Here is a 115343-nt window from a genome sequence, read left to right as displayed (position 1 = left end):
GAGTATTTATGAACGCTGGAGCCTATGGCGGTGAAATGCAAGAAGTAGTAGAAAGCGTCAAGGTTTTAACAAGAGCAGGAGAATTTAAGACCTACTCCAATAAAGAAATGGAATTTAGTTATCGCCATTCCTTAGTTCAAGATAATGGTGATATTGTACTTAGCGCTACGTTTTCACTTACTCCTGGTAATAAGTTAGAAATCTTAGATCATATGCATTATCTAAATGCACTGCGTCGGTATAAGCAACCACTTGAATATCCTTCATGTGGTAGCGTATTTAAACGACCGACAGGTCACTTTGTAGGGCCAATGATTATTAAGGCTGGATTACAGGGGAAACAAGTTGGTGGTGCTCAAGATTCTACTAAACATGCAGGCTTTATTGTTAATAAAGGCGGCGCTACTGCGACAGATTACCTTAATTTGATCCATCTTATTCAAAAAGTAATCAAAGAAAAATACGATATTGATTTGCATACGGAAGTAAGAATTATCGGTAAGGAAAAATAAAAAAGAGTAACTAAAACAAGCTACAGGCTATCAAACTTGTAGCTGTTTTTCATGTGGGGATGGAAATGGATATTATTAAATTAAAGCACATTACTAAGCAATATGATGATGGTTTTGTTGCGCTTAAGGATATTAACTTAACAATTGAATCAGGAAAGTTTTATTCTTTGCTTGGCCCAAGTGGATCCGGCAAATCAACTATTTTGCGAATTATTGCTGGTTTTTCACAACCCAGTAGTGGGCAAGTCTTTTTCGATGGGAAAGACATTACAGATTTAGATGCAGCTAAGCGTCATATTAATACCGTTTTTCAAAATTATGCGCTTTTTCCGCATTTAAATGTTTTTGAAAATGTTGCATTTGGTCTAAAGATTAAAAAGCAGCCGATGGACAAAATTAAACCAGCGGTTAAAGAAGCACTTCATATGGTTCGTTTGGATGGATATGCTAACCGTGAAATATCAGAACTTAGTGGTGGACAACAACAGCGTGTGGCAATTGCCCGGGCAATTGTTAATGAACCTAAGGTATTGCTGCTTGATGAATCACTGTCAGCTCTTGATAAGCGTTTGCGTAAAGACATGCAATTTGAATTGAGAGCCATTCAAAAGAAACTTGGGATTACTTTTATTTTTGTTACGCATGATCAAGAAGAAGCCCTTTCTATGAGTGATGAAATTTTTGTTTTAAACGATGGCATGATTCAGCAAAGTGGTAGTCCTGTTGCAATCTATGATGAGCCGGTTAATGATTTTGTTGCTCGTTTCATTGGAGATTCCAACATTTTATCAGGGCGAATGATCAAAGATTACGAAGTCGAATTTGCTAACAATAAATTTAAGTGCGCAGATGGTGGAATTAAACCAAACGAAAAAGTTGAGGTAGTGATTCGACCAGAAGACCTAGATATTGTTGCGCCTGAAAAAGGCAATATTGTTGTTACAGCCCAGACACAGCTTTTCTTGGGGGATCACTTTGAAATTAAGGCTGTTGATGCTAATGAAAATGAATGGCTGATTCATTCAACTAATGGAGTGAAATTGGGTGAACGAGTAGGATTGTTTTTTGATCCTGAAGATATTCACGTTATGCGGCTTAATGAAAGTCAAGAAGACTTTGATGCGCGGATAGAGAAATATGAGGGGGATGAAAATGAAAACTAAGAAAGCTTTCTTTTTTGTCCCATATTTGGCTTGGATTATCTTATTTGTCATTTTGCCAATCTTGCTTATTTTATGGTATTCATTCACAGATAGCAGTCATAGTTTTACTTTAAGCAACTATGTCACATTTTTTAAGAATGGTACTTTTCTTAAAATGATGATTAATTCATTTTGGTATGCTTTTTTAATTACGTTGATTACCCTGTTAATCTCGTATCCTGCAGCATATTTTTTAACTAAAATGAAGAATCAGCAGTTATGGCTTTTATTAATTATTTTGCCAACTTGGATAAATTTATTGCTAAAAGCTTACGCATTTATTGGAATTTTAGGTAATAATGGCTTAGTTAATAAGTTCTTACATTTATTTGGAATCGGTCCCGTAAATATTTTGTTTACCGACTTTGCCTTTGTTTTTGTTGCGACTTATATTGAAATTCCGTTTATGATTTTGCCAATTTTTAATGCGATTAAAGAAATTTCACCAGCGGTGATCCAAGCGTCGGAAGACTTAGGGGCAAGCAAGTGGCAAACATTTCGCTATGTGCTATGGCCATTATCACGTCCTGGCGTGGAAAGCGGTGTTCAAGCCATTTTTATTCCATCACTATCGCTCTTCATGTTGACGCGATTAATCGGTGGTAACAAGGTAATTACTTTGGGTACTGCAATCGAAGAGTATTTCATGACAACTATGAATTGGAATATGGGTGCCACGATTGGCGTGGTTTTGATCGTATTGATGATAGTGGTAATGCTCCTTACCAACAAAAAGACTAAGAGAAAGAAGGTTAACCTATGAGAAACAAGCATTTAATAGCTAGAATATATCTTTCTTTCACATTAGTGTTATTGTATGTGCCAATTTTTTATTTGATATATTTTTCTTTTTCAAGTGGCAAAAATATGAATAAATTTGAGCATTTTACTTTTGCTCATTATCAAACTTTATTCCAAGATAATCGTTTGCTGGCTATCTTTTTAGAAACGATTTTGTTGGCACTTCTCTCTAGTTTGATTGCGACAATTATTGGCACATTTGGTGCGATTGCGATTAGTGCTATGAAAAAGGAGTCACATAAAAATGCTACTTTAGCCTTGAATAACGTATTGATGGTTTCACCTGATGTAATCATTGGTGCTAGTTTTTTGATCTTCTTTACAGCATTGGGAATAGGACTGAATTTCGGCTCTGTTTTGCTTAGTCATATTGCTTTTTCTATTCCAATTGTGGTATTGATGGTTTTACCGCGGCTTAATGAAATGGATTATTCTCTTATTGATGCTGCACGGGATTTAGGTGCTAATTCGTGGCAAGTCTTTAGTCATGTGTTGATCCCAACAATCATGCCAGGGATTTTTTCTGGTCTATTTATGGCATTAACTTATTCATTAGATGATTTTGCTGTAACGTTTTTTGTTACTGGAAATGGCTTCTCGACTTTATCTGTAGAAATCTATTCAAGAGCACGTCAGGGAATTGATTTAGAAGTTAATGCTTTGAGTACTGTGATGTTTCTGTTTGTTTTGCTTTTAGTAGGAATCTATTACTTTATTACCACTAAAAAGAGTAGACGCAAGAATCATAGAGTAATAGGAGGATTGGTCAAATGAAAAAGATTATCATTGCCATTGGAGTAATTCTTCTAGCTTGTTTAGGATTAGCATTTTGGGCAAATCGATTAGAAAAACCAGCTGTTGCAGGCAACGGACAAAATTTGATTATCTATAATTGGGGTGATTATTTAGATCCTCAATTAGTAAAAAAATTTGAAAAGCAAACTGGTTATCATGTGGTGTATGAAACTTTTGATTCAAATGAAGCGATGTATACCAAGATTAAGCAGGGAGGAACAGCTTACGATTTAACTATTCCTTCTGAATATATGGTTACTAAGATGCTAAAAGCTCATTTGCTTGATCGATTAGATAAAAAAGAAATCCCTAATATGAAATATATCGGCAAGAGTTTTTTGCACAAATCTTTTGATCAAAATAATGATTACTCCGTTCCTTACTTCTGGGGGACATTGGGAATTGTTTATAATGATAAATTCGTTAAGAAAGGCTCTATTAAAAACTGGAATGATTTGTGGTCTAAAAAATATCGCAACCAAATTTTATTAGTTGACTCTGCTAGGGATGCAATGGGGATGTCCTTAGTTTCATTAGGCTATTCTATGAACACTACGAGCAGCTTAAGATTACGTCTAGCACAAACAAAGTTAGATAGTTTAGGTCCTAATATTAAGGCGATCATATCTGATGAAATGAAGATGTACATGATTCAGAATGAAGCAGCTATTGGAGTGACATGGTCAGGTGAAGCACATGAAATGATGGAGAGCAATCCACATTTGCATTATGTTGTGCCTACACAAGGCTCAAATTTGTGGTTTGATAACTTTGTTGTTCCTAAGACTGCTAAAAACAAAAAAGCGGCCCTTAAATTTATCAATTTTATGCTTGAACCTAAAAATGCTGCTCAAAATGCGGAATATGTAGGATATGCAACGCCCAATATCGAGGCACAGCTTTTGTTGCCAAAGAGAGTAAAAGAAGATAAGCAATTTTATCCTGATGAAAAAACATTGCGTAATTTACAAGTGTTCAAAGATTTAGGCCCTAAAAAAACACAAGAATATAATGACCTGTTTTTAGAATTTAAAATGTATGCACGCTAAAAGTGGATATGTTTTTTACAGCTGGTCAGTTATAATTAAGAGAGAAAGGAGTCACAAATGCATTTCAATTTCTCTAACTTATTTACGTGGAATAATTTCTCAATTGCTATAGATATTTTGATCATTTGGTATTTGGTGTACCGCTTGATCATGCTAATTAGGGGTACTAAAGCAGTTCAATTAGCTAAAGGAATAGTTTTTATCTTTATTGTAAGAATTATTGCCGGCTTATTGCAATTGCACGCAGTGACATATATTGTTGATCAAATCGTCTCCTGGGCAGTAATCGGAATTATCGTTATCTTCCAGCCAGAAATTAGACGTGGACTAGAAAGATTAGGTCGCACGCCAATTTTTAGTGGGCGTGGTGAAAGTGCTCATGCCAAGTCTATGAAAATGGTGCAAGAACTGGATAAAGCCATTCAGTATATGTCTAAAAGACGTATCGGTGCTTTGATTACTATTCAGCAGGATACTGGGTTAGATGATTATATTGAAACTGGGATTAAGCTTGATGCTGATATTACAGGTGAATTATTAATCAATATTTTTATCCCTAACACGCCACTTCATGATGGTGCGGTCATTATTAACAATGACCGAATTGCAGTAGCTGCAGCATATTTACCTTTATCTGACAGTAGCATGATTCCTAAACGCTTGGGAACTAGACACCGTGCTGCAGTTGGGATTTCTGAAGTTACAGATGCTGTGACGATTGTAGTATCAGAAGAAACCGGTGGCGTTACAATTACCAAAAATGGACGTTTCTTGCTTGATTTAACTAGAGAAGAATATCTTAAGTATCTTAATGCACAATTAGTGCCTAAAGAAGAAAAGAAGATTCCTTGGATTCGTCGAGTAATTAACAAAGTTTGGAAATGGGGTGCGGGCCGATGAAAAGTTTTTGGGATAAACGTTGGTTTATCAGAGTGGTCTCGCTTTTGTTTGCTATTTTGTTAGTAGTTTATATTGATTCAACTCAAACAGGTTTTGTGACTCAAGGTGAACCGAAGGAAACTTGTCAAACGGCAAGCGAAACTCAGACAATTAGTGTGCCATTACAAGTTTCTGTAGATACTGATAAGTATTATGTAGTTGGTTATCCTGAAAAAGTAAAAATTACTTTAGAAGGATCAAATGCATTGGTGACTTCGACTGTTAATACTCAAAGCTTTAGAGCGTATATCGATTTAACTCATAAAAAGACAGGAAAACAGACAGTTAAGGTTGAGGTTACTGGACTTAATAGTCAGCTTTCATATACTATTAATCCTGCAAGAGTTAATGTTGATATTGAACGACGAAAATCTAGTACCATGCCTGTACGAATAGAGTATAATAAGAATGCTGTTGCAGATGGATATGATATCGGAACGGCCAGTGTTGATCCGCAAAAAGTTAAAGTCACAGGAGCAAAAGGCGAAGTTAACCAGATTGATCAAGTTGTAGCCAAATTAGGATTGCCTAATGGCATCAATCACTCATATGAAAGACAAGTAATGCTGGTAGCTGAAGATAGTAAGGGTCGTCAGTTAAACGTTGTAATTAATCCATCTACGGTAAGAGCAAGACTTCCTATTTCTTTGTCACATAAAAAGGTGAAGTTGAATTTAAAGCCTAAAAACGAAGATAGTAATAAGGTATATTCGGTGACGGCGAAAAATGATGAAGTTACTCTATATGGTCAAAAATCAACATTAGACAAGATTAAAAAATTAGATGTTAATGTTGATTTGAAAGGAATTGATTCTTCGACCGTGAAGAATTATCCTTTGGTATTGCCTAAGGGTGTTGCTCGAGCTGACCCTTCATATGTACAGATTGTGATTAAAGTGAAGAGTGTAAATAATTAAATTTAGGTAGCAAGAAAGGTTGTTTATTAAATGCTAAAATATTTCGGAACTGATGGTGTTCGTGGCGTAGCTAATCAAGGCTTAACTCCAGAAATGGCTTTTAAATTAGGCCGTGATGGTGGTTATGTTTTAACTAAGAATAAAAAAGATGACGAACAAGCTAAAGTTTTAGTTTCTCGTGATACTCGTATTTCTGGTCAAATGCTTGAATATGCCCTTATCTCAGGTCTTCTTTCAGTGGGGATCGAAGTTCTTGAAGTAGGTGTAATTACTACCCCAGGTCTTTCATATTTAGTTAGAGCACAAGGTGCAGACGCAGGTGTGCAAATTTCAGCTTCTCACAACCCTGTAGAAGATAATGGTATTAAGTTCTTTGGTAGCGATGGTTTAAAGCTTTCAGACGAAATGGAAGAAGAAATTGAAAAATTAATTGATGCCAAAGAAGATAACTTGCCACGTCCTTCTGCTGAAGGTTTAGGTACTGTTACTGACTTCCACGAAGGTAGCGCTAAGTACTTACAATTTATTGAAAATACTATTCCAGAAGATTTAGATGGAATTAAAGTTGTAATCGATGGTGCTAATGGTGCTTCAAGTGCCCTTATTTCTAGATTGTTTGCTGACTGTGGTGTAGACTTTACTACTATTTACACTCATCCAAATGGCTTAAACATCAATGATCACTGTGGTGCAACTCATACTGAAAACTTGCAAAAAGAAGTTGTTAAGCAAGGTGCCCAACTTGGTTTGGCATTTGATGGGGATGCTGATCGTTGTATTGCTGTTGACGAAAACGGTAATGAAGTTGACGGTGACCACATTATGTACGTTATTGGTTCATACTTAGCTGAACACAGCCGTCTTAAGAAGGATACTATTGTTACTACTGTAATGAGTAACCTTGGCTTTACTAAGGCTCTTGAAAAAGAAGGCTTGAAGAATGCCCGTACTCAAGTTGGTGACCGTTATGTTTCAGAAGAAATGCGTGCACATGGCTACAACCTTGGTGGTGAACAATCAGGTCACGTTATCATGAGCGACTACCATAACACTGGTGATGGTATGCTTACAGGTCTTCACTTGATGCTTGTAATGAAGAAGACTGGTAAATCACTTAGTGAACTTTTAAAGGACTTTAAGGATTACCCACAATGCTTAGTAAATGTTCCAGTTAAGGACAAGAAGAGCTGGAAGGAACATCAACCAATTCTTGACGTAATTGCTGAAGTTGAAAAAGACATGAACGGCAATGGTCGTGTACTTGTTCGTCCTTCAGGTACTCAAGATCTTCTTAGAGTAATGGCAGAAGGCCCAACCCCAGAAGAAACTGATGCTTATGTTGATCGCATTGTTAAAGTTATTGAAAAAGAAATGGGCAAGTAATTAAATATTGTCTTTAAACTAAAAGTCGTGAGTTAACTCACGGCTTTTTGTATAATTAAAAATAGCTTTGTTTTTAGTCAAGGGAGGAATAAAAATGGCGATAAAATTAATTGCAGTAGATTTAGATGGTACTTTATTATCAAGTGGCAATACAATTTTGCCTGAAACTCAGAGAATGCTTAGAGTAGCATCTGAAAATGGAATAAAAGTAGTATTGGCAACAGGTCGTCCGCTTTCTGGAGTTTTACCATTTGCAAAGCAATTGGGATTATCAGGTGATGATCAATATGCAATTGTTTTTAATGGGGCTGTTGTTCAAACTATTGCTGGAAAAGTCTTGATGAGTCAGAAACTCAATTATCAAGATTTCAATAATATGCTTCGCTTCCAGCGTTTAAGTCATGTTAATGTCCATTTTGAAACTACTAAGTACTTCTTAACATGCGATCATGATTTGTCCATTCAAATGCAAATTAATGCTGCCTTGACTAATAATATTATGAAGGTAAGAGAGCGTAAGGATATTCCACAAGATTTTACTTTTAATAAGGTGGGATTCACTTCATGGGAAGGCAATGATCAAGTTGAAAAACTTTGGAATAATTTGCCATCTTGGGCCTTTGATACCTATGACATTGTGCGTAGTTTTGATAGTATTATCGAGTTAAACGCTTTGGGTGCATCTAAAGGAAATGCATTAATGGATTTAGCAAGTAGACTTAAGATTGATCAAAAAGATGTAATGATTTTTGGTGACCAAGGCAATGATATCTCTATGTTCTCAAACCCTAACTTCATGAAAATTGCGATGGGTAATGCGATCAGCACAATTAAAGACAAAGCTGATTATGTGACAGATGATAATGATCATAATGGTATCGCTAAGGCTTTGAAGAAATTTGTTTTGTAAGGATAAGTAATGATTAAATTAATTGCAGTTGATATGGATGGCACTTTGTTGCAATCTAATAATCAAATTGGAGAAGAAACTAAAAAAGTTCTAAAAAAAGCAAATCAAGCAGGGATTAAAATCGTACCAGCCTCAGGCCGACCACTTCCAGGAGTGGTTCCTTATATGAAAGATTTAGGAATAATTAGGGATGAAAATTATGCCGTTTTATATAATGGGGGCTTAGTACAATCTATTTCTGGAAATGTTTTAATTAGTCATCAATTTGATTATGCGGAATTTAAGAAAATGTTGAATATTCAGAAGCAAAATCCTGGAATTAACCTTCATTTTATGAGAAAGCATGATTATGTAACTTTAGATCGATTGATTTCTATTAAAATGGCCAAAATGTCTGCAGTTAGTGCTACTCCATTTTTAATTAAAGATTTAAATGAAATACCAACTGATTTCAAATTTATTAAAGCTGAATTTACCGGAGCAGAAGATAAGTTAGATCAACTAGGTCAGCAATTTACCCAAGATTTTAAACAAAATTATAATGTGGCACGTAGCGATCCTCAAATCTGGGAAATCAATAAAAAGAATGCTTCTAAAGGTAAGGCTATCCATGAATTAGCTCAAAAATTAAATATTAATGACACTGAAGTAATGATTTTTGGTGATCAGGGCAATGATATGTCAATGTTTGAAGTTGCTGGCTTTAACAAAATAGCTATGGGTAATGCTATTGATTCAATTAAAGACAAGGCTGATTTTGTAACTAAGTCTAATGATGAAGCTGGAATAGCATATGCAATTAACAAATTGATTTTTGATAAATAAAAGGTAGATAAGGTAGATATATGATATGAAAAGTATAGGGAACATATTATTACGTCTAATTATGGTAGCCTGTACGGCGCTTTCCTTTTTCCTATTATTAACGAGCAACGTTAATTTAAAAATTAACGATACGCAGGCCATGGGTAAAGAAGTAATTAATCGAGTTGTTCAAGAATCAGATAATTCTAACTTGAAAATCGGTGTAAAGCTACTAGAAGATACAGGGTTAGAACAAACCTTATTAGAACAATTGCCTAAAAAATATAAGATTGAGATGTCTTATGCTGACTTGTATCGCTTGTGTGAAAAATATAATGAAAAAGGAGAATTATCCACCAAGGACTTAGGCTTAACTAGCAAAACCAAATTAGAAGAAATAATTAATGATTATTTGATAAAGCAAATCAATAATAAATTGGATGAAAAATCAGAAGAGATTTCTCATGTTATCACTATTTATGAATATTCTATTTTCGGTGTCGGTTTATTGTTTTTATTAGCGGCTATTTTAATTATTTTTGGCCGAGCTTTGGCATCAATTCCACTGGCAATTGCAGCTTTGGGGTCATTTGCTGTTTTATGGATTTTCTCTAATGAAGCAATGACATCATTACAAAGCAGAGTTTATAGTGGTATTTTAGTAACTTTATCTTCTAATATATGGTTAGGATTAATAATCGGATTAGGAACTGCTATTGTATGGCCATTCCTTATTAAAATAATGAAAAGGATAAAATAAAAGATGAAAAAGATTTTGTTTATTTGTCATGGCAATATTTGTCGTTCACCCATGGCAGAAGCGGTTATGCAACATTTGATTAAAGAAAATGGATTAGAAGATTTATATTTGGCAGAATCTAAAGCGACAACACAAGATGCGTTAGGTAGATCAATTGATACTAGAGCTCAAAGAGAGCTGGAGAAAAATAGAATTCCATATGATCGTAGTCATCGAGCAAGTCAGATGACTGCTGCCGATTATGATAAATATGAATATTTGATTTGTATGGATGAAGAAAATTTTGCAGATATGAATCGGATTACAGGTGGAGATCCTCAACGCAAGGAACATAAATTATTAGAGTTTGCGGGATCTTATCAAGATGTAGATGATCCGTGGTATACAAATGATTTTGATACTGCATATGATGAAATTTATAAGGGATGCAAAGCATTAGTTGAAAAATTGGTAAAGGAAAAGGATGAGTAAAAGCTCATCCTTTTTTTGTACTTATGATTAAACGCACGATATTTTCAGTAGTACGTTCAATATTTTTAGGTCCATCTTTTAATGCTTGATGGATGTCTTCTGCTTTATCAAGAATGCCGAAAATGGCGGTAAAACCTTCATCATATAGTTGTTCAATGCCCTCTCCCAAATAGCCTGCTAGTGAAATAACAGGAATGTTTTCTTTTTTAGCGATTTGAGCAACGCCATAAGGGGTCTTGCCAAATTTAGTTTGAAAATCCGTTCCACCTTCACCGGTGAAAACAAAATCTGCGCCTTTAATTTTGTCGGCTAAATGAGTTTCATGAGCGATAAGCTCTACACCATGATGAATTGTGGCGTTAGTAAAGGCAAGTAGCCCAGCACCTAACCCGCCAGCTGCTCCGCTTCCTGGGATTGTGGCAACATCTTTTTTGATTGTTTGCTGAATAAGTGTGGCATAGTGTGATAAGCTCTGATCCAGTTTTTCTACAGTTTGGGCATCTGCACCTTTTTGTGGTCCGAAGACTGCAGAAGCACCATTTTGGCCGGTAAGGGGATTAGTAACATCGCTAGCTATTAAAATTTGAACGTCTTTTAGTTGAGGATTAATAGCAGAAAGATCTATTTTAGCTATTTTATTTAAATCCCCACCGCCAAGTTTTGTAGTTATTTCATGATTGGCTTGATCAAAAAATTTAACTCCGATTGCTTGTGCCATACCAGCACCGCCATCATTAGTACTACTGCCACCTAAGCCAATGATTATTTTGTTTACATTGTGCTTCAATGCATCATTAATTAGTTCGCCAGTACCATAAGTAGTAGTTCTCATAATGGTCTCAGGAGTTCTATTATTTTTAGCAACGTATGTTAGGCCGCTAGCTTGCGCCATTTCGATAATTGCAGTTTTTTGATCACCTAAAATACCATAATAAGCATTAACTTTTTTACCTAATGGATCGGTTACAGTAAGAAAATGTTTTTGACCATTAGTAGCATCAATTAAAGAATCAGTAGTTCCTTCACCGCCGTCAGCCATTGGTACAGAAATTATTTCTGCCTCTGGGATAGCTTTTCTGATACCTTTTTCCATTGCCTGACACACTTCTGCGGCCGTCATGCTTTCCTTAAATGAATCAGGCGCTAAGACAAATTTCATAGTAAATACCTCGCTTTTTTATATTTTAAAATATTTTGATCTTTTTCACAAAATTATATTGACACCGCTTACAAGTTTAGTTATTATAATAACTGTAAGTGAGCGGATTACTGATACGATCAGGTCTTAGCTACTACGAATAGTTATAGTATACTTATTAGTATATTATTTTTCGTAGTAGCTTTTTTCTTTATATCAGGGTGGTGAGGAGTATCCGTGAAATTTCTTAAAACATTTAATAATAGTGCTGCTTTAGCCATGAATGATCAAGGTCAAGAAGAGATTGTTCTAGGCAAGGGCGTAGGATTTGGCCTCAAGAAGGGCGATCCGATTGATGAAAGTAAAATTGAACGTCGCTTTGTTACTAAAAATGAAGTGGACCAAGTTAAGAGGTTTAACCCCAAGACGATGGAAGTCACTGATAAAATAATTCAGTTGGTTGAACCGCTGCTTCAGGTTAAGTTTAATGACTTTCAATACCTTGCCTTAGCCGATCACATTGATTTTGCGGCAACGCGGGTTAAAGATCATATTGACATTGATCCAGCTAACAACAACTGGGAGGTTAAAAATTTATATCCTAAGGAATATGTGGTGGCTAAAAAAGTGGTGAAAATAATCAATCAAAACATGCAAATTGAATTGCCTGAGAGTGAATCGATTTTTATGACATATCACTTGGTAAATGCCAAAAGTGATGTGGTACAAGTACAGGAAACTGTTCAGATCACTAATTTGATTAATGGAATTATCGATATCATTCAGCTGCAGTATTCAATGCAGCTGGATACGAGTTCTTTTAATTATAGTCGCTTTATTTCACATTTGCGAATTTTGCTAGTTAGATTTTTAAGAAATAAGCATAAGGATGAAGCACCACTTGATCCAGCGATGCTAGGTTTCATGAAGATTAAGTATAGTAAGGCTTATGAAACTGCAGACCGAATCGCAACTTACTTACAAGCCAAGATGAATTGGACATTGGATACAGATGACAAGTTTTACTTGGTTTTACATATTTGGCGAGTAACTAGTCGTCAAGAAAATTAAATATCTAAGTTACTTAGGTATGTTACTAAGAGAATTAGGCATTAACCCAAGTTACTGAAAGACGTTGAGCATATTTATGTTCTTTAGTTTTTGAGTAGCTTGGGTTTTTATTTTGAGGGGGAAAGACTAATGGCTAAGAATTATGATAATTTGGCCAAAACCATCATCCAAGATGTTGGTGGTAAAGATAATGTCAATAGTGTAGTTCACTGTGCAACACGTTTACGCTTTAATTTAAAAGATGAGAAAAAAGCAAATGATGATGCTTTAAAGGATACTGATGGTGTTGTAACAGTTGTTAAAGCTGGTGGCCAATACCAAGTTGTTATTGGTAATGAAGTTGCCGATGTTTATGATGCCATATTAAAGGAAGTTGGCTTCCCAGGTGGTGGCCAAGTTCCTGATGACGATGGCGCAGATGATGATTCAAGCTTCATTGATAAAGCCGTTGCTTTAATTTCAGGAATCTTTACTGATATCTTGGCTCCACTTAGTGCCGGCGGTATCATCAAAGGTTTGGTTGTGATGTGCGCTTCACTAGGATGGCTTTCTAAGACGTCAGGTGCTTATCAAATCCTTTATGCCATCGGTGATAGTATCTTCTTCTTCCTGCCCGTTTTCTTAGGATTTACGGCTGCAAGAAGATTTCATATGAATCAATTTATTGGTGCTGCAATTGGTGCAACTTTAACTTATCCAAGTATGGTTGCCTTAGCATCAAGTAAAACAATTTTGAGCACTTTGTTTAAAGGCACTGCGTTTGCTTCAGAAGTTCATACGACTTTCTTTGGCATTCCAGTAATTACCATGAACTATTCTTCAACTGTTTTACCAGTTATCTTTACAGTCTGGTTTGCTTCAATTATTGAACATTGGGCTAAGAAGTGGATACCAACAGTTGTCCAAATGTTCTTGGTTCCTGTAGTAACTATGATTATTGCATTGCCTGTTGCCTTTATTGTTATTGGGCCAGTGATGACCTGGGTTGGTGATGCTATTGGTGCAGTAATGCAAGGTATTTACAACTTCAGTCCAATTGTTGCCGGTATTTTGATGGGTGCTCTTTGGCAAGTACTTGTTATCTTCGGTGTTCACTGGGGAATTGTGGCCGTTACTACTGCCGACTTAGCAGCATTAGGATATGATCCAATTTTAGCTTTGTCATGTATGGTATGTTATGCTCAAGTTGGTGTTGTTCTTGCAATGATCAAGCAAACCAAGGACAAGAAGCTTAAGGAAACCGCTACTGGTGCCTTCTTCTCAGGACTCTTTGGTGTTACTGAACCAGCGATTTATGGTGTAACTTTACCAAGAAGAATTCCATTTATCTTAAGTTGTATTGGTGGTGCTATTTCTGGTGCCGTAATTGGTGCTTTCCACTCAGTTCTTTACATGTTGCCTTCAATGGGTATCTTTGCTATTCCAGCTTACGTTAACCCTAAGGGTGGTTCAATGACTTCTGTAATCGGTGTAGTTATTGCCGGTGTTGTAGCCTTTGTTTCAGGTTTTATTTTGCAATTACTCTTTGGTAAAAAGTCAGTTGATGCAGATTACAACAAGAAGCAAGCTCAAAAGGTTGCTGAAGCAGCTAACGAAGCAACAGAAGTTGCTAACAATCCAATTGTTGCTGCAAGCGAAGATGAAAAATTAAATCCATCTACTAAATTAGTTTCACCATTAAATGGTGATGTAAAACCTTTATCAGAAATTAAAGACGAAGTATTCTCAAGTGGTGCTATGGGGCAAGGTGTAGCCATTGAACCAAGCGAAGGCGTTCTTCATGCCCCAGCTGATGGTAAGATTGCTCTTGTTTTCCCAACTGGTCATGCTGTAGGAATTAACACTACAGATGGTGCAGAAGTATTGATGCACATTGGTATGGACACTGTTAACTTGCAAGGAAAAGGCTTCAAGACACTTGTACAAAAGGGTCAAGAAGTCAAAGCTGGCGATCCATTAGTTGAATTTAATATTAAGGAGATTAAAGCAGCAGGCTATGAAGTAGCTACTCCAGTTGTAGTAACCAACTCTAAGAAATACGAAAGCATTAACCAAGTGGCTAATGGCACAGTTGAAGTTGGTCAAGAAATTTTATCTTTGCAAGGTGAAGATGAAAAAGTTAAAGTATCTGGCCAAGTTCAAACTAATTAAGTTATAATGAAATTGTAACTGCTTACAATAGAAAGAGAGATAAAGATGACATTTCCAAAGAACTTTTTGTGGGGCGGAGCAACCGCTGCTAACCAAATCGAAGGTGCATATGATGTTGATGGCAAAGGTTTATCAGTAACTGATATTACTACTGCTGGTAGCCTTGATGCACCAAGAATGCTGACTTATAAGTTAAACGGTAAGTTAGAAAAAACTCCAGCCATGCCAGGTGCAGGTTTGCCTGAAGGTGCTGTTGGTGCAATTGATCCTAATAGTTATTATCCTAACCATGTAGCGATTGATTTTTACCACCACTACAAAGAAGATATTAAGATGTTTGCCGACATGGGCTTTAAAGTCTTCCGTCTTTCAATTGCTTGGACTAGAATTTTCCCAAAGGGCGATGAAGAAAAGCCAAATCAAGCTGGACTTGATTTTTACCGTAACGTCTTTGAAGAATGCAAAAAGTACGGTATTGAACCATTAGTTACAATTTCTCACTATGAAGATCCACTTTACCTCAGTGAAAAGTACCATGACTGGGGCGATCGTAAGATGATTGATATGTACGTCAAGTACGCTAAGACTTTGTTTGAGGAATACAAGGGATTAGTTAAGTACTGGTTGACCTTTAACGAAATCAATACTACTTTATTAATGTTTAATTCATTTGGTAATAAAGTAGATGATGACAAGGTCTACCAACACGCTTACCAAAAATTGCACTACCAATTTGTAGCAAGTGCTCGTGCAGTTAAGTTAGCTCATGAAATTGATCCAAACTATGTAGTCGGCAACATGATCTGTGGTATTGTTGATTATCCACTTACTCCAGATCCTAAGGATATTTTGCTTAACCGTCATATGTGGGAACAAGACATCTTCTATTGTGGGGATGCACAATGCAAGGGTAAGTATCCAACATTTGCTAAGCGTCTTTGGAAGGAACATAACGTACATCTTGACATCACTGAACAAGATAAAAAGGACATGCTTGAAGGTACTGTTGACATGTACACCTTCTCTTACTACATGAGTAATGTGGTAACTACACATAAGATTGAAGATAAAGTTGGCGGAAACTTCGCAGCTGGTGCTAAGAACCCATACCTTAAGTATTCTGAATGGGGCTGGGCAACTGATCCAGACGGTTTACAATACTACCTTGAAGTAATGTATGATCGTTATGAATTGCCATTAATGGTTGTAGAAAATGGTCTTGGTGCCGTTGATAAGATTAGTGATGATGGTAAGATTCATGATGATTACAGAATCGACTACTTGAGAATGCATATCGAAGCTATGAATCGTGCTATCGAAGATGGCGTTGATGTTCGTGCCTACACTACTTGGGGCTGTATTGATGAAGTTTCGGCCGGTACTGGTCAAATGTCTAAGCGTTATGGCTTTATCTATGTTGACCGTGATGATAACGGTGAAGGAACTTTAAAGAGAATGCCTAAGGATTCATTTGATTGGTATAAGAAGGTTATTGCTTCAAATGGTGAAGATTTAGGTTAATTGCATAAAAATATGGGTATACAAAAAGAGAGGGAGCATCATCTCTCTTTATATATATAGACAGAGTACGTATTTCTTTAAAATGTCAATATTCCATACAAAACTAAAAAGTGTATAATAAACTCTATCAATTTTATATAGGAGTTGGCATTTTGAATAGGAATGAGAAGAAGTACAAAAAAGTTTGGCTAACTATAGGGATAGTGGTAGCCGTACTTGTAGCTTTAATTGGAGCAGGCGAAGCATACTTTTTTAACGTTGCTTTTACGCCTGGTGAAAAAAGTGTACTAAATAAATATTCGCACAATACAAAAAAAGACCCATTGGCTGCTAAAAAGAAATGGTATGCCAAGGTAAAGAAGCAGCATTGGTATATGAAATCAGCTACAAGCGATTATCGTTTGGATGCAAATTATATTCCAGCTAAAAATTCGCATAAGACTGTAGTGATCCTTCATGGTTTTGGTAACAATAAAGATACCATGGGTTCATATGCAGGGATGTTTCATGAACTAGGCTATAATGTTTTGCTTCCAGATTCTTGTGCGCATGGCCAAAGCCAAGGAAAATATATTGGTTATGGATGGCCTGAGAAGTATGACGTGCGCAAATGGGTAGAAAAAGATATAGCTAAAGAAGGCAAGAACCAAAAAATCGTAATCTTTGGCGTCAGCATGGGTGGTGCCACTACTATGATGACTAGCGGCATTAAAATGCCTAAGCAGGTTAAGGCTTACATCGAAGATTGTGGTTATACGAGTGTAAAAGATGAATTTTTGCATGAAGCACAAGATTTGTACCATATGCCTAAGCCGGTAGCTACAGCAGCTGTTGATTTATTAAGTCTTATTAGTAAAGGCAACTTAGGCTTTTATTTAGGGGATGCATCATCTGTTAAGTCAGTGAAGAAGAATGATAAGCCAATGTTCTTTATTCATGGTGGCAATGATCCATTTGTACCAACCAAAATGGTTTATGCAAACTATAAGGCTGATAAAGGTCCAAAACAAATATGGGTAGCTAAGAAGGCAACACATGCTCGTTCATTTGAGACTTATCCTAAAGAGTATGAAGAACGGATAGATCAGTTTTTAAGTAAATATTTGTAAAAAAATAAGCTAGATTTCGCTCTAGCTTATTTTCATTTGTATTTATATTTATTTTGTAGCATTTGCGGGTTTTCTGCGACCAACAAGCCAAGTAAGAATTAAGGCTATTACAGCTTGAATGACAATCATTGCAATTCTTAATGGAATCTTGGTTGAACCTAACCAGATATCAAGAATAATTGAGCCGATAATCAAAATGCCCATCCAAATCCATTGTGCTTTATCAAAAGCAACGCCGTATTCAACTTCACGTCGTCTAATACCTGGCAAGATTGCGCCTAAACCGATCAAAACAACTACAGTAACAATGTTGATGATTAATTCGTACCACCAAAGGCCTGTACCTTGTTTAATATCTTGTGGAGCAAAGCCCAGGATAGTTGCTACAGCAGTCACGATTAAAAGTGCAATACCAACAAGCCAAGCGACTTTATCATTTTTAATGTAAACATATTTTGATGGATACTTCTTAGAGTTCTTTCTGACACGCATGAATGAGTAGAAGATCCAGCAGGTAACACCTGGAGAAATAATTGAGTTAAGGTTCAATAACCAGTTAAAAATGTCATTCATGTCTGGTAAGAAAATACCTAAGATCATAATGAATGATGAAAGAGCAACAGTTAAAATATAACCGTTAACTGGCAAGCCATTCTTGTCTTTTTTACGTAAAAACTTAGGCATGTACTTGTCGCCAGTATCGGAAATTAACATTCTAGTCATTGCATCAAGTAAAACAGCTACCAAAGCACAGTTGAAGAATAGTGATGTCCAAGCCCAGAAGTAAAGCAAGAAGTGTCCCATTCCAAATTGCTCACCTAACATGTCAAAGAGGTAATAAGCACCGTTCATCTTTAAATCATTTGGAATGTGGTTGGCATCGAAGTAGATACCTAAAGCAAATGAACCAAGGATGGTTAAGAATGCAGTCATTACTGCCAAAGCAATCATTGCTTTAGGAAAATCAGTCTTAGGCTTTTTCATCTTGGTTACATATGGTGCAACCAATTCACAGCCGTTCATAGCATAAATTAACATGCCGACTGTTGACCAATAGTGCAAGTTGAAGTCAGGCACAATTGAATGGAAGCCGAAGTTCTTGGTTGCCATGTGACCACCAGATTTGACTAAACCAAAGAATGCCAAAATTACAAACAAAATAACCATGATGATCATCAGTCCACCACCAATAGTGGAAAGAAATTCCATTGAATTAGAAAAGTGGTGTTCGACAATGATGAAAATAATAAATACTACAAAAGTTAATATAGCAAATAAAGATGTTGGAATCTTGTCCTGGAAGTCTTTGGTTCCAGTTACAGCCCAGCCCAAGTCAACAATGATTTCGTTAGCAGAGTCAACTGCATAAGGAATTGAGGCAGCCCAATAAGTCCAGGCAGTGAAATAACCTAAGAATTCACCGTCGGTACCACGAACCCATGATGAAAGTCCGCCGCCTTCTTTATCAAAAGTTGAACCAAGTTGTCCCACCATTAAAGAATAAGGTGTGACATAAAGCAAACACATAATAATCCAAGAGGTGATAACTGGCATCCCTTGGTTTTGAAAGTTGTACATGATATCGTCTAAACCGATAACAGTACATAGAGCCATCAAGGCCAAAATTGGCCAGGTGATGGTCTTCATTTTATTGGTTGAAGTTAAATCGTCCAAGTAATTCTCATTCTTTTCTATTTAATAAAATATTTGCATTACGTTAGATAGAATTCCTGGCGACTTATTTTTACATTTTTCGTTCATATTCGTCCTTTTCAATACATCCTTATTTATTCTACCCATGGATACTTAACCTGACCAGTAGTAAAACGGTTACTATTTTCACAAAGCACTTCACTTATAATGTAAGTGCGTATAATACTAATTAAAAGTAAGCAATATTATAAAAAAGGAAAGAAGGGATAGGAATGACAGCACAACTTGTAGCAATTGGAATTATTATTTTGGGATTAGTTTTTTTGACCAGAGAAAGAAAGCCTGTCCCTGAGAGAGTTAGAAAGCATAGGTAATTTATATATGGCAAAAGCATCACAAATTATTCGTAATAAAAAAGTAGCAAAATTTTAAACTAGAGAATATACACGTTGTGAACGTTGTGGACGTCCGCATTCCGTTTATCGCAAATTTGGCCTTTGCAGAGAATGCATGCGTGATTTAGCACATCAAGGTCAACTTCCAGGCGTAAAGAAAGCTAGTTGGTAAAAATAATCATAAAATATATAAAAAAGTTAAACGTAATACGCTTTTTTTGTTAAAGTAAAAAGAAGTTATTCAAATCAAACTAAGGGAAAGAGTTATGGAGAAATTTCATTTTACGAAACGAGAAAAGCTTTTTTTATTGTTGGCATTATTAGTACTGGTATTTTTATTTATTTCTAGTTCAATGACATACCATGAACAGGAATTGCATGATGGCACAGTCAGTAAATATTTTGGTTGGCTAGAAAATATTGTGGCTGGCTGGAATTTTACTTATGGCGGACGCCTTCATAATGCACAATTAGATGGGCGAGCAGGACTTGCACAATTTGTTTTGCGGAAGATGGCACATTTTGGCTCATACTTTTTATTGGGCGGTTTTGGCTATTTAGGCTTGCGCCGCATTTTTAAGATTAAGTGGATAGCTCCCGTTTTAACCTGGTTTGCAGCAATTGCATTTGCTGCTTTTGATGAGTATCATCAATTTTTAACAGGAGATAGAACTCCAAGCGTACATGATGTAATTTTGGATGCTTTTGGGGCTTTAACGGCTATTATTTTAGTTATGATCGTTTTATATTTGAAAAATAAGTATTGGGCCAAGAAAAAATAGTTTTAAAGCTTTGACACCATTGAATTTTAGGGTGCTGTGAGTTAAGATAATATCGTTAATTAATATTAGAAAAAAGAAAGAAGGATCCTTATGTCAGGACATTCAAAATGGCACAATATTCAAGGCCGCAAGAATGCGCAAGACTCAAAGAGAGGTAAAATTTTCCAAAAGTTATCTCGTGAAATTTATATGGCTGCAAAGAGTGGTGGTCCTGATCCTGATGGGAATCCTACATTACGTATGGTAATTGATAAGGCACGTTCAAACAACATGCCTAAGGACAACATCAAGCGTGCGATCAAAAAAGCCGAAGGTGGTTCAGAAGAACACTACGACGAAATTACTTATGAAGGTTACGCTCCAGGTGGTGTTGCTGTCTTTGTAGAAGCATTGACTGACAACAAGAACCGTACTGCTTCAGATGTTCGTGTTGCTTTCACTCGTAATGGTGGCTCACTTGGTGCTACTGGTTCTGTTGCTTACATGTTTGATCGTAAAGGCTACATCGTAATTGATCGTTCAACTACTGATGCAGATGAAGATCAAGTATTGCTTGATGTAATGGATGCTGGTGGTGACGATCTTCAAACCAGTGATGATGCATTTGAAATCTACACTGATCCAAAGCAATTTGCAGACGTTCGTGATGCACTTATTAAGGACGGTTACAAGCTCGCAGATGCTGAATTAACTATGATTCCACAAAACACCACCCCAGTTCCAGCAGATAAGAAGGAACAATTTGAACACTTAGTTGATGCTCTTGAAGACAGTGACGATGTTCAAAATGTTTACACTGCAGCAGCTGATGAAGACTAATTATTAAATAGAGAAAATGACTCAACCAATTTGGTTGGGTTATTTTTTTGTCCTTTTTTTTAAAAAAATAAATTTTTTTAAATTTCTCAGAAAAAAATCGTCTTTTTTTGCGTATTAAATAGTGTGAGGCAAAAAAGGAGGATTTTTATGAAAACGAAGGAATTTATCAATGAATTACTCACTTCCGCAATTTGGTGTAAGGCGAGCGATATTTTCTTTTTTCCGAAAAAGGAGAATATGATCGTGCAGTTTCGGACTAATCAAGGGGTAAGTACTCAAACCGACTTTTCTTTAGATGAGGGACAAGAAATTATTAATTTCTTTAAATATAGTGCCCAAATGGACATTGCAGAACATCGTAGACCTCAGGTAGGGGCAATGACATATGGCATTGATCAAGCGGAATATTATTTACGTCTTTCTAGTTTAGGTGATTTTTCCGATCAAGAATCATTGGTCATTAGAATAATTTATGAAATTAAGCAAAGTAAGTATTTCTTTCCTGAACAAGTAGAATCGTTAGAAAAATTGGCTTTGCATCGAGGGCTGATTGTGACTAGTGGACCAACGGGTTCAGGTAAGACGACTACGATGTATGAAATTGCAAAGAAATTGAGCCCTAATAAAGTAGTAATGACCATTGAAGATCCAGTTGAAGTTCATGAACCTACATTTTTGCAATCACAAGTCAATAATAAAGCCGGGATTGATTATCAAAGTTTGCTAAAAGCAGCTTTACGGCATCGCCCAGATATTTTGATTATTGGAGAAATTCGTGATCAAGGTACAGCAAGGTTGGCAATTGATGCTGCTTTAAGTGGACACTTAGTTTTTGCGACGGTCCATGCTAAAAGTACTTTGCAAACTATTTCACGTTTGGAGAGTTTAGGTATCAAAAATGATGAATTATCTAATTGTTTAACCGCGGTGTCTTATCAAAGGCTATTGCCTAGTTCGATAGGGATGCAATGTCTAATGGATATTGCTGAGGGCGAACTTTTGAATCAAGAATTACAGCAAAGCGTGCGAAGTGACTTCGTTAATTGGCAAGAAAATATGCAACTGTTGCGGGAAGGAGGAAAAATTGATGCTGAAGTATATGAGCAATTCAAAGAAGGATAGGTTGAATAGTGAAGAACAGCTTGTTTTTTTAGATTATTTAAAACATAGCTTGGAAAATGGTTTTTCATTAATTAATTCAATAGAGCTGATGCCTGTTTTATGGCCGAAGAAAAAAGAATTAATGCAAAAGCTGGTTAAACGAATGAAGGAAGGCAATAGCTTTAGCGTCGAATTAATCCAGTTAGGATTTTCGAAAACAACGGTAACACAGGTTAACCTAGCATTGCAGCAAGGAAATTTAATAGAATGTTTGAATCAATTAGCTATTCTCAGTCGACTTAAACAAGAGCAAGTCAAAAAATTGCGTGCTGAGTTGTCTTATCCATTCGTTTTAGCAATCATGATGGTAATTTTGCTTGTTTTTATGCAATCGTTTATATCCACTCAGTTTAATGATGGAAGCGAATATTCAGGTGATTTGATCATGTTGGGGCTAATTGGAGCTGTACTTGCTGGAATTTATTTTTTAGCTAGGATAATTGTTTTGCTTAACAAACAAGATTACGATTCAATGCAAAAACTAACCAAGTATCCCATTATTGGCCCGGTAATTTCGCTATATGTTAATTATTTATTGGTGTATGACATTGGGATGCTGCTTGCCAGTGGCTTTTCACTGCAAAAAATGTGTGATTATGCGTCAGAGCAGGAAAAAGGCTCGTTGCAGCAAGCTTTAGGGCAAAAAATAGGTCATGAACTAGCTGAAGGTAGAAATTTAGAGAAAATCATAGAACAAGAAATATTTTTACCAAATAGCTTGTTAATCTTGCTCAAGACGGGATCAGAAAGAAAAAATCTAAGTCAGAGTTGCCTAATGCTTGGGCGCAGTTTATTTATCGATTTAACTCAAAAAATAGAGAAATTAGTTGTTAATGTACAACCATTTTGTTTTATCTTGATTGGCTTATGTGTAATTGGCATGTATTTGAAGTTATTAATGCCAATGTATTCAATGATGCAAGGACTTTAAGGAGAAAAAAGATGAAAAAGAAAATGAAGAGATATTTGTTAAACATTTTAGCTAAAACCCGTCGTCAAGAAGGTTTTACTTTAATCGAAATGGTGGTTGTGATTGCCATTATTGTGATTTTGATGGTATTAATTGTACCTAATATGTTGAATCAAAAGGAAAAAGCGGAGAATAAGACTTCAGATGCATTTAAGACTACTTTGCAAACGCAGGTAGAAATGTATAAAGATGATGATCATGGTACACCAACTAAATTTGATGAACTATTAAAGGATGATTATTTAACTCAAGATCAAGTAAATAAAGCTAATAAGAGTTTTAAATTAGAAAATGGAAAAGTTACTGAAATTAATAAGAAATAAATATAGAGCTTTTACTTTAATTGAGACAATGATTACTTTGGCGATTTGTTGCGGGATGATGTTAATTGGCAGTTTGCAGCTTAAGAAATATCAAAATCGCTTGGTCTTCGATAATACAGTAAAAGAAGTGACTGCTGCCCTCGATCAAGCCTCACGAATTAGTACGATTGAAGGACATGCCGTAACCGTCATCTTTTCTGAGAATCAGCACTATATCAAATTGGTCGGTGGAGGTCATGAAAAGCACGTTAATATAAATGAAAATATCGATATTAAAGGCTTAACAAACTTTGTTTTTTCTAAAACAGGCCGTTCCGCTCCTAGAACAGTAACTATCAGTGGTTATGGAATGAAAAAGGCTATCAAGTATCAAATGTTATGGGGACGAATGGCAAAATGAAAAAGGTAAAAGGATTCTTAATATTTGAAAGTGCCATTGCTATTATTATTTCAGTTGTTGCTGTGAGTTGTCTTTATTTAACCGTTGCTGAAGGCCAAAAAAATGGTCAGGAAATAGAATTAAAAACGGACCGAATCTATGCCTATCATGTATTGAAGACTAGTGACTTGGATCAGATAACAGTGCATGATCACGTTTATGAAAGGGTGGGGCAACATTATCTTAATGACAAGACTACTAACCAAAAATTCAAGGTTAAAGACTAAGGGATTTATGTTAACAGAAGTCATCTTTTCTCTTTTTATCACTATTTTAGTACTTTCTATTTTGCAAAACTTGTTGCTAAGTATTAAAAAGGCCAGCATGAATGAAAACCAACATGTGAATGATGTTACTTATGCATATGTTCAATTGAATAATTTTATGCATGCAGAAAATACAAAAAACGTCTATCCAATCACAAAAGATGCTAAAAGTAATAGAACAGCTTTTGTTCGAGTTGATAAAAATGGTGAAGAAGAAATGTATGCGATTGAATATTATTTAAAAAATCATGTTTTAAAAGTATCAAAAGCAGGAGCTGATCGTGGTGGATATATGCCGCTTATTTTTAATATTAAATCGGCTCATTTTGCAACGAAAAAAGACCAAATTATTATTCATGTGGTAGAAAAAGATAAGAAAAAATCAGATTTAGTCTTTAAGCTTGATGAAAAACCTAGACCAGAAAGAGAGAAAAAGATTGTTAAAAATAAAGGGAAGCGCGCTGCTTAGCAGTATTTTAGTTTTAATTACGACTCTGCTTTTTATCAAAATATATCAAGAAGTGTATTGCGCAAGCATGGAAAATAATCTAATGATCATCAAATATCTATCTGGCAAATAACTTTTCTTGCACCTCTACTTTCCTTTCTTTAAAATAATGAAGGTATGGAGGGACGTTATGGAAAAATTTAAGAAACTTTTTAATCAATTTTTAGATTGCGTACAAACTTTGCAAAAAGCCTTGAATGTTTCATTTACAGAAGCTTTAGTTGAAACATTCGATAATTTAGAGCAGGGTAAAATTAAAGTCGAAAACGGTGCACCAGATGAACAAACTGTTGCTGAACTGAGCAAAAAATATCAAGCACTTGATTATGATGAAATTAGTCAAAAAGATAAGGCACAAGTTTTTACATTTTTAACTTTAAAAGCAATCAATGATGATGGCTTTGATGTTAATAAGATGCCAACTCCACCAGCAATTTCAACTGTTATTGCAATGTTGATGCACAAGTTGGTGAAGAATGAAAAGATTGAAATAGTTGATCCGACAATCGGTACAGGAATCTTATTGTTTTCAATCATTTCACAGTTGAAAGCCTTAAACCATTCTAAAGATAATTATCAATTAGTCGGAATTGATAACGATGAAGAAATGCTTAATTTAGCGGATGTAGCGGCACACTTGAATGACTTTGACATCGAACTTTATTGTCAAGATGCATTGATGCCTTGGATGTGTTCAAATCCAGATGTCGTAATAAGTGATTTGCCAATTGGCTATTACTCAGTTGATGAACATGCTAAGAACTTTGAAAATCGCGCAGAAAAAGGACATTCATTTGCACACCTACTATTAATTGAACAAATAATTAAGAATTTAAAGCCAGCTGGTTATGCATTTTTAGTTGTTCCTAAATCAATTTTGTCAGGCAAGATTGGTGCTGACTTTATGCCATGGTTGACCAAAAAGGTATATTTAAAAGCTATCGTTGAATTGCCTGATGATATGTTTAAAAATAAGTTTAATCAAAAGTCGATTCTGGTTTTCCAAAATCATGGAGAAGATGCTAAAGCTAGTGAAGTTTTGTTAACTAAACTGGATTCTTTGAAAAAAGAAGAGGCTTTGATTCGTTTTAATGTTAAGTTAAACGAGTGGTATACTAAAATCACTCATTAATTCGTGAAGCACTTAACTTTTGTTGAAAGAAGAGGAAATTATTTTTATGAAAAAGGTTTTGGCGATTAACTCAGGTAGTTCATCTTTTAAATATAAGTTATTTTCATTGCCAGATGAAAAAGTGATTGCAAGTGGTATGGCTGATCGTGTTGGATTGGACAATGCTTCTTTTGAAATTAAATTGGCTGACGGCACTAAGCATGTAGAAAAAACAGAAATTGCCGATCAAGAAGCTGCAGTTAACTTGTTAATTAAATTCTTGAAGCAATTTAATGTAGTAGATGCTTTGCATGAAATCGTTGGCGTGGGTCACCGTGTAGTTAATGGTGGTGAATACTTTGATGATTCTACTATTATCACCAAGGAAAATTTACCTAAGATTTATGAACTAGAAGATTATGCTCCACTTCACAACCCAGCTGAAGGTCGTGGAATTGAAGCATTTATGAATGTATTGCCAGAAGTACCACAAGTAGCCGTGTTTGATACTACTTATCATCGTGCTCTTGATCCAGTTCACTACTTATATTCTCTTCCTTATGAATACTATGAAAAATATGGTGTTCGCAAGTATGGTGCACATGGCACATCAATCCGCTATATTGCACCTCATGCTGCTAAAATGCTCGGCAAAGATTTAAAGGATTTAAAATTAATTATTTGTCACTTAGGTTCAGGTGCTTCAATTACTGCTGTAAAAGATGGAAAATCGTATGACACTTCAATGGGCTTTAGTCCAATTGCTGGTATCACAATGGCAACTCGTTGTGGTGATATTGACCCATCACTTATTCAACATTTAATGCATGTTGAAGGAAAATCCATGGATGAAATGATTCATATCTTGAATCACAAATCTGGGTTGCTTGGCTTATCAGGTATTTCTCCAGATATGCGTGACATCCGTGAAAGCGACACAGAACGTGCTAAACTTGCAAGAAAGATTTTTATTAATAGAATCGTTCGTTACGTTGGTTCATATATTGCTGAAATGGGCGGTGTTGATGCTATTATCTTTACTGCTGGTATTGGTGAACATGATATGGGCGTACGTAAGGAAGTTATGGATGCTTTCAAGTACATGGGTGTTGAACCAGATTATGAAGCAAACGAAGAAAACGGTGAGCATTTCATTACTAAGCCTGATTCTAAGGTGAAGGTAATGGTTATTCCAACTAATGAGGAATTAATCATTGAACGTGATGTAGTTCGTTTGACTAACATTAATTAAGCTTTTTGTTCGCAGGATTAGCTTGTCTATGCTATAATGTTAGAGTCTCAAGGGGATGTTTTTGGGATTCGACAGGCGTAGATTCGCATTGACTGCGATTCGTAGGTTACGTCTACGTAAAAACGTTACAGTTAAATATAACTGCAAATAACAAAAATTCTTACGCATTAGCTGCTTAATTTAGCGCATGCGTTGCTCTTTGTCTGTTTACTCGTGGCTGACACTGAGTATCAACTTTAGCGAGTTACGTTTAACTATCTCACCTGAATAGTTAAAAAAAGTCTTAACAGGTTAGCTAGCTCATCCTAGCCCTGTTATATGGCGTTTTGAGCTAGTGAAGTTCAAGTAATATAACTATGATCGTAGAGGTCAGTGACGGAATGCGTTTGGACAGGGGTTCAACTCCCCTCATCTCCATCGAATGAAAAAAGTCTTGTTAGGATATGATTCCTAGCAAGGCTTTTATTTTTATGTATCAATAACTATTAGTTATAGTATCCTTTCAAAAATAAGTATTTTGAAGGAGAAAGAATTCTTTATGGCGTTAATAATGCTGAACTTGAAGGCATTACTTTTGGAAAAGGTGAATCTCCTTTAAAAGAAGCAAAAAATATTCAGTTAAAGGATTCAATTTTTACGTGGAAATATCCTTTGTGGTATGACGATAACGTAAAAGTCGAAAACACTACATTTGAAACCATGTCTAGAAGTGGAATTTGGTATACCAAAAATATTTTGATTAAAAATAGTGCCTTGCAAGCGCCTAAATTATTTAGAAGAGCAAGTCATATTAAGTTAGATAATGTCCATTTTGTCGATGCGGAAGAAATAATGTGGACATGTAACGATATAAAAATTACTAACTCTCAAATTAATGGAGATCATTTTGGTAAAGATAGCAAAAATATTTACCTTGATCACGTTAGCGTAGTTGGTAATTATGTTTTTTATGGTGCAGAAAATATTGAAGTTCATCATTCTACTTTTGTGTCTAAGGATGCTTTTTGAAATTGCAAAAATGTAACGATTTATGATTCAACGATTGATGGTGAATATCTGGCTTGGAATACTCAAAATCTTAAATTGATTAATTGTAAAATCGAAAGTAATCAGGACTTGAATTATATTGACCATCTTGAAATTAAAAATAGTTCATTGATTCATACTGACTTGGCTTTTGAATACGTTTCAGATATGGATGTACAATTGAACTGCAAGATTGATAGTATTAAGAATCCTATTTCAGGAAAAATTGAGGTTCCAGAAGTAGATACCTTAATTATGGATTCATCTAAAATTGATCCTGAAAAGACAGAAATTATTTGTCCAAAGGTACATGAAAAATTAATGCATTCTGATAATAATCAAAAACCCAAGGATTAGTGATAAAAATGGAATATGATTTTGAAAATGCACCTGATCGCAGTCATACTGATTTGGTAAAGTGGGATATTAAACCAGGGGAATTACCAATGTGGATTGCCGATATGGATTTTAAAACAGCGCCTGAAATTATTGAGGCAATGCAAGCAAAAATTTCATTAGGAGCTTTTGGCTATGAATGGCCTAAGACAGATTATTTTAATGCAGTAGCAGATTGGTATGAAACAGAACATGGGTGTCGGCCCCATAATGATTGGATGATTTTTACCACAGGAGTTGTACCCGCAATTTCATCAATTGTGCGTCGTGTTTCACATATTGGTGATAATGTCCTAGTTCAAGAACCTGTTTATAATATTTTTTACAATTCTATTTTGAATAATGTACGCCATGTTTTATCAAGTGATTTAGCTTTTGATGGCAAAAATTATAGTGTCGATTGGACAGATTTGGAAGAGAAATTAGCTAATCCTTTAACTACGTTGATGATTTTTTGTAATCCTCATAATCCTATTGGTAAAGTGTGGACTAAGGCAGAAGTGCAAAGAGTTGCACAATTATGTCAAAAACATCATGTCGTTTTGCTTTCAGATGAAATTCATGGCGATTTAGTTAGAAAGGGGCAGGGTTACACTCCAGCATTTTCAATTGAAGCTAAGAGCAATGTAATTTTTTTAGTTTCACGAAGTAAAACTTTTAATGTAGCTGCACTTCATGCTGCAACAGCAATTGTTCCTGATGAAAATTTGCGCAACATTGTCAATCGCGGCTTAAATAGTGATGAGGTAGCTGAACCTAATCTGTTGGCCATTCTAGCCACGATCGCGGCATACGAAGAAGGTCATGGTTGGCTGAAAGCATTAAAGCAGCAATTAAATGAAAATTTCGCTTATGTCAGTCATTTCATTCAAGAAAATATTCCTGAAATAAGAGTTATCTCTGGGGATGCTACTTATCTAATGTGGATTAATGTCCAAAAAGTAGCCAATAACTCTGCAGAATTAGTAGAGTTTCTTAGAAAAGAAACAGGTTTAATTGTTTCGGCCGGTAGTGTTTATCGTGGCAACGGTCAAGATTTCATCCGGATAAATCTGGCTTGTCCATTAGCAATGGTGAAAGATGGGATGAATCGATTGGCTGAAGGGATTCGTAAGTATAGCAAATAGGTTTACATGTAAACTAAAAAGTAGATATATAGTCGAGAAAAGGGTTTCATTTTTATTGTCTCAAAGTATATACTTTATGTGAGGTGATTTAAATGGAACCATTATTTTTAACCCCCTATTTTAGACCAAAGATTTGGGGCGGACGCAAATTAGATGATATTTTTCACTATGATATTCCAGAAGGAAAAGTAGGCGAAGCATGGATTATTTCCGGTTATAAGGATGATGCTTCAGTAGTGACTGAAGGACCACTTAAAGGCATGTCATTAAGAGATGTTTATTTAAAGCATTCAGAATTATTTGGCAATCCTAAAGCTAAGGAATTTCCACTTTTGGTTAAGTTTTTGGATGCAAACGATAACTTGTCAGTGCAAGTGCACCCAGATGATGATTATGCTAGAAAAGTAGAAAATGATTCAGGCAAGACCGAAAGCTGGTATGTCATGCAAGCAGACCCAGGTGCCTACATCATTTATGGTCACCATGCTAAGACTCGTGAAGAACTAGCTGACATGATCCATAAGGGTGAATGGGACAAATTGCTTAGAAAAGTTCCGGTTAAGGCTGGCGACTTCTTCTACGTTCCTGCAGGTACAATTCATGCCTTAACTAAAGGGTGTTTGGTAATTGAAACCCAACAATCCAGTGACGTAACTTACCGTCTTTATGATTATGATCGAGTAGACAAGAAGACCGGCAAAAAGCGTGAACTTCATACACAAAAATCAATTGATGTAACTACTGTGCCTTACGTTGATCCTAAGCTTGATATTAAGACTAATAAGGACCAAGATGCGGAAATTAAGACTTTGGTAGAACCACCAATTTCTCCACACTTTTACTTATGGCAAATCGATCTTGATGGCACTTGGAAGACAGGGTTAAAGAATCACCCATATCTTTTAGTTTCAGTCATTAAAGGCGAAGGAAAACTCGAAGCTGATGGCAAAACATATAATTTGAAGTTGGGAACTAATTTAATTATTCCAAATGAGATGAAGAAATTCACTTTCACTGGTAAAATGAGAATAGTTATATCTGCACCTGGTGAGGAATAACCGTTTATTTTATCAGATTTAGGAGTGAGAAATTGTGATCTATATCGCTTGTGGTTCAATAATGGCAGTGATTGGAATTATTTGGTTGATTTCACCAGCCAAAAAGCCTAATCGGATTTATGGCTATTTATCTTATCTAGCGCAAGTTAACAAGGATAGTTTTAAGTTTGCTCAAAGAAGGGCAAGCTTATATTGTATTTTATTCGGCTTAATTCAAGTCGCAATAGGTGTAATTATTCACTATTTGAATTGGGATCGCTATTTTCTCATTTGGCTATTAACTTTTTATTTATTTATCTTATTGCCAATTGTCTTTACTGAAAAAAGTCTCAAATCTTTTCTCAGTGAACTACATGAATTGCCACATGACTATGTCGATCCTGATCAAGTAAAACGTCAAAGAACAAAAGGATTTAGGGATCGATAATGAGTTTGAGAATCTTAATGGTTGAAGATGATAATTCCGTCGCTGAAATGATGGGAATGTTTTTCAAAAAAGAAGGTTGGCAGCAAGATATCGCTGTCGACGGTGTCGAAGCCGTCGATATGTTTAAAGAAAATGCAGATAAGTATGATTTGATTACATTAGATTTGAATTTGCCTAAAAAAGATGGTATTCAAGTTGCTAAGGAAGTAAGAGCTATTTCTCCTACTGTTCCGATTATTATGCTTACTGCTAGGGGCAGTGAATCAGATCAAGTTCTAGGATTAGGAATTGGTGCTGATGAGTATGTGACTAAGCCATTTAGTCCAATCGCCTTAATTGCCCGTATCAAGGCACTTCATCGTCGCGTGATGATGGAAGAAGACGTTCAAACACAAGAAAATAATAATCAAGAATATGAAATTCAGACTGCTCATCTAAAGATTTCTAAGGATAGACGAGAAGTTTTATTTGATGACCAACCAGTTGTTGATTTAACGCCGAAGGAATTTGATTTGTTATATACAATGGCGCAAAAGCCTAAGCAAGTCTTTTCGCGTGATCAATTATTAGAGCTGGTCTGGGGATATGAGTATTATGGTGAAGAACGAACTGTTGACGCCCATATTAAAAAATTGCGCCAAAAACTAGAAAAAGTTGGTGCCAAGGTTATCCAAACAGTCTGGGGCGTTGGCTATAAGTTTGACGATTCGCAGGTCAAATAATGAAATTAATTTATCAAAACATGCTCGGATTTCTCCTGATTATTGTGACTACGATTTCTATTATTGGTTATTCAGAAATCGGATATGCTCGCAATCAGGCTTATATGCAAAATTATCAACGCATGGAAAGCTATGCTAATTCATTAGGAGAACTAGCCGAGACAGATGGAAAAAATGGTACGGCGTTACTAAATGACAATTTTCTAAACCAATTAGAGTTTGTCTTGCGTGGGGATGATGTTCATTTACGTATTTTTAATGATCAAAATATGCAAATTTATCCTCGGGTAAATGCTAAGGTACAATTATCCGACAAGATTTTTTCTACATTAAAAAATGGACAGGAAATTCGTATTCAAAATAATCATGCGGAGCATTCGCCAATCGGTTCTACTAAGGATGCATATACTGGTGTCTTAGTTCCATGGATGAATGGGAAAAATTTGGTCGGTGTAGCTTGGATTAGTTCTAAGTTAACACATGTTGAGCGACCAATTTATATGGCAAAACGCAATTTATTGCGAGCTTTGTTAGTTACCGTAGCCGTTGGTTTAATTCTTAGTTTTATTATTTCGTATTACTCAACCAAACGAATTAAACGTTTATCTAGAGCAACGCAAAAAGTTGCGTTAGGGAACTTCAATGTTCAGATTGCTCATAAAGATAGCGATGAAATTGATCAACTTGCGGAAAACTTTAATAAAATGGTTAAAGCACTCAAGCAATCAAACGAAGAGGTTAGGGCGCAGGAAAACCGGCGTGATCAGTTTATGGCTGATGCGGCTCATGAAATGCGCACGCCTTTGACTACTATTAATGGTATTTTGGAAGGGCTGCAATATGATGCAATTCCAGAAGAGTCTAAACCTAAATCGATTGATTTGATGCAGCGAGAAACCAAGCGCTTAGTTAGATTGGTTAATGAAAATTTGGATTATGAAAAAATTCGCAATAATCAAATCATGTTGATTAAGACTGATTTTGATGCAATGCCAATTTTACGTGATCTAAAATCTCAATTAAAACAGAATGCTGGAAAAGCTAATGATGAAATCAGTGTTACTGGTCCAGAAAAATTGCCAATTTATGCGGATCGTGATCGTTTTACTCAAGTGATGGTTAACTTGGTTCAGAATGCCATTCAGTTTACTCATGATGGACAAATTGAAATCTCTGGTAAAAGATTAGAACATGCGAGTGAGATATTCGTAAAGGATAATGGAATTGGCATGAGTAAAGACCAGACCAAATATATCTTTGAGCGTTTCTTCAAAGCTGATCCATCAAGGGCACGAATGGGAACAGGTGAATCTGGTTTAGGTTTAGCTATCGTTTCTTCATTGATTAAGCAACATGGTGGAAAAGTAAAAGTAGATTCTGAGCCTGGCAAAGGTTCTACCTTTACAGTTATCTTTTATGACAAGGGCTATGAACAATTCATAAGTAAAGATCAATAAAAAGAAGGCATTCAGCTGCTATTGGTAGCTGAATGCCTTTTAATATTATCTATTTTTTACTATTTTTGTCTTTATCATCTTGATCTATTAACTGGTTTTTCAGTACTCCTTCTGGTACTTTGGTGATATCTTTTTCACGATTGTGCAGTTCAGAAGCATCTGTTTTATAAAGCTTAGTTGTAGAACGATTATGATTTCGACTGTAAAGTGAAGTAGAACTGTCTGCAAGATCTTGTCTGATTGCGATCATCTTTTGATAATTGTCAGAGTAGTTAAACTGAGTCGGATCAACTGGTACAAAGCCGGCCGGGGTGTAAAATCTCAGTAGGTTATGATTGTTTAGCAGATCAGAGTAATGAAGAGAATCTTTAGCTTTCTTGGCTAAAGTAGTAATTTCTTTCTTTTCTTGTGGGCTAAAGTTAATAATTTGTCTACCATTGATTCGGTTATAAACCGTTCCTTTTATTCCTTTGTCTCCAACAATAATGTACTTGGAACTAATAATGGTACCATTTCTAAGGACGATCCAATTTTGCCTATGTGGGGAAAGCATATCGTTACCAAATTGAACATAGCCTTTATTATTAATGCCAAGTAAGTGAAGCAAAGTTGGTAGAACATCGATTTCACCAGCAATTTCGTGGCTGATTTTTCCTTTTAAATTATTGGCATGAATCATAAAGGGAACACGCTGCATCTGTACGTTGTTATAAGTATTCCAAGTGTTTGCACTCTCATTAATGATAGGAGCCAAAGTCTCATTTTCGGAATTGCTTAATCCATAGTGATCGCCATAAATTACAATCATACTATTTTTGTAAAGACCAGATGCTTTTAAATAATTAAAAAATTCGTGAACTGCTTCATCTAAATAATGTGCAGTTTCGAAATAATTATTGATAGTCTGATCGCGCGTTTTAGTGGTTTGGAAGTTAGGGTCACGATCTTCTTTATCGAGTTCAAATGGAATGTGGTTAGTAACAGTAATGAATTTTGCATAAAATGGCTGCTGCATTTGCTCTAAATATTTAATGCTTTCTGCAAATAGAAGCTTGTCTTTTAGACCATAGCCGCTACTGTCTTTAGTCTGTGAGCTGTAATAATTTTTATCGAAGAAATAGTTATAGCCCATGTTTTTATAGACATCATTTCTGTTCCAAAAAGTACCAACATTGCCGTGGAAAACAGCAGAAGTATAGCCGTCTTGACGCAGAATTTGTGGAGCCGCCTGAAATGTGTTTTCAGATCCTAATGAGGTGAAAAGCGAGCCATCAGAAATTCCATAAGTGCTAGTTTCTAGCATGTTTTCAGCATCACTGGTCCTACCTAAGCCAACTTGATTATAAAAATTGTCAAAGCTTAAAGTATGTTTATTTCGATAAAGCGAATTTAAAAATGGCGTAACTTCTTTACCATTAACTTTGAGATTGATCAAAAATTGTTGGAAACTCTCTAAGTGAATGACAATAACATTTTTATTTTTTTCGACACCAAAGTACGCAGAGGAAGGAGCAGCGTAAGTCTTTTTAGTAAAGTTTAAAATGTCATTTAAATCTGAGGCATTGGCGTTTTTGGTTACCTGCACGTTCTGTGCACTTTTAAAACCATCGTAAGCAGTAAAAGCATCAATACCTAAGTATTTCACGACATAAGAACGATCAAAGGTATTTCTTAAAAGACGTGGACGAGAAGTTTCAGCCAAAAAGATGTTTAAAGTGGTAATTAATGCACCAACCGAAGTGATAGCAATAGGCATTGAAAGCCCATATGATTTTTGATCGATTCGTATTTTATGAATAACCAAAAGAATGATGATAACGATAAGATCAATCCAAATTAAGATGTCACTAGGGTGGAGTAATGCGACGGTACTTTTGCCTAATCCCTGAGAAACCTTACCAGCATTAGTCATTGTTTTAATGGTTAAAAAATCAGTGAATTGCCGATAGTATATGATGTTTGCAAATAATAAAGCAGTATTTGCAAAATCCATGATTAACATGGCGATATAGGAAATAATAGGTTTAGGGATATAAAAACCAATACTAATCAAAATAATCGCTGTTCCAATTGGACTGAGCCACATGATAATGTGTTGGTAAGGGTCCGATAAACCTAAATTAAAGTCGAAATAAGCGGCAAAAATGTATTTTATCCAAAAACAAAATACTAAGAGGATTAGAAATCCTGTCCTTGTTTGAATAAAATTGCTAATTTTCTTTTTCATATTTTTCTCCTTTAACATCTTTTAATTTTAAAGGTTCATTCTGCTTAAAACAACGATTTATCAATAGTTATGCATTTTTTAATAATTAGCTTTTGAAAAAATGGCTATAATCTAGAAGGAATAATTTAGAAAGAGGCAAAGCATGCTATTTTTCGGCCCACTTTATAATTTATTAGCAGAGCGTTACGCAACTAGTATTAATCATTTTGCATTAGTAAAATTAACTTTTTTGGCACTAGATAAGACTTTTTTTTACTTTTTGATTTTTGCGGTTTTGCGATTGATCTGGCTTCTTTTTGTTAGAAGGAGAAGATCAATCAAATCAGAAATTAGTGTTTGGATTTTTGCATTTTATTTGATTTTGATTTTAATGTTGACCACATTCAGAGATACTTATTTTCCATGGCAACTAGCGTTTAATTTTAATAGACCGTTAAGTGATGTCAATTTAGTTTTTATGAAAGAAACGTGGAAACTAGTTTATGCACCGAGTAGATTGGATTTCTTTTACAATTCATTTGGCAATATTATGTGTTTTGTGCCGTTTGGAATATTATTTCCAATTGTTTTTTCAAAAAAGCAATCGTTTTTTAAAACTATTGTGATAGGGATGCTATTTTCAATTTTTATCGAAACCTTGCAATTTTTATTGGCAACTGGTGTGAGCGATATTGATGATGTCTTCTTTAATACGTGTGGTGCGATCCTGGGCTATTTGATTTATCTCTTTTTCAGAAAATTATGTATGCGTTTGTAATTGATACTGGTATTCGGTAAATAAGATTGTTAAAATAAAGATGTGGAATTTTTATAATAGTTAGGAAGCAGATTTATGAGTTTAATTAATTTTGATAGTAGTAAATTAACCCCATTTGTTCATGAAAATGAATTAGGCGAAATGCAAGCTATGGTAAATGCTGCTAACACTGAACTCCGTGATGGTACTGGTGCTGGTAGTGACTTCCGTGGTTGGCTTGACTTACCAGTAGATTACGACAAAGACGAATTTGCACGTATCAAGAAGGCCGCTAAGAAGATCCAAGGCGATTCAGAAGTTTTAATTTGTATCGGTATCGGTGGTTCATACTTAGGTGCTCAAGCTGCAATTGAATTGTTGAACAGCAACTTCTACGGCAAAGAAAAGGCAGATATGCCAACTGTAGTCTTCTGTGGTAACTCACTTTCAGGTTCATACCTTTATGACTTGATTGAATGGTTAGGCGACAAGGACTTCAGTATTAACGTAATTTCTAAGTCAGGTACTACTACTGAACCATCAGTAGCATTCAGAATCTTCAAGGATAAGTTAATCAAGAAGTACGGCAAGGAAGAAGCTGCTAAGCGTATTTACGCAACTACTGACCGTCAAAAGGGTGCTTTGAAGACTGAAGCTGATGCAGAAGGTTACGAAGAATTTGTAGTTCCAGATGATATTGGTGGTCGTTACAGTGTTCTTACTGCTGTTGGTTTACTTCCAATTGCAGCTGCAGGTGCTGACATTGATGCATTGATGAAGGGTGCTGCAGATGCTCGTGCAGATTACACTGATACTGATGTTCACAAGAACTCACCATATCAATATGCTGCTCTTCGTAACATTCTTTACCGCAAGGGTTACACTACTGAAATTGTTGAAAACTATGAACCAAGCCTTAGAATGTTTGGTGAATGGTGCAAGCAATTGATGGGTGAATCAGAAGGTAAGGATAACAAGGGTATTTGGCCATCAAGTGCTAACTTCACTACTGACTTACACTCACTTGGTCAATACATTCAAGAAGGCCTTCGTAACTTATTCGAAACTGTTATCCGTGTTGAAAACCCACGTCACGATGTTAAGATTCCTGGCGATGAAAAGAACTTGGATCAACTTAACTTCTTGGAAGGCAAGAGCTTGAATTACGTAAACGACCGTGCTTACGAAGGTGTTGTTTTAGCTCACACTGACGGTGGCGTACCAGTTATGACTGTTAACATTCCAGATCAAACTGAACATACTCTTGGTTACATGATCTACTTCTTCGAATTAGCAATTGCTATTTCAGGTTACTTGAACGGCATTAACCCATTCAACCAACCAGGTGTTGAAGAATACAAGCGTAACATGTTTGGTCTTCTTAACAAGCCAGGTTATGAAAACTTACACGACGACTTAACTAAGCGTCTTAAATAATTAATTTTACTCAGCATATTTGATAGTATGCGGTTGAATATGGTTAGCATTAGCTAATTAAAGAAAGAGTAGAAACTTTTTTAAGGTTTCTACTCTTTTTGTTTGGAATATTAAATTAGGGATTTGTATGAAAGAAAAAACAAAAAATATTTTGGCTGTTTTATCAGCAGCATTTATGTCATTTGTGGGAATTCTGACTGAAACAAGTCTAAACGTAACTTTTCCTACGATGATGAAGCAGTTCAATGTTGCCTTAGATACTGTTTAATGGACTACTACAGGTTATCTTTTAACGATTGCAATTATTATGATCTGTTCATCGTATTTAAATGAACGATTTACAGCTAAGCAATTGTTTATTGTAGCATGTGTTGGCTTTATGGTCGGTAGCGTAATTAGTGCGTTAGCACCTAATTTCTTGATTTTGCTTTTAGGACGTTTGATTTCAGCATTAGGTGCAGGAATCAGTACGCCGTTAATGTTTAATTTAGTCACTGAAATTATTCCACGTGCCAAATGGGGCGTTTATATGGGAATTGCTGGTTTAGTAGTTGCCATGGCACCAACTTTGGAACCTGCTTTTGGTGGGATTACTAATTTTTATTTATCTTGGCGTTGGATTTTTATTTTTGCAACTATCATTGCCTTGGTTGTTTTCATTGCAGTTATTTTGGTGATTGGCAAATATCATGAACAAGTTAAAAGCAATTTTGATTGGCTAGCAGTTGTAGTTTTAGCTGGCGCCTTTATTACTCTGACTGTAGGTGTTAATCAAATTAGTAAAGGAATCACTAATCCACTATTTTGGCTTTTGTTAGTGGCAACAGCTGTTTTGATTTGGCTTTTTATTAAGCTGTCTCAAAGATCAACTAAGAAGTTGCTTGATCTAGCCGTTTTTAAACAAAAGGCTTTTGTATGGGGCGCTTTAGCATATTTCCTTTTGCAATTTAACAATATCGGCATTAGCTTTGTATTACCAAATTATGTTCAAATTGTTAATCATCAAAATTCTTTAGTAGGTGGATTAATTTTGCTTCCTGGTAGCATTATTGCAGGTTTGCTTAATCCTTACCTTGGTAGCTTATATGATAAAAGGGGGTGCTAAATCACCGCTTTATTTAGGCGGTAGTCTAATGATGCTAGGATGCTTACTATTCATGATTTTTGGCTTGAATTTAAACGTATTAATGATCGTCATTTTTTACGGCATTATGATGATGGGGCACAGAATGTCCTTTAGTAATACTTTGGCAGAGTCTCTTAAAGTAGAAACTGGGTCATTGCGTGCCGATGCCACGGCCGTTTGCCAAACTAGTCAACAATTAGCAGGTTCAATTGGAACAACTGTCTTAGCAGCAATTATAGCGATTTGGCAAAAAAAGCCTGCCGTTTCTTATTCTTTGGGTACTGCTCAAGGCAGTCAGGCAGCATTTATTTTTACATTAATTATTAGTTTAATTATTCTTTTTAGTGACTGGAAAATGTTTAAAACGGAAAATAATAATTAATTAAGACAATTACTTTAAAATAAGTTATAATATATACGGATGATGAAATTTAGTGAGAGATAAAAAGGACGGCTGACACACAGTCGTCCTTTTTTCTTATGCTTTGCTATTTTCTTTTAAAAAGCTACGGATGATTTTTTCTCGCATTGCAAGAAAGATTGTATTATGTCCAGTAGGATGAATTCGATTAGTCAACAGAATTAAACCTGATCGTTTAATGCGATCCAAAATCATTAATGTACCGGTGAAACCAGTATGTAAGATAATCGGATAATGATTTTTAGGGTCAAAGCGTAGATCCCAGCCCCAAGAACGAGGCTTTACTCCAGCTGGATTTTTGTTGTCAAAAAGCAGACTGACCGTTTTTTGACTGTAAGGGAGTACATCTTTTTTTAATCCAAGATAGCCTTGACTAAAGGTAATTAGATCTTGCATGGTTGAAAAAAGGCCAGCAGATCCACAATCAGCTCTTAATTGTCTTGCCTTAGGATCATGAGGTACTCCTTGCAATACTTGGCCGTTAACAATTGCAGTTGGTACACAGGCTTCTTTTTTAGGTGAAAACGTAGTATGAGCTAGCGGCATTTGATTGAATACCTCAGTTGTAGCAACTTCTTGTACAGGCCGATTGAAAATCTTTTTAATGACTAAGCCTAGCAAAATAAAATTGGTGTCGGCATAACGCATTTTATGTTCGAATTCGCCTGTCACAGGAAGATTAATAATTGCTTTTAATAATTCGTCATGATTTAATTCATCACGATGTGGAATCCAACCGCGGATGCCGCTGGTATGAGTTAGCAAGTGATAAAGGCGAATACGTGAATCCTTGAACTCAGGAATAAACTCTTGTAAAGGTTCAGTAAAGTTAAGCTTGCCTTGATCATACAGCTTTAAAAGCACATTTTCGGTGGCTAAGACCTTGGTCAAGCTTGCCAAATCATATTCCGCAAATGGGCTAAGTTGAGTAACAGTAGGGTAGATGCTAGCAAATCCTGTTGTTGAAGTAAAGATTTGTTTATCTTTAATAAAAGTGTAGTTAACGCCTGGTACTACTCGTTCAAAGACCGTTGATTCAATTAAATGTTGTGTTTTATTATAGTCGATCATTTTTCACCATCCACTCAATTATTATAGACAAAATGACTTGACAAGCATAGAAGAAAAAAGCATAATTATTAATGTTGATTCGCCCGTTGGTCAAATGGTTAAGACGCCACCCTCTCAAGGTGGAGTTATGAGTTCAATTCTCGTACGGGTGATTCATTGAGATATAGCCAAATTGGTAAGGCACAGGATTCTGGTTCCTGGATGTTTGGGTTCGAGCCCCAATATCTCAATAGTAATAAAGGTTTAAGCTAAGAGCAGCTTAAACCTTTTTGTTTTGCCTAAAATAAAAAAGATTCACTTTGCGTGAATCTTTAACATTACATACCAGCTTTAATAATTTTCTTTTCTGCCATTTTCCTTCTAAGTGCAAGCATTGCTGTGTAAGTAGAAAGGATATAGACCTTCTTAGTTGGCAACTTTTTAATTTCTTCAATCAAACTGTCATAATCAGGATTAGTACTCATAGTACCTGGATCAAAACCGGCAATCTCTAATCTGAAGTCCATGTCATGCCAGCGCTGACCGCCGACAAGAATCTTTTTGATCTTGTCTTTATTTAGTCCTTCGAAGTCAGCATCCCAAATCCATGAGGTATCAATACCATCGGCGTGGTTGGCATTTAATAAGGCAACTAAAGAGTAGTCATCTTTTTCAGTATTGAGCATGTGCAATACTTCATCCAGACCAACAGGGTTTTTGACCAAGATTAAATCAATATCTTTATTACCGTAATGGATTAATTCTTGACGTCCAAAAATACGCTTGTTTTCAGCAAATGCTTGAACGACTTCAGCTTCAGTTAAACCGAAATGACGAGCTACTGAATAAGCAGCTAAGGCATTATATATATTATAAGTACCACCGATGTTAATAGAGTAATCCTTGTTGCCCATTTGGAATTTCAAACTATTAGGCGTTTGTTCAAGAATATTATTGACTGTAAAAGTCAAGTCAGGACGGTGATATCCGCAGTTAAGACAGAAGAAATCACCTAAGTTAGCATAGATCCTGCTATGGTAGTGCAAAATGTGATCACATTTAGGGCAAAGCACGCCATCAGTGTTAACAGGAGCCTTAAAATCATTTTCTGGCTTGTCATTAGGCAATTTAAAACCGTAGAAAATTTTCTTATTAGGAAGCTCAACTGATGAAAAGATGCTTGCATCGCCGTTAGCAATAATAGTTGCATCACGTGCTAATTTGATACCATCGACGATTTTGTCGTAAGTTGTATAAATTTCACCATAGCGATCCATCTGATCACGAAAAATATTTGTCAAAACAAATACGCTAGGATGAAGCAATTTGGTTACCATCTTTACGTTAGCTTCATCAACTTCTAGCACCGCGATCTTTCGCTTAACGCGCTTATGTTTATGAGCTAAAAAAGCTGTTACAATCCCTTGTTGCATGTTTGAACCAGATGGATTAGTTAAAACATCACCATATTTTTTCTTTAAGGCTTCAACTATTAAAGCAGTAGTCATGGTTTTCCCATTGGTTCCCGTAACTATTACGGTTTCATAGCCTTGGGCTAAAGAATTAAGAACGTTTGGATCAATTTTCATAGCAAACTTGCCAGGGAAACTAGTACCACCTTTTAAAACGTTATGTAAAAACCAGTAACTAGACTTTCCCGCAACTTTGGCGATTCCTGATTTAAAACTCATATTATAATCCCTCACTTTAAAACTATGTTTTAGTTTAGCATAGAGCAGGAATGAAAACGAGGTTTTACCGTTCATTTAGCTACACAAATTTATTTTTTCCTCTATACTATGTTAGGCGAATACTTTTTAAGTAAAAGGGAGGGGCCCGGAATGTCGCAATTATTTTTTCGTTATGGTGCAATGAGTAGTGGTAAAACAATAGAAATTCTAAAAGTGGCTCACAATTATGAGGCACAAGGGCGAAAAATTGCTTTAATGACGAGCGGACTTGATAATCGTAGTGGTGTTGGTACGGTTGCTTCTAGAATTGGACTTCATCGTAAGGCAATTCCAATTACTGCGGATATGAATTTATTTACATACATTGAAAAAATGAATAGCCATGATTTAGCTGATGGAAAAGGAAAATTGGCTTGTGTCTTAATTGATGAAGCACAATTTTTGAAAAGACATCATGTTTTAGAATGTGCCAAAATTGTAGATGAATTTAATATTCCAGTGATGGCATTTGGCTTAAAAAATGATTTTCAGAATCATTTATTTGAAGGCAGTGAAAATTTATTGATTTTTGCTGATAAAATAGAAGAGATGAAAACTATTTGTCATTATTGTGGTCATAAAGCAACGATGAATTTAAGGGTTAATAATGGCAAACCTGTATATGAAGGTGAACAAGTACAAATTGGTGGCGATGAAAGCTACTATCCAGTTTGTCGTTATCATTATTTTCACCCAGGTATTCAGAGATAGAGAGGACTTTTAATTTATGGATAAAGTGATGGCTCAATTAGAGGGCTTAGTAGCTCATTATGAAGAACTTCAAGAAATGATGGCAGACCCTGAAGTTATTAATGATACTAAGCGTTACATGGAAATTTCTAAAGAAGAAGCCGATTTGCGTGAAGTTGTACAAAAGTACAAGAAATATAAAGAAGACAAAAAAGAAATCGCTGACAATAAAGAAATTATTGCCAATGAAACGGATTCTGATTTAATCGAAATGGCTAAAGAAGAAAATGCTGAGATTGAAAAAGAAATTCCTGAACTTGAAGATCAAATTAAAATTTTGATGTTGCCTAAGGATCCTAATGATGATAAAGACATCATCATGGAAATCCGTGGTGCAGCTGGTGGTGATGAAGCTTCACTTTTTGCTGGTGATTTGCTTAGAATGTATGAAAAATACGCTGAACGTCAAAACTGGAAGGTTTCAATGATTGATTCAGAACCAACTGAAGTTGGTGGTTATAAGCGTGTTGCCATTATGATTACTGGAGACAAGGTTTACTCAAAATTAAAGTATGAAAATGGTGCTCACCGTGTTCAACGTATCCCAGTAACTGAATCTCAGGGTCGTGTTCATACTTCAACTGCAACTGTTGCCGTTATGCCTGAATATGAACAAGTAGATATTGATATTGATCCAAAGGATATTCGTGTTGATGTTTATCGTTCAAGTGGTGCCGGTGGTCAGCACATTAACAAGACTTCTAGTGCCGTTCGTATGACTCACTTGCCAACTGGTATCGTAGTTGCTATGCAGGATCAACGTAGTCAGCAACAAAACCGTGAAAAAGCTATGCAAATTTTGAAGTCTCGTGTTTATGACTACTATGAAAGTCAAAACCAAGCTAAATATGATGCTAAACGTAAGAATGCTGTTGGTACTGGGGACCGTTCAGAAAGAATCAGAACTTACAACTATCCTCAAAACCGTGTTACTGATCACCGTATTGGCTTGACTATCAATAAGCTTGACCGTGTAATGAACGGGGAACTTGACGAAATTATCGATGCATTGATTCTTTATAACCAAACTAAGCAATTAGAGGAGTTGGCTGATCAAAATGCCTAAGACTTTAAAAGAAATTAGAATTAAGGCAGGCGAAACTGCTGAAAATGCTTGCCCTGAAGATATTGACTATGTTTTGGCTGAGCGTCTTAATTTGACTCCAAGTGAATTTGAGTTAAAACAAGACATGGTTTTATCTGACGATCAGTTAAAGCAAGCAAATAAAGATATTAAAAAGCTAGCCAAGGGTGTTTCTCCCCAATATATTTTGGGTTATGCCTGGTTTTTGGGATATAAAATCATGGTGCAGCGTGGGGTCTTAATTCCACGCTTTGAAACTGAAGAACTCGTGGAATGGGCGCTTAAGTCGTTGAAGAGTGGCGATAAGGTGCTTGATTTAGGTACTGGTTCGGGATGCATTACGGTTGCCCTTGCTAAAGAAGCCGAGAAAAAAGGGATTAAAGATTTAACTCTTTATGCTAGTGACATTACTGATGCCGCATTAAGAACTAGTGAAGAGAATTTCTTGACTTATGATCTTGATGTAGTAACGCGTAAGGCAAATGTCTTAATTGGTTTGGAAAAGTTTGACAAGATTATTTCTAATCCGCCATATATTAAGACAACCGAGAAAAAAGAAATGGATGAAAATGTCTTGCAAAATGAACCTAAAGAGGCCCTTTTTGCAGGCAATGATGGTTTAGATTTTTATAAAAAATTTACTAAGCAGGTTCGTGATCACTTAAATAGTCATGGTGAATTCTTCTTAGAATTTGGTTTTAGCGAAGAAGATCAATTGAAAGAACTATTTGCTAAAGAACTGCCTGATTTTGATATTGAATTTAGAAAAGACATGGCCGGCAAGCCACGCATGGTTCATGGAAGGTGGCAAAAATAAAAATTATGGAAACCAAGATTTTTAAAAAAGATCAAATTGATGAAGCTGTTAAATTATTAGCTGAAGGAGAACTTGTAGCATTTCCAACTGAAACGGTTTATGGATTGGGTGCAATCGCAACTAAAGAAAAGTCTGTTAAAGGTGTTTATGCTGCTAAAGGACGTCCTAGCGATAATCCTTTGATTGTTACCGTTTCTGATGAAAAAATGATGGAGCGCTATGCCAAAGAAGTGCCTGAAAGAGCTAAAAAATTAATCAAGCACTTCTGGCCAGGTCCTTTGACTTTACTCTTATTTGTTAAGCCTGGTACGCTTCCTGATGCCGTTACAGGTGGACTTGATACAGTAGCTTTTCGTTGTCCTGATGATCAATTGACTCATGATTTAATTGCTAAATTAGGTTATCCAATTGTAGGCCCATCTGCCAATACTTCAACTAAGCCAAGTCCAACCACTGCTGAGCACGTTTACCATGATTTAAAGGGCAAGATTGCAGGCATTATTGATGGTGGTCCAACTCGTGTTGGTCTTGAGTCAACTATTATTGATTTATCCGTCAAAACTCCTATTGTCCTTCGTCCTGGTGAGATTACGCCAGAAGAACTTAGCGAGGTCCTCGGTGAAAAAGTTTTGATTAATACTGGTAAGGTCGCAGATAAAGATGTACCTAAAGCTCCAGGAATGAAGTACAGACACTATGCTCCAAGCGAACCCGTTGTTGTAGTAGATGATCCTGCTGATTTTGGCAAAATTGATTTTAATGATAAAACAGGTGTCGCTGCGTTAGGTTCGGTTTTAGATCAAATTAATTTACCTGAAGAAAATAAATTTGACCTAGGTAAAAATTTAATTGATGCCGATCATAATTTGTTTGGTGCATTACGTTACTTTGATGATAAAGACGATATTGAAACTATTTATGTTCAAGGCTTCGATGAAGGCGAAGAAAGTTTGGCTTATATGAATCGTTTGAACAAAGCCGCTGGCGGTCATCATCTTAATAAATAAAAAATAAAACGCAAAGGGGTTTAAACCCTTTGAGTTTTTGATTAAAATATTTATAATCAGATTATTTGTTATAGGAGGCATATATGGGAAAGTTCGTAGTTTTGGATCACCCATTGATTCAACACAAGTTAACTATCATTCGTCGTAAGGACACAGGTTCAAATGAATTTCGTAGAATTGTTGGCGAAATTGGTGGATTAATGACCTATGAAATTACAAGAGATTTACCACTTGAGGATGTTGAAATTGAAACACCAATGGGTAAAACTGTCCAAAAGGGAATTGCTGGCAAGAAATTGACAATTGTGCCAATTTTACGTGCAGGTATCGGAATGCTTAACGGTGTTCTTGACATGGTACCATCAGCTAAAATTGCGGTCATTGGTATGTATCGTGATGAAAAGACTTTGAAGCCACATGAATACTTCTTCAAGGCTCCAAAGGATATTGCTGAACGTGAATGCTTGGTTGTTGATCCAATGCTTGCAACTGGTGGCTCAGCAAATGATGCCATTGCTGCATTGAAGAAGCGCGGCGTTAAAGAGATCAAGTTGGCAGTTTTAGTAGCAGCTCCAGAAGGAATTAAGGCTGTTCAAGAAGCTAACCCAGATGTTGATATTTACGCAGCTGCTGAAGATGAAAAGTTGATGGATAATGGCTACATCTTCCCAGGTTTGGGTGATGCTGGTGACAGATTATTCGGAACTAAGTAATTCCCTTTTCGTAAAAAAATATTCATTAGAATACGCTTACATGTTACACAAAGGACTTTTTTGGTGTTAAGATGATTTAAGTGTTCGAGTTTAATTCAACACGAGAAGGGAGGTCACGAAGTAATGGAGAAATCATTTGTTTTTAAATTCATGGGCTTGAATTTTGATCTTACTGGGATCATCGGTTCAACGCTAATGGCTTTAGCAGTTTTTCTTATCTGCCTTTGGCTTGCAAGAAAAGTTGAAATGAAACCTAATAAAAGACAAAATGTTTTTGAATATTTACTAGATTTTACTAATGGTATCGTTAAAGATAATGTTAGTGATGTAGATGCGCAAAAACACCTATCTTTATATGCATTTGTTTTATTTCTTTTCATTTGGTTCATGAACCAATTGGGTATGTTCATGGAAGTCAAAGTTGATGATTGGGTCTTTATCAAGTCACCAACTGCTGATCCAGTAGCGACAATGTCGTTTGCAATGATGACCTTGCTTCTATCGTTCACATTTGGCGTACAAAGATTTGGCGTTGGCGGCTATTTAAAGAATTATACGCAGCCAGTTGGTTTTATGCTCCCAATTAACATTATTGAAGAGTTTACCAATTTCTTGACCTTATCATTACGTTTATATGGGAACATTTATGCTGGTGAAGTTTTGCTTACATTAATTGGTAATGATCTAGCACATGCTGGTGGACCATTTACATTGATTCTAGCAGCTCCATTGGCCATGATTTGGCAAGGTTTCTCTGTCTTCATTGGCTCTATCCAGGCATATGTTTTCGTAACTTTATCAATGGTTTACATTGGTAAGAAGGTTACTACAGAATAAATTTTGGAGGTATAAATTTATGTCAGAAGCTTTTAAATACCTTGCTGCATCCATCGCAGCTGGTTTAGCAGCTTTAGCTGCTTCATTGGGTAACGGTAAAGTTATTTCAAAAACTCTTGAAGGTATGGCTCGTCAACCTGAAAGTGCAGGTAACTTAAGAGCAACAATGTTTATCGGTGTTGGTTTGATCGAAGCCGTTCCTATTTTAGCTATCGTTGTTGCCTTCTTGATTCTTTTCCTTTAATAAATTTTTTAAAACTAAAGGATTTAAGTATTAAAGAGAGAAGGGCAGTAAATGACTATTCAAACATTATTTGCAGCCTCACATCATATTTACCTAGGTAACGCACTCTGGTATTTAATTTGTTTTGCCATCTTGTTGTTACTGATCAAGCACTTTGCTTGGGGCCCAGTATCAGACATGGTGGAAAAGCGGCGGCAAAAAGTTATTAATGACTTGGATTCAGCTGCAAGTGATCGCAAAAAGGCTGAAATGCTTGCTAACGAGCGTGAAGCTGCCTTGAAGAACTCAAGACAAGAAGCAACACAGATTCTCTCTGACGCTAAAGCTAATGCGCAAAAAACTGGCAAAGAAATCGTAGCAAGTGCAATTGAAGATGCTGCAGCAATTCGTAAGAAGGCAAATGAAGAAGCCGCTAAGGCTAAATCAGATGCATTGGATTCTGCACGTGATCAAGTTGCTGATATTTCTGTAGCTATTGCTGAAAAAGTAATCGCTAAGAATTTATCTGCTGAAGACCAAAAAGATTTAGTCGACCAATTTATTAAGGGGTTGGATGATTAATGGCTTTAAGTAGAGAAGAAGTAGCTGCACGCTACGGTGCCGCTTTGTTCGGCTATGCGCAAGATAATAAAGTACTTGATAATGTTTATGACGAAATGATGGAGTTGAAAAAGGCAGTAATTGCCACTCCTCAAGTTATTAGCGTTTTAAGTGATCCTATCTTAAACAGTAAGGATAAAAAAGGTTTCTTAACTGCTATTGAAAAAGATTTTTCAGAAGAAGTACAAGTTTTTTTAAATTTACTGCTTGAATATGATCGTTTTGCATATTTGGTCGATATCATTGATCAATTTGCTGTACTTTATGATGATAAAAACAAGATCGCATCTGGTACTGCAACTACAGCAGTGAAGTTGGATGATGATCAGCTTAAGCGTTTAGGTGATGGTTTCGCTAAGAAATACAACTTGAATGCTGTGCGTCTTGAGAATAAAGTTGATCCAAGTATTTTAGGCGGCGTGATTCTTCAAGTTAAGGATCGCGTGATTGATGGATCAGTTAAAAATAAACTGAAGAAGATCCGTGCGCAAATAATTGATGAAAATTAAAAGAGGTGAAACCATTGAGCATTAAAGCGGAAGAAATTAGCTCCTTGATCAAGCAACAACTTGAACATTACGACGACAAGCTCGACATTAACGAAGTTGGTGTTGTAACTTATGTTGGTGATGGTATCGCCCGGGCTCACGGTCTTAATAATGCATTGGCCGGTGAGTTATTAAAATTTGATAACGGTTCATACGGTATCGCTCAAAACTTGGACTCTAGTGATGTAGGTATCATCATTTTGGGTCAATTTGACAATATCCGTGAAGGTGACCGTGTTCAAAGAACTGGTCGAATTATGTCAGTTCCTGTTGGTGACGCCTTAATCGGTAGAGTAGTTAACCCATTGGGTCAACCAGTTGACGGTTTAGGTGAAATTAAATCTGATAAGACACGTCCTATTGAAGAAAAAGCTCCAGGGGTTATGGACCGTCAATCAGTTAACCAACCACTTCAAACTGGTATTAAAGCTATTGATGCCTTAGTTCCAATTGGTCGTGGACAGCGTGAATTGATTATTGGTGACCGTAAAACTGGTAAGACTAGTTTAGCCATCGATACAATTCTTAACCAAAAGAACCAAGACGTAATTTGTATTTATGTTGCTATTGGTCAAAAGGAATCAACCGTTAGAACTCAAGTAGAAACTTTAAAGCGTTTCGGAGCAATGGATTACACCATTGTTGTTGAAGCGGGCCCAAGTGAACCAGCCCCAATGTTATACATTGCACCATATGCTGGTACTGCTATGGGTGAGGAATTTATGTACAATGGCAAGGATGTATTAATCGTATTTGACGACCTATCTAAGCAAGCCGTCGCTTACCGTGAACTTTCTTTGCTTCTCCGTCGTCCGCCTGGTCGTGAAGCTTACCCAGGTGATGTCTTCTACTTACACTCACGTTTACTTGAACGTAGTGCTAAGTTGAGTGACAAACTTGGTGGTGGATCATTGACTGCATTGCCAATTATCCAAACTGAAGCGGGAGATATTTCTGCATATATTCCAACCAACGTAATTTCTATTACTGATGGTCAGATTTTCTTACAAAGTGATTTGTTCTTTGCTGGTACTCGTCCAGCCATTGATGCTGGTAACTCAGTTTCTCGTGTTGGTGGTAACGCCCAGATTAAGGCTATGAAGAAAGTTGCTGGTACTTTACGTACTGACCTTGCTGCTTATCGTGAACTTGAAAGTTTTGCTCAATTTGGTAGTGATCTTGATCAAGCCACTCAAGCTAAGTTGAACAGAGGTCAAAGAACTGTTGAAGTTTTGAAGCAACCACTTCATGATCCTATTCCAGTTGAGAAACAAGTTTTGATTCTTTATGCTTTGACTCACGGTTATCTTGATTCTATTCCAGTTGAAGACATTAGTCGCTTCCAAAACGAATTGTTTGATAACTTTGACAGCAGTCATGCTGACTTGCTTAAGACAATTCGTGAAACTGGTAAATTACCAGATGACAAGAAGTTGTCAGCAGCTATTGAGGAATTTAGTGAGAGCTTTGCACCAAGTGAGAAATAGGAGGTAGAATATGCCTGCATCTTTACTTGAGTTGAAGAAGAAGATTGCTTCAGTTAAGCAAACTGGTAAGATTACGGAAGCCATGCGAATGGTTTCTGCATCAAAGTTAAACCAAACTGAAGATCGCGATAAAGGCTATACCATTTATAACGATCATGTTCGTAAGACCATTTCTCGTTTAATTAGTTCACAAGTGGTAGATAGCTTACGTGAACAAGACGTAGCAATTGACAAGAGAAATATTGCCAAGATTGACTACACCGATGTATTTGGCTTAGGAATTACTGCTGATATGATTCAACCACGAAAAAATATTAAGTCTACTGGCTTTTTAGTAGTGAGTGGTGATCGTGGTTTGGTAGGTTCTTATAATAGTAATGTTATTAAGAACATGATGGGAATCTTTGAAGATGAACGTGCGCAAGGTCATGATGTTAAAGTTTTGGCTGTAGGTTCAGTTGGAGCACAATTTTTCAAGAAGAACAATGTTAATGTTGTTTATGAAAAAAATGGTGTTTCTGATGTCCCAACTTTTGATGAAGTTTTGCCAATCGTTTCAACAGCGATCAAGATGTTTTTGAACGGTGTGTTTGACCAACTTTATGTATGTTATACGCACCATGTAAATTCATTATCATCTGCATTTCGTGTTGAAAAGATGCTGCCAATTGTCGACTTAGATATTGGTGTTAAAGAAGCTGAAGCACATAGAGAATTAGAATATGATATTGAACCAGATTCTAATAGAGTATTAATGAAGTTGTTACCACAGTATGCGCGTTCAACCATTTATGGTGCTATTTTGGATGCAAAGACTGCAGAGCATGCTAGTTCAATGACAGCAATGCAGAGTGCAACTGATAATGCTAAGGATTTAGTTTCAAATTTAACTACGAAATTAAATCGTGCTAGACAGGCACAAATTACTACTGAAATTACTGAAATTATCAGTGGTGCAAATGCCTTAGAGTAATAAAGAAAAGGAGGTAGATGTTTTGAGTGAAGGTGAAATCGTTCAAGTAATCGGCCCAGTTGTCGATGTAAAATTCCCAATCGATAAGAATTTACCTGATATTAACAATGCCTTGCGTATAATTAAATCCGAGAACGAAAGTATTGTTCTTGAAGTTACAGTTGAGCTTGGTGATGGTGTTTTAAGAACGATCGCCATGGAATCTACCGATGGTCTTCGACGTGGTATGAAAGTTGAAGATACTGGTGGCCCAATTTCAGTTCCTGTTGGGGAAGATACATTAGGTCGTGTATTCAACGTTTTAGGTCAACCAATTGATGGTGGTCCAGCATTCTCAAAGGATCACCCTCGTGAAAGCATCCATAATGAAGCACCTAAGTACGAAGATTTGACTACTAGTCGTGAAATCCTTGAAACTGGTATCAAGGTTATCGACTTGCTTGAACCATACGTCCGTGGTGGTAAAGTTGGTTTGTTCGGTGGTGCCGGTGTTGGTAAGACTACCATTATTCAGGAATTAATTCACAACATCGCTCAAGAACACGGTGGTATTTCCGTATTTACTGGTGTTGGTGAAAGAACTCGTGAAGGTAACGACCTTTACTTCGAAATGAAAGCTTCAGGCGTTTTAAGTAAAACTGCCATGGTATTTGGTCAGATGAACGAGCCGCCTGGTGCCAGAATGCGTGTTGCGTTAACTGGTTTGACTCTTGCTGAATACTTCAGAGATGTTGAAGGTCAAGATGTTTTGCTCTTTATCGACAACATTTTCCGGTTTACTCAGGCCGGTTCAGAAGTTTCAGCTTTGCTTGGTCGTATGCCAAGTGCCGTTGGTTACCAGCCAACTTTGGCAACTGAAATGGGACAATTGCAGGAAAGAATTACTTCTACTAAGAAGGGTTCAATTACTTCAATTCAAGCCGTTTATGTTCCAGCCGATGACTATACCGACCCAGCTCCATCAACCACATTCGCACACTTGGATGCTACTACTAACTTGGAACGTAGTTTGGTTGAACAAGGTATTTATCCAGCCGTAGACCCGCTTGAATCATCATCAAGTGCTCTTGATCCAGAAGTTGTTGGTAAAGAACACTATGAAGTTGCTACGCGAGTACAACATGTTTTGCAACGTTACCATGAATTGCAAGATATTATTTCTGTTTTGGGTATGGATGAATTGTCTGATGAAGAAAAATTGATCGTTGCACGTGCACGTAAAGTTCAATTCTTCTTGTCACAAAACTTCTTTGTTGCTGAACAGTTTACTGGTGTTCCAGGTTCATATGTTCCAATTAAGGAAACCATTAAGGGCTTTAAGCTTATCTTGGATGGTCATCTTGATGACTTACCAGAAGATTCGTTCCGTGGCGTTGGTCCAATTGAAGATGTTTTGAAGAAAGCACAAGAAATGGGCGTAACTCCAAGTGATCCAGAAGCTAAAGCATTACTAGAAAAGTAGGGTGATGTCCAATGGCAGATCCAGAAAAGCTTTTTAGAGTAGATGTTGTAACTCCTAATGGAATGATTTATTCACATCGTGGAAGCATCGTTGATGTGCGTGCCATAGATGGTGAACGTTCAATAATGTATAATCACGTACCTTTATTAACTCCATTAGTAATTAGTGAAGTTAAGGTTAAACGTAGGCGTGAAATGGATTCAAAAATTGACCATATCGCTATTAGTGGTGGTTATATTGAATTCTCCAATAACGTAGCTACGATTATTGCAGATAGTGCTGAACGTGCCAGAAATATTGATATATCTCGTGCTCAAGCCGCTAAGGAAAGAGCCGAGAAGCGTCTAAAGGAAGCACGTGAAAAGCATGATGAGCGTACTCTTGAACGTGCTGAGGTTGCTTTAAGACGAGCAATGAACAGAATTAGTGTTTACAACACTAAAGGTCACTAAAAGAGATAAAAAGACGAATGCAGATTTTGCATCCGTCTTTTTTATTAAATAAAGGAAAAGAATATGTTTCAGTTAGGCGTTCATGCCATTATTAGCATAGTAATTTATTTGATTACAATAGGATTGTCTTTTCAGGCAATGAAAGCTGTGCAACTTGAAAAAATAATTCGTAAAGGTCATGTGTTTGAAACACAATTATTATATTTATTTATAGCCATTGCTTTAGGCTTTTTGGTTGGTAATTTTGTAATTACATTTATCGATACTTCGATGCAATTAAGCAATTTGTTTTAAAGATTGTGTTAAAACAAGGATAGTAAAGGAAACTCTTATTTGTTTATGGTAAAATGGACGATGAATAAATATGGAGGGTTATCGTGGCACGAGATATAGGAATTGATTTAGGAACAGCTAATGTACTAATCAATGTCTCTGGAAAAGGGATAGTTTTAAATGAACCATCTGTAGTGGCTGTTAATACTGATACTAATAAAGTAGTAGCAGTTGGCTCAGAGGCATATGAAATGGTGGGAAGAACACCAGGTAATATTCGCGTAATTCGTCCATTGAAGAATGGTGTAATTGCGGACTTCGATATTACAGAAGAAATGCTGTCATACTTTATTGAAAAGTTAAATGTAAAAGGCTTTATGTCTAAGCCTAATATTTTGATCTGTGCTCCTACAGGAGTTACTTCGATTGAACAGAAGGCAATTATTCAAGCTGCTGAAAAATCAGGCGGTGGCAAAGTTTACCTTGACTTTGAACCTAAGGTAGCTGCAGTAGGTGCAGGACTTGATATTTTTAAACCACAAGGTAATATGGTTATTGATATCGGTGGTGGTACTACTGATATTGCCGTTTTATCAATGGGTGAGATCGTTACTTCACGGTCACTTAGTTATGCTGGTGATCGAATGAATCAAGCGGTTATTAGCTACATTAAAAATAAGCATAATTTATTGATCGGTTCAAGAACTGCCGAACAAATTAAGATTGAAATCGGTAGTGCATTTGAACCAGATGAAGATCAACAAATTAAGGTTCGTGGTCGTGACGTAGTTGATGGATTACCTAAGCAAACTACAGTTACTGCCCCTGAGATTCAACATGCTTTGCAAGATGGTTTGATGTCAATCATTGCAGCGGCTAAAGAAGTATTAGAAACTACGCCACCTGAGCTTTCAGCTGATATCATTGATCGTGGTATCATGCTTACCGGTGGTGGAGCACTATTGAAGAATATTGATAAGTTGATATCATATTACTTGCAAGTTCCAGTTTTAACAGCTGATCACTCATTGGAAGCTGTTGCTTTGGGAACTGGTACTTTGCTTAAGAATATTGAAAAACATCAACGACACTAAGTGAGGAGATTACTTGCGGAAGATTTTGATTTTTATCGTACGCATTTATCAGACTTTGATTTCACCATTATTTCCGCCGAGTTGTAGGTATTATCCCACATGTTCTAATTACATGATCGATGCTTTGAAAAAATATGGACCAATTTTAGGGCTAATTATGGGAATTAGTCGTATATTAAGATGTAACCCATTTGTACGCGGTGGGGTGGACCCAGTTCCTGATAATTTTACTGTTTTTCGAAATCCACATCCTGAGAGATACGAAGATGAAATTATTGCATCTAAGTTTCACTCGGATAGCAAGTAGGAGGATTTATGTCTAAAAAGTTAGAAAATATTGATATTGAAGTTAATGAACTTAAGGGTAAGAATTTACCAACTTGGGAAGTTATCATTCCTAACAAAAAGTCCATTGGTTTAATCGAAAAGGTTGAAGGTCGTTATCGTGCTACTACGACTAAGACTAGCAATGTATTATTTGCTAATAGTCTAGAAAGCAGTATCAATGACTTACTTTCATACTTTACATTGCATGAAAAATAAAATATAAGTAGTGATTATTTAATGGCAAAAGTTGAAAACAAAACAAGTCTAATTGACCGATTAGCATGGAATATTATCATTCCCGTAGCGCTATTGGCCTTGATCAGTTTGTATTGTATTTACGTAGCTGCACTAGGGGATCCAAGTCATATTGGTTTGCCTGTTAAAGCTGTGGTTATGCAGGCATTATGGTATCTGATTTCTATTGTAATTGTCGTAATTGTAATACAGTTTGATGCTGATCAATTATTTAAGGTGGCGCCGATATTCTTTGGGATAGGAATATTCTTGTTAATAGCGGTTTTGTTCTTCTATAATCGTAGCGTTGCAGCAGATACTGGGGCAAAAAGTTGGTTCAAGTTAGGGCCGGTTACATTTCAGCCTTCTGAAATAATGAAGCCAGCGTTTATTTTGATGTTGGCACGCGTAGTTAAAGATCATAATGATAAATATGGTCATACAATTAAATCAGATTGGTTGTTGCTAGGTAAAATAGTTGCTTGGCTTGCACCTGTAGCAATTCTATTAAAATTGCAGAATGACTTTGGTACTATGCTGGTATTTATCGCGATTGTTGGTGGTGTAGTATTAGTTTCCGGTATATCATGGAAGATTATAATTCCTCTATATGGAATAGTCATCGTTGGTGCGATTGCAGTTATTCTAATGGTGGTAACGCCAGGAGGACAAGCATTTTTAAGCCATTTCTTCCAGGCATATCAGTTTGAAAGAATTAAGTCTTGGCTTAATCCATCAGGGGATACATCATCAGGTGCTTACCAGTTATGGCAGAGTATGAAGGCGATTGGGTCAGGTCAACTTTTTGGTAATGGCTTTGGTAAAGCCAGCGTATATGTGCCAGTTCGTGGTTCTGACATGGTGTTCTCTGTAATTGGAGAAAACCTCGGTTTCGTAGGCTGTGTAGCATTGATTTTGATTTATTTATATCTGATTATTCAAATGGTAAAAATTTCATTTAATACTAGAAATGCATTTTATTCATACATTTCTACGGGTGTTATTATGATGAGTTTATTCCACGTATTTGAAAATATTGGTATGAATATTGATTTGTTACCATTGACTGGTATTCCATTGCCATTTGTTTCTCAAGGTGGTTCAGCCTTGGTAGGAAACATGATTGGTATTGGTTTGATTTTATCAATGAAATTCCACAATCGTGACTACATGTTTAGTACTGCTGGTGATTTCTAGAATATAAATAAAAAAGGTATTTAAGCTTAGAACTTAAATACCTTTTTTGATTAATAATATAGAAATTAGCCTTCTAATGCGTTAGCAATTTCTTTGGCACGACATACTAAAACATCACATTTAGCAGTTCTAGTTACGTATTCTGTAACACTACCAATTAATAAACGTTCTACTGCGTTTAAACCAGTTGCACCAACAACGATTAAGTCAATGTTGTGCTTCTTAGGAAAATCATGACCGATAATTGTCTTAGGTGAACCAAATTCAATTGAATAATGAGAATCTGTTACGCCAGCCTTGTTAGCACGAGCTTGGTAATCCTTCATTCTCTTTTCGGCATCTTTAGAAACTTGTTCTACCATTGCTGAATCAAAGCTTGAAACATTTTGGAAGGAACGAGTATCAATAACGTGTAAGATTTCCAATGTAGCGTGGTTACGTTTTGCAATAGCAACGGCCTTGCTGAAAGCTAAATCGGCTTCTTTAGAACCATCGACGGAAACTTGAATATTCTTATATTGTGAAAGCATTTTCTAAACACCTCTTCCTGATATCTATTTTACCAAAATTTCATCTATTATTAGAAGGTTTATATTTTTATTTTTTGGAATCTGTAATTAAAAGACTGAAAGCAAGAATTGTGAGGGAGGCAAGAAATAGTGTGATCAAGTTAAGATATTTGTTGCCCATAAATAAGATGACAATTCCAATTGCACTTTCAGCTACCAAGGCAATTGAAGTCCATTTTAAGACGTTGGTTAAGCGAGGATTGCCGCCTACGTCATAGATTAAAAAATGTCCATTTCGTCTATGCCACATATACCATGCTGTCAAAAGCAAAAGTAGAATAAAAACAATCATTACAATTTTTATTATCATTTATTTTAACTCCAATAATAAAAAGACGGCCTTTTAAGACCGCCTTCCTGATATTCAAAAGAAATCCGAGTTGACTAAACAAAGCATAATGACGCTTGTTGAACCCGCAGTGTTCAAAATTTGAGCTAACATCGCAGCGAATATGGATCCTGTGACGAGACAGTATTCCGATTCGGTAGTTATTTGCTAACTCCCACGTCTTCTAGTTTGATCGGTCAACTTTATACATTTAAGCTTGTCGATCAACTCAGATCACTTATTATAATACGCAATCAGATTAGCCTTGTCAACAATATTGGATGCGCTAACTATTAGAGTGCTTATTTAAATTTTCATGCTGCATTTTCTTTAATTTTTGATAAATCAGCTTATATCTTTCTTCGACTTTAGAATTTCCTTTAGGAGTGAAGTAACTTGCATTTAACAGATTATCTGGCAAGTATTGTTGAGCAACCCAATCATTTTCGAAATCATGAGGGTAGATATAATTAACCCCATGTCCCAATTTTTTAGCACCGGAATAATGGGCATCTTTTAAATTAACTGGAATAGAGCCAATGTTTTTATTTTTAACGTCATCAATTGCGCGGTCGATGGCAGTAATAGCGCTGTTGCTTTTAGGTGAAAGAGCCAGCTCAATTACTGCATTGGCAAGTGGAATGCGAGCTTCTGGAAATCCTAGGGTCTGTGCAGCCTGAATGGCCAATATGGCGTGTTCTGCGGCACTTGGATTGGCTAGCCCTATATCTTCATAGGCAATGACGGAAAGACGTTGACAAATTGAAATCAGGTCACCTGATTCGATTAATTTTGCTAAATAGTGCAAAGCTGCATCTGTATCAGAGCCTCGAATCGATTTCTGAAAAGCTGATACCAAATCATAGTGTCCGTCTCCAGAAGAATCAAAGTTTTGGACCTTCATTTGGATGGAATCAGCCATTTCTTGCTGAGTAATTACAATAGAGTCTGTATCTTGATGATTGTCTTTTAATTCTTGCTTGGTGGATAATACTGCAAGCTCTAATGAGTTTAAAGTAGAGCGGAGATCACCATTGCCTTTTTCGATTAAAAGAGAACGTGCGTCGTCAGTTAATTCGACAGGGTAATTGCCTAAGCCGTTTTCTTTGTCTGTTAAGGCACGGTCAATTGCGCTTGAAGCATCTTGAGCGGATAAAGGCTTTAATTCAAAAATTTGGCAACGTGAACGAATAGCGGGGGAGATAGAGATATATGGATTCTCTGTCGTGGCACCGATTAAAATGATTTGTCCTGATTCAAGCAAGGGTAGAAGAAAGTCTTGTTTAGTTTTATCTAAACGATGAATTTCGTCTAATAATAAAATCACGGTACCGCTCATTTTCCCTTCTGCGGCAATTTGCTGTAATTGTTTCTTTCCGTCAGTAGCTGCGTTTAATTTTCGAAAAGCATATTTAGTGGAACCGGCAATTGCACTTGCAATACTGGTTTTACCAATACCAGGAGGGCCATAGAGGATCATCGATGATAAAAGACGGGCTTCAACCATTCGACGAATAATTTTACCAGGACCAATTAAATGCTGCTGTCCGACGACCTGATCAAGATTTTGCGGACGCATTCGATAAGCTAATGGTTTCATTATTTTTCACCATGTAAAAGTTTATGCCAAAAGCTTTCTTTTTTTTCGGGTGCTTTTAATTCAGTTTTTGGCATTTCAGGAGCGTATACTTGGGTAATTTCAATTCTTTGACGATTAATTGCATTCTTAGAAACTACTAAAACAGCAGAATCTTCAGGACCAGTTTTAGCAGTTTCATTGTTAACTAAGGTAAAAGGAATATTTTTCTTGCTGCAAGCTGCTTCAACTTCACCTAACAATCCATCGTCAGTAATGGTGCCATTAATCAAAATAGTGTAGCCTTTGAAATCGTCAATGTGTTTTAAGAAAAGACTAGTGAGTTCTGGGTCCTTTACTTCAGTATTGTTCATGCGGACATAAACACGTTCACGCAATGAACCTAAATATCGACGTCGCTCATCAGGCTTAGTCTGTGGGTTTATTCCTTGCGCAGCTTGTTCTACGCGTTTACTTAAATCATCACTCATAAAATCATCCTTTCTTTATTACTATTAATTGTAACAAAAAAACCTTCCCCAATACTGGGAAAGGTTTTTGACAAAATAAAATGTAAAAATTAAAGTAACTTGTTGTACCATTCAACAACGAGTGATTCATCAATTTCTGGTTCCATTTCGTCACGTTCTGGCAAACGTACAAGAGTACCTTCCATCTTGTTGTCATCAAATGAAACAAATGATGGACGAGCATTAACTGCATCTAAGGCATCCTTAACTTGTTGCAAGTTCTTTGACTTTTCCTTCAAGCCAATGGTTTGACCAACACTGACTTCGTATGAAGGAATGTCAACACGCTTGCCGTCAACAGTGATGTGACCGTGGCTAACTAATTGTCTAGCTTGTTCTCTAGTAGTAGCTAAGCCGAGACGGTAAACAATACTGTCCAAACGACGTTCAAGCAAAATCATGAAGTTGGTACCGTGTTCACCTTCACGGATCTTACCAGCACGAGTGAACAAAGTTCTAAATTGACGTTCGTTCAAACCGTACATCCAACGTAACTTTTGCTTTTCGTGTAATTGTTGGCCATATTCTGACAAACGACCACGGTTGTTAGGACCGTGTTGACCTGGAGCGTAGTTACGACGTGCGATTTCCTTACCAGTACCTGAAAGTGAGATACCTAATCTTCTTGAACGTTTCCAACTTGGACCTGTATATCTTGACATAAAAATCCTCCATAAAATTTAAAATAATAATTTCTGGAGTAAAATATTACAAATAAGTTCAACATTCGTGCATCTTGGATTTACATTTTCGCCCAATGCAGCGCGGGTTACTCGTTCACTTAAGCGTTTCAAGATGTTGACGTTCTTGTCACTTATTGCTGCAAATATTTTACACGAATAGTATTATATAGAGTTCAGAATAATAAATCAAGAAATACAACAGCTTTTGCACATCTTTAGGCCATGTTTTGTTATAATTATTGTAGTTTTGGAGGATAAACAATGTCATCAATTCAAACTATTATTATTGTCGCCGTTGTCATCCTTATTATTGTAGTCGTTGCTTCGATGTTGCTCATTAATCGTAAGCAGCTGCGGGAAGTCGAGGTAATCGATGCAGCTCTTAATGAAATTGAAGAGATGCACCTTGAAGAAGATATCAAACGACTGAATAAAATGGATTTGGCGGGCGAAAGTCTAACCACATTAAATACTTGGCGCAAAAGTTATAAAGAGGCTTCAACTAAGAAATTGCCTCGTGTACAAAAATTAGTTGAAGAAGCGGCAAATGAAAATGCAACGTACAAACTTTTTAAAGCCAGAAAGAAAATAAAAGAAGCACAGCAAATAATTAAACCGGCTTTAGAAGATGCACGTAACACTAAGGCAGTATTTACTGAATTGCTTGAATCAAATAAAGAAAATCAAATTCAGTATGATGCTTTAATTAAAGTCTATCGTGAATTGAGAAAAGACGTTTTAGCTAATTCATTTGAATACGGTGCAGCAATTGACCAAATTGAAGATCAATTGGCTTCAATGGAGCGCGATTTTGAAGAGGCTAAGAATCTTTCATCTCAGGGGGATCACGTAGAAGCTAAGCGTGTTTTATCTAAGATCCGCATGTCTTTAGCGGCTTTGCAAAAACAATTGCCTAAAATTAAAGAAGGCTACCATCAATTAGAGGTTGTTTTCCAAGATCAACTTAAAGAATTATCTAATGTTTATAAGAAGATGATTTCAGAAAAGTACTACATTACTAAAGTTGATGTTTTAAGCAGAATTAAAGACATTCATGATCAGATTGATAGTGCACGCAAATTATTGTCAGAATTAAAAGTCGATGAATTAGCTAACGAAAATAAAAAGATTTCTAGTGAAATTGATGGACTTTACGATGTTTTGGCAAAAGAATATAAGGCTCGCCCCTTCGTTGAAAAGAATCAAAGCAAGATGTTGGCATTGATTTCTTACCAACAAACGGCATCTAAAAAGCTAGTTGAAAAGTTGCAGCATATTGATGAAAGCTATGAATTGACTCACGGCGAACTTGAAAAAAGCAAAGAACTTGAAAAAGAAGTCAATGACATGAATCGTCAATATACAGTTGATACGCAAAATATTGCTGATGGCAAAGGCGTATATTCTGCAATTCAAGATTCATGGCTAGAAATGCTTGATCGCTTGCGTGAGATCGATGCTGAGCAAGTAAAAATGTCTACGGATGTTGATGGCTTATATGACTCTGAAAATGTGGCTAATGATTCAATTAAACATTTTAAGCAAGAAGTATCATTAGTTTATCGCCGACTTGAAAGACGTAGTTTGCCAGGCAATCCAGATAGTTTTATTCAAATGTATACCTTGGTCGTTAATGAAATTGGGCATGTTAGTGATGAATTAAGTCAAGTTAGAATTAATATGGAAAAGATTTCTAACGAATTGATTCAAATATCTGATGATGTTGAACGACTTAAGCGTGAGGCTGACGATATTATCAATTCTGCCAACTTGGTTGAATTGACTATGCAGTACTCAAATAAATATGCTGATAAAGATTCAATTAAGCAAGCACAAAAGAAGGCAATGCAGCTTTACGATGAATATAATTATAAAGAAGCATTAGACACTATCGCTACGGCAATTGAAAAGGCAGAGCCAGGTAGTTATCAACGTCTTGAAAATGCATATTATTCTGAACAAAAAGAATAAATAATTGAAGCTTTTCATTATTTAAGCTAAAATCTAATAGTCACTAAACGGTCAAGTAGTTGACCGTTTTTTATTAGGGGAGTTTTAAACGTGATTTATTTTGATAATAGTGCAACAACAAAAATAGATCCTCAAGTTTTAGATACCTACAATAAGGTAGCAACTAATATTTGGGGAAATCCTTCAAGTTTGCATAAGATGGGTGATCGTGCTCATCAAATGCTTGAAGCTTCACGCAAACAAATTGCAGACTTGCTTGGAACCAAGCAGCATGAAATTTTTTTTACCTCAGGTGGTACGGAATCAAATAATGCCGCAATTAAAGGAACTGCAATTCAAAAACGCGAATTTGGTAGGCATATTATTACATCAAGCGTAGAACATGCTTCTGTAGCTAATAGTTTTAATACCTTGGAAAACTTGGGCTGGCGCGTTACCCGTTTGCCAGTTGATAAGGAAGGCAGAGTCAACGTCAATGATTTAAGAAATGCCATTGATTCTGATACTACCTTGGTTTCAATCATGGGCGTTAATAATGAAATCGGTACGATTCAGCCAATTGATGAAATTAGTGATTTGCTTGATAACTATCCTACTATTCAATTTCACGTTGATAATGTTCAAGCATTAGGTAAGAATATTTGGGATAAGGTATTTACGCCACGAGTTGATTTATCAAGCTTATCAGCACATAAATTCCATGCACCACGTGGTATTGGTATTCTTTATAAAAAGGAAGGCAAGATGCTTACTCCACTTCATGATGGGGGTGGTCAAGAAAAGGGTCTTCGTTCAGGTACTGAAAACTTGCCAGCTATTGCAGGTATGGCTAAGGCTATCCGCCTTTTGTTAGAAAATGAACCTGAAAAAGCAAACCGCGAAGCAGCAATTAAGGCAAAAATCGTTGACTATTTGAAAGGTAAGCCAGGAATTGATATCTTTTCACCAGTAAGTGACGGTTTTGCACCACATATTCTTTGCTTTGCATTAGAAGGAATTCGTGGTGAAACCTTAGTCCATACTTTGGAAGATCAAGATATTTATACTTCAACTACTTCTGCTTGTGCATCAAAGACTGCAGATGAAGCCAGCACCTTGGTTTCTATGCGAATTGATGATAAGATTGCTACTAGCGCAATTCGTTTAAGTTTTGACGAAACAAATACGCTTGAAGAAGCAGATGAATTTATCAAGGTCTTTGATAAGATTTATAATCATTTTGCTAAAATTAATCACTTGGGAGATAATTAATGGAATATACAGAAGTTATGGTCCGTTACGGGGAACTATCAACTAAGGGAAAGAATAGAAAGGACTTTATCAATCGCTTAGCTAGCAACGTTGAAAAGGTCTTAAAAGATTTCCCTCAAATTGACTTTCACCCTCGTCACGACCGGATGCATATTGTTTTAAATGGCGCACCTTTTGCGGAAGTAGATAAGCGCCTTAAGAAAGTATTTGGTATTCAAACCTACTCACCAGCTATCAAAATTCCTAAGACTTTGGAAGATATTGAAAAGACTTCTTTAGAATTAATGCAGGAAACTTTTAAGCCTGGCATGACTTTTAAGGTTAATACTAAGCGCAGTGATCACAAGTTTGAATATGATACTAACCAACTTAACAATTTGGTTGGTGATTATTTATTCGATCATATCGACCACTTGAAGGCTGAAATGAAGCACCCTGATTTAGTACTTAGAATCGAAGTGCGTCAAGATGCTGTTTATATTTCTAACCAATTGCTTCATGGTATTGGCGGGATGCCCGTTGGTACTGCTGGCAAGGCTGTGATGATGCTTAGTGGTGGTATTGATTCACCAGTTGCTTCATACCTTGCAATGAAGCGTGGGGTTGATATTGACATGGTGCACTTTTTCAGTCCACCTTACACTACTGAAAAAGCTTTAGCTAAGGCTAAGGAATTAACTGGTATTTTGGCAAACTATGCAGGTAAGATTAACTTTATCGCTGTGCCATTTGCTGAAATTCAGGAAACTATCAAGGAAAAATTGCCAGAAGGTTACTTGATGACTGTACAACGTCGCTTCATGTTGCAACTTGCAGACCGTATTCGTGCTAAGCGCGGTGGTCTTGCAATCTTTAACGGTGAATCTGTTGGTCAAGTTGCTTCACAGACTTTGCAATCAATGGTTGCTATTAATGATGTGACAACTACACCAGTTATTCGTCCAGTTGCTACAATGGATAAGACTGAAATTATTAAATTGGCAGAAGATATTGGTACTTTTGATCTTTCAATTCAACCATTTGAAGATTGTTGTACTATCTTTGCTCCACCACGTCCTAAGACTAAGCCAAAGCTTGATAAGGCCCGTGAATACGAAGCTCGTCTTGATGTTGAAGGCTTGATTCAAAGAGCGATGGATGGAATTGAAGTAATGCCAATTTATCCAAATGAAAAATTTATCAACGATAAGATCGAAGAAGATCAAGATTTGTTGTAAAAAGTTATGCCGACAGAATGATCTGTTGGCATTTTTTGTAGAAAAAGGTAAAAACAGTGAAGATCGGAAAATTACTAAGAGAAACTAGATTAGCAGCTGGACTTACTCAAACTGAAATGGCGGCAGGAGCTATTTCAGAATCGTTTTATTCCAAAGTTGAACTAGGTGTCCATAATATTGATGCCGATACCTTGGTTGAGGTTTTGAAAGCAAATCATATTAATCCAGTTCAATTCTTCTCCAGAACGCTGGATGGTTCAATGCAGGAATCACCGCATAAAAAGAGTATATTGGATACTGGCTTTATGGTGAAAAAAATAGTACGTAGTGCTAATAAAAGAGATCTAGAGAAATTAGGTCAACTAAAAAAAGAGATTGATCAAGCTGAAGAACAAGGTAAACCGTATTATATTTGGATCTCTTATGTATTGGAGTTAATGACTACGTGGATAACTCATTCAACCGATGATATATCAGAACTGGTTAAAAAGAAGATTAAGCATTTATATAAAGGAGATAATTGGGGATTTATTAACTATGAATATTTAGGGATGGCTTTTATTGCCTTAACTCTAGAACAAGTACTCAATTTTTCTCATACTGCTTATCAAAGCTATGAAAAAAACTCAGAAAATACCTTAAGTTATACAAATATAGTTGGCATTGCTGATTTAACAATCGATTTCTTAATGTATGCGTATATACACAACTTTAATAAGGAATTATGCGCAGAAATATTTGCTTTTTTTGATAAAAATATTCCATATGAAGCAAGCTTTTATCAACATAGAGTAATAATCAGACTTTATAAGGCTTTATTTGACAATGATACTGAGAAAGTAGATTTCTATACCCGCTTATTGGAGGAAGATAATTTTACTTTTTGTTTGCAAAATGTACCGGTTACTAAAAAGGATAGTTCTCATGCGCATTGATAAATATTTAGCTAATATGAATGTCGGCTCCAGAAAAGAAGTGCACGTTTTAATTAAAAAAGGCATTGTCACTGTAAATGGTGATGTGGTAAAAACACCAAAACAGCAGGTTAAGGAATCCGATGAAGTATTGGTAGATGGCCAAGAGGTCAATTATCAAAAATATCATTACTTCTTGATGAACAAGCCCAAGGGCGTACTTTCAGCGACTGAAGACCGTAGTCAAAGAACGGTAATCTCATTGCTCAAGCCGCAGGATCAATATCAAGGAATTACGCCGGTAGGACGATTGGATAAAGATACAACCGGCTTGCTGTTACTTACTAATGATGGTCAACTAAATCATGAATTGCTTGCACCTAATAAGCACGTTGATAAAATTTATCGTGCAAAAATTGCGGGTGTGGCTGATGACGAAACGGTGAAGACCTTTGCCAGTGGCATGACTTTAGGTGATGGAACTAAACTTAAGCCAGCAGAGTTGAAGATTCTTGCCCAAGATGAAGAGCATGATAGCTCTGAAATTGAGATTAAAATTCGTGAAGGAAAATATCATCAAATTAAGCGCATGTTTGGTGCGGTAGGGATGAAAGTAGTTGAACTTGAACGAATTTCAATGGGTAAATTGAAGTTGCCGAAATATTTAAAGCGCGGTAATTATATTGAATTGAGTTTAGATGATGTAAGCAAGATTAAATAGGACGGAATAAAGAGATGACAATCGGTGAGGCACTAAAAAGTGTGCGTTTGCATGCAGGAATAAGTCAGACAGAAATGGCAGCGGGAATTGTAAGTGAATCTTTTTATTCTAAAGTTGAACGCGGTGTCCATGCGATTGATGCTGAAACTTTAATTGAATTTTGTTGGTTCATCATTTTGATGTTACTGGCTTTTTTGCACAAATTAATAATCAGTCATCTACTGGACCATTTTTTGAGTTAACTAGTGAGATTACTTTTGCTCAAAATAGAAGAGATATAAAGGCGTTAGATAAAATCAAACAGAAAATTGAAGATGGTGGGGTACAAGTTCCGCAATGGCTCAAATTCAAACTTGAGTTAGCTTATGCTTGGGCCTTACGTTCAAATGATAAAATTTCTCCTGAAATGAAGAAAAAATAAAGAAGTTGTTTTTGAATGAAAGTTGGGATCGGACATCTTATCATTTTTTGAGTCAGGTAGTAATTTTCTTGGATGTTAATGATTCAAAGCAGTTCGTAGAGGCCGCTTATGTTGCATATCGTAAACATCCAGCTACCGATACCTTTACTTTGCAGTTTATGGCTTTTATTACGATAAATTATTTGAATTGTTGCTATCATCAACATGCTGATAAAAGTTATGCGGAAAGTACATTTAAGTTTTTGCAAGAATTGCCGGTAGATCCTGCAATTGGCTTGGAAAAGTTGATAGGTAAGTTCTATCAAGCTGTTTTTAGTGGTGATGAACAGAAAGCCAGATCTTTAAAATCAATTATTCAAGACTGTGGTTATGCGTCAATAATTGATGATATCGAAATTGATTAATAAATAAATCGCATCTTTTGAGCTATTTTTTAGCTTGAGGGATGCGATTTATTTGTTATTTTTTAATAAAAATAGTCGTTTTGGAAGATTTTGAGACTTTTATCTCAACTGTTTATATATTAAAAATATGCGTGGTGCTAGTTAAATCGTTTTAGTTAAATAAAAAGTCCAATCTTGTTAGACTCGACTTGTAAATAGTAATAATAGAAAAGAGTCTGACTAGATTGAACTGTCTTAAGCTTAAGCGTTTTTCTCATCATTTACAAGTTAGTTTTACTCGTTTAAACAATATTTGTCGTTCTTGGTATAAGCTGTATGCTCCGAACTCCCTTAAGCATCGCAGAAATACAGATCAGATCAAGCTATCTGATAGTTCCATCTTAGCTATGCTTATCTGGCAAGCGGAATTAGGGATTGAATCACAAAGAAGATTTTGCAGGTTCTTTGTAGGATTATCCCATTCCCGATTTAATCGCCGAGCTCGTCAACTTTTGCTTTTAATCTATCTGATTCGTCATACTTTGAACCAAGAAGTGGATCTTTCAGGTAAAATTCTGATTATTGATAGTTTCCCAGTTTCGGTCTGCCAACCTGTTCGTAATTATCGCGTCAAAATCTTTCATGATATTGCCGATATTGGTTATAAGGCGACTAAAAAAGTCTACTATTATGGGTTCAAGGTTCACGCAATAGTGAGCGATGATGGCTATCTGCTTGATTACGCAGTCACTAAAGCATCGGTGCATGATGCTAAAGAAACAGTAGAATTGATGAATAATACCCATCCTACTAATCATTATCTTTTAGGCGATGAAGGTTATTTAGGTAAGGATTTAGCCGCTAAACTAAAACACATGGGCTATGTGCTTTGGACACCGTATCGTAAAAATATGCAAGGTGCTAAAAAACATAACAATCATCAACTAATGGCGGTCAGACGGACAATTGAGAGTGACTTTGCTTTGCTTAGTTATTACAATGCCGAAAATAATCGCGCTAGAAGTCTAGCGGGTTTTCAAGAACGCCTAGAGGTTGCAGTGTTAGCTTATAATATGGCATATTGTCTAGAACGATTTAACTAGCACCACGCGTAATATATCAAAACTAAAAGAGCGAGAATGTATTGAATGATACATCTCGCTTTTTATTTGGGATTGTTATAATTCAACGAAGTCATCATCCGTGGAATTATTAATCCGTTTCATTATAGTATTTAAAGTACCAGTTTTTTCTAGATATTCTAATTCCCTTAATGATGATATTCTTTTTTAGCCATTATAATCTTGAATAAATCTTTTCGTAAATCGGTTAGTGTGATAATCTTCATGACTGGCCCTCCTCGTAATATATAGTATGGCGTACTTCAACTATTAATACTAGAATAAAGAATATAAAACGCAGAAGGGATAGACGAATGAAAAAGCTCATCACAATAATTTTTCTAGCGATGTTTCCATTTACTTGTGGGTTCATGAACATCGCTCACCGCGGTGATAACGAGCAGGGAAAATACGCTGAACACAGCTTTGCAGCGTATGACCGTGCTGTTTGCGCACAAGTTGATTATTTAGAACTAGATTTGCAAGAAAGCAGCGACCATGTTTTAGTTGTCAGTCACGATGATAATCTGAGTCGCGTTTTTGGCGTGGATGAAGCAATTGAGAAGAACAATTTTAAAAAGCTAACTAATTATCGTAATCAAAGCGGCGAAAGCATTCATTCACTCGAAGAAGTTTTTCAACGTTATCAAAACAATCCGCAAGTGAAGTTTATGTTAGAGCCAAAAGGCAATGGCGAAGATGCTAAAAGAATAGTTGAGTTAATTAATAAGTATCATTTACAAAAACGGATTTTATTTGAATCATTTTCTAGTGCTGCACTCAAGAAGCTTGCTCGTCTTGTACCCAAAATTCCGCGCACGCAGCTTGCTGGCTCTTACAAGGCAACAGGTCACAGTCAAGATTTTGCCGCTAGCTTTTATACTGCAGATGCGGCCAACTATTTACATGATAAAAACAAAAAGTACATGCTCTGGGGTGTGAACAGCAATAAGCAGATGCACAAGTTTTTAAATCCTGATAAGGGTGTTACCGGCTTATTGACTGATTTCCCAGTTCGTTTGGCAAAAATTTTGCAAGAAAATAATCATTTTCGCATTTATTATCAACCAGTAACTTTTCCTACTGAAAATCTTGCCGCCAATCTTAAGTTAAATAATGGTCATCAAGTAAAAGCCGATCAGGTTAAATTGGTAAATAATCGACTTTGGTATCATGTTCAGCCTAACATGTGGCTCAACGAGCAGAATCTGGCTCACCATGATTCTTTGGCTCTTCGTGCCCAAGTCGGCTTGGTTAAGGTTGATCAAGCAACGCCGGTTTGGACGGATCTTTCTTTTAAGAAGTCAGCTGGTAAAACCTTGCGTGCACACAGTCATTGGAATTATTTTGCGGTAGCTAAATATCACGGCAAGCGCGTCTACAATTTAGGCGGTAATCAATGGATTAAGTAAATAGCAAAGCCTAACATTTTATTCACAATTATCTATTGTTCATGAAGGTTGTTGTAACAAGCTTTAATAAAGCCTATTGTAACAAGCTTTAATAAAGCCTATGCTTGTTTTCAATATATTTAATAATAAGGAAGGTAGTATACTGCAGAACTAATAGTTAAATAATTATGGTTAAGATAAGAGAAATAATTAATTCAGAGAGTTTTGTTCAACTAGTAAAATATGTGCTAATTGGTATCTTAGGCTTAGTCGTTGATTTTGGCATCTATACGATTCTGACCTATTTTAAGGTTAATATTGAAATCGCCAATATCATTTCGTCAACTTGCGGAATAATCAATAACTTCTTTTGGAATTCATACACTAATTTTAAGGTTCATGATCATTTGATAGTTCGCTTTATTTCATATTTTCTTGTTGGACAAATCACCACTGTCTTTACGACACTGTCGCTATTTATTTTTGTTAATCAATTGGGATATCCGCACTTGATTGTAAAAATTGTAGCTACCTTTGTCGCAACTTTGATTCAATTTATTATCAATAAGATAATTACTTTTAAAAAAGTCAGGAATAATAAATGAAGAATTTGTCAATTGTTGTACCATGTTTCAACGAACAGGAAACTGTTCCGCTTTTTTATGCCGCGACGCAGAAAGTATTGCAAAAGATGCCAGTTAAAGCTGAATATTGGTTAGTAGATGATGGCTCTAAAGACAATACTTTACAAGAAATGAAAAAATTGCACCAAGAAAATTCTGCAGTGCATTATATTTCTTTCTCAAGAAATTTTGGTAAGGAATCCGCGATTTATGCTGGACTTAAGGCAGCTACAGGAGATTATATCGTTTTAATGGATGTGGATTTACAGGATCCACCCGAGTTTTTGCCTAAGATGTATCGTCTTCTTCAAACTGGCAAGTATGATGCTGTGGGATGCCGCAGAGTCGATCGTACGGGTGAAAGTAAATTTAAGTCATTTTTGAGTGATCAGTTTTATAAAGTTATTAATAAAATTTCTAAAACTGAAATTGTTCCAGGTGCTCGAGATTATCGCATGATGACGCGTCAAATGGTTAATGCTGTTTTATCAATGCCAGAATACAGCCGCTTTTCTAAAGGAATTTTTTCTTGGGTTGGCTTTAAAACAAAGTATTTGGAATACCATAATGTAGAGCGTGTTGCTGGTAAAACGGACTGGACAACTAAAAAATTATTTAAGTATGCTTTAAGCGGAATCGCAGATTTTTCGCAGGCTTCCTTAGATTTATCTGTTTGGATTGGCATAATTTCCTTTATCCTATCAATTGCTGGACTCATTTTCGTGATTGTTAGAAAAATTATTACTCCTAGTTCAAGTATCTTTGGCTGGGCAAGCCTAGTTTCCATTATTCTATTAATTGGTGGAATCCAACTGCTATGCCTTGGAATTATCGGTCGTTATGTAGGCAGGATTTATTTGCAAGTGAAAAATCGACCAATTTATATTGTTAAAGAGAAAAAGTAGCAGATAGGAAAAGGAAATAAAAAGTGGGAACTAATATAAAAAAGATAGATTGGAATAAGATTGGCTTAGCCATTTATCCGTATGTGGTCATTTTACTTGAAATTTATTTAATGATTAGGTTTCAAATTTTGAATCATGCGGTTCTTTTGACTAGCGATGCATTGATTCATTTTCAGCGTTTTTATGATACTAGTATGCAAATTAAGACCGGAAATTTTTCATATTTTCAAACTAATTTTGCTTTTAGTCACTCAGGGAGAATTTTTAATGCAGTTTATGGGCCATTTTTAGCTTACATCGGTGGCTTTTTACTGCTTTTAGTACATAATTGGTTTAATTTTCAGATTTTAACTGTTTTCACTGTGCTGTTAATCGCTGGAATTGGGATGTATCGTTTAGCGTTGAAGGCTAATGTTGACGAAGTTATTGCTATTTTGCTTGCCTTGATTTATTTGCAATTTGGCATCGTAGCCGGTAGCCGGCATTCTGCGTTTTAATTTTATGGCGTGGGATGCGGCACTAGCGCCGTATGCGATGATGCAGGTACTATACATGATTAACGATGAACGTAAGCCAATTCATTGGCTAAGTTTAGCTTTAATTATGTCGCTGATCGCGCAAGTACACCTGTTATCAACGGTTTACATTGCATGCACTTTTGTGCCATTTGCCATCTATGCATTAGTTAAAACTTCAGCAAAAAAGCAAATGATAATAGATTTCTTCAAAGCGCTTGGTACGACATTAGTCTTAACGGCCAATGTTTGGGGAGGACTGCTAGTTTTATACTCACACAATAAGATTTCTCTGCCTAATCAATATAACCTGTATTATCACGTAGTTAAGTATAAAAAATTCATTAACCTTCATGGCTTTTTATTAATCTCAATGGTCTTGTTGCTTATTTTCCAATTGATTTATGTTTTAACTCATTTACGCGAATCCGTCCTTAATACGATGGTGACAATCATTGCACTAGTGATTTTATTGCTTGCATCAAATTTAATGCCCTGGGCCCAGATTCAGGCACATTTTCCTAGCTTAAAATCTTCCCTCCAATTTCCGTATCGTCTGGCAGTTGGTGCCTGACCGTTGATTTTGCTCGGAGTAGGAATTTCGATGACCAATTTAATGAAGAAAAAAGACAAATTAACTGATGTGCTCATTATAGTAGGCCTGGTCTTAACTTTTAGTCAAAATTTATCAGTTAATTATGCGATTAATCGGCAAAGAACATTAGAATTTCTTGATCCAAATTATGTTGTGATTATTCAAAGATACAGTAAAATTACGAAACATCGCAAGAAGCTGCAGCATATTTTGCGTTATACCAATAATGATTCTCTTTTTAAGGCTGGTAACCATACTGAACCAGATTATTTACCATATACCAAACATGCATCAAAAGTTACGTATCAAAAGAAGATTTTAGATCAGACTAAGCATTATCATTATCATGTGAAAGGGAACAAGCTATTTCTTACTTGGAATAGCAAAAAGGCAAAGATGAAGATGTTGCCGATTGTAATGTATCATCAATCACGCTTGACCTTGAATGGTAAATTGCAAACTAAGCTAAAGCAAAATACTATTACGCAACCAATTGTCAAAGCTAAAAAGGGTAAAAATATAGCTAGTTTACAATTTATCACGTTATCACGCCAATTTGGTTTAAAGCTTTATTGTTGATTAGTATTTTAGGCTGGTTTGTATTATTCGGTTACGGAATTTATGTTAAGCATAGGAAAATAAGATTAAGCTAAATTGCGAATATAGTCTAAGTGTGGTGCTTTTAGAAAGTATAAGTTATAATAATAGTGCAGGATAGAGGTCACAGAGCCTATCAAAACTGTTTTATATAGAGGTTAGGGGAAGCCTATCAAAACCCTTTTATATAGAGGTCACAGAGCCTATCAAAACTGTATTCCTGCAACTATACTGCTTGGCTGGTGCAATTAACCAGCTTTTTTTATGGAGAATATATGAATTGGTGTAGTATTGACGAAACATATCTCAATTATTTGAAATCTTATGAAAGTAGAATTCCATATAGTGATTATGGAGTTAATCATTTCAACCCCTTTTTTAGACCATTATTTGAGATTGAACCAGGGATTATCTTTGTAGGTGCAATAAGTCACCCACAAGATCGTCATCGTAAAATGAAAAATAAGCCGGATTTTAGGAAAATATTTATACCGGTTCATGGAAGAGATGGAAGAATTAAAAAACATTTTGCGGGAGTTGTTCATTTAAATTATATGTTTCCTGCACCTGAGTCAGCTATCTTTAATGTGACGGCACAGAATATTACTAATTTTAGAAGGTTTTCTACAGAACAACAAAAATCAAAGTATATTGATCTTTTGAACAAAGAACTTAAAGTAATTAATAATGAAGAAAATATTGCAAGCAGGGCATATAAACTCTATTTGCGTAAACAAAAATTCCCTCAGTATCCTATTAGTCGTCGGTGTTTTAATTATGATAAATTAATTGATTTAGCGAAAAAATGGAATGATTAATGCATACTGCACATTCTTCGTCTATCTCTTTTTTCTAAAATAAATTCATGCTATAATCGTAACCAAAGCAAGAATCAAGAGGTATCGACTTCATTTACAGAGAAAAGCCAAACAGCTGAGAGGCCAGAAGTTGATTGGTAGCTTGGTTAGCTGATTAATTGAATTAAGTAGGTTAATCCGGACACTTCAGCGCCGTTATCGCTTATAAGAGAAGTACATTTTTGTACTTAACCATAGGTGGTACCGCGGTTAGTAAATCGTCCTAGACAATATTGTCTAGGACTTTTTTTATGGAGGAATTTTAATGACAGATTTAGCACCTAAATACAACCCTAATGAGGTTGAAAAAGGCAGATATCAAACGTGGCTTGATGAAGATTTATTCAAGCCATCTGGTGACAAGAAAGCTCACCCGTATTCAATTGTTATCCCACCACCAAACGTAACTGGTAAATTACACTTAGGTCACGCATGGGATACTGCAATTCAAGATACTTTAATTCGTTTCAAGCGTATGCAAGGCTACGACACTCTTTACCTTCCAGGTATGGACCATGCTGGTATCGCTACCCAAGCTAAGGTTGAAGCAAAATTACGCAAGCAAGGCAAAGATCGTCACCAAATGGGACGTGAAGCTTTTGTTAAGCAAGTTTGGGACTGGAAAGACGAATATGCTTCAATCATCAAGGGCCAATGGGCTAAGATGGGTCTTTCACTTGACTACTCAAGAGAAAGATTTACTTTAGACAAAGGTCTTTCAAAGGCAGTTAAGAAGGTCTTCGTTCAACTTTACAAAGAAGGTCTTATTTACCGTGGTGAATACATCATTAACTGGGATCCAGCACTTCAAACTGCTTTGAGTGATATCGAAGTTATTCACAAGGACGATAAAGGTGCCTTTTACCATGTTAAGTATTCATTCGCTGATGGCTCAGGCTATGTAGAAATTGCTACTACTCGTCCTGAAACTATGTTTGGTGATACTGCAGTTGCAGTTGCACCAGGGGATGAAAGATACAAGGATATCGTTGGTAAGGAATTAGTATTGCCACTTGTTGGTCGTCATATTCCAATTATTGAAGACCAACACGTGGATCCAGAATTCGGTACTGGTTTAGTTAAGATTACTCCAGCTCATGACCCTAACGACTTCCAAGTAGGTAACCGTCACAACTTGAAGAGAATCAATGTTATGAATGACGATGGTACTATGAACGAAGAATGTGGCAAGTATGCTGGCATGGATCGTTTTGACTGTCGTGAAGCTTTAGTTAAAGATCTTAAAGAAGAAGGCTACTTAATTAAGGTTGAACCAATCGTTCACTCAGTAGGTCACTCAGAACGTTCAGGCGTTCAAGTTGAACCACGTCTTTCAAAGCAATGGTTCGTTAAGATGAAGCCACTTGCTGACAAGGTTTTGGAAAATCAAAAGACTGACGGTAAGGTAAACTTCGTTCCAGAACGTTTCGAAGGAACTTTGGACCACTGGATGGAAGATGTTCACGATTGGTGTATTTCACGTCAATTATGGTGGGGTCACCGTATTCCAGCTTGGTACAACAAGAAGACTGGTGAAACTTACGTAGGTGAAGAAGCACCTAAGGATATTGAAAACTGGGAACAAGATCCAGACGTACTTGATACTTGGTTCTCAAGTGCATTATGGCCATTCTCAACTCTTGGCTGGCCTGATACTAATTCAGAAGACTTTAAGCGGTACTTCCCAACTAATGCCTTAGTTACTGGTTACGACATTATTTTCTTCTGGGTATCAAGAATGATGTTCCAAAGTCTTCACTTTACTGGCAAGCGTCCATTTAATGATGTTGTTTTGCACGGTTTAATGCGTGACGAACAAGGACGCAAGATGAGTAAGTCACTTGGTAATGGTGTTGACCCAATGGATGTAGTTGACAAGTACGGTGCTGACGCCCTTCGTTGGTTCCTTCTTAACGGTACTGCTCCTGGTCAAGACACTCGTTACGATCCAAAGAAGTTATCAGCTGCTTGGAACTTCATTAACAAGATTTGGAACGCAAGTCGTTTCGTAATCATGAACTTACCTTCCGATGCTAAGCCTGCACACATGCCAGACGTAAGCAAGTTTGACTTGTCAGACAGATGGATCTTCGATCGTTTGAACCACACTGTTAGTGAAGTAACTCGTTTATTTGATGAATACCAATTTGGTGAAGCAGGTCGTGAAGCTTACAACTTTATCTGGAATGACTTCTGTGACTGGTACATTGAAATTTCTAAGGTTGCTTTAAATGGTGATGACGAAGAATTAAAGGCAAGAAAGCAAGAAAACTTAATTTGGATTCTTGATCAAATCTTACGTTTGATGCACCCAATTATGCCATTTGTTACTGAAAAGCTTTGGCTTTCAATGCCTCACGAAGGCAAGTCAATTATGGTAGCTGAATATCCAACTACTCATAAGGAATTTGAAAACAAGCAAGCAGACAGCGACATGGCCTTCTTAATTGAAATTATTAAGGCTGTACGTAACATTCGTATGGAGGTTAACGCACCAATGTCTAGTCCAATTGACATCATGATTCAATTAGATGATGAATCTAACAAGCATGTTTTGGACGAAAATGCTGACTACGTTGAAAACTTCTTACATCCAAAGGAATTGACTGTAGCTGCAGAAATTGAAGCTCCAAAATTGGCTAAGACTGCTGTTATCCCAGGTGCACAAATCTTTGTTCCATTAACTGAATTGGTTAACGTTGATGACGAATTAGCTAAGATGGAAAAAGAAGAAAAACGTCTTGAAGGTGAAGTTCAACGTGCCGAAAAGAAGCTTGCAAACAAGGGCTTTGTTGATCATGCTCCAGAAGATGTTGTAAACAAGGAAAAGGAAAAGAAGGCAGATTACGAAAGCCAATTGGCTGGTGTTCGTGAACGAATTCAAGATTTGAAAGAGAGTAAATAATTGAAATTTACCAATGCTGAAGAGGTAATCCATTACTTGTATTCATTGCCTCATTTGCATCCTAAGAATGATTTATCTTTTATCAAAAAGTTGCTCCAGCAATTAGGTAATCCGCAGGATCAGGTAAAAACGATTCACATTACGGGGACCAACGGTAAAGGTTCAACATCATACTACTTAGCAAATCTATTAAAAAAGGCTGGTCAAAGGACTGGCCTTTTTGTCTCACCTTATGTCTATCGTTTTAATGAGCGAATTCAATTGAACAATCAGGATATAAGTGATGAAGATTTGGTTAATGTAGCCAATACAGTTCAAGCTGCCTATGAAAAACTTAAGCAGGAAGATGAACAATTTTCTTTAGTTACATTTGAGTATGAAGTTGCCATGGCTTTTGTTTACTTTGAGCAAAAGCAATGTGATTATGCAGTGATTGAAGTTGGGATTGGCGGCGAACATGATAAAACTAACGTGATTATTCCAGAGGTAAGCATCATTACTACGATTGGTTTAGATCATGAGAAGATTATCGGTCCCACTATTCAAGATATTACTCAAGAAAAAAGTGGCATTATCAAGCAAAATCGTCCTGTAGTATTAGGGAATGTTCCTGATAGTGTTTTGTCTATTTTGGTAAAAAAAGCAGACAAAATGCATGCGCCACTTTTGCAGTTAAAGCATGATTTTACAATTGAAACGCAAAATGGACGATTGAAATATAGTGATGCTAAACGGAGCCTTTCTTTTGCTTATCGTCCTCAGGTAGAGGGCTATGATATTGCTGTAGCTGTTAAGGCGTTTTTGCTTCTTAAATTGAATTTGAATGACCAAGAAATAGAAGACGCAATTAACCAGACTCAGATTCCTGGACGCTATCATATTTTGCAAAAAGAGCCATTAATTATTTTGGATGGAGCTCATAATATTCAAGCAATGTCTAATTTGCTTGAAGTCGTGCATGCTGAAGCTAAAAAAAGGCATAGTCATGTTTATGCTTTAATGACAATGATGAAAGATAAAGACTTAGAGCAAGTTTTTAGTTTATTTAATAAGGATGATCAAGTATTGTTAACGACTTTGGATTATCCGCGTGTTGCTAAAGAAAATGATTTTCCAATTGATGTCCAAAGAAGATATAATTATGAAGGAGATTATCGGCAAGGCTTTACTAAATTAAAAGAGAAGATGGACGCCAGTGATATTTTGCTGGTTACCGGGTCATTTTATTTAGTAAGTGCAATTTTAAGTTGGAAAGGAAAAGGCAATGCAGGTTAAAGGAATAAAAGATGATATTAAAGGCATTATCTTTGATATGGATGGTTTATTGGTTAATTCGGAAGAATTGTATTGGCAGGCTAATATTCAAGCTGCAGAAGAAGAAAAGCTTGGTACGCCAAGGGATGCATATTTAAAATTAACCGGTGCAACTGTCAAAGAGATGCAAGCTTTTTATCATAAGTATTTCAAAACTGATGCTGATCGCGACCGATTTATCAAGCGAACCGATGATTTGGTTTGGCAATGGACCGATGAAGGAAAATTAAAATTGCGTCCCGGTGTCCAAGAAGCGTTGGATGAATTTAAAAAGCGAGGTTTGCAAATGGCAATTGCTTCTAGCAACTACGAAGATGTGCTTCAGCACTTTTTGTGGGCAACGGGGATCAGAAATTATTTTGATTTTTATTTAAGCTATTTAGATGTGCAAAAGGGACATATTAAGGCCAAGCCCGCACCAGATATTTATTTAGCAGCTACTAAAAAGATGAATTTGCCAAAAGAAAATATTTTGGTTTTTGAAGATTCATCAACTGGTGTGCAAGCTGCAAAAAATGCAGGCCTAAAGTGCATAATGGTGCCAGATTTGATGGCTCCGACTGAGCAAGACAAGCAAAATGCAATAATGATTTGTCAAAACTTTTTTGATTTTCTAAAGAAAATTTAGCCCTTTTTTGCGTATTAAGTAATGAAGGGAGAATTTTTATGATAGAAATAAACTCAAATCATTACTTTGTAAATACAGACCTCGAATTATTGGCTAAATTATTTGAGCAGTTTAAAGATAAGGGAATTGAAACATTCGAAGAGATGGAATCTTTCTTAGGAAAAAGAAATTTCAATTCCTTTGATGACATAGTTCAATTTATTACGGGCCCAAATTGTTCAAGCAGCTTGGCTATTACAGCTGAAGAGGTGATGGATCGTCTGCGGATGGCATCATCTAAACGAAAGCCGGTTTTGGCTTCAAGCGTTGAAGTGGGTACATATTTAGCCGATAAATTAGTAGGTCACAAGCAAGAAGAGCTATGGGCACTGTATGTCGATAATGGAAATCGAATTGTTGCCGAGAAGAAGATTTTTCAAGGCACATTAAATAAATCAGTCGCACATCCGCGAGAAATTTTTCGCTGGGCCGTAATCTATGACTGTTCAGGGATTTTTATTGCTCATAATCACCCTAGTGGCAAATTAATACCGTCTTCTAATGATTTTGAATTAACTAAGGATCTATATCGGGCGGCAAAAATGATGAAAATTGATCTTTTAGATCATTTTATTGTTGGTCAAGGGCAATATTTGAGCATGCGCGAAAAAGAATTGTTTTAAACTTCTTTAAAATTTGCGTGAAAATCACCTTTAAAGTTATAGTATGCTATAATTATTCAAGATTTAGAGACCGCAACAATTAAGGAGAGATTTTTGTGTTTGGATTAGGTACAAAGAATATTGGTATCGACTTAGGTACAGCCAATACACTTGTTTATATGGAAGGCAAAGGTATCGTTTTAAGAGAACCTTCTGTAGTAGCAAAGAATACACATTCAGGTGAAGTAATCGCAGTTGGTTCAGAAGCTAAGGAAATGATTGGTAGAACCCCAGGTAGTATTGTAGCTATTCGTCCAATGAAGGACGGGGTTATTGCCGATTACGATACCACTGCTGCTATGCTTAAGTACTTTATGGAAAAGACTGTTGGTAACTCCAAGCCTTCAGTAATGATCTGTGTTCCTTCAGGTGTTACTGAGGTTGAAAAGCGTGCTGTAATTGATGCAGCTAGAGTAGCTGGTGCTCGTGAAGCTTTTGTAATTGAAGAACCATTTGCTGCAGCTATTGGTGCAGGCCTTCCAGTTATGGATCCTACTGGTTCAATGGTTGTTGATATCGGTGGTGGTACTACTGATGTAGCTACTATTTCATTAGGTGGTATTGTTTCATCAACTTCAATCCGTCAAGCTGGGGATAAGTTTAATAATGCAATTATTAATTACATTCACTCCAACTTTAACCTATTAATTGGTGAAAGAACTGCTGAAGATATTAAGATTCAAGTAGGTTCTGCTTCAATCGAAAAGGCTAAGGAAATTAAAGCCATGAATATTCGTGGTCGTGATTTGGTTACTGGTTTACCAAAATCAATCGATATCAACGCTGAAGATATTGCTAAGGCTATCCAAGATGCTGTTCAAGACATCATCGTTGCAGTTAAGGAAACTTTGGAGCAAACCTCTCCTGAAATTGCTGCCGATGTTATCGATCACGGTATTGTTTTGACCGGTGGTGGTGCACTTCTTAAGAACTTGCCAGAAGTAATTTCTGAAGCAACCAAGGTTCCAGTATTTATTGCTCAAGATCCACTTGATTGTGTGGCAATTGGTACTGGTGAATCACTCAAGAATATTGAAGTAATGCGTAGAAGTCGCAAATAATACAAAAGCCGGCTATGGTCGGTTTTTCTTTAGGATCAATTCTTAATGAAAAAATTTCTACAAAATAAAAAGTTATCATCAACATTTATTGTAATTATTGTCATTTTTACCGTTTTAGGTGGGAGCGTTAGTTTACGTAATAAACGTAATGCTCCATTGCTTGTTCAAAGTCTAGGAAATGATATTGTCGCTTTAGGAACTCGAATTGTCGATGTACCTGTAGGCTTTATTTCTGGTGGGTTGAATAGTGCACACGAGATTTTAAATGCACAAGATGAAAATAACCATCTAAAACGTCAAATTACTAATTTGGGACAAACTAAGGTCCGCAATGCCAGCTTAGAGAAGGAAAATCGTCAATTAAAAGCTGGATTGAATCTAAAGGATACTTTAAGTGGCTATACTTTAATCAATGCTTCCGTTATTTCTCGTGCACCAGATACTTGGTCAGACTTGTTGACGATTAACAAAGGTAGCTCTTCAGGCATTAAGAAAAATATGGCTGTTATGTGTGGTGGCGGTGTCATCGGACGAATCGTAGAAGCCGATGCAGCTTCTTCAAAGGTTGAATTAATCACTACTACAGATGAATCGGCTAACCGTTTTTCAGTTCAAGCCGATGCAGCTAATGGTAAAACCGTTCACGGAATTATCACTGTTACAGCTAATAATCAATTAGCCTTTACTCAAGTAGTTGATGGACGAAAGTTAAAAGCTGGTACTAAAGTTTATACAAGTGGTATGGGTGGCAATTCACCTAAAGGCCTTTTAATTGGTACTGTTACCCAAACAACGCGTGATTCATTTGGTTTATCTGATCAAATTCGAATTAAGCCGGCTGGTGATATTAGCGATCCTTCAGTTGTCACAGTGATTGAAAGACAGGTGGCTAACTAATGTCTGTTTTTCGTAAATGGGTTTTAGCAATTGGACTTTTTGTTGCTATCGTTGTAGATGGCGTTTGTTCATTATATTTACATCAATTTATGGATTATGGAAGTTTTGGTGCTGCTAGTTTGATTTTGCCGATTAGCGTGATGCTGATTGGACTTTTCGACGATACCAATAAAAATGAAATTTGGTTGGCATTAGGAACAGGTATAGTTGCTGACATTTACTTTTATGGCTTTATAGGTATTTATACTGTTTTCCTGCCATTTAGCTGCTGGATTTGCAAAAAGATTGCTCGTTTTTTACCAGAAATTTTTTGGGCAAGATTAATTGTGGTCCTATTGGGAACCACAGTCTTTGTAGCATATAGTTGGCTAATCTTTAATATGGTAAGCGTTGCTACCACGTCGCTTCATGGATTATTAATGAGTCTATTGGTAAATCTTGGTTGGACAGCCGGATTCTTTGTTTGTCTATACTGGATTTGGGGCAATTTAGCACAAGATTATCCATTCTTAATTGATTTAAATGCATATCGCGTATAAAAATAAAAAGAGACGAGAAAATTTTTCTCGTCTCTTTTTTTAAAACATTCCTGCTCCGGCCATTGCACCGACTGCACCAGCAACAACTGCGGCTAATGTAATGACAGCCATTAACCAAGCCATCACGATTGTCAATTTTTGAAAACCAGATTTCTTTTTCTTTCTTCGTGCCATAAAAAGCCCTCCTACTTGAACAATATTTTATGCTTATTAATAGTTTTTTTCAAATGAATTGTAGTTTAGAATAAAAAGGATGGAGGATCTTCTTATGCTTTTTATTTTCTTAATACCAGTTATTGGATTGATAGCTGCTTTTTTAATTAATAAAATTTTCCCACGAGCTCAATTTAGAGGTTATGATGTGTTGCCATTTTTCCTGCTAGTTGCATGTAACTTGGCTACTGCTCATGCTAATATGCCTTCTTTTTTACCATATGGATTTTTATTTTACTTTATCTTAGTTATTATTGTGTCTTTGAGTGATGCAATTAAAAATAAAAATATTTCATTAGGCAAGACAATTCGCAAGTTGTGGGACTATTTAGCTGCCTGCAGTTGTTTTTGGTATCTTTGTTCATTAATTTTAATGTTTGCTTATTAATTTAGTTACTAATTCCTTAATAAAGCAAAAATTATTTGTATATGCAGAAGCCGCAAAATTATAATATTTTGAGGCTTTTTTAAATTTTATAACTGAAACTTGAAAGCTAGAAATCACGCTCTTTCCGCATGGTTTCTAGTCTTTTTTGCGTAAAAATAAAAACGCAGGATTTCTCCGCATTATACTTTAAGTGTCAAATCCAAAGTAAAGGAGATCCTACGCAATGAAAAGTATAACGCAATTTAACCAAGAAAAGGACACTAAATCTTTAATTTCTTCATTTACTAAGTTAATTGGTCTAGGTGATTTGAGTAAAAAGGTAAACTTCAAACGACATTCCCTGGTTAGCCTGTTAATGGTTATTACCTGGATGATCAAGGCTAGATTTGCGCGAAAGTCGCTTTATCGCTGTCAGCGCGCCAAGAATTTTGCTGCTAAAACTGGCAGAAATGTGCTCAATGATGGCCGCATCAACTGGCAGAAGCTGGTCTGTTTGGCTGCTGTCAAGCTGATTTCTGTTTTGAAGCCAGCAATTGATCGGCGTCGAAGATTAGCTTTGATCGTTGATGATACGCTGATGGCCAGACCGTGTTCTAAAAAGACAGAATTATTGGCTAAAGTCTATGATCATATGACAAGCATGAATTTTTAACCGGCTATCGTGGTCTAACTGTTGGCTGGAGCGATGGCAATACCTTCTTGCCGGTTAATTTTGCTTTGATGCCAACTAAGAAAAAAGAGAATATGATTGGCAATCAGCCTGTTACTACTGATCAGCGCTCAATTGCCGGTCGTAGAAGAACCCAGGCTCAAAGACCAATGAACGTTGTCACGGTGGAGCTGCTTAAGCAGGCTGTCGCGCTGGGCATACCGGCTGAATACGTCTTATTCGACAGCTGGTTCTCTTCACCTAAAATGTTCTGGCAGCTGAAAAAATTAGGGTTAGACAGCGTAGGCATGCTTAAGCAGACCAAGAAAGTTTATTATCGTTACCGCGACCGCCTTTATGATGTCAAAGGCCTGTATGAACGTTTGGCTGCCGCCAAAACGCGGCAGTAAAGGAAAATATTTAGTACTGGCAACTACGCAATACAAGCTGCATCCACAGGAAATCATTCAGCTCTATGGCCGCAGATGGAAGATCGAAACTTATTTTAAAGCAGCTAAGCAATACTTAGCCTTAAACAAATCACAGATTCAAAGCTATGACGGGCAATGCGGCTACATTGCCGTGACAGCTCTAACTTATGATCTGTTGGCTTGGCCAGAAAGACAGAGTATCGATGATCGAACCTTAGGCGATTTATTCTATTTAATGAATGAAGCGCTGCCTGATTTAGCCTTTGAAGAGGCATTGGTCTACCTGCTTACCGCTCTTAAAGAAGTAAAAGCAGAGATCTCCGCCACAGTGGAACAAATATTAGACAACTTTATTAAGTTATTGCCGGTTTTCATGCAAAAGCAGCTGCTGCGGACAGCTTAAAAACTAAATTAGTAGTGAAAAAGCCAGATCCAATATGGATCCGGCTAGTTTTAGTGCTTTCAAGTTTCAGTTTTATAAAATAAAAAGATAAATAAACATAAAAATATGTATTTTTTTCCAGAGTTTGTGGTAGAGAGTGGTGAATTGTGGTAAATTATTTAGTGGAAGGGGGCTAGACCATGTTCATGGGTGAATATCACCACAATCTTGATAACAAGGGTCGCCTAATTATACCAGCGAAACTTCGCGATCAGATTGGAAATAAAATGGTATTTACTCGAGGAATGGAAGGCTGTATTTTTGGCTATTCGATGAAAGAATGGCAAAAAATAGAAGCCAAATTAGCAAAACTTCCGTTGACTAAGAGGAATACGCGCAAGTTTATGCGTTTATTCTACTCTGGTGCGATGGAAAGTGAGTTTGATAAGCAGGGGCGTGTCAATTTTACATCGACATTAAAAGCTCATGCTGGACTCATTAAAGAATGTGTCATTATAGGAGTTTCTGACCGAATTGAAATTTGGGCTAAGGAACGTTGGGATAGCTTTGAAGAAGAAGCTAACGAAGACTATGATGACATTGCTGAAAATTTGGACGACATTGAACTATAAAACCATGAAATTCAAACACACCAGTGTACTCTTACACGAAACTATAGATAATTTAAAACCAAAAAACGGTGGTCTTTATGTAGATGCAACTTTTGGCGGCGGTGGGCATGCCAAGTATTTGTTAAGCAAAATTGAGACTGGTACGTTAGTCGGTTTTGACCAAGATGAATATGCGATAAAATCGGCAGAGTTGAACTTCGCTGATTTATTGCAGCCAGATAGTGAACCTAGATTGAGATTAGTACATGACAACTTTAGTAATTTGGAACAGGATCTAGTTAAGCTGGGTTACTCAGATGGAATAGATGGCATATATTACGATTTAGGTGTTTCGTCACCTCAGTTTGATCAAGCTGATCGTGGCTTCTCGTATCGTTATAATGCAAGATTAGATATGAGAATGGATCAAAGTCAAGATACAGATGCTTATCAGTTAGTTAATACTTTAAGTCAAAAAGAGCTGGCAGATATCTTATATCAGTACGGAGACGAAAAATTCTCTCGGCAGATCGCTCATAGGATCGTAGAAAGACGTAAGGATAAGCCAATTGTGACAACCTTTGAATTGGTTGACATCATTAAAGAGGCGATTCCCGCGTATGCACGAAGGACTGGAGGACATCCAGCTAAGAAAAGTTTTCAAGCTTTACGAGTTGCTGTTAATCACGAACTTGATGTTTTACAGGCTTCACTTGAAGAAGCTATTAGAATTTTAAGACCTGGTGGCAGAATTAGCGTGATTACCTTTCAGTCCCATGAAGATAAAATCGTTAAAAAAATTTTTAAGAAGTATTCAGAGGTTGAAGTTCCAAGAGGAATGCCCTTTGTGCCAGACGATATGAAACCAACGCTACGTTTGGTAAATCGCAAACCGATTACTGCTTCGACTTCCGAGTTAGAAAACAACAACCGCTCACACAGTGCAAAACTACGGGTTGCAGAGAAGTTATAAAGAGGAAAATGCTATGGCTGACAGCTCAGCAAGAAAAATTGAATATGAACCTAGAAAACAGAAAGGTTCGCAGAAACGTCAACGAATTACCCTTGATCCGCATAAAGTTCCTTACAATGTTTTAGAGAAGACTTTACTAGCAATAGGAAGCATCGTCACCTTGGGAATGATGATCTTTTTGGTTTCTTCTAGTATTTCTGCAACTTCAGCTCAACATGAGTTATCTCAAACTCAGCAGACAGTTGCAAAGGAACAAAATAGGATCACCGATTTACGTCAAGAAATTGGTGAGTTAACTTCTACTTCACGTTTGAACAAAATCGCACGTGAAAAAGGATTAACTCTGATTAATAAAAACATTAGGACAATTCGCTAATGAAAAAAAACAGTAATTTAAAATTACAAAAATCCAAAGCTCACAGCTACCGCTTCACAGTGGGGAGAGTTCTCCAAGTAGCTGTGGCTTTGGTTTTTCTTGTATTTACAGCTAGATTTTTATATATAGGAATATCTAAGACTGTCAATGGACAGAATTTATCGCAGAGAACTAAGCAGCTTTATAAGCGGAATGAAGTTATCAAGGCTTCGCGAGGTACAATCTATGATTGCAACGGTTTAGCGATCGCAGAAGATTCGCATTTGTATACTGTTTATGCAATTTTGGATAAGTCTTCAATTAACTACAAAAATAAACCAGAATATGTGGTTAATAAGTCTGAAACTGCTGAAAAATTAGCTAAGGTTTTACCGTTATCTGCAGATAAAATTTATCAATATTTGAATCCCAAGCATAAAGCTTTCCAGGTTCAATTTGGTACTGGCGGTAGTGGATTAACTTTGAAGCAGAAAAAGCAAATAGAGGCTATGAAGTTGCCAGGAATTAAATTCGTGGCAACTCCTTCTCGTTTGTATCCAAACGGCAATTTTGCTTCACATATTGTTGGTTTAGCTCAGCCAGAATACAACAAAAAGACCAATAGTGAAATGCTAGTAGGTACTATGGGATTAGAGGCTTATTTCAACGATACTTTAACCGGTAAAGATGGTTATCGTATTTCTACAGTAGATGCTTCCGAAAACCAATCACCTAACCAGAATCAAGTTTATAAGCCAGTTGAAAACGGTAATAACTTGTATTTGACTTTGAATTCACAACTTCAAAGTTATTTGGAAGCTAGATTGACGGAAGTACAAAAAGCTTATGATCCTACTTCAATTACTGCTGTAGTTGAGGACATGAAGACAGGGAAGGTTTTGGCTGCTTCGCAACGTCCTACTTTTAATCCTCAAACTAAGAAGGGATTAACTAAATCGTATCGAAATATTTTAGTTCAAGATACGTATGAACCAGGTTCTGTATTTAAGGTATTATCATTTGCGGCTGCAGTGAACAGCGGCAATTATAATCCAAATGAATATTATCGTTCAGGTTCAGTAAGTATTGGTGGTTCAACAATTCATGACTGGCTTACTTCTGGTTGGGGCACCATCCCATTTTCACAAGCTTTTGAGAGATCAAGTAACACCGGTTTTGTTAAGTTGGAACAAAAGATGGGTTCAAAAACTTGGAAAAAATACCTTAAGAGGTTCCATATTGGTGAAAAAACTGGTATAACTCTTCCAGGTGAACAACCAGGCTTCATTTCATTTAAGACTCCAGTCGATCAAGCAGTAACTGCTTTTGGTCAGGGTGTTAACGTCAATGTAATGCAAATGATGCAGGCTTATAGTTCCTTAGGGAATAATGGTCAGATGGTTAAACCACAATTAGTTGATAAAGTTACTGACTTTAATGGTAAAACAATAAAGGGTTACCAAATCAAAAAAGTTGGTACGCCAATTTATTCTGCTAAAATCAAACGTGTTGTATTGGCCAATATGAGAAAAGTTTTGAATAAACAGTCAGGTACTGGATCAGCCTATAAGATGGGTAATGCTGATATTGGGGTTAAAACTGGTACAGCACAGATTGCCAATCCTAAGGGTGGCGGTTATCTTAAGGGCGATAGCAATTATATCTTCTCTGTTGTAGGGGTTTACCCTACTAAGAATCCAAGATATTGTATTTACCTAACTATTAAGCAGCCTCATTTAGCCGGTACAACAGCAGAAAAGATTTTAGCTTCTATCTTTAAACCAATGATGAGTCGAATTATTACAATGGCTAAGAGCAATAATTCAACTACAACTGTCACTGTCCCTAACTTTAAGGATATGACAGTTGCTCAAGCTTCAGCTAAAGCTAAGCAAATTGGTCTTAACTTGGTTAAAGTAGGCGAAAAAGATAAAATTACTGCTCAAGGAATTAAGAGCGGTGAAAAATTGGAGTCTGGAGATAAAATTTTTGTATATACTTCAGGTAAAATAAATTGTCCTGATATGAAGGGTTGGAGCTTTAATGACTTACATCAATTCTCTAATGTATCAGGTGTTAAATTAAGCATAAAGGGAACCGGAACTGTTGCCAGCCAAAGCGTGGCTAAGGGAACAGAATTAAAATCTGGAGAAAAAATAAAAGTTAATTTAAAGGAGTAGCATAGGATGAGTATTATGCAAGCAAGCTGTATTGCTTTAGTTAGTTCGCTGATTTTGACGGTGACTTTTTTACCGTTGTTAATTAAGTTTATGCATTCGCATCATGAAGGACAGGAAATTCGTGATGAGGGGCCAAAATGGCACCAAAAGAAATCCGGTACCCCTACAATGGGAGGAACGATTTTTGTGATTGCCGCAGTGATTTCTGTTATTTGGGTAACTGCATGGCAACATAGTTTGAATAAAGTTGTTTGGATTTTGGTAATCAGTCTTTTGGGTTACGGAATCATTGGCTTTCTTGATGATGGCATTAAGCTTTACTACAAGAGAAACTTAGGCTTAAGAGCATGGCAAAAACTTGCTTTACAAATTATTATTGCCGTTGTAATTGTGTTAATTGCTTCAAGCGATCACTTTAATTTCGGTTTATACATTCCATTTGCTGGAGTTGTTCATAGCGTAGCATTATTTGTAATCTTCATTATTTTCTGGCTGGTTGGCTTTTCAAATGCTGTTAACCTTTCAGATGGGTTAGATGGTTTGGCTACAGGTTTATCTGTAGTGGCTTATGGTACTTATGCTTATATCGCATTTAAACAGAAGAATTTTGCTATTTTAGCCTTTTGTATGAGTGTGATTGGTGGTTTGATTGCTTTCTTTATTTTCAATCATAAGCCAGCCAAAATCTTCATGGGGGATGCTGGCTCACTTGCATTAGGTGGTGGTCTTGCCACAGTAAGTATCATGCTTAACAGACCATGGTCACTTTTATTAGTGGGTATTGTATTTGTATGTGAAACTACTAGTGTAATTATGCAGGTTATTTCTTTCCAAACTACTGGTAAGAGAATTTTTAAGATGACTCCTATTCACCATCACTTTGAAATGTTGGGCTGGTCAGAATGGAAAGTAGACATTGTTTTTTGGATTGTTGGTTTAGTAGGTAGTATTTTATATTTAGCAATTTGGGGATAAAAATAAAAAATGAAGGATATTAAAACTTATAGTAATAAGAATATTTTAGTTTTAGGTCTAGGTAAAAGTGGATTTGCAGTTAGTGAATTACTTTTAAAATTAGGTGCTAAATTAACCTTAAATGATAAGGCTGATCTTGATAAAAATGAAAAAGCACAAGAATTAAAGGCTAAAGGCGTTCGTGTAATTGGCGGACATCACCCAGTTGATTTGCTTGAAAAAGAACATTTTGATTATTTGGTTAAGAACCCAGGTATTCCATATGAGAATCCAATGGTTAAAAAGGCTGAAGAATTAAATATTCCAATTATTACGGAACCTGAAATTGCTTTAAGCTGCAGCGATGCTCCTTATGTTTGTGTTACTGGTTCAAATGGTAAGACCACTACTGTAATGCTTACTCAAAGAATTTTAGACCATCATTTACAAAAATCAGGTCATCACGCTTATGCAGTAGGTAATATTGGTGTACCAATTTCTGAAGTAGTGCCAAAGGCAACTAAAGATGATATTTTGGTAGTAGAAATTTCAAGTTTCCAATTATTGGGTGTAACTGATATCGATCCTAAGGTAGCAGCTATTGTAGACATTTATAACAATGTTCACCTAGATTATCACAAGACCTTTGAAAATTATGTAAATGCTAAGTTGAACGTTACTAGAACACAAAATAGTGATGATTACTTCATTGCAAACTATGATCAAAAAGATATTTTAGCTAAGGAAAAAGAAGTAACTCCAGCTAAAATGCAAACTTTCTCAGAAACAGATTCCAGTGCAGATTACTTTATCGGCGATGAATATCTTGAAAGTCAAAATGAGAAGATCATGAAGATTGTAGATATCAAGTTGCCAGGTATCCATAATTTGCAAAATAGTTTGGTTGCAATCGCAATTTCAAAAGTTATGGGTGCAGACAATGATGACATTGCGGCAGTTTTGAGTACCTTCACTGGTGCTAAGCACCGTTTGCAATATGTAACGACTCTTGATGGACGCAAGGTTTATAATGATTCTAAGTCAACTAATATTGAAGCAGCTACAGTGGCTATTCCTTCATTTAAAGAGCCAGAAGTCCTGATCGCAGGTGGTCTTGATAGAGGATTCTTGTTTGATGATTTAGTACCATTGTTCAAGAAGCATGTTAAATCAATTGTTCTTTATGGAGAAACCAAATATCTGTTGGCTGATGCTGCTAGAAAAGCTGGCATTAAAGATATTGTAATTGTTAATACTCTTCAAGAAGCTGTTCCAAGAGCATATGAATTAAGTGAACCTGGTGACGTAATCCTATTCTCACCAGCATGTGCTTCATGGGATCAATTTAGAACCTTTGAAGATCGTGGCGATTACTTTGTAAAGTTTGTTAAGGAATTGAAGACTAAATAAAATGAGAGTTATATTTACTGGTGGTGGCACAGGCGGTCACATTTACCCAATTATGGCAATTATTGAACGTTTAAAGGAACGTGGAATTAGTACAAATGATGAAATCCTATTTGTAGGGACAAAAAAAGGATTGGAATCCAAAATCGTTCCTGCTGCTGGAGCTAATTTTAAAACGATTAATATCCAAGGATTTAATCGTAAGCATCCGTTGAAGAACTTCGAAACTATTAAATTGTTTTTGCAAGCTACTAAGAGTGCACGGAAAATTCTAAAAGAATTTAAGCCAGATGTAGTTTTGGGGACAGGTGGCTATGTTAGTGGAGCCATGGTTTATGAAGCTGCTAAAATGCATATTCCAACTATGATTCATGAATCTAATTCAGTTGTAGGTCTAGCTAATAAGTTTTTAGGTCACTATGTAGATCGTATTTGTTACACTTTTGACGATGCCGCAAAGGAATTTCCCGAAAAGAAGAAGCTAGTCAAAACTGGTAATCCAAGATCACAACAAGTTTTGAGCTTACATGAAGAAAAAATTGATATAAAGAAGAAGTGGGGACTTAATCCAGATATGCCAACTGTTTTGGTCTTTGGTGGTTCTCGCGGTGCTTTAGCTATTAATCGCATCATGCTTAAGTCATTAATGAATCTCAAAACTAAGCCATACCAAATTATTTGGGCTACAGGTACCTACTACTTTGACTCAGTTCAAAAGAAATTAAAGGGTGTAGATATTGGTACTAATATTAAGGTTTTGCCATACATTAAAAATATGCCAGGCTTATTACCAGAAATGACCTGTGTTGTTTCAAGATCTGGAGCAACAAGTATTGCAGAATTTACTGCATTGGGCGTACCTGTAATTTTGATTCCAAGTCCTAATGTAACGCATAATCACCAAATGAAGAATGCGTTAGATTTGGAAAAAGCTGGCGCAGCTTTGGTTATTCCTGAAGATGATCTTAACCCTAATAATTTTGTTTCATCAATTGATCATATTTTGCTTGATGAAAAATATGCTAAGGAAATGAGTCAAGCTTCAAAGGCATTAGGCGTACCTGATGCATCTGATCAAGTAATTAAAGTGATGGAAGAGATTTCACGCTAGGAGGCCGGTGAGGCAGATGGCAAAGAAACCAGTAACAAGGATTGATCCCAGAAAGGAATTATCTCCTTATCTGAATCATGAATTCAATCAACAAAAAAATAGTCGTAAATCTCAAGCCAAAATTTCTGCCTCACTTTCTAGTTTACAGGCGGAAAGACGACGATCTTTAAGACGAAGATTAGGTCTAATAATGTCGGTTTCAATTTTGGCGATTGCTGGCTTAGGCTATTATATTTCTCCTTTGGCCAATATAAGTACGGTTAAAGTGATTGGTGCTTCAGATTTACCGATTAAGGGAATTGTAAAAGCATCCAAAATCAAAGCTAGTGATAAAGTTTTTGATTATTTGTTTCAACAAAAAGATTTGAGTCAAAAATTATCTAAAAAATATCCTGAAATAGAGAGTGCGCAAGCACATTTAGGTCATGTTAATCAGCTTATATTACAAATTAACGAGCGTAAAACAGTAGGCTATTTAAAAGATGGCGATGACTATCGTAAAATTTTAAGTAATAGCAAACTTGGTAGTACCGCCATTACATGGACGAAAGTTGATCAAGATAAACCTATTTTCGTTGGTTATAATAAATCATCTTCTCTAAAAGAAGATTTAAACTTATTTAATAGTTTGCCCAAATCATTCCAAAATCAGGTAAAATTATTAAGTGGGAACACTAGACGAAAGTCGCAAGTGATTTTGGTTATGAAAGATGGCAATGTAATTATTGGCAGTACCGTAACTTTAAAGAGCAAACTAAAATATTACGATGAAATTAAAGTTAAAGCTGGTAAGAATAGCTTAATTGATTTAGAAATAGGTGCGTTTAGCAGGCCATTAACTTCAAGTGAAAAGAAGGCTTACGGGGTATCGTAGCTGTTTTACTTGTTTATTTATGTTAGAATTTTTTCAAAGCAAATATTAATGGGGGCTTAATTTTGGAGAATTCAAATCTTTTAGTGGGTCTTGATATAGGAACCACGAGCGTGAAAGCTGTTGTGGCAGATTCAGGTAAAGTCATTGGTGCAGTTACTACGCCGAATTCAGGCATGAGACATGGTCAGATCGTTGATATTGATCAGACTGCAGTTGCTATTAGCCGAGCTTTAAAGGGCGTAGCAGAAAAAACTAATGCAAAGATTTATAGTGTTGTAGCTGGAATTCCAGTAGGAATGTTGCAGTTAGAGACCGCAACTGGATTTGCCAATGTTGGTGAAGAAGGACAAGAAGTATGCAACGAAGATGTTAAGAGAACGATTCGTTCTGCAATTCATGCTGCTGCAAAGGACGATCGTGAAGCAATTACTTTTTTGCCTAGTCGATTTTTAATTGATGGAAAAACTGAGGTCGATGATCCTCGTAAAATGATTGCTCGTTCACTTGGAGTAACAGGTATTTTGTTAACAGCTCCAACTGGTTCATTGCATAATATTAAAAAAGCAATTGAGCGTGCGGGTTATCATAATAATTTCTTTGTTCCAACGCCATTGGCAATTTCTAGTGTTGCATTGAATGAAAGTGAAAAAACTTTTGGTTCTGTAATTATTGATCTTGGTGGTGGAGTAAGTACAGCAACTGTTATTAAAGAAGGTCAAATTAAGTATGCCAACATCGATTTAGAAGGCGGCAGTGATATTACCAATGATATTTCTGCTGTCTTAAGTATTTCTAAGCGTGATGCTGAGCAAATTAAATTAGACTATGGCTTTGCTGATCCCCAATTTGCCTCTAAAAATGATAAGTTTGCAATTAATAGCGTAGGCTCAAATGGCCAGCAAATGATCGATGAAGTTTACTTAAGCGAAATTATCAATGCTCGTCTTGAGCAAATTTTAACCCGTCTTGGTAAAGGATTGGCTAAGCATAATGCTTTGAAACAACCAGGTGGGATTGTAATTACTGGCGGTACTAGTTTGCTTCAAGGAATTGATAGTTTGACCGCTAATGGCTTAAACGTGAAGGCACGCATTTATCAACCAGATCAAATTGGGATGCGCAATCCAATTTATACTGCTGCATATGGAATAGTAAATTATTCTTATAAGATGTTAGAAGTTGATTATCTTGTTAACAGTGTAATCTATGGTTTTGGTGAAAATGTGGTTGAAGAACCAGTTTCGAAGCCAAAAACTTCCAAGAATTCTAAAAGAACTGTTTCTAATAGTGAAAGTGAAACCAAAGAAGCTTATAATAGAAACAAAATGTCCGCAAGAGATGATTCTTCAACGGACGAAGAAAATAACAATCAAGAGAAAACTAATGGCTTGAAGAGTTTCTTTAAGAAATTCTTTGATTAAAGGTGGTTAATTTAATGGATTTTACATTCGATTCAGACGACAATAAAAATGCTGTCATCAAAGTTATTGGTGTTGGCGGTGCCGGAGGCAATGCTGTTAACCGAATGATTGATGACGGTGTACAAGGTGTTTCATTTATCGCAGCAAACACCGATGTTCAAGCTTTAAACAGTAATAAGGCTGAAAATAAGATTCAATTAGGGCCTAAATTGACAAGAGGTTTAGGTGCAGGTTCACATCCTGAAGTAGGACAAAAAGCTGCTGAAGAAAGTGAACAAACAATTGAAGATGCACTAAAAGGTGCTGATATGATCTTTATTACCGCTGGTATGGGTGGTGGTACCGGTACTGGTGCGGCTCCTGTAGTTGCTAAAATCGCACGTGAAACTGGTGCTTTAACTGTTGGTGTAGTTACACGCCCATTCAGCTTTGAAGGCCCTAAGCGCTCAAAAAATGCTGCAGAAGGAATTACTCAATTAAAGCAATACGTTGATACTTTAGTTATTATCGCTAACAATCGTTTGCTTGAAATGGTTGATAAGAAGACCCCAATGATGGATGCCTTCAAAGAAGCTGATAACGTTTTGAAGCAAGGTGTACAAGGTATTTCAGATTTGATTACTTCAACTGACTACGTAAACTTGGACTTCGCTGACGTTAAGACTGTTATGGAAAACCAAGGTGCAGCTTTGATGGGTATTGGTCGTGCTAGTGGTGAAAACAGAACAGTAGAAGCTACTAAGCTTGCCATTTCTTCACCACTTCTTGAAGTATCCATTGATGGTGCTAAGCAAGTATTGCTTAACATTACTGGTGGACCTGACCTTACTTTGTTTGAAGCTCAAGATGCATCAGAAATCGTTTCTAAAGCTGCTGGTGATGATGTCAACATTATCTTTGGTACTTCAATCAATCCTAACTTAGGTGATGAAGTAGTAGTTACTGTAATTGCTACTGGTATTGATTCTAAGGCTGAAGAAGCTGCATCAAAGCAATTACCAGGACGTAGTCATCAAATTAAGGCTCAACCTAAGAAGGAAACAGATTCAGTTGTTAATACTACTGTTCAACCAGAAAAGCAAACTGTTGACCGTCCACAAACTGTTCAACCTGCTAATAATGCTAATGCAGATCGCGAAGCAGAAAAGCCAAAGCAAACAATGGTTGATCCAACTAGTGTTTGGGGATTGAACGACAATCAAGATAATCAAAGAAGAAATACAAAGCCTGCTGAGCCAAAGGATGATCATGAAAGCTTTGATACTTTTAGCAATGATGATCAAGACAGTATTTCTCAAATTGAAACTAGTGCTCAAGACGATAGTGATGATAATGACGACATCCCATTCTTCAAACATCGTGGTGAAAACTAGTTTGGAGGTAGATACAAATGGCTTTTGATAAATTAGGTAGATTTTTCGGTATTTCCAATGATGATGACGATGAGTTGGAAAAAGAAGAATATGCCACTTCAAACAATGATGAGAATGAAAACTTACCTCTAAATTCTGTTAGTCGAGACAATATTGTTTCAATTAAGTCAGGATTAAATTCTGCTAAAAGCAAAATTGTTTTATATGAGCCACGTGTTTATTCAGATGCTAAAGATGTTGCTCAAAACTTATTAAACAATAAAGCAGTTGTAATTAACTTTAGTAGAATGGAAGATAGTTCGGCTCGTCGAATAGTCGATTTTATCACAGGGACAGTTTATGCATTAAATGGTGAAATCCAACGCATTGGAGACAAGATCTTTTTAGCTACTCCACCAAAATTTGTTACTGATGGTAAAATTAGCGACTTAGTAGATAAGAAAGATAATTTAAGTTAATGTTAAACGTAATACACTTTATTTACTTAGCTCTCACTTGGATTCTATGGCTTTACAGTCTTTTTATTGTAATTGATGCAATTTTAAGTTGGGTACCGATGTTAAGTAACTCTGTCATTGGTCGCTTTTTGGATAAGATTGTAAATCCATATTTGAACTTATTTAGAAAAGGTCCATTTGCCAAATTAGCTAACTCTACTGGAATTGATGTTTCTCCAATTATTGGATTGTTTATTTTGTACTTTGTACAAAATTATGTCTTATATTGGATTATTAATATTTTGTTGAGGATGTTAGGTTAATGCAAAAGCGACAAGCAAGTAAGTTTTATTCACATTTTAATCAAGAAGAAAGACCAGTAATTGACTATTTTACTGGTCTTTTTAATCAGATAATTTTTAAACATGAGCCAATTTTAACGGATTTTTTAGATCCAGGTAAAAGAGCAATTTTGAAAACTATCGTGGGTAATGACGTTTTTATGCAAGAATATGGCGGGTATCCCAATGCTGAGAAGAAACGCGTTTATTTAAGTGAAGAATGGGTTAATTTACAGCCAAGTGATTATTTAATTCAACCATATGAAATTGAGTATCCACAAAAATTTATTAAAATTAATCATAGTGCTATTTTAGGTACTTTGGCTAATTCTGGAATTGAAACGGATACTTTTGGCGATATCATTACTGACGAAAATGGTAAATGGCAATTTTTTGCTAAAAAAGAATTAGTAGACTTTTTTGAAGAACAAATTACTCGAATAGGTAGAGCACAAGTAAAATTAAAAGAAATCACTTTTAAGGATGTTTTAGTGCCAGAAGATGATTCAACCGAGAAGACGGAAATTGTTGCTTCCATGAGAATCGATGCGGTTTTATCTAGTATTAGCAAGCAAAGTCGTGGTCAGATTCAAAAACTGATTGAAAATCATTTAGTCAAATTAAATTGGCATGACATAGCTGATTCTAATATAATGGTTAAAGAGAATGATATTTTGAGTTTGAGACATTTTGGACGAATTCTGATTGAAGATGTTTCAGCTACAAGAAAAGGTAAATATAAGGTGGTGCTCAAACTTTGGCAGACAAAGAAACGAAACTGACCCCGATGGATATTCATAATAAGGAATTCAAGCATCGAGGCCGCAATGGATACGATCGTTATGAAGTGGATAGCTTTTTAGATGATGTCGTTGATAGCTATGGGGATGCGCTTGATCAAGTAGTAGATTTAAAGAACGAAGTAGTATCTTTAAATAAAAAAGTGGAAGATATGCAGGCTCAAGTAGATGAGTACAGTAATATGAAGAAATCTCTTATTTCTGCTCAACAGACTGTAGATCAATTAAAAGGAAATTCGGAAGCAGAAGCTAAACGCATTCTGGATGATGCTAAAAAACAAGCTCAAACAGAGGTTGGCTATCAAAAGCAACAGCAAGAAGTTATTTCCAATGATTACAAACGTTTAAAGAAACAAATCGGCGAATTCCGTAGTCATATGCAAGCAATGCTCCAAGATGAGATAAATAATTTAAATGATGAGACTTGGCAACATGCTCTAGATGAATATTTCCATACAGAACGATTTTATCCAGGCAATGGTGCAGAGCCAATTGGTGAAGAAGAGGAAATTGCGAATGAATCCGCAATTGATGATGAAGATGTTGACAACGATGATGTAAATGACGTAAACTCTTCTCAAGAACCTGATGATTTGGACATGGACTTGTCAGATGATTCTGATGACGATGATGATTCTGCTCCTAAGCCAATGACAGGGGATAGTCCGCACCATGAAACAATTAATTTGAAACCTGAGATGCCTAAGACTTCATCAGGTCCAACAATTGTTTTCCCGGATGATTATAAAAAATAAAAAAATTAGATTGACAGTAAAACTCGAAGGCAATTCAGCGAGCTAGTGTTGGTGGAAGATTAGCATAAGAGCCTGAAGGTTGATCAGCTGTCTGAATAATCTAAACGTTTTTTGCACGTTACGCAAATTAAGTGGAACTTTTTAAGTTCAATTTAGGTGGTACCACGGTTAACCTCGTCCTAATTTAGGACGAGGTTTTCTTTTTTAGAAAGGAATTTGTTAATGAGAATTAAAGATACTCTTAATTTAGGTAAAACTAAATTTAAAATGCGCGGTAATTTGCCTGTTCGTGAAGCAGAATGGCAAAAACAATGGCGTGAAAATAAATTATATGAACAAAGATTAAAGTTAAACGAAGGTAAACCTCGTTTTGATTTACATGATGGCCCTCCATTTGCCAATGGTAACATTCATATGGGTCACGCTTTAAATAAGATCTCTAAGGATATTATTGTTCGTTACAAGAACATGAATGGTTACTACGCACCATACGTACCAGGTTGGGATACTCACGGTCTTCCAGTTGAACAACAACTTGCTAAAAAGGGTGTAGATCGTAAGACAATGGATCGTGCAAAGTACCGTGAACTTTGTCGTCAATATGCGGAAGAACAAGTTCAAAAGCAAATGACTGACTTCAAGCGTCTTGGTGTAATGGCTGATTGGGATCATCCATATATCACTTTGCAACATGACTTTGAAGCACAAGAAATTCGTGTCTTTGGTGAAATGTTCAAGAAGGGCTACATTTACAAGGGTAAGAAGCCTGTTTACTGGTCATGGTCAAGTGAATCTACTTTAGCTGAAGCTGAAGTTGAATATAAAGATGTTGAAGCAAATTCAATCTTCGTTGCATTCCCAGTAACTGATGGTAAAGGTATTATTGATCCGAAGGATACTTACTTCGTAATCTGGACTACTACTCCTTGGACTATTCCAGCAAACGAAGCTATCTGTGTAAATCCTAAGTTTGATTACTCAGTAGTTCAAGTTGGCGACAAGCGTTACGTTGTTGCTAGCGGTTTGCTTGATAAAGTAGCTGAAGAAATCGGTTGGGATGACTACAAGGTTGTTCAAACTGTTAAGGGTGCTGACATGGAATACATGAAGGCTAAGCACCCAATTTACGACAAGGAAAGTCTTGTAATTGAAGGTTTCCACGTAACTTTAGATGATGGTACTGGCTTAGTTCATACTGCACCTGGTTTTGGTGAAGACGACTTTAACGTTGGTCAAAGGTACAACTTGCCAATCTTTAGTCCAGTAGATGCTCATGGTTGCTATACTGATGAAGTTCCAGAACTTAAAGGCATGTTCTACCAAGACGTAGACAAGTTAATGGTTCAAAAACTTAAGGACGCTGGCGCACTTCTTAAACTTAAGGTATTTACTCACTCATACCCACACGATTGGCGTACTAAGAAGCCAGTTATCTTTAGAGCAACTACTCAATGGTTTGCTTCAATTGCTCCATTTAGAGATCAAATTCTTGATCAAATTGAAAAGGCTAGCTTCATCCCTTCATGGGGTAAGACTCGTCTTTACAACATGATTAAAGACCGTGGTGACTGGGTAATTTCACGTCAACGTGCATGGGGGGTTCCACTTCCAATTTTCTACGCTGAAGATGGTACACCAATTGTTACTCCAGAATCTATTGAACATATTGCCAAGATCTTCGAAAAAGAAGGCTCAAACGCTTGGTACACCCATACTGCTAAGGAATTATTGCCAGAAGGCTTTACTTCAGAACACTCACCAAATGGTGAATTTACTAAGGAAAAGGATATCCTTGATGTTTGGTTTGACTCTGGTTCATCTTGGTCAGGCGTCATGGAAAAACGTGACGGTTTGCATTATCCAGCAGATCTTTACCTTGAAGGTAGTGACCAATACCGTGGTTGGTTTAACTCAAGTTTAATTACTTCAGTTGCTGTCACTGGTCAAGCACCATACAAGCAAGTTCTTTCACAAGGATTTGTTTTAGACGATAAGGGTCACAAGATGTCTAAGTCACTTGGTAACGTTATTTCACCAAATGATGTCATCAAGAAGATGGGTGCAGAAATTATTCGTCTTTGGGTAGCACAAGCTGATACTACTTCAGATGTTGCTGTTTCAATGGGGATTTTGCAACAATCTGCAGAAAGCTACAGAAAGATTAGAAATACCTTCCGTTACATGCTTGCTAACACCAGCGACTTTGATCCTAAGGAAAATCGTGTTGCTTATGATGATCTTCGTTCAGTTGATCAATACATGGAAGTTAAGTTAAACGACTTAATTAAAGAATGTTTAGCAGCTTATGATAAGTTTGACTTTACTACTGTATTCAAGAAAGTCTTTAACTTCATTTCTAATGATCTTTCAGCCTTCTATCTTGATTTCGCTAAAGACGTTCTTTATATTGAAGTTGAAAACAGCCATGCACGTCGTTCAATGCAAACAGTTATTTATGATGCTGCAGTTAAATTGGCTAAGATTTTAACACCAATTTTGCCACACACTATGGAAGAAATCTGGGGCTTCTTGAAAGAAGACGAAGATTACGTTCAACTTGCAAATATGCCAGAAGTAGAAAATTATGCTAACCATGATGAATTGCTTGAAAACTGGGCTAAATTCATGAAGTTGCGTGATGATGTTTTGAAGGCACTTGAAGATGCAAGAAACAAGAAGTTAATCGGTAAGTCATTTGAAGCAGCTGTCACAATCTACCCAGATAAAGAAACCAAGGCAATGCTTGATGAATTAGATGCTGACTTCAGAGAAATTTTAATTGTTTCTAAGTTAACTATTTCAGATGATGAAGCTCCAGTAGATGCTGAACAACTTGCTAATGCTGCTGTTGTAGTTAAGCATGCTGAAGGCGAAGTTTGTCCACGTTGTAGAATGATCAGAACTGATATTGGTGCAGATCCTAAGTTGCCAATGCTTTGTGGTCGTTGTGCAGAAATTGTTGAAGCAAACTATCCTGAAGTAGTACAAGAAGGGTTAGAAAAATAATGCGTTTAGGTACTGTTAAACAATTTGATGAAGGAAGCAGCTATGGTTTTATCGAAGATGATCGAAATCATAAATCATACTTTGTTTTCTATAAAGCTATTAAAGAAGAGGGCTATAAATCATTACGAGTAGGCGACCGAGTACAATATCAATTGGCTCAAGGGAAAAACGGCCTACAATGTGTTAATGTATATTTAGCCTAAAAAAGGAGGATGAGACTTAGTGGATTTAAAAGAAACAGAAATCTCATCGCAACAGATTTTTCAAGGTCGAATCTTAGATTTATCTGTTCGAACAATCAAATTACCCAACGGCGAAACTGCAACTAGAGAAATAGTTAAGCACCGTCCAGCATCTTGTGTAATTGCAATTAACGATCAACAAGAAATGCTTTTGGTAAAACAATGGCGTGAAGCAATTAAACAGGTAACCTTAGAAATTCCTGCTGGAATTGTCGATCCAACTGATGCCAGCCCACTTGACGCAATGAAGCGTGAATTGAATGAAGAGGGCGGCTATAGAGCAGAATATTGGGAAAAAGTTAGCGAATTTTATTCTACACCAGGCTTTTGTGACGAAAAGATGCATCTGTTCTACTGTGATACGTTAACTAAATTGACTGATAAGCGTTCTTTAGATGCAGATGAATTTTTGACTTCTGATTGGTATAGTTTGGATAAGTTGAAGAATTTATTAGCTGAAGGCAAAATTGTTGATGCAAAGACAGTTTATGCAATTTCTGTTTGGGAAAATATGTTATTGCGTAATGCCCAAGCTGAAAGTAATAAATAATCATGACAGAAAAACGTTCTGATTATCGTAAAAGACAGAAAAAGAGTTTATTGAATAAAGTCAAATCTGCTTTTAATGATAATAATGCAACAGAAGAAGTTAATGTTAATCCTGACTTTCAAAGGGATGCTTCTGAAAGAAGACGTCCTTTAGAAGGTGATGCTCAGGAGTTTTATCAGGCACAGCAGTCAATCGATAAAGAACAGTTAAAAGAGCAGAAGTCTTTAAAACTGAAAAAAAGATTGAATAGTGCTATTCTGATAGTGTTTGTTCTAATTATATTAGTGCTTTTAGCACTGTTTCATTTATAATTTAAGCGAGGAAATTTATGAAGATTGCGATTATTGTTCCAATGGCTGAAGAAGCTGAATTTTATCGTAATCATTTCCAAGCAGAAAAGAAAGAAATGTTCGGATCAACTGAATTCGAACATTTTTCTGTTAATGGAAATGATGTATATTTAGGTTTAAGTGGTATCGGCAAAGTTCAAGCTGCTATGAACTTAGCTAGTTTATTAAGTAACGTTGATATTGATGTGATCTTTATGACTGGGTCTGCTGGTGCTTTAGCTAAGGATATTCATCAAGAAGATTTAGTTTTACCTAATGCATTCATGTATTATGATGCTCATAATACTGCTGCAGGTGATTATGTTGAAGGTCAAATTCCACAACAACCGGCTCAATTTGTCCTTGATTCACCAGAAAGAGCTGCATTTGCGGAATATCTTAAAAAGCAAAATGTTGCCTTTAGCGAAGGTTTAGTAGTTACTGGAGATTCATTTGTAGCTTCAACTAAACAAAAGGACGAAATAAAAGAAAACTTCCCTGACGCATTAGCTTGTGAAATGGAAGGTGCTGCCTTTGCTCAAGTTGCTCATGCCTTTAATAAGCCATTAGTTGCAATGAGAGCAATCTCCGATAATGGCGATGGCAGTGCAAATGAAGATTTTGACGTTTTTGTCAAGAAGGTTGGCGCTAAGGCTGCTAAATTAATTAGTGATTACGTAGAAAAGATGAATTAAAGTGCGTGAAATTTATTTAGATAACGCTGCGACTACACCAATGTCACCTAAAGTAATTGATGTAATTACTGATGAAATGAAAAATGATTTTGGTAATGCATCAAGTACTTATGAGTTGGGACGTCGAGCAAGAAATGTAATTGATCGAGCCCGTCATCAAATTGCGGCAAGTATTAATGCCAAAGACAATGAAATTATTTTTACTTCTGGCGGTTCAGAGAGCAATAATACTGCTATTTTTGGAACAGCATACAGTCGAAAAAATATTGGTAAAAAAATTATTACTACGCAAATTGAACACCCTTCAGTCTTAAATCCTATGAAGCGATTAGAAGCTGAAGGCTACAACGTTGTCTATTTAAATGTTGACGAGACTGGGCATATTTCTTTAGATGAATTGAAAAAAGAATTAACGCCAGATACGATTTTAGTATCTATTATGGCTGTTAATAATGAAGTAGGCTCTATTATGCCGCTTAAAGAAATTGGTGAAATGGTCAAAGACAGCAATGCATATTTCCATGTTGACAATGTTCAAGGCATGGGAACCGTTGACATTGATGTCAAAGCTATGAATATCGATCTTTTGTCAGTGTCTGCACATAAAATTAATGGACCAAAGTTTTTAGGATTTTTGTATGAAAATTCTGACATTGATTTGCCAAATTTAGTTTTAGGTGGCGAACAAGAAACTAAACGTCGCGCTGGAACTGAAAATGTACCAGGTATTGCCGGTTTTGGCGAAGCAGTTAAAGAATTGACCAATATTGGTCATGATGATCTTCAAGCAAAATATGCTCGTTTTCAAGATCTCATTTTGAATGAACTTGATCAAAATAAGATAAATTATAAAATTAATGGTGGTCATGGTCCTGGATATTCTCACCATGTTTTGAATCTATGGTTCAAGGGAGCTTCTACCACTTCATTGCAAACTAATTTAGATTTAAATGGTTATGCTGTATCAGGTGGCTCTGCATGTACTGCTGGTTCACTTGAACCTTCACATGTATTGATTGCATGCTTTGGTGCAGATTCTCCTCGGATTAATGAATCTATTCGTATTTCATTTGGACGCTATAATACAGATGAAGAAGTAGCATCTTTTGCTAAAAACTTGGTAAAAATCGTTCAAAGAATTCAATCTAAAAGAAAATAGTTGCTTTTAAAAAGAAAGTAACTTATTATAAATAAGTGAGGAAAAATATGGCAAATATAGTTGTGATTAATGGTGATAAACGTAAGTTTACTGTAAGTCCAGATTTGAAACTCTATGCTTTAATTGATGCAGGTTTTGTGAAGACTGCTAAAGGTAATTTCAATTATGAACATCCTTTATATAATGATTCACCTTACAATGCACCAACTAAGTTAAAGATGACAATTAACAAGGACTTATCTCATTTAACAATGGTTGTTACTGATCGCAATGGTTTGCAAAAGGTTAATATTTTTAAAAACAAGCAATTAGCAGCTACTGTTGAACTTTTGAATTATATTTTAAAAGATCTCGAAGAGCGTAAAATATTGCTTGAGGTAAAGGATTGATTGAATAATGGTTGACAATAGCAAGACTAGAGTAGTTGTAGGTATGAGTGGTGGTGTAGATTCATCAGTATCAGCATTGCTGCTCAAACAACAAGGCTATGATGTTGTCGGTGTTTTCATGAAAAATTGGGACGATACTGATGATTCTGGTGTTTGTACCGCTACTGAAGATTACGAAGATGTGAAAAAGGTTGCTGATAAAATCGGTATTCCATATTATTCAATTAATTTTGAAAAAGAATACTGGCATCGAGTTTTTGAATATTTCTTGAATGAATACAAAAAGGGAAGAACACCTAACCCTGACGTAATGTGCAATAGTCAAATTAAATTCAAGTCATTCCTAGATTTTGCGATGGATCTTGATGCTGATTATATTGCAATGGGACATTATGCTAAAACTGTTAAGGATGCTGATGGTCTTACTCATATGATGCGTCCTAAGGATGGAAATAAGGATCAAACTTATTTCTTGAGTCAATTAAATCAAGACCAAATTAAGAAGGTCATTTTCCCACTTGCTAATTTAACTAAGCCTCAAGTGCGTGAAATTGCCTTAGCTAATGGTTTAGCTACTGCCAAGAAGAAGGATTCTACTGGTATTTGCTTTATTGGTGAAAGAAACTTCAGAAAGTTCTTAAGTGAATTTTTGCCAGCTAAGTCAGGTAAAATGGTTACTCCAGATGGCAAGGTAGTTGGTGAACATGCAGGATTAATGTACTACACCATTGGTCAAAGACAAGGTTTGGGTTTAGGTTCAACCAAGGAATCAACAGATCCATGGTTTGTTGTTGGTAAGGACTTGAAGAAGAATGAATTGATCGTTGAACAAGGCTACGACAGCAAGCTTCTTTATGCAAGTCGCTTAAAGGCTAGTGACATGTCATTCTTTACTGGCAAGCCAGATCATGATGTAGAATTTCATTGCAGTGCCAAGTTCCGCTATCGTCAATGTGATGTTGGTGTAACTGTTAAGTATCATGCAGATGATAACACTGCCGATGTTTACTTCGATGAGCCAGCACGTGCAGTTACCCCTGGTCAAGCTCTTGTTTTATACCAAGGTGAAGAATGTCTTGGTGGCGGAAATATTGATGCTGCTTACCAAGAAGATAAGCAATTACAATTAGTTTAAAATGAATTTTAAAAAAGGACGTTCGAATTTTCGAACGCCCTTTTCTTTGTGCTAAACTAGTTATATCGATTAAACATGTTTGGGGGATAAAAATGCAGATTTATTTTGTTCGTCACGGTAAAACTGAATGGAATTTAGCTAGTCGTTTTCAAGGTGGACATGGTGATTCACCACTTTTGCCACAAAGCTTGAAAGACATAAAAAAATTAGGTGAACATTTAAAAGGAACTAGATTCAGAGGTATTTTTGCTAGTCCGTTGGATCGAGCATTTAATACTGCTCAAGGTATTGATAATGCTATGAATGCCAATTTGCCAGTAGTAATTGATGAACGATTACGTGAATTTAATTTGGGTGATATGGAAGGAATGAAGTTTGCGGAAGCAGAGAAGAAATTCCCTGAGCAAATGGATAATTTCTGGCATCATCCTGATAAGTATGATCCAACTGAATTACATGGTGAAGATTACGAACACGTCATTGCTCGTGGCAAATCTTTTGCTCAAGAAATGTCTAAAAGATTTCCAGATGATGATGATAAGGTGTTAGTAGTAAGTCACGGAGCAGCTTTATCGGCAATTATGGGTGGCTTATTGGGTTATCCTTTAAAAGATATTAGAAAAAATGGCGGTTTAAGGAATACCAGTTTAACGGTCCTTGAAACGTTAGATGGTGGTAAAACTTTTAAACAAGTTGTTTGGAACGAAACCAGTTATTTAGGCAGAAAGTTATCAAAGACGGATTCACTTTAATGGATAAAAAGATTGCACAACTTTATGATAATGGCAAGGTAAATGAAGCGATTCATTTATTAGTTCAAAAGATTGACCAAAAACCACAAAATATTGAAAATTATTTGCAACTGTCAACGTATTTAATTGAGCAAGGCAGTGTAGATCAAGCACAGCAATTATTAGAGCAGGCGCAACACTTAGTTAAAAAGCCCCAAGGATTAAATTATAATTTAGCTGTTAGCTATTATATGCAGGGCGATTTTGATAAAGCCTTGGCATTATTAGATCAGATTCCTAATGACGATTTGACATTATATCAAAAAGCCCTAACTTATCTAAAATTGGGTCAAAGTCAAAAGGCACTTGCTTATGCATTAACTATTAAGAAAATCGATGAAAAGGTGCAGGAATTATTAGGCGATATTTGGTTGAGCTTGGGAGAGAATGATCAGGCACAACAGTCTTATCTTGCTATTCCTGTAGATAAGCGCACAGCAAAAATTTATTTCTTGCTTGGTGTTTCAACTATGGAAAAAGATCGAAATAAAGCAGAAGCATATTTTGCCAAAGCAAAAGCAATGGATGAAAAATATTATAAGCGAGCAATGGATCAGTATGCTTCGATTATGAAAATGCTAAATGATAAGGAAAAGAAAAAGTAATGAGTGAATTCACCGGTAAAATTAACGGGATTGTTTTTGAAAACGATAAAGATTTATACAAAATCCTCGATGTTGAAATCATTGGTTCACTCGAAAATTATTCACGTAGCGAAATTAAGGTAACAGGAAATTTTGGTGACGTGCAAATTGGAAGTAGCTATCATTTTGATGGCAAACTGATTATGCATGAAAAATTTGGTTTACAATTTCGTGCTAATAGTTATAAACCGATCATGCCTCATGAAGAAGGTTCACTTACTAATTATTTAAGTTCTAATAAATTTCCAGGTATTGGTAAAAAAACGGCAGGTACCATTATTGAAGAATTAGGATTAAATGCTTTAGACATTTTAAAAGAAAATCCTGCCAAAATCGACACATTATCTTTAACCAAAAAACAAAAAGATAGTTTATTGTCAGGCCTTAATTCTATGGATTCTTATTCCGAAATTGTTTTAAAATTGGCACAATATGGGATCAGGAAACAAGTAGCCGCTAGACTTTATCAATGTTATCATGGTGCAGCTTTAGATAAATTAAAAGAGGATCCGTATGCTGCTATTAATGAAGTTACAGGTTATGGCTTTAAGACTGCAGATACCTTGGGCAAACAATTAGATATTAAAAATGATGATCCACGAAGAATAAATGGTGCCATTTATCAGATTCTTTTTGATGCTTTAAGCGGTGAGGGAGATACATATGTCTCACTATCCGATCTGTTAACTGCTGCCAAAGATTTATTACAAATTTCAGAGTTTGATCCGATTGCTATTTGTGTAAATTCTTTACAGAAAAAAGGAAAAATAGTAGTTGATGGTGAAAATGCCTTTTTGCAAAATATTTATCAAACAGAAGTAGATATTGCTCGATCTATGAAAAGCTTGGTAGAGAGCAGAAAACTGCAAGAAGATGAGCAGTATAGCGACAAAAAAATTGAAGAAGCCATTAAAGATGCGGAACAAGAGTTAAAGATTGAATACGATGATACACAGAAATTAGCAATTAAAAATGCTTTGAACAATCCTATTTCAATTTTGACAGGTGGTCCTGGTACAGGAAAAACTACGATTATTAATGGAATATTACTGGCATTAAGGAAATTAGCAGAAATCCCAGCTTCATCGCTATATAGTGAAGATTCACCATTTTTATTAGCGGCGCCAACAGGTAGAGCTGCAAAGAGAATGGGTGAGATAACTGGCATTAGTGCTAAAACCATCCACCGTCTTTTAGGATTGGGGATTGGAGACGCAAATGCCGAGGATTTGAATGAACTCAATGGTGAAATCTTAATCATTGATGAGATGTCGATGGTTGACATGTTCCTATTTAAGCAGCTTCTCTCTAGTATCAATCAAACTCGACACATTGTATTTGTGGGGGATAAGGATCAGTTGCCTTCTGTTGGTGCAGGAAATGTATTTAGCGATTTAATTAAGTCACATGCTTTTCCTACTACGGTATTAAAGCAGATTCACCGACAAGGTGATGAATCAACGATTATTACATTGGCTCATGATGTAAATGAGGGCAAAGATCAACAAGCTTTATTCAAAAAGACTAAGAATTATTCATTTATTAGCTGTAGACCTGAATTGGTAGGGGATGCAGTAGGTCAAATTGTAAAATTGGCTTTAAAACGTGGCTTCGATAAAGACGATGTACAAGTATTAAGTGCAATGTATCATGGTAGCGGCGGGGTAAATAATTTGAATGATGTTATTCAAGAAATAATGAATCCACCCAAAGCCAAAAGTAAATCCTTAGAAGTGCGTAATGAAGTCTTTCGGATTGGCGATCGAATTTTACAATTACAAAATAATCCTGAGAAAGATATCTATAATGGTCAAATCGGTAAGATAATTAGTATCGATGAAGATAATTCTAAGGAATGCATGGTTGCTAATTTTGACGGTCGGGAAGTAAGTTTTGGCAAAAAAGATTTAACAGACTTGACCAGGGCGTATGCGATTACTATTCATAAGTCACAGGGCTCGGAATTTCCGTTAGTAATTTTGAATTTGACTATGCAAAATTATGTGATGCTTAAACGAAACTTGCTTTATACGGCGATTACTCGTGCTGAGAAAAATTTAGTTTTAGTAGGAGATCCGCGAGCTTTTGCGGCAGCTTTTAATACACCAGGAAATGATCGAAAAACTGGATTGGCAGAAAAAATCTGTGCTCAATTGGGTATTAAAGATGTTAAGGCTGATGAGAACACGAAAGAAGAGGTAGTTGAATCAAAGCCTCAAAAACAAGAACCAGAAGATTATATCTTAACGCCTGAGAAAATTTATTCAGGTGAGATCGATCCAATGATTGGAATGGAAAATATTAAACTATAAAAAAGAAGCTGAGATAATCGGCTCTTTGTCAAATCCTGTTGATAGAGAGTAAATGAATAGAATCAGGCAGTCATTAAAAGGCTGTTTGGTTCTTTTTCTACCTTAAGTCAAGTAATATCAATAATTTAATAGATTATTTTATTAGAATTATTGGTACGAATGAAGCTAATTAAGTTAGAAAACTAAATTTATTAATAATTATATGTAACACAAATAAGCCTATGAGTACTGTAGTTTTTTCATAGGTTGTTATACTGAAGTTGATCATTTGATTTCAACTAAAGTCTTTGGTTATGTGTGGCTACGTTGTAATCATATAATTGATCATGTTTGATAAGAGCAAACATTGTACGTATCAGTTTATGAACTGATGCAATGGCGATTTTCTTATAGCCCCGGCTATTTGAAGATCGTTTTTTCTTATCATAATAATCAGTGATATGACAAGGCTGAGTAGCTTTGACAGTTTCCATTTGAGTAATTGTTCGATAAAGAATCTTTCTAGCTAAGTGATTGCCATGTTTGGTTATTCCTAAATGACTGTCCTTTTCACCTGATTGATAGCGGCCTGGATCAATGCCAACAAAGGCATCAATTTGGGCTGAAGTATCAAACCGTCTTAAATCACCTAATTCGGCTACCAACCTAACAGCAGTAGTTTTGGCAATGCCAGGAATACTCTCATAGATATTCAAAGACCGTGCATTTGCTTGCATAGCAAGCTTTTCCATATAATTGATCACATTATCTCTTTCGGCACTTAGAGAAAGCAAATTGGCAATATTACGCTGAATTGCTCGAATAGTAATACTGCTTTCATTGTCATATGGATAAGCTTGTCTGGCTAAGGCATAGAGCCTAGTTGTTAAATAATGAGCTCTTTGTCTGCCAATTCCTGAAATGGCCAACAAACTTTGAAAGACCTGGTTTTCATTGTGATTTAAAACATATTGGGCATGCGGGAATAAGCTGACAATCGTCCAATAAACTCTGCCAGATGAAGTTGAAAGGATACTCTCTATCTGAGGAAAAGTAGACTGCAAATTACGATGGAGCTGATTTTTATTGATTATCAGGGCTTGAGTAAGCTCTTCGTAATAACGACTCGCATTTTGCAGTTCATGATATTCCTTAGGTTGAGGAGCACGCAATTTTTGTGGCGCATTGAATTGAATTAAAGCTAACCGATAAGTATCAACTTTATCGGTTTTATTATGCCTTAGATTATTGTCCATCAGCTTCTTAGCCTTTAAGGGATTAAGCTTTAAATACTTGATATGATAATCTTCTAAAAAAGCCTGTAAACTCAATGAATAAACTCCCGTAGCTTCAAAAACTACTAAAGGCGTGATCAAGTATTGATTTAAACGATCCAATAGATCTTGATAGCCAAAGGAATCATTAGTAATCTTAAAGGTTTCACCTTGCTTAATTCGATCAATTACTACACAAACTGTAGACGATTTACTGCTAACATCAATGCCAAAGATAATATTTTGTTTCATCATTCTAACCTCCAAGTGAAGACAAACAGTTTTATCAACCTATTAATTCTCATTTTCTGAACTCGGCATCAAGTGCCCACAGACTTCGAAGAGACTTATAAATAGGCGGTAAAGCAGTCCGTTTTCTTTGCGACGTTACACGTCCAAAAGAACCAAGACTTTATTTGCTTTATCTTCACTTTCTATTTTAGACAAAATAAAAAGTGCCAGATCATGAATCCGTCGATTCATAATCCAACACTAGGTTAGTATGTTTTCTTTAAACAAGTTTTCCTCTAAACGAATTCTGGTTAAAAGATTGGTAAAATTGGAATAGCCAAAAGCTGTTCGTTCGATTTGTTTGATTTTGCGATTGAAGCCCTCAAGACAGCCGTTAGAATAAGGCAGGGCTGCTCCGTTAAGCACAGCTGTTAGATTATGCTTAAAGGTTAATAGTGTTTTGTGCATTAAAGTTCCAATTTGATCTTGGCAGTTGATTAACGATTTGAGCTCATGCGTATTGCCAGTTTCAACGGCTTGAATAAAGCTTTGCATCAGGTTATATGAATTCTCTAAAGCAGTGCTGGTGTTAATGCCTTCTGTAACTACTTGTGCTTGAGTTAAGCAGTCTTTGTAATGCCAGTTGTAGCGAGGATGAACTTTTTCAAGCTCATCAAACTTCTTCAAGTATAATTTCCAGGGAGATTTGAGTAGCTGATACTGTCTGGATCTTTTATCAAAGGTCTTCATGACTTGGACTCTTAGTGAGTTGAAAGAACGCGTAAGCATTTGAATCATATGAAAACGATCGATGACAATCTGAGCGTTAGGAAAACAAGCTCTGACGATATCTTGATAGTAAAAATTAAGATCCATCGTGACCGTCTTAACGTTAGCTCTAGCTTGGGGCGAGAAACGACCAAAATACTTAAGCAGCGTCTTCTTGTAGCGAGTTCTAAGAATCTGCACGACTTGATGACTATCGCCGTCTAAGCAGATAAAGTGCAGCTGACGGTCGACTCCTTTAAACTCATCAAAAGCCAAATGAGCTGGCAGATACTCATAGCTGTCAAGGAAACGGTGAGAGCAGCTGCCTAAAACTCTTTGAACAGTGTTGACAGAAACATTGTTTTCGCTGGCAATGCTGGTCATAGATCGATCTTCAGTTAACGCAGACAAAATTTTTAGCTTAGAGGCATTAGAAATAGAACAGTATTTATTTACCAATTCAGACTGAGCCATAGACCAGCGCTCACAAGCGCGACATTTAACTCGTTGCTTAGCCAATCTGATAATGACCGGTAAACTTGCATTAGCTGTCGGATAGTGAATGTTGGTAATCAAATGGCCATTGTGTAAGAGATCTAGGGAGCCGCAGAAAGGACAAGCAGGTTGAAGCAATTCAGCTTCATAGATTTTATGCTTTTGCAGTTTGATCGATTTATAGAAATAATCTTTAAAAACAATATTTTCATCTTTAACATCAAGCTCGAATTTAATACAATGATTAAGAGAGGACATAGAAATCACCTTTATTTATAAGAATTTGTGTGGAAACGATTTTTATTGAAGAGGACTATGTCCTCTTTTTTGCAATAAAAAATCCTGTTAACAGCTTATCATATAGATAAGTCATCAACAGGAAAAATTATAGAGCCAGATAATCATTCATCTGAATGAAAGTCTTAGCTTCTTTGCTTATTTCAATAAATTAAAGTGATCTATTTTAAATGTTAACTTAAAATCTTGAGCATCATGATCTTTACCATCAATTTGAGCAAATTCCGGTTTTTGAGTTGTAACCTGAATTTCTTTAGCCTCTATGTAGTGAAATTGGGGTGCATTAACGTGCGATCCATCTTTTAATAATTTGCCAAAAAGATGAATAAATTTGAATAAACTGGGCTTTTCAACAATTACGGTATCTAACTGGTGACTGTAAATATCGGCTTTAGGCAAAATAGCAATTCCGCCACCGAAGTAGGGGTGATTAGTTGTAGTGACAAAATAAGCATCCCCATAGCGAACAGTTTCATTTGCGGTTTTTATGGTCACTGTGAATGTATCTTGTTTTGCCAGAGCCTTGATAATGTTTAAGCCGTAAATTAAGTTGCCAAAATTAATGTGATTTAGTTTCTTTTTTAATTTTTCATTGTTGCTTTGATGAACAACAAATGCATCAAATCCAATACCGAAATTGTTAACAAAATAACCTTGAGGCATTTTATCAATGTTTGAGGTAAAGAATCCGCAATCAACACGTTCTGGTTCAGGATCCTGCAATAAGTTATTAACTAGTTGCAATGGATCGTCTGTTAGTCCAGCTCCTCGCGCAAAATCGTTTCCTGTTCCTGCCGGTAAATAGGTGATAGGAGTCTCAAGAAAGTTTGATTTTTTAATACCATTTAATACTTCATTAAAAGATTAGTCTCCACCTACGACAATTAAAATGTCATTGGGTGTAGTATTGGTATTAGCATAATCTTGAGCTAATTTGATTAATTCACCAGGATAATGGCTTTTTTGATGACTAAATGGAATGTTTAAATTTTTTAATACTTTTTGCAAGGAATAATTAGCTGCAACTGCATTTCCGTTACCAGCTACTTCATTAACTAATAAATGTACTTTAATTTTTTTATTCATATATCTTATATTCAAAATAAAAGACTCCCGAAGGAGTCTAATTTTTATTTCTTTTCAATAATGATTGGTAAAATCATTGGTCGCCGTTCAGTCTTAGAATAAAGGAAATCAGAAAGATTTTCAGAAATTGCTTTCTTAATATCACTTTCCTTAGGCTTGTCTGATTTAGCCATTTCATTTATAAGTACGTGGTAGACATGTTTTTGAGCCTGATTGATTAACTCAGTTGATTCACGCATGTAGACGAAACCACGACTGAGAATATCAGGACCAGCTAAGACACGTTTATGTTTGTAGTCAACAGTTGCTACTGCCACAACCAATCCTTCTTCTGAAAGAATTTGACGATCATGGACAACAACATTACCGACATCTGCAGTACCTGAAGTATCAACATAAACATCGCCTGCTGGAATTCTACCAGCAATTCTAGCTCCGTTAGGTCCAAAACATACGACTTCACCATTAGACAACACGAAAGTATTTTCTGCAGGTACGCCAGCTTCTTGAGCTAATTGCGTATGAATAACCTGCATTCTATACTCACCGTGAACTGGAATCATGTACTTAGGTTTAGATAAACGCACCATCATCTTTAATTCTTCTTGACCACCGTGACCAGAAGTGTGGACGTTGTTAACACGACCATGGATGACATTAGCGCCGCCTTCCATTAATTTATTAATTAAGTGGTTTACGCTCAATGTGTTTCCTGGAATTGGGTTAGAAGAGAAGATAACTGTGTCACCAGGCTGTAAAGTTATTTGTCTGTGAGTACCATTGGCAATTCTTGAAAGAGCTGCTAATGGTTCACCTTGTGATCCAGTACATAGGATCATAACTTTATCTGGTGGTAATTTGTTGATTTCTTCTGCATTAACGATTAAATCTTTGGGTACATTTAAGTATCCTAAATCAATACCATTAGCAACGCCGTTTTCCATACTACGTCCAAAAATGGCAACTTTTCTACCGGTATCAATAGCAGCTTGAATAGCTGTTGATACACGATAAAGATTAGAGGCAAATGTTGCGAAAATAATTCGCCCATGGATACCAGTAATAATGTTATGAAGTGACTGTGCAACGAATCTTTCAGATTTGGTAAACTGAGTAACTTCAGCGTTAGTAGAATCTGAAAGAAGTGCAAGTACTCCTTCTTTACCTAGTTGAGCCATTTTTTGAAAGTCTGGTGCAGGTTGATTCATTACAGGTGTTAAGTCAAACTTAAAATCACCAGTAAAGACTACAGCACCAAGTGGCGTATGAACGGCAATTCCTAAAGTATCAGGAATGGAGTGAGTGGTTCTGAAGAAAGAAACAGAGAGTTTCTTAAATTTTAAAACCGTATCTTCATGTTCTTCATGTAGTTCGGTAGTCTTTAAAATTCCGTGTTCCTCTAACTTGCCTCTGATTAATGAAAGGGCAAATGGAGTTGCATAAACAGGAATTTCAGGGATCTTTTCCAATAAAAATGGAATACCACCAATGTGGTCTTCATGTCCATGACTAACTACAAGAGCTTTAATCTTCTTACGGTTTTTAATTAGGTATGAATAATCAGAAATAACGTAATTAATACCTAATAAATCGTCTTCGGGGAATTTAATACCACAGTCCATGATGATAATTTCATCCTGATACTGCACACAATACATATTTTTACCGATTTCATGCAAACCCCCGATTGCATAAACGGCTACTTCATTATTTTTAATTCGCACTCTTTATTACTTCTTATCGAACTTAGTTAACTTAAAGTCAGCATGTTCTTTTTCGTAAGCTAAAGAATTGCCTGTTAATTCTTGGATGAGTTCAATGTTGTAGGGGGTATTGTCCTCAACCGTACTTCTTGCTTCGACCATGTTGTCAGCTTCCATGTAAAGAGTTTGAGTGGTTTCTCTACGTGGGTTGACAATTTTGTCTTTTTGATACAAAACTTTGTAAATCATAAATGATTCTCCTTAATTAATGTATAAACGTTCAATTTAGAGTGAATTCACTCCATAGCTAATAAAAATTTTATCATATTTGTAAAGCTAAGTATATAAATATGTTTAGATCGATTTTTATTTGAAAATTATTAAGAAATTCGTGTGATAATCATTGACGTAAAATAACATTAGCTGTACTATGATCTTGTAGTGAATGATGAATAAACTCATTTACTCGCTATAAGAAGTCTCTTCAATCTTCTTAATTCCCAATGTATGAACCACTGGTCCAGTCACCCAGTGGTTTTATTTTATTATAATATAAAAAGAGCCTGCTTGTGCAGACTCTTTTTTGATTTAAATAACATTTAGGAAATAACTACTGTGTCTTCCTTGAGTGCAAATGGTTCTTTTTTATTAATTCTGTCATAAAAGAGGTGACCGTTAAGGTGATCGATTTCATGAGAAGAAACAATTGCTGGATAATCTTTCAAGCGAATAGTTTTTTCTTCTCCATCAACAGTGTAGTAATGAATAGTTAACTTGTCTGGACGTGGTACATAGCCATTAATTACTTTGTCAACGCTAAGGCAACCTTCACCTTCGCTAAGGCAAGCTTGACGTACAGATTCAGAAACAATTTCTGGGTTAACGTAAACTTCCTTAAAGATGATTTCGCCTTTATCATCAGGAACTAAAAGCGCAGCCATTTGTACGCCTTCACCAACTTGAGGTGCAGCTAATCCAACACCTGCTCTAAGTTGATGCTTTTCAGCGATCTTTGGATCTTGTGAATTAACCAAATATTCCATCATGTCTTCTGCTAATTGCTTGTAATGGTCACTAAGCGGAAAAGTTAAAGGCTTAGCAACTTGACGTAAAACGGGATCACCGTCACGCACAATATC

General features: G+C 36.2%; 116 protein-coding genes, 2 tRNA genes, 1 other RNA gene and 5 pseudogenes (2 of these 124 cut by a window edge). 107 read left to right on the top strand and 17 right to left on the bottom strand.

Annotated features, from left to right (window positions below):
* The 12 genes from murB to AADV52_RS04985 form a co-directional block, all read left to right on the top strand.
* Nucleotides 1-512 carry the 3' portion of a UDP-N-acetylmuramate dehydrogenase gene (gene murB, locus AADV52_RS05040; protein WP_014919108.1) on the top strand. 385 nt of this gene lie to the left of the window's left edge, so only the last 512 of its 897 coding nucleotides appear in the window; its start codon lies beyond the left edge, outside the window; it ends in the stop codon at nucleotides 510-512.
* A 65-nt stretch (nucleotides 513-577) separates the two neighbouring features.
* Nucleotides 578-1675 (top strand): ABC transporter ATP-binding protein, encoded by a 1098-nt coding sequence (locus AADV52_RS05035; protein ID WP_014919107.1) that lies wholly within the window; start codon nucleotides 578-580, stop codon nucleotides 1673-1675.
* A complete protein-coding gene (locus AADV52_RS05030) occupies nucleotides 1665-2477 on the top strand; it encodes an ABC transporter permease (protein ID WP_014919106.1) in 813 nt (270 codons plus the stop codon). The genes AADV52_RS05035 and AADV52_RS05030 overlap by 11 nt, the downstream gene beginning before the upstream one ends.
* The gene (locus AADV52_RS05025) at nucleotides 2474-3289 is read left to right on the top strand and encodes an ABC transporter permease (RefSeq protein WP_014563913.1); all 816 of its coding nucleotides are present in this window, start codon (nucleotides 2474-2476) and stop codon (nucleotides 3287-3289) included. Before AADV52_RS05030 ends, AADV52_RS05025 begins: the two co-directional genes overlap by 4 nt.
* Nucleotides 3286-4359: an ABC transporter substrate-binding protein gene (locus AADV52_RS05020; protein WP_014919105.1), complete on the top strand. Its 1074-nt coding sequence runs from the start codon at nucleotides 3286-3288 to the stop codon at nucleotides 4357-4359. The genes AADV52_RS05025 and AADV52_RS05020 overlap by 4 nt, the downstream gene beginning before the upstream one ends.
* A 57-nt stretch (nucleotides 4360-4416) precedes the next feature.
* Nucleotides 4417-5259: a diadenylate cyclase CdaA gene (cdaA, locus tag AADV52_RS05015; protein ID WP_014919104.1), complete on the top strand. Its 843-nt coding sequence runs from the start codon at nucleotides 4417-4419 to the stop codon at nucleotides 5257-5259.
* A complete protein-coding gene (locus tag AADV52_RS05010) occupies nucleotides 5256-6215 on the top strand; it encodes a CdaR family protein (RefSeq protein WP_014919103.1) in 960 nt (319 codons plus the stop codon). The genes cdaA and AADV52_RS05010 overlap by 4 nt, the downstream gene beginning before the upstream one ends.
* A gap of 30 nt (nucleotides 6216-6245) precedes the next feature.
* The gene (glmM, locus tag AADV52_RS05005; protein WP_014919102.1) at nucleotides 6246-7598 is read left to right on the top strand and encodes a phosphoglucosamine mutase; all 1353 of its coding nucleotides are present in this window, start codon (nucleotides 6246-6248) and stop codon (nucleotides 7596-7598) included.
* 94 nt (nucleotides 7599-7692) lie between these two features.
* Nucleotides 7693-8508 (top strand): Cof-type HAD-IIB family hydrolase, encoded by an 816-nt coding sequence (locus tag AADV52_RS05000; RefSeq protein ID WP_014919101.1) that lies wholly within the window; start codon nucleotides 7693-7695, stop codon nucleotides 8506-8508.
* Nucleotides 8509-8517: 9 nt separating this feature from the next.
* Entirely contained in the window at nucleotides 8518-9333 is an 816-nt protein-coding gene (locus AADV52_RS04995; protein ID WP_014919100.1) for a Cof-type HAD-IIB family hydrolase, read from the top strand.
* A 25-nt stretch (nucleotides 9334-9358) separates the two neighbouring features.
* On the top strand, nucleotides 9359-10072 hold the full coding sequence (locus tag AADV52_RS04990) for a hypothetical protein (protein WP_041808782.1): 714 nt from the start codon (nucleotides 9359-9361) through the stop codon (nucleotides 10070-10072).
* 3 nt (nucleotides 10073-10075) lie between these two features.
* Nucleotides 10076-10543, top strand: coding sequence for a low molecular weight protein-tyrosine-phosphatase (locus AADV52_RS04985; protein WP_003633503.1), 468 nt, complete (start codon nucleotides 10076-10078; stop codon nucleotides 10541-10543).
* A 4-nt stretch (nucleotides 10544-10547) separates the two neighbouring features.
* On the opposite strand, the gene AADV52_RS04980 is transcribed toward AADV52_RS04985, so the two are convergent.
* A complete protein-coding gene (locus AADV52_RS04980) occupies nucleotides 10548-11702 on the bottom strand; it encodes a glycerate kinase (protein WP_014919098.1) in 1155 nt (384 codons plus the stop codon).
* 216 nt (nucleotides 11703-11918) lie between these two features.
* Here AADV52_RS04980 and AADV52_RS04975 point away from each other — a divergent pair, with 216 nt between their 5' ends.
* The 4 genes from AADV52_RS04975 to AADV52_RS04960 all read left to right on the top strand — a co-directional run bounded on the left by AADV52_RS04975 (nucleotide 11919) and on the right by AADV52_RS04960 (nucleotide 17533).
* Nucleotides 11919-12752 (top strand): PRD domain-containing protein, encoded by an 834-nt coding sequence (locus AADV52_RS04975; RefSeq protein WP_014919097.1) that lies wholly within the window; start codon nucleotides 11919-11921, stop codon nucleotides 12750-12752.
* Nucleotides 12753-12881: 129 nt separating this feature from the next.
* Nucleotides 12882-14903: a beta-glucoside-specific PTS transporter subunit IIABC gene (locus AADV52_RS04970; protein WP_014919096.1), complete on the top strand. Its 2022-nt coding sequence runs from the start codon at nucleotides 12882-12884 to the stop codon at nucleotides 14901-14903.
* A 45-nt stretch (nucleotides 14904-14948) separates the two neighbouring features.
* Entirely contained in the window at nucleotides 14949-16424 is a 1476-nt protein-coding gene (locus AADV52_RS04965) for a glycoside hydrolase family 1 protein (RefSeq protein WP_014919095.1), read from the top strand.
* A 152-nt stretch (nucleotides 16425-16576) separates the two neighbouring features.
* Nucleotides 16577-17533 carry an alpha/beta hydrolase gene (locus AADV52_RS04960; RefSeq protein WP_014919094.1) on the top strand — a complete coding sequence of 319 codons (957 nt, stop codon included), beginning with the start codon at nucleotides 16577-16579 and terminating at the stop codon, nucleotides 17531-17533.
* 48 nt (nucleotides 17534-17581) lie between these two features.
* Here AADV52_RS04960 and AADV52_RS04955 read toward each other — a convergent pair whose 3' ends face one another.
* Complete coding sequence (locus AADV52_RS04955) at nucleotides 17582-19207, bottom strand: APC family permease (protein WP_014919093.1); 1626 nt, start codon at nucleotides 19205-19207, stop codon at nucleotides 17582-17584.
* A gap of 360 nt (nucleotides 19208-19567) precedes the next feature.
* On the opposite strand from AADV52_RS04955, the pseudogene AADV52_RS04950 reads away from it, so the two are divergent.
* The 18 genes and pseudogenes from AADV52_RS04950 to AADV52_RS04865 all read left to right on the top strand — a co-directional run bounded on the left by AADV52_RS04950 (nucleotide 19568) and on the right by AADV52_RS04865 (nucleotide 33425).
* Nucleotides 19568-19753: pseudogene (locus tag AADV52_RS04950) on the top strand (type Z 30S ribosomal protein S14).
* A gap of 94 nt (nucleotides 19754-19847) precedes the next feature.
* Nucleotides 19848-20363 carry a VanZ family protein gene (locus AADV52_RS04945; protein WP_014919092.1) on the top strand — a complete coding sequence of 172 codons (516 nt, stop codon included), beginning with the start codon at nucleotides 19848-19850 and terminating at the stop codon, nucleotides 20361-20363.
* Between the two features lie 90 nt (nucleotides 20364-20453).
* The gene (locus tag AADV52_RS04940) at nucleotides 20454-21182 is read left to right on the top strand and encodes a YebC/PmpR family DNA-binding transcriptional regulator (protein WP_014919091.1); all 729 of its coding nucleotides are present in this window, start codon (nucleotides 20454-20456) and stop codon (nucleotides 21180-21182) included.
* A gap of 147 nt (nucleotides 21183-21329) precedes the next feature.
* Nucleotides 21330-22304, top strand: a complete 975-nt coding sequence (gene comGA, locus AADV52_RS04935; protein WP_014919090.1) for a competence type IV pilus ATPase ComGA — start codon at nucleotides 21330-21332, stop codon at nucleotides 22302-22304.
* Entirely contained in the window at nucleotides 22273-23274 is a 1002-nt protein-coding gene (locus AADV52_RS04930; RefSeq protein ID WP_041809053.1) for a type II secretion system F family protein, read from the top strand. The genes comGA and AADV52_RS04930 overlap by 32 nt, the downstream gene beginning before the upstream one ends.
* An 11-nt stretch (nucleotides 23275-23285) precedes the next feature.
* The gene (gene comGC / locus AADV52_RS04925) at nucleotides 23286-23636 is read left to right on the top strand and encodes a competence type IV pilus major pilin ComGC (protein WP_014919088.1); all 351 of its coding nucleotides are present in this window, start codon (nucleotides 23286-23288) and stop codon (nucleotides 23634-23636) included.
* On the top strand, nucleotides 23605-24036 hold the full coding sequence (locus AADV52_RS04920) for a type II secretion system protein (RefSeq protein WP_003626115.1): 432 nt from the start codon (nucleotides 23605-23607) through the stop codon (nucleotides 24034-24036). The genes comGC and AADV52_RS04920 overlap by 32 nt, the downstream gene beginning before the upstream one ends.
* The gene (locus AADV52_RS04915; RefSeq protein ID WP_003626116.1) at nucleotides 24033-24302 is read left to right on the top strand and encodes a hypothetical protein; all 270 of its coding nucleotides are present in this window, start codon (nucleotides 24033-24035) and stop codon (nucleotides 24300-24302) included. The genes AADV52_RS04920 and AADV52_RS04915 overlap by 4 nt, the downstream gene beginning before the upstream one ends.
* Entirely contained in the window at nucleotides 24262-24810 is a 549-nt protein-coding gene (locus AADV52_RS04910; protein ID WP_257791309.1) for a ComGF family competence protein, read from the top strand. The genes AADV52_RS04915 and AADV52_RS04910 overlap by 41 nt, the downstream gene beginning before the upstream one ends.
* 169 nt (nucleotides 24811-24979) lie before the next feature.
* Nucleotides 24980-25981 carry a class I SAM-dependent methyltransferase gene (locus tag AADV52_RS04905; RefSeq protein WP_014919086.1) on the top strand — a complete coding sequence of 334 codons (1002 nt, stop codon included), beginning with the start codon at nucleotides 24980-24982 and terminating at the stop codon, nucleotides 25979-25981.
* A 46-nt stretch (nucleotides 25982-26027) separates the two neighbouring features.
* On the top strand, nucleotides 26028-27212 hold the full coding sequence (locus tag AADV52_RS04900; RefSeq protein ID WP_014919085.1) for an acetate/propionate family kinase: 1185 nt from the start codon (nucleotides 26028-26030) through the stop codon (nucleotides 27210-27212).
* 51 nt (nucleotides 27213-27263) lie between these two features.
* Nucleotides 27264-27632: a transfer-messenger RNA gene (gene ssrA / locus AADV52_RS04895) on the top strand.
* An 81-nt stretch (nucleotides 27633-27713) separates the two neighbouring features.
* Nucleotides 27714-28595: pseudogene (locus AADV52_RS04890) on the top strand (DUF3737 family protein); the annotation flags it as partial.
* 8 nt (nucleotides 28596-28603) lie between these two features.
* The gene (locus AADV52_RS04885; protein ID WP_014919084.1) at nucleotides 28604-29761 is read left to right on the top strand and encodes a MalY/PatB family protein; all 1158 of its coding nucleotides are present in this window, start codon (nucleotides 28604-28606) and stop codon (nucleotides 29759-29761) included.
* A 92-nt stretch (nucleotides 29762-29853) separates the two neighbouring features.
* Nucleotides 29854-30819, top strand: a complete 966-nt coding sequence (gene manA / locus AADV52_RS04880) for a mannose-6-phosphate isomerase, class I (RefSeq protein WP_014919083.1) — start codon at nucleotides 29854-29856, stop codon at nucleotides 30817-30819.
* Between the two features lie 34 nt (nucleotides 30820-30853).
* A complete protein-coding gene (locus AADV52_RS04875; protein WP_014919082.1) occupies nucleotides 30854-31246 on the top strand; it encodes an SdpI family protein in 393 nt (130 codons plus the stop codon).
* Nucleotides 31246-31968: a response regulator transcription factor gene (locus tag AADV52_RS04870; RefSeq protein ID WP_014563889.1), complete on the top strand. Its 723-nt coding sequence runs from the start codon at nucleotides 31246-31248 to the stop codon at nucleotides 31966-31968. The genes AADV52_RS04875 and AADV52_RS04870 overlap by 1 nt, the downstream gene beginning before the upstream one ends.
* Nucleotides 31968-33425, top strand: a complete 1458-nt coding sequence (locus AADV52_RS04865; protein ID WP_014919080.1) for a sensor histidine kinase — start codon at nucleotides 31968-31970, stop codon at nucleotides 33423-33425. The genes AADV52_RS04870 and AADV52_RS04865 overlap by 1 nt, the downstream gene beginning before the upstream one ends.
* A gap of 49 nt (nucleotides 33426-33474) precedes the next feature.
* Here the strand turns inward: AADV52_RS04865 and AADV52_RS04860 are convergent, their stop codons facing one another.
* On the bottom strand, nucleotides 33475-35670 hold the full coding sequence (locus AADV52_RS04860) for an LTA synthase family protein (protein ID WP_041808779.1): 2196 nt from the start codon (nucleotides 35668-35670) through the stop codon (nucleotides 33475-33477).
* Nucleotides 35671-35794: 124 nt separating this feature from the next.
* Between AADV52_RS04860 and AADV52_RS04855 the strand changes: the two genes are divergently transcribed.
* The 3 genes and pseudogenes from AADV52_RS04855 (at nucleotide 35795) to AADV52_RS04845 (ending at nucleotide 39333) form a co-directional block, all read left to right on the top strand.
* Nucleotides 35795-36409 (top strand): VanZ family protein, encoded by a 615-nt coding sequence (locus tag AADV52_RS04855; protein WP_014919078.1) that lies wholly within the window; start codon nucleotides 35795-35797, stop codon nucleotides 36407-36409.
* 75 nt (nucleotides 36410-36484) lie between these two features.
* Nucleotides 36485-37825, top strand: coding sequence for a glucose-6-phosphate isomerase (locus AADV52_RS04850; protein ID WP_014919077.1), 1341 nt, complete (start codon nucleotides 36485-36487; stop codon nucleotides 37823-37825).
* Nucleotides 37826-37952: 127 nt separating this feature from the next.
* A pseudogene (locus AADV52_RS04845) lies at nucleotides 37953-39333 on the top strand (MFS transporter).
* Between the two features lie 96 nt (nucleotides 39334-39429).
* Here the strand turns inward: AADV52_RS04845 and AADV52_RS04840 are convergent.
* Nucleotides 39430-40443 (bottom strand): serine hydrolase domain-containing protein, encoded by a 1014-nt coding sequence (locus AADV52_RS04840; protein ID WP_014919076.1) that lies wholly within the window; start codon nucleotides 40441-40443, stop codon nucleotides 39430-39432.
* Between the two features lie 80 nt (nucleotides 40444-40523).
* On the opposite strand from AADV52_RS04840, the gene AADV52_RS04835 reads away from it, so the two are divergent.
* Together AADV52_RS04835 and AADV52_RS04830 are read left to right on the top strand one after the other, a co-directional pair.
* Nucleotides 40524-40595: transfer RNA gene (locus AADV52_RS04835), tRNA-Glu, on the top strand.
* A 5-nt stretch (nucleotides 40596-40600) separates the two neighbouring features.
* Nucleotides 40601-40673: transfer RNA gene (locus AADV52_RS04830), tRNA-Gln, on the top strand.
* A gap of 87 nt (nucleotides 40674-40760) precedes the next feature.
* On the opposite strand, the gene AADV52_RS04825 is transcribed toward AADV52_RS04830, so the two are convergent.
* Entirely contained in the window at nucleotides 40761-42113 is a 1353-nt protein-coding gene (locus AADV52_RS04825) for a Mur ligase family protein (RefSeq protein WP_014919075.1), read from the bottom strand.
* Nucleotides 42114-42263: 150 nt separating this feature from the next.
* On the opposite strand from AADV52_RS04825, the gene AADV52_RS04820 reads away from it, so the two are divergent.
* The 18 genes from AADV52_RS04820 to AADV52_RS04735 all read left to right on the top strand — a co-directional run bounded on the left by AADV52_RS04820 (nucleotide 42264) and on the right by AADV52_RS04735 (nucleotide 56251).
* Nucleotides 42264-42863: a thymidine kinase gene (locus AADV52_RS04820; RefSeq protein WP_014919074.1), complete on the top strand. Its 600-nt coding sequence runs from the start codon at nucleotides 42264-42266 to the stop codon at nucleotides 42861-42863.
* Between the two features lie 16 nt (nucleotides 42864-42879).
* Complete coding sequence (gene prfA, locus AADV52_RS04815) at nucleotides 42880-43968, top strand: peptide chain release factor 1 (RefSeq protein ID WP_014563879.1); 1089 nt, start codon at nucleotides 42880-42882, stop codon at nucleotides 43966-43968.
* Nucleotides 43961-44803, top strand: coding sequence for a peptide chain release factor N(5)-glutamine methyltransferase (gene prmC / locus AADV52_RS04810; protein ID WP_014919073.1), 843 nt, complete (start codon nucleotides 43961-43963; stop codon nucleotides 44801-44803). Before prfA ends, prmC begins: the two co-directional genes overlap by 8 nt.
* A 5-nt stretch (nucleotides 44804-44808) precedes the next feature.
* Nucleotides 44809-45810, top strand: coding sequence for an L-threonylcarbamoyladenylate synthase (locus AADV52_RS04805; protein WP_014919072.1), 1002 nt, complete (start codon nucleotides 44809-44811; stop codon nucleotides 45808-45810).
* An 83-nt stretch (nucleotides 45811-45893) separates the two neighbouring features.
* Nucleotides 45894-46523 (top strand): uracil phosphoribosyltransferase, encoded by a 630-nt coding sequence (upp, locus tag AADV52_RS04800; RefSeq protein ID WP_014919071.1) that lies wholly within the window; start codon nucleotides 45894-45896, stop codon nucleotides 46521-46523.
* 123 nt (nucleotides 46524-46646) lie between these two features.
* Nucleotides 46647-47360, top strand: coding sequence for a F0F1 ATP synthase subunit A (gene atpB, locus AADV52_RS04795; protein ID WP_014563875.1), 714 nt, complete (start codon nucleotides 46647-46649; stop codon nucleotides 47358-47360).
* 19 nt (nucleotides 47361-47379) lie between these two features.
* A complete protein-coding gene (atpE, locus tag AADV52_RS04790; protein ID WP_005718768.1) occupies nucleotides 47380-47604 on the top strand; it encodes a F0F1 ATP synthase subunit C in 225 nt (74 codons plus the stop codon).
* Nucleotides 47605-47655: 51 nt separating this feature from the next.
* The gene (gene atpF / locus AADV52_RS04785; RefSeq protein ID WP_014919070.1) at nucleotides 47656-48165 is read left to right on the top strand and encodes a F0F1 ATP synthase subunit B; all 510 of its coding nucleotides are present in this window, start codon (nucleotides 47656-47658) and stop codon (nucleotides 48163-48165) included.
* Nucleotides 48165-48713, top strand: a complete 549-nt coding sequence (locus tag AADV52_RS04780) for a F0F1 ATP synthase subunit delta (RefSeq protein ID WP_014919069.1) — start codon at nucleotides 48165-48167, stop codon at nucleotides 48711-48713. Before atpF ends, AADV52_RS04780 begins: the two co-directional genes overlap by 1 nt.
* A gap of 14 nt (nucleotides 48714-48727) precedes the next feature.
* A complete protein-coding gene (gene atpA, locus AADV52_RS04775; protein ID WP_012211671.1) occupies nucleotides 48728-50239 on the top strand; it encodes a F0F1 ATP synthase subunit alpha in 1512 nt (503 codons plus the stop codon).
* 10 nt (nucleotides 50240-50249) lie between these two features.
* Entirely contained in the window at nucleotides 50250-51212 is a 963-nt protein-coding gene (locus AADV52_RS04770) for a F0F1 ATP synthase subunit gamma (RefSeq protein WP_014919068.1), read from the top strand.
* A 22-nt stretch (nucleotides 51213-51234) separates the two neighbouring features.
* Nucleotides 51235-52674, top strand: a complete 1440-nt coding sequence (gene atpD, locus AADV52_RS04765) for a F0F1 ATP synthase subunit beta (protein ID WP_014919067.1) — start codon at nucleotides 51235-51237, stop codon at nucleotides 52672-52674.
* An 11-nt stretch (nucleotides 52675-52685) separates the two neighbouring features.
* Entirely contained in the window at nucleotides 52686-53126 is a 441-nt protein-coding gene (locus AADV52_RS04760; RefSeq protein ID WP_014919066.1) for a F0F1 ATP synthase subunit epsilon, read from the top strand.
* 63 nt (nucleotides 53127-53189) lie between these two features.
* Nucleotides 53190-53420 (top strand): DUF1146 family protein, encoded by a 231-nt coding sequence (locus AADV52_RS04755; RefSeq protein ID WP_003626167.1) that lies wholly within the window; start codon nucleotides 53190-53192, stop codon nucleotides 53418-53420.
* Between the two features lie 83 nt (nucleotides 53421-53503).
* Entirely contained in the window at nucleotides 53504-54493 is a 990-nt protein-coding gene (locus AADV52_RS04750; RefSeq protein WP_014919065.1) for a rod shape-determining protein, read from the top strand.
* Between the two features lie 13 nt (nucleotides 54494-54506).
* Complete coding sequence (gene yidD / locus AADV52_RS04745) at nucleotides 54507-54800, top strand: membrane protein insertion efficiency factor YidD (protein WP_080588364.1); 294 nt, start codon at nucleotides 54507-54509, stop codon at nucleotides 54798-54800.
* Nucleotides 54801-54808: 8 nt separating this feature from the next.
* Nucleotides 54809-55036 carry a DUF2969 domain-containing protein gene (locus tag AADV52_RS04740; protein ID WP_003626171.1) on the top strand — a complete coding sequence of 76 codons (228 nt, stop codon included), beginning with the start codon at nucleotides 54809-54811 and terminating at the stop codon, nucleotides 55034-55036.
* Nucleotides 55037-55057: 21 nt separating this feature from the next.
* Entirely contained in the window at nucleotides 55058-56251 is a 1194-nt protein-coding gene (locus AADV52_RS04735; protein WP_014919063.1) for an FtsW/RodA/SpoVE family cell cycle protein, read from the top strand.
* A gap of 65 nt (nucleotides 56252-56316) precedes the next feature.
* Here the strand turns inward: AADV52_RS04735 and AADV52_RS04730 are convergent, their stop codons facing one another.
* The 5 genes from AADV52_RS04730 to rpsD all read right to left on the bottom strand — a co-directional run bounded on the left by AADV52_RS04730 (nucleotide 56317) and on the right by rpsD (nucleotide 59916).
* Nucleotides 56317-56781: a universal stress protein gene (locus AADV52_RS04730; RefSeq protein WP_014919062.1), complete on the bottom strand. Its 465-nt coding sequence runs from the start codon at nucleotides 56779-56781 to the stop codon at nucleotides 56317-56319.
* A gap of 67 nt (nucleotides 56782-56848) precedes the next feature.
* A complete protein-coding gene (locus AADV52_RS04725) occupies nucleotides 56849-57130 on the bottom strand; it encodes a hypothetical protein (protein ID WP_003626176.1) in 282 nt (93 codons plus the stop codon).
* Between the two features lie 304 nt (nucleotides 57131-57434).
* Entirely contained in the window at nucleotides 57435-58748 is a 1314-nt protein-coding gene (locus AADV52_RS04720) for a replication-associated recombination protein A (RefSeq protein ID WP_014919061.1), read from the bottom strand.
* On the bottom strand, nucleotides 58748-59215 hold the full coding sequence (locus tag AADV52_RS04715) for a YueI family protein (RefSeq protein ID WP_014919060.1): 468 nt from the start codon (nucleotides 59213-59215) through the stop codon (nucleotides 58748-58750). The genes AADV52_RS04720 and AADV52_RS04715 overlap by 1 nt, the downstream gene beginning before the upstream one ends.
* Before the next feature lie 89 nt (nucleotides 59216-59304).
* A complete protein-coding gene (gene rpsD, locus AADV52_RS04710) occupies nucleotides 59305-59916 on the bottom strand; it encodes a 30S ribosomal protein S4 (RefSeq protein WP_014919059.1) in 612 nt (203 codons plus the stop codon).
* A gap of 282 nt (nucleotides 59917-60198) precedes the next feature.
* On the opposite strand from rpsD, the gene ezrA reads away from it, so the two are divergent.
* The 23 genes from ezrA to mreD all read left to right on the top strand — a co-directional run bounded on the left by ezrA (nucleotide 60199) and on the right by mreD (nucleotide 81464).
* The gene (gene ezrA, locus AADV52_RS04705; protein WP_014919058.1) at nucleotides 60199-61908 is read left to right on the top strand and encodes a septation ring formation regulator EzrA; all 1710 of its coding nucleotides are present in this window, start codon (nucleotides 60199-60201) and stop codon (nucleotides 61906-61908) included.
* A gap of 90 nt (nucleotides 61909-61998) precedes the next feature.
* Entirely contained in the window at nucleotides 61999-63159 is a 1161-nt protein-coding gene (locus tag AADV52_RS04700) for a cysteine desulfurase family protein (RefSeq protein ID WP_014919057.1), read from the top strand.
* On the top strand, nucleotides 63159-64376 hold the full coding sequence (gene thiI / locus AADV52_RS04695; RefSeq protein WP_014919056.1) for a tRNA uracil 4-sulfurtransferase ThiI: 1218 nt from the start codon (nucleotides 63159-63161) through the stop codon (nucleotides 64374-64376). The genes AADV52_RS04700 and thiI overlap by 1 nt, the downstream gene beginning before the upstream one ends.
* A gap of 56 nt (nucleotides 64377-64432) precedes the next feature.
* The gene (locus AADV52_RS04690; RefSeq protein ID WP_107775317.1) at nucleotides 64433-65311 is read left to right on the top strand and encodes a helix-turn-helix domain-containing protein; all 879 of its coding nucleotides are present in this window, start codon (nucleotides 64433-64435) and stop codon (nucleotides 65309-65311) included.
* Entirely contained in the window at nucleotides 65301-66011 is a 711-nt protein-coding gene (locus tag AADV52_RS04685; RefSeq protein ID WP_014919055.1) for a pseudouridine synthase, read from the top strand. Before AADV52_RS04690 ends, AADV52_RS04685 begins: the two co-directional genes overlap by 11 nt.
* A 14-nt stretch (nucleotides 66012-66025) precedes the next feature.
* Nucleotides 66026-66253 carry a helix-turn-helix domain-containing protein gene (locus tag AADV52_RS04680; protein WP_227028428.1) on the top strand — a complete coding sequence of 76 codons (228 nt, stop codon included), beginning with the start codon at nucleotides 66026-66028 and terminating at the stop codon, nucleotides 66251-66253.
* On the top strand, nucleotides 66172-66432 hold the full coding sequence (locus AADV52_RS04675; protein ID WP_041809051.1) for a hypothetical protein: 261 nt from the start codon (nucleotides 66172-66174) through the stop codon (nucleotides 66430-66432). Before AADV52_RS04680 ends, AADV52_RS04675 begins: the two co-directional genes overlap by 82 nt.
* A gap of 11 nt (nucleotides 66433-66443) precedes the next feature.
* Entirely contained in the window at nucleotides 66444-66836 is a 393-nt protein-coding gene (locus tag AADV52_RS04670) for a hypothetical protein (protein ID WP_227028427.1), read from the top strand.
* Between the two features lie 224 nt (nucleotides 66837-67060).
* The gene (locus AADV52_RS04665; RefSeq protein ID WP_107775415.1) at nucleotides 67061-67918 is read left to right on the top strand and encodes an IS982-like element ISLhe7 family transposase; all 858 of its coding nucleotides are present in this window, start codon (nucleotides 67061-67063) and stop codon (nucleotides 67916-67918) included.
* Nucleotides 67919-68250: 332 nt separating this feature from the next.
* A complete protein-coding gene (locus tag AADV52_RS04660; RefSeq protein WP_014919051.1) occupies nucleotides 68251-69348 on the top strand; it encodes a glycerophosphodiester phosphodiesterase in 1098 nt (365 codons plus the stop codon).
* A 167-nt stretch (nucleotides 69349-69515) separates the two neighbouring features.
* Entirely contained in the window at nucleotides 69516-69932 is a 417-nt protein-coding gene (locus AADV52_RS04655; RefSeq protein ID WP_014919050.1) for a GtrA family protein, read from the top strand.
* Nucleotides 69929-70855 carry a glycosyltransferase family 2 protein gene (locus AADV52_RS04650; protein WP_014919049.1) on the top strand — a complete coding sequence of 309 codons (927 nt, stop codon included), beginning with the start codon at nucleotides 69929-69931 and terminating at the stop codon, nucleotides 70853-70855. Before AADV52_RS04655 ends, AADV52_RS04650 begins: the two co-directional genes overlap by 4 nt.
* 23 nt (nucleotides 70856-70878) lie before the next feature.
* Nucleotides 70879-71352, top strand: coding sequence for a hypothetical protein (locus AADV52_RS04645; RefSeq protein ID WP_107775332.1), 474 nt, complete (start codon nucleotides 70879-70881; stop codon nucleotides 71350-71352).
* Between the two features lie 55 nt (nucleotides 71353-71407).
* On the top strand, nucleotides 71408-71944 hold the full coding sequence (locus AADV52_RS04640; protein ID WP_041808767.1) for a hypothetical protein: 537 nt from the start codon (nucleotides 71408-71410) through the stop codon (nucleotides 71942-71944).
* A gap of 30 nt (nucleotides 71945-71974) precedes the next feature.
* On the top strand, nucleotides 71975-72544 hold the full coding sequence (locus AADV52_RS04635) for a hypothetical protein (protein WP_041808765.1): 570 nt from the start codon (nucleotides 71975-71977) through the stop codon (nucleotides 72542-72544).
* A gap of 293 nt (nucleotides 72545-72837) precedes the next feature.
* Nucleotides 72838-73380, top strand: a complete 543-nt coding sequence (locus AADV52_RS04630) for a type III toxin-antitoxin system ToxN/AbiQ family toxin (protein WP_107775333.1) — start codon at nucleotides 72838-72840, stop codon at nucleotides 73378-73380.
* A 304-nt stretch (nucleotides 73381-73684) separates the two neighbouring features.
* A complete protein-coding gene (locus tag AADV52_RS04625) occupies nucleotides 73685-76324 on the top strand; it encodes a valine--tRNA ligase (protein WP_014919047.1) in 2640 nt (879 codons plus the stop codon).
* Nucleotides 76325-77599, top strand: a complete 1275-nt coding sequence (locus AADV52_RS04620; RefSeq protein ID WP_014919046.1) for a bifunctional folylpolyglutamate synthase/dihydrofolate synthase — start codon at nucleotides 76325-76327, stop codon at nucleotides 77597-77599.
* Complete coding sequence (locus tag AADV52_RS04615; protein ID WP_003627680.1) at nucleotides 77589-78266, top strand: HAD family hydrolase; 678 nt, start codon at nucleotides 77589-77591, stop codon at nucleotides 78264-78266. The genes AADV52_RS04620 and AADV52_RS04615 overlap by 11 nt, the downstream gene beginning before the upstream one ends.
* Before the next feature lie 38 nt (nucleotides 78267-78304).
* Nucleotides 78305-78928 (top strand): JAB domain-containing protein, encoded by a 624-nt coding sequence (locus AADV52_RS04610; protein ID WP_003627679.1) that lies wholly within the window; start codon nucleotides 78305-78307, stop codon nucleotides 78926-78928.
* Between the two features lie 95 nt (nucleotides 78929-79023).
* Complete coding sequence (locus AADV52_RS04605) at nucleotides 79024-80028, top strand: rod shape-determining protein (protein WP_014919045.1); 1005 nt, start codon at nucleotides 79024-79026, stop codon at nucleotides 80026-80028.
* 45 nt (nucleotides 80029-80073) lie between these two features.
* The gene (mreC, locus tag AADV52_RS04600) at nucleotides 80074-80925 is read left to right on the top strand and encodes a rod shape-determining protein MreC (protein ID WP_014919044.1); all 852 of its coding nucleotides are present in this window, start codon (nucleotides 80074-80076) and stop codon (nucleotides 80923-80925) included.
* Entirely contained in the window at nucleotides 80925-81464 is a 540-nt protein-coding gene (gene mreD / locus AADV52_RS04595; protein ID WP_014919043.1) for a rod shape-determining protein MreD, read from the top strand. The genes mreC and mreD overlap by 1 nt, the downstream gene beginning before the upstream one ends.
* Before the next feature lie 39 nt (nucleotides 81465-81503).
* Here the strand turns inward: mreD and AADV52_RS04590 are convergent, their stop codons facing one another.
* Entirely contained in the window at nucleotides 81504-81638 is a 135-nt protein-coding gene (locus tag AADV52_RS04590) for a DUF4044 domain-containing protein (RefSeq protein ID WP_003627675.1), read from the bottom strand.
* A 94-nt stretch (nucleotides 81639-81732) separates the two neighbouring features.
* Between AADV52_RS04590 and AADV52_RS04585 the strand changes: the two genes are divergently transcribed.
* The 27 genes and pseudogenes from AADV52_RS04585 to AADV52_RS04455 all read left to right on the top strand — a co-directional run bounded on the left by AADV52_RS04585 (nucleotide 81733) and on the right by AADV52_RS04455 (nucleotide 108371).
* Nucleotides 81733-82065: a DUF3397 domain-containing protein gene (locus tag AADV52_RS04585; protein ID WP_014919042.1), complete on the top strand. Its 333-nt coding sequence runs from the start codon at nucleotides 81733-81735 to the stop codon at nucleotides 82063-82065.
* A gap of 223 nt (nucleotides 82066-82288) precedes the next feature.
* Nucleotides 82289-83548, top strand: a pseudogene (locus AADV52_RS04580) (transposase).
* A 179-nt stretch (nucleotides 83549-83727) separates the two neighbouring features.
* Nucleotides 83728-84159, top strand: coding sequence for a division/cell wall cluster transcriptional repressor MraZ (mraZ, locus tag AADV52_RS04575; protein WP_014919038.1), 432 nt, complete (start codon nucleotides 83728-83730; stop codon nucleotides 84157-84159).
* A 4-nt stretch (nucleotides 84160-84163) separates the two neighbouring features.
* The gene (rsmH, locus tag AADV52_RS04570) at nucleotides 84164-85111 is read left to right on the top strand and encodes a 16S rRNA (cytosine(1402)-N(4))-methyltransferase RsmH (protein WP_014919037.1); all 948 of its coding nucleotides are present in this window, start codon (nucleotides 84164-84166) and stop codon (nucleotides 85109-85111) included.
* A gap of 13 nt (nucleotides 85112-85124) precedes the next feature.
* Nucleotides 85125-85487: a cell division protein FtsL gene (gene ftsL, locus AADV52_RS04565; protein ID WP_014919036.1), complete on the top strand. Its 363-nt coding sequence runs from the start codon at nucleotides 85125-85127 to the stop codon at nucleotides 85485-85487.
* Nucleotides 85487-87646, top strand: coding sequence for a penicillin-binding protein (locus AADV52_RS04560; RefSeq protein ID WP_014919035.1), 2160 nt, complete (start codon nucleotides 85487-85489; stop codon nucleotides 87644-87646). The genes ftsL and AADV52_RS04560 overlap by 1 nt, the downstream gene beginning before the upstream one ends.
* A 6-nt stretch (nucleotides 87647-87652) precedes the next feature.
* The gene (gene mraY / locus AADV52_RS04555) at nucleotides 87653-88621 is read left to right on the top strand and encodes a phospho-N-acetylmuramoyl-pentapeptide-transferase (RefSeq protein WP_041808761.1); all 969 of its coding nucleotides are present in this window, start codon (nucleotides 87653-87655) and stop codon (nucleotides 88619-88621) included.
* A 9-nt stretch (nucleotides 88622-88630) separates the two neighbouring features.
* Nucleotides 88631-90010, top strand: coding sequence for a UDP-N-acetylmuramoyl-L-alanine--D-glutamate ligase (gene murD, locus AADV52_RS04550; protein WP_003627666.1), 1380 nt, complete (start codon nucleotides 88631-88633; stop codon nucleotides 90008-90010).
* Nucleotide 90011: 1 nt separating this feature from the next.
* Nucleotides 90012-91118, top strand: coding sequence for an undecaprenyldiphospho-muramoylpentapeptide beta-N-acetylglucosaminyltransferase (gene murG / locus AADV52_RS04545; RefSeq protein ID WP_014919033.1), 1107 nt, complete (start codon nucleotides 90012-90014; stop codon nucleotides 91116-91118).
* Between the two features lie 16 nt (nucleotides 91119-91134).
* Entirely contained in the window at nucleotides 91135-91992 is an 858-nt protein-coding gene (locus AADV52_RS04540) for a cell division protein FtsQ/DivIB (protein WP_014919032.1), read from the top strand.
* Nucleotides 91993-92054: 62 nt separating this feature from the next.
* Nucleotides 92055-93413, top strand: coding sequence for a cell division protein FtsA (ftsA, locus tag AADV52_RS04535; protein ID WP_014919031.1), 1359 nt, complete (start codon nucleotides 92055-92057; stop codon nucleotides 93411-93413).
* A 14-nt stretch (nucleotides 93414-93427) separates the two neighbouring features.
* Nucleotides 93428-94786, top strand: coding sequence for a cell division protein FtsZ (gene ftsZ / locus AADV52_RS04530; RefSeq protein ID WP_014919030.1), 1359 nt, complete (start codon nucleotides 93428-93430; stop codon nucleotides 94784-94786).
* 17 nt (nucleotides 94787-94803) lie between these two features.
* Nucleotides 94804-95244, top strand: coding sequence for a cell division protein SepF (locus AADV52_RS04525; RefSeq protein ID WP_014919029.1), 441 nt, complete (start codon nucleotides 94804-94806; stop codon nucleotides 95242-95244).
* On the top strand, nucleotides 95244-95546 hold the full coding sequence (locus AADV52_RS04520; RefSeq protein ID WP_003627655.1) for a YggT family protein: 303 nt from the start codon (nucleotides 95244-95246) through the stop codon (nucleotides 95544-95546). Before AADV52_RS04525 ends, AADV52_RS04520 begins: the two co-directional genes overlap by 1 nt.
* Entirely contained in the window at nucleotides 95546-96346 is an 801-nt protein-coding gene (locus tag AADV52_RS04515) for an RNA-binding protein (RefSeq protein WP_014919028.1), read from the top strand. Before AADV52_RS04520 ends, AADV52_RS04515 begins: the two co-directional genes overlap by 1 nt.
* Nucleotides 96322-97119, top strand: coding sequence for a DivIVA domain-containing protein (locus tag AADV52_RS04510; RefSeq protein WP_014919027.1), 798 nt, complete (start codon nucleotides 96322-96324; stop codon nucleotides 97117-97119). The genes AADV52_RS04515 and AADV52_RS04510 overlap by 25 nt, the downstream gene beginning before the upstream one ends.
* 222 nt (nucleotides 97120-97341) lie before the next feature.
* Nucleotides 97342-100125: an isoleucine--tRNA ligase gene (gene ileS, locus AADV52_RS04505; protein ID WP_014919026.1), complete on the top strand. Its 2784-nt coding sequence runs from the start codon at nucleotides 97342-97344 to the stop codon at nucleotides 100123-100125.
* On the top strand, nucleotides 100125-100328 hold the full coding sequence (locus AADV52_RS04500; RefSeq protein ID WP_003627651.1) for a cold-shock protein: 204 nt from the start codon (nucleotides 100125-100127) through the stop codon (nucleotides 100326-100328). The genes ileS and AADV52_RS04500 overlap by 1 nt, the downstream gene beginning before the upstream one ends.
* A 19-nt stretch (nucleotides 100329-100347) precedes the next feature.
* On the top strand, nucleotides 100348-100917 hold the full coding sequence (locus tag AADV52_RS04495; protein ID WP_014919025.1) for an NUDIX hydrolase: 570 nt from the start codon (nucleotides 100348-100350) through the stop codon (nucleotides 100915-100917).
* A 2-nt stretch (nucleotides 100918-100919) separates the two neighbouring features.
* On the top strand, nucleotides 100920-101228 hold the full coding sequence (locus AADV52_RS04490; protein ID WP_014919024.1) for a hypothetical protein: 309 nt from the start codon (nucleotides 100920-100922) through the stop codon (nucleotides 101226-101228).
* Nucleotides 101229-101245: 17 nt separating this feature from the next.
* On the top strand, nucleotides 101246-101941 hold the full coding sequence (locus AADV52_RS04485) for a 5'-methylthioadenosine/adenosylhomocysteine nucleosidase (protein WP_014919023.1): 696 nt from the start codon (nucleotides 101246-101248) through the stop codon (nucleotides 101939-101941).
* Nucleotide 101942: 1 nt separating this feature from the next.
* On the top strand, nucleotides 101943-103100 hold the full coding sequence (locus tag AADV52_RS04480) for a cysteine desulfurase family protein (protein ID WP_014919022.1): 1158 nt from the start codon (nucleotides 101943-101945) through the stop codon (nucleotides 103098-103100).
* A 47-nt stretch (nucleotides 103101-103147) separates the two neighbouring features.
* A complete protein-coding gene (locus AADV52_RS04475) occupies nucleotides 103148-103489 on the top strand; it encodes a DUF1831 domain-containing protein (RefSeq protein WP_003627645.1) in 342 nt (113 codons plus the stop codon).
* A gap of 7 nt (nucleotides 103490-103496) precedes the next feature.
* Nucleotides 103497-104624, top strand: a complete 1128-nt coding sequence (gene mnmA / locus AADV52_RS04470; RefSeq protein WP_012211708.1) for a tRNA 2-thiouridine(34) synthase MnmA — start codon at nucleotides 103497-103499, stop codon at nucleotides 104622-104624.
* A 92-nt stretch (nucleotides 104625-104716) separates the two neighbouring features.
* Nucleotides 104717-105376 (top strand): histidine phosphatase family protein, encoded by a 660-nt coding sequence (locus AADV52_RS04465; RefSeq protein ID WP_014919021.1) that lies wholly within the window; start codon nucleotides 104717-104719, stop codon nucleotides 105374-105376.
* Complete coding sequence (locus tag AADV52_RS04460) at nucleotides 105376-106020, top strand: tetratricopeptide repeat protein (protein ID WP_014919020.1); 645 nt, start codon at nucleotides 105376-105378, stop codon at nucleotides 106018-106020. The genes AADV52_RS04465 and AADV52_RS04460 overlap by 1 nt, the downstream gene beginning before the upstream one ends.
* Nucleotides 106020-108371 carry an ATP-dependent RecD-like DNA helicase gene (locus AADV52_RS04455; protein WP_107775334.1) on the top strand — a complete coding sequence of 784 codons (2352 nt, stop codon included), beginning with the start codon at nucleotides 106020-106022 and terminating at the stop codon, nucleotides 108369-108371. Before AADV52_RS04460 ends, AADV52_RS04455 begins: the two co-directional genes overlap by 1 nt.
* Nucleotides 108372-108649: 278 nt before the next feature.
* Here AADV52_RS04455 and AADV52_RS04450 read toward each other — a convergent pair whose 3' ends face one another.
* From AADV52_RS04450 to def, 6 genes and pseudogenes are all read right to left on the bottom strand, one after another.
* On the bottom strand, nucleotides 108650-109879 hold the full coding sequence (locus AADV52_RS04450) for an IS110-like element ISLhe4 family transposase (protein WP_080588363.1): 1230 nt from the start codon (nucleotides 109877-109879) through the stop codon (nucleotides 108650-108652).
* Between the two features lie 237 nt (nucleotides 109880-110116).
* A complete protein-coding gene (locus tag AADV52_RS04445) occupies nucleotides 110117-111376 on the bottom strand; it encodes an ISL3 family transposase (RefSeq protein WP_126096189.1) in 1260 nt (419 codons plus the stop codon).
* Nucleotides 111377-111553: 177 nt separating this feature from the next.
* Nucleotides 111554-112501 (bottom strand): annotated as a pseudogene (locus AADV52_RS04440) (diacylglycerol/lipid kinase family protein).
* 44 nt (nucleotides 112502-112545) lie between these two features.
* A complete protein-coding gene (gene rnjA / locus AADV52_RS04435; protein ID WP_014919016.1) occupies nucleotides 112546-114225 on the bottom strand; it encodes a ribonuclease J1 in 1680 nt (559 codons plus the stop codon).
* Between the two features lie 6 nt (nucleotides 114226-114231).
* A complete protein-coding gene (locus AADV52_RS04430; RefSeq protein WP_003627933.1) occupies nucleotides 114232-114453 on the bottom strand; it encodes a DNA-dependent RNA polymerase subunit epsilon in 222 nt (73 codons plus the stop codon).
* Between the two features lie 350 nt (nucleotides 114454-114803).
* Nucleotides 114804-115343 carry the 3' portion of a peptide deformylase gene (def, locus tag AADV52_RS04425; RefSeq protein WP_003628072.1) on the bottom strand. 15 nt of this gene lie beyond the right edge of the window, so 540 of the gene's 555 nt are visible here — the last part of the coding sequence; its start codon lies beyond the right edge, outside the window; it ends in the stop codon at nucleotides 114804-114806.

This window comes from Lactobacillus helveticus, from assembly GCF_046109915.1.
GTDB lineage: Bacteria > Bacillota > Bacilli > Lactobacillales > Lactobacillaceae > Lactobacillus > Lactobacillus helveticus.
The sequence above is the reverse complement of the archived record's forward strand: the minus strand, read 5'-3'. Positions and strand labels throughout refer to the sequence as shown.

Excerpts from the sequence above, each read along its gene's own strand:
- AADV52_RS04500 (WP_003627651.1), top strand. The coding sequence starts at position 100,125 with ATGCGTTTAGGTACTGTTAAACAATTTGATGAAGGAAGCAGCTATGGT.
- AADV52_RS04460 (WP_014919020.1), top strand. The coding sequence starts at position 105,376 with ATGGATAAAAAGATTGCACAACTTTATGATAATGGCAAGGTAAATGAA.
- AADV52_RS04650 (WP_014919049.1), top strand. The coding sequence starts at position 69,929 with ATGAAGAATTTGTCAATTGTTGTACCATGTTTCAACGAACAGGAAACT.
- AADV52_RS04490 (WP_014919024.1), top strand. The coding sequence starts at position 100,920 with ATGACAGAAAAACGTTCTGATTATCGTAAAAGACAGAAAAAGAGTTTA.
- atpB (WP_014563875.1), top strand. The coding sequence starts at position 46,647 with ATGGAGAAATCATTTGTTTTTAAATTCATGGGCTTGAATTTTGATCTT.
- ezrA (WP_014919058.1), top strand. The coding sequence starts at position 60,199 with ATGTCATCAATTCAAACTATTATTATTGTCGCCGTTGTCATCCTTATT.
- AADV52_RS04730 (WP_014919062.1), bottom strand. The coding sequence starts at position 56,781 with ATGCTTTCACAATATAAGAATATTCAAGTTTCCGTCGATGGTTCTAAA.
- AADV52_RS04585 (WP_014919042.1), top strand. The coding sequence starts at position 81,733 with ATGCTTTTTATTTTCTTAATACCAGTTATTGGATTGATAGCTGCTTTT.
- AADV52_RS04865 (WP_014919080.1), top strand. The coding sequence starts at position 31,968 with ATGAAATTAATTTATCAAAACATGCTCGGATTTCTCCTGATTATTGTG.
- AADV52_RS04430 (WP_003627933.1), bottom strand. The coding sequence starts at position 114,453 with ATGATTTACAAAGTTTTGTATCAAAAAGACAAAATTGTCAACCCACGT.
- AADV52_RS04860 (WP_041808779.1), bottom strand. The coding sequence starts at position 35,670 with ATGTTAAAGGAGAAAAATATGAAAAAGAAAATTAGCAATTTTATTCAA.
- thiI (WP_014919056.1), top strand. The coding sequence starts at position 63,159 with ATGGAATATACAGAAGTTATGGTCCGTTACGGGGAACTATCAACTAAG.
- AADV52_RS04850 (WP_014919077.1), top strand. The coding sequence starts at position 36,485 with ATGAGTTTAATTAATTTTGATAGTAGTAAATTAACCCCATTTGTTCAT.
- AADV52_RS04720 (WP_014919061.1), bottom strand. The coding sequence starts at position 58,748 with ATGAAACCATTAGCTTATCGAATGCGTCCGCAAAATCTTGATCAGGTC.
- AADV52_RS04465 (WP_014919021.1), top strand. The coding sequence starts at position 104,717 with ATGCAGATTTATTTTGTTCGTCACGGTAAAACTGAATGGAATTTAGCT.
- AADV52_RS04965 (WP_014919095.1), top strand. The coding sequence starts at position 14,949 with ATGACATTTCCAAAGAACTTTTTGTGGGGCGGAGCAACCGCTGCTAAC.
- AADV52_RS04450 (WP_080588363.1), bottom strand. The coding sequence starts at position 109,879 with ATGATGAAACAAAATATTATCTTTGGCATTGATGTTAGCAGTAAATCG.
- AADV52_RS04945 (WP_014919092.1), top strand. The coding sequence starts at position 19,848 with ATGGAGAAATTTCATTTTACGAAACGAGAAAAGCTTTTTTTATTGTTG.
- ileS (WP_014919026.1), top strand. The coding sequence starts at position 97,342 with ATGAGAATTAAAGATACTCTTAATTTAGGTAAAACTAAATTTAAAATG.
- AADV52_RS04885 (WP_014919084.1), top strand. The coding sequence starts at position 28,604 with ATGGAATATGATTTTGAAAATGCACCTGATCGCAGTCATACTGATTTG.
- AADV52_RS04725 (WP_003626176.1), bottom strand. The coding sequence starts at position 57,130 with ATGATAATAAAAATTGTAATGATTGTTTTTATTCTACTTTTGCTTTTG.
- AADV52_RS04760 (WP_014919066.1), top strand. The coding sequence starts at position 52,686 with ATGGCAGATCCAGAAAAGCTTTTTAGAGTAGATGTTGTAACTCCTAAT.
- AADV52_RS04660 (WP_014919051.1), top strand. The coding sequence starts at position 68,251 with ATGAAAAAGCTCATCACAATAATTTTTCTAGCGATGTTTCCATTTACT.
- AADV52_RS04970 (WP_014919096.1), top strand. The coding sequence starts at position 12,882 with ATGGCTAAGAATTATGATAATTTGGCCAAAACCATCATCCAAGATGTT.
- AADV52_RS04855 (WP_014919078.1), top strand. The coding sequence starts at position 35,795 with ATGCTATTTTTCGGCCCACTTTATAATTTATTAGCAGAGCGTTACGCA.
- AADV52_RS05025 (WP_014563913.1), top strand. The coding sequence starts at position 2,474 with ATGAGAAACAAGCATTTAATAGCTAGAATATATCTTTCTTTCACATTA.
- AADV52_RS04755 (WP_003626167.1), top strand. The coding sequence starts at position 53,190 with ATGTTTCAGTTAGGCGTTCATGCCATTATTAGCATAGTAATTTATTTG.
- mreD (WP_014919043.1), top strand. The coding sequence starts at position 80,925 with ATGTCTGTTTTTCGTAAATGGGTTTTAGCAATTGGACTTTTTGTTGCT.
- AADV52_RS04740 (WP_003626171.1), top strand. The coding sequence starts at position 54,809 with ATGTCTAAAAAGTTAGAAAATATTGATATTGAAGTTAATGAACTTAAG.
- AADV52_RS04920 (WP_003626115.1), top strand. The coding sequence starts at position 23,605 with ATGGAAAAGTTACTGAAATTAATAAGAAATAAATATAGAGCTTTTACT.
- AADV52_RS04560 (WP_014919035.1), top strand. The coding sequence starts at position 85,487 with ATGAAAAAAAACAGTAATTTAAAATTACAAAAATCCAAAGCTCACAGC.
- AADV52_RS04995 (WP_014919100.1), top strand. The coding sequence starts at position 8,518 with ATGATTAAATTAATTGCAGTTGATATGGATGGCACTTTGTTGCAATCT.
- AADV52_RS04905 (WP_014919086.1), top strand. The coding sequence starts at position 24,980 with ATGGAAAAATTTAAGAAACTTTTTAATCAATTTTTAGATTGCGTACAA.
- AADV52_RS04780 (WP_014919069.1), top strand. The coding sequence starts at position 48,165 with ATGGCTTTAAGTAGAGAAGAAGTAGCTGCACGCTACGGTGCCGCTTTG.
- AADV52_RS04985 (WP_003633503.1), top strand. The coding sequence starts at position 10,076 with ATGAAAAAGATTTTGTTTATTTGTCATGGCAATATTTGTCGTTCACCC.
- AADV52_RS04630 (WP_107775333.1), top strand. The coding sequence starts at position 72,838 with ATGAATTGGTGTAGTATTGACGAAACATATCTCAATTATTTGAAATCT.
- atpF (WP_014919070.1), top strand. The coding sequence starts at position 47,656 with ATGACTATTCAAACATTATTTGCAGCCTCACATCATATTTACCTAGGT.
- AADV52_RS05000 (WP_014919101.1), top strand. The coding sequence starts at position 7,693 with ATGGCGATAAAATTAATTGCAGTAGATTTAGATGGTACTTTATTATCA.
- murG (WP_014919033.1), top strand. The coding sequence starts at position 90,012 with ATGAGAGTTATATTTACTGGTGGTGGCACAGGCGGTCACATTTACCCA.
- mraY (WP_041808761.1), top strand. The coding sequence starts at position 87,653 with ATGAGTATTATGCAAGCAAGCTGTATTGCTTTAGTTAGTTCGCTGATT.
- AADV52_RS05010 (WP_014919103.1), top strand. The coding sequence starts at position 5,256 with ATGAAAAGTTTTTGGGATAAACGTTGGTTTATCAGAGTGGTCTCGCTT.
- ftsZ (WP_014919030.1), top strand. The coding sequence starts at position 93,428 with ATGGATTTTACATTCGATTCAGACGACAATAAAAATGCTGTCATCAAA.
- AADV52_RS04685 (WP_014919055.1), top strand. The coding sequence starts at position 65,301 with ATGCGCATTGATAAATATTTAGCTAATATGAATGTCGGCTCCAGAAAA.
- mnmA (WP_012211708.1), top strand. The coding sequence starts at position 103,497 with ATGGTTGACAATAGCAAGACTAGAGTAGTTGTAGGTATGAGTGGTGGT.
- murD (WP_003627666.1), top strand. The coding sequence starts at position 88,631 with ATGAAGGATATTAAAACTTATAGTAATAAGAATATTTTAGTTTTAGGT.
- AADV52_RS05030 (WP_014919106.1), top strand. The coding sequence starts at position 1,665 with ATGAAAACTAAGAAAGCTTTCTTTTTTGTCCCATATTTGGCTTGGATT.
- manA (WP_014919083.1), top strand. The coding sequence starts at position 29,854 with ATGGAACCATTATTTTTAACCCCCTATTTTAGACCAAAGATTTGGGGC.
- AADV52_RS04540 (WP_014919032.1), top strand. The coding sequence starts at position 91,135 with ATGGCAAAGAAACCAGTAACAAGGATTGATCCCAGAAAGGAATTATCT.
- prmC (WP_014919073.1), top strand. The coding sequence starts at position 43,961 with ATGCCTAAGACTTTAAAAGAAATTAGAATTAAGGCAGGCGAAACTGCT.
- AADV52_RS04915 (WP_003626116.1), top strand. The coding sequence starts at position 24,033 with ATGAAAAAGGTAAAAGGATTCTTAATATTTGAAAGTGCCATTGCTATT.
- AADV52_RS04625 (WP_014919047.1), top strand. The coding sequence starts at position 73,685 with ATGACAGATTTAGCACCTAAATACAACCCTAATGAGGTTGAAAAAGGC.
- AADV52_RS04900 (WP_014919085.1), top strand. The coding sequence starts at position 26,028 with ATGAAAAAGGTTTTGGCGATTAACTCAGGTAGTTCATCTTTTAAATAT.
- AADV52_RS04520 (WP_003627655.1), top strand. The coding sequence starts at position 95,244 with ATGTTAAACGTAATACACTTTATTTACTTAGCTCTCACTTGGATTCTA.
- AADV52_RS05035 (WP_014919107.1), top strand. The coding sequence starts at position 578 with ATGGATATTATTAAATTAAAGCACATTACTAAGCAATATGATGATGGT.
- AADV52_RS04475 (WP_003627645.1), top strand. The coding sequence starts at position 103,148 with ATGGCAAATATAGTTGTGATTAATGGTGATAAACGTAAGTTTACTGTA.
- AADV52_RS04635 (WP_041808765.1), top strand. The coding sequence starts at position 71,975 with ATGACCAATTTAATGAAGAAAAAAGACAAATTAACTGATGTGCTCATT.
- AADV52_RS04610 (WP_003627679.1), top strand. The coding sequence starts at position 78,305 with ATGATAGAAATAAACTCAAATCATTACTTTGTAAATACAGACCTCGAA.
- AADV52_RS04485 (WP_014919023.1), top strand. The coding sequence starts at position 101,246 with ATGAAGATTGCGATTATTGTTCCAATGGCTGAAGAAGCTGAATTTTAT.
- AADV52_RS04715 (WP_014919060.1), bottom strand. The coding sequence starts at position 59,215 with ATGAGTGATGATTTAAGTAAACGCGTAGAACAAGCTGCGCAAGGAATA.
- AADV52_RS04820 (WP_014919074.1), top strand. The coding sequence starts at position 42,264 with ATGTCGCAATTATTTTTTCGTTATGGTGCAATGAGTAGTGGTAAAACA.
- cdaA (WP_014919104.1), top strand. The coding sequence starts at position 4,417 with ATGCATTTCAATTTCTCTAACTTATTTACGTGGAATAATTTCTCAATT.
- AADV52_RS04455 (WP_107775334.1), top strand. The coding sequence starts at position 106,020 with ATGAGTGAATTCACCGGTAAAATTAACGGGATTGTTTTTGAAAACGAT.
- AADV52_RS04805 (WP_014919072.1), top strand. The coding sequence starts at position 44,809 with ATGGAAACCAAGATTTTTAAAAAAGATCAAATTGATGAAGCTGTTAAA.
- AADV52_RS04515 (WP_014919028.1), top strand. The coding sequence starts at position 95,546 with ATGCAAAAGCGACAAGCAAGTAAGTTTTATTCACATTTTAATCAAGAA.
- prfA (WP_014563879.1), top strand. The coding sequence starts at position 42,880 with ATGGATAAAGTGATGGCTCAATTAGAGGGCTTAGTAGCTCATTATGAA.
- AADV52_RS04990 (WP_041808782.1), top strand. The coding sequence starts at position 9,359 with ATGAAAAGTATAGGGAACATATTATTACGTCTAATTATGGTAGCCTGT.
- AADV52_RS04655 (WP_014919050.1), top strand. The coding sequence starts at position 69,516 with ATGGTTAAGATAAGAGAAATAATTAATTCAGAGAGTTTTGTTCAACTA.
- AADV52_RS04770 (WP_014919068.1), top strand. The coding sequence starts at position 50,250 with ATGCCTGCATCTTTACTTGAGTTGAAGAAGAAGATTGCTTCAGTTAAG.
- rsmH (WP_014919037.1), top strand. The coding sequence starts at position 84,164 with ATGAAATTCAAACACACCAGTGTACTCTTACACGAAACTATAGATAAT.
- AADV52_RS04910 (WP_257791309.1), top strand. The coding sequence starts at position 24,262 with ATGACAAGACTACTAACCAAAAATTCAAGGTTAAAGACTAAGGGATTT.
- AADV52_RS04825 (WP_014919075.1), bottom strand. The coding sequence starts at position 42,113 with ATGAGTTTTAAATCAGGAATCGCCAAAGTTGCGGGAAAGTCTAGTTAC.
- AADV52_RS04640 (WP_041808767.1), top strand. The coding sequence starts at position 71,408 with ATGATTAACGATGAACGTAAGCCAATTCATTGGCTAAGTTTAGCTTTA.
- AADV52_RS04840 (WP_014919076.1), bottom strand. The coding sequence starts at position 40,443 with ATGATCGACTATAATAAAACACAACATTTAATTGAATCAACGGTCTTT.
- rpsD (WP_014919059.1), bottom strand. The coding sequence starts at position 59,916 with ATGTCAAGATATACAGGTCCAAGTTGGAAACGTTCAAGAAGATTAGGT.
- comGA (WP_014919090.1), top strand. The coding sequence starts at position 21,330 with ATGAAAACGAAGGAATTTATCAATGAATTACTCACTTCCGCAATTTGG.
- AADV52_RS04680 (WP_227028428.1), top strand. The coding sequence starts at position 66,026 with ATGACAATCGGTGAGGCACTAAAAAGTGTGCGTTTGCATGCAGGAATA.
- AADV52_RS04980 (WP_014919098.1), bottom strand. The coding sequence starts at position 11,702 with ATGAAATTTGTCTTAGCGCCTGATTCATTTAAGGAAAGCATGACGGCC.
- comGC (WP_014919088.1), top strand. The coding sequence starts at position 23,286 with ATGAAAAAGAAAATGAAGAGATATTTGTTAAACATTTTAGCTAAAACC.
- upp (WP_014919071.1), top strand. The coding sequence starts at position 45,894 with ATGGGAAAGTTCGTAGTTTTGGATCACCCATTGATTCAACACAAGTTA.
- atpE (WP_005718768.1), top strand. The coding sequence starts at position 47,380 with ATGTCAGAAGCTTTTAAATACCTTGCTGCATCCATCGCAGCTGGTTTA.
- AADV52_RS04525 (WP_014919029.1), top strand. The coding sequence starts at position 94,804 with ATGGCTTTTGATAAATTAGGTAGATTTTTCGGTATTTCCAATGATGAT.
- AADV52_RS04590 (WP_003627675.1), bottom strand. The coding sequence starts at position 81,638 with ATGGCACGAAGAAAGAAAAAGAAATCTGGTTTTCAAAAATTGACAATC.
- AADV52_RS04870 (WP_014563889.1), top strand. The coding sequence starts at position 31,246 with ATGAGTTTGAGAATCTTAATGGTTGAAGATGATAATTCCGTCGCTGAA.
- AADV52_RS04940 (WP_014919091.1), top strand. The coding sequence starts at position 20,454 with ATGTCAGGACATTCAAAATGGCACAATATTCAAGGCCGCAAGAATGCG.
- mraZ (WP_014919038.1), top strand. The coding sequence starts at position 83,728 with ATGTTCATGGGTGAATATCACCACAATCTTGATAACAAGGGTCGCCTA.
- AADV52_RS04735 (WP_014919063.1), top strand. The coding sequence starts at position 55,058 with ATGGCAAAAGTTGAAAACAAAACAAGTCTAATTGACCGATTAGCATGG.
- ftsL (WP_014919036.1), top strand. The coding sequence starts at position 85,125 with ATGGCTGACAGCTCAGCAAGAAAAATTGAATATGAACCTAGAAAACAG.
- AADV52_RS05020 (WP_014919105.1), top strand. The coding sequence starts at position 3,286 with ATGAAAAAGATTATCATTGCCATTGGAGTAATTCTTCTAGCTTGTTTA.
- mreC (WP_014919044.1), top strand. The coding sequence starts at position 80,074 with ATGAAAAAATTTCTACAAAATAAAAAGTTATCATCAACATTTATTGTA.
- AADV52_RS04615 (WP_003627680.1), top strand. The coding sequence starts at position 77,589 with ATGCAGGTTAAAGGAATAAAAGATGATATTAAAGGCATTATCTTTGAT.
- glmM (WP_014919102.1), top strand. The coding sequence starts at position 6,246 with ATGCTAAAATATTTCGGAACTGATGGTGTTCGTGGCGTAGCTAATCAA.
- AADV52_RS04445 (WP_126096189.1), bottom strand. The coding sequence starts at position 111,376 with ATGTCCTCTCTTAATCATTGTATTAAATTCGAGCTTGATGTTAAAGAT.